The organism is Pseudomonas violetae (genome assembly GCF_023072615.1).
Lineage (GTDB): Bacteria > Pseudomonadota > Gammaproteobacteria > Pseudomonadales > Pseudomonadaceae > Aquipseudomonas > Aquipseudomonas violetae.
Genome location: NZ_JAKNRW010000004.1, coordinates 112,638 through 227,980, shown reverse-complemented (window position 1 = coordinate 227,980; position 115,343 = coordinate 112,638). Strand labels below are relative to the sequence as shown.

Here is a 115,343-nt window from a genome sequence, read left to right as displayed (position 1 = left end):
ATAGCCGGAAACACCCGCCTGGATCGCCTGGACGACGTTCTCTTTGTCGCCACGGCTGGTCACCATCACGAACGGCATGGTTTTGAGTCGGTCCTGCTCGCGGCACCAGGTCAGCAGCTCCAGGCCGGACATTTCCGGCATCTCCCAGTCACACAGGACCAGGTCGAACGTTTCCCTGGCCAGCAAGACCTGAGCCTTCTTGCCGTTGACTGCGTCCTCGATCCGGATACCCGGAAAGTAGTTGCGCAGGCATTTCTTCACCAGGTCACGAATGAATGACGCATCGTCCACGACCAATACACTGACCTTACTCATCCATCACCCCTTCCAAAAACCCGGCAAGCATAGCGCTCTGCTGATAGCACACTGCCATAAACCCTCAGTCACGCCGGGACTTTTCGTTCACGGGTGCTGCTTCGAATTCGTACACCACAAACAAAAACGCCCGACCAAAAGGCCGGGCGTTTCTCTTGGGCAAACTTACTTATCGTCAGTTACACCCGGAACATTAGCGGTTTCGCTACTTGTGCCTTCAACTTCTTCTTTCATGCGCTTCAAACCCATGTGACGCACGTCGGTGCCGCGCACCAGGTAGATCACCAGTTCGGAAATATTGCGCGCGTGATCGCCAATCCGCTCCAGGGACCGCAGCACCCAAATGATGCTCAAGACACGCGTGATAGAACGCGGGTCTTCCATCATGTAGGTCGCCAGTTCACGCAGGGCAGTCTTGTATTCACGGTCGATGATCTTGTCGTACTGGGCCACCGACAACGCCAGGTCGGCGTCGAAGCGAGCAAAGGCGTCCAGGGCGTCGCGAACCATGTTGCGCACTTGGTCGCCAATGTGACGCACTTCGACATAACCGCGCGGCGCTTCACCTTCCTCACACAATTGTATGGCCCGGCGGGCGATCTTGGTCGCTTCGTCACCGATCCGCTCCAGGTCGATCACCGACTTGGAGATGCTGATGATCAAACGCAGGTCGGACGCCGCAGGCTGACGACGAGCCAGAATGCGCAGGCACTCTTCGTCGATGTTGCGTTCCATCTGGTTGATCTGGTCATCGATCTCGCGAACCTGCTGGGCCAGGCCGGAATCCGCTTCGATCAGCGCGGTAACCGCGTCGTTTACCTGTTTCTCCACCAGTCCGCCCATGGCCAGGAGGTGGCTGCGCACTTCCTCGAGCTCGGCGTTGAACTGCGCGGAAATGTGGTGGGTAAGGCCTTCCTTAGAAATCATTGTGTCTGCTCCGCATAAGCTGTGAGCTGCAAGCTACAAGTTGCAAGCTGGATTGTGTCGTACTCGAACCGCTCTTACTTGCCGCTTGAAGCGTGCGGCTCGCAACTGCTACTAACCGTACCGCCCGGTAATGTAATCTTCGGTCTGTTTCTTCGCCGGATTGGTGAACAGGGTATCGGTGTCGCCGAATTCCACCAGTTTGCCCATGTACATGAACGCCGTGTAGTCGGACACCCGAGCGGCCTGTTGCATGTTGTGGGTCACGATGACAATCGTGAACTTCGATTTCAATTCGTAGATCAGCTCTTCGACCTTCAGCGTGGAGATTGGGTCTAGGGCCGAGCACGGCTCATCGAGCAGCAGCACTTCCGGTTCCACGGCGATGGTACGGGCGATCACCAGACGCTGCTGTTGACCGCCGGAAAGACCCAGTGCCGACTCGTGCAGACGGTCTTTTACCTCGTCCCACAAGGCCGCACCTTTGAGCGCCCACTCCACGGCTTCATCGAGTACGCGCTTCTTGTTGATGCCCTGGATGCGCAAGCCATAGACCACGTTTTCGTAGATGGTCTTCGGGAACGGGTTCGGCTTCTGGAACACCATGCCAACGCGCCGACGCAGCTCTGCAACGTCTTCGCCTTTTCGGTAGATGTTGTTGCCGTACAGGTTGATGGCGCCTTCCACACGACAACCGTCGACCAGGTCGTTCATGCGATTGAAGGTGCGCAGCAGCGTGGATTTGCCGCAGCCGGACGGGCCGATAAAGGCGGTAACACGCTGTTTCGGGATGTTCATGCTGACGTCGTACAGCGCCTGCTTGTCACCGTAGAACAGGCTCAGGCCGGGCACTTCGATGGCCACGGTTTCATGCTCGAGGGTCAGACTCTGTTTGTCGCGACCCAAGGCCGACATGTTGATGCCGTGGGTATGTGGTTCGTGCTGCATGGGAGGCTCCCTGTGCTAACAAATTCGGTTCGTTGAACCACTGGCCTTGCCAATGGGTTACTGAAGTTCTGTGGCTTGTGCCGATCCTTGTGGGAGCTGGCTTGCCAGCGATGCAGGCGATGCGGTGTATCAGTTACACATCGGTAATGCCATCGCTGGCAAGCCAGCTCCCACAGGGTTGGTCTTAACTGTCTAAAGCTTTGTATTTTTCGCGCAGGTGGTTACGGATATAGACGGCCGACAGGTTCAAGGTCGCGATCACCAGCACCAGCAGCAACGCCGTGGCGTAGACCAATGGGCGTGCGGCTTCGACGTTCGGGCTCTGGAAGCCGACGTCGTAGATATGGAAGCCCAAGTGCATGATTTTCTGATCAAGGTGAAGGTAGGGGTAGTTTCCGTCCAGCGGCAGCGAAGGTGCCAGTTTCACCACACCCACCAGCATCAGCGGCGCCACTTCACCAGCGGCACGGGCCACGGCGAGGATCATGCCGGTCATCATCGCCGGGCTGGCCATTGGCAGTACGATCTTCCACAGCGTTTCCGCCTTGGTCGCGCCGAGGGCCAACGATCCTTCGCGCACGGTGCGAGGAATCCGCGCCAGGCCTTCTTCAGTGGCCACAATCACCACCGGCACCGCCAACAGCGCCAGGGTCAGGGACGCCCAGAGCAACCCCGGAGTACCAAAGGTCGGCGCCGGCAGGGCCTCAGGGAAGAACAACCGGTCAACCGAGCCACCCAGTACATAAACAAAGAAGCCCAGGCCGAACACGCCGTAAACGATGGCCGGGACACCTGCCAGGTTATTCACGGCGATGCGGATCAGGCGAGTCATGGTGTTCTGCTTGGCATATTCACGCAGGTACACTGCGGCCAGTACGCCAAACGGAGTCACGATCATCGCCATGATCAACGTCATCATCACGGTGCCGAAAATCGCCGGGAAGATCCCGCCTTCGGTGTTCGCTTCACGCGGGTCGTCGCTCAGGAATTCCCAGACCTTGCTGAAGTAAAAGCCGATCTTGGTCATGGTGCCCATGGCGTTCGGCTGATAGGCACGAACCACTTTGCCAATACCGATTTCGATCTCTTTGCCGTTCGCATCGCGGGCCGTCAGGCTGTCGCGATTGAACTGGGCATGCAGTTCGGCCAGACGCGCCTCAATGCCCTGGTAGCGGGCGTTGAGTTCGGCGCGCTCAGACTCCATGTCCGCTTGCGCGGTAGCGTCCAGCTTGCCGTCCAGTTCCAGTTTACGGCTGTGCAGGCGGATGCGTTCCAGCCCGGCGTTGATCGCGCCGATGTCGGACTTCTCCAGAGTCTTGAGCTCGGCCGCCAGCTTGTTGACTCGGTCGACTCGTGCCTGCAACTCAGGCCATGCCGCCTCGCCTTCGGCGATGACTTTGCCATCCTGCTTGACGTTGACCAGGTAGCCGTAGAAGTTGCCCCACTCGCGGCGTTCGATCGCCATCAGCTCCGGCGGCGTCTTCTGGTTAGTCAGCCACTCGCCAACGATCCAGATGAAGTCATTGCCGTTCAAGTCTCGGTTGCCGACCTTGATCAGCTCCCGAGTCATGAACTCCGGACCCTGATCGGGCACTGGCAGGCCAGCGCTCTTCAGGCGCTCACGGGGCACTTCTTCTTTTTGCACCACTTCGCCGACGACCAGGTGATTGGCCTGGCCAGGCACGTCGTAGCTGGCGTGGATCAGGTCCGCCGGCCAGAAGTGGCCAAGACCGCGCACAGCAATCACAGCAAGCAAGCCGATCGTCATGATGACCGCGATGGACACCGCGCCACCGCTGATCCAGACGCCTGGGGCGCCGCTCTTGAACCATCCATTCAGGGAGTTCTGTTTCACAGACTTCTACCTTTCTTAAAGCGACGAGTATTTCTTGCGCAGACGCTGACGAATCAGTTCCGCGAGGGTGTTCATGACGAAGGTGAACAACAGCAGCACCAAGGCCGAGAGGAACAGCACGCGGTAGTGGCTGCCGCCAACTTCCGATTCGGGCATTTCCACCGCGACGTTGGCGGCCAGTGTGCGCAGGCCTTCGAACAGGTTCAATTCCATGACCGGGGTGTTACCGGTGGCCATCAGCACGATCATCGTTTCACCGACCGCACGCCCCATGCCGATCATCAGCGCCGAGAAAATTCCCGGGCTGGCGGTCAGGATCACCACGCGAGTCATGGTCTGCCAAGGCGTGGCGCCAAGAGCCAGGGACCCCAGGGTCAGACCACGAGGTACGCTGAATACGGCGTCTTCGGCGATGGAATAGATGTTCGGGATGACCGCAAACCCCATGGCCAAGCCAACCACCAGGGCGTTGCGCTGGTCGTAGGTAATACCCAAGTCGTGGGAGATCCACATGCGCATGTCGCCGCCGAAGAACCAGTTTTCCATGTACGGGCTCATGTACAACGACAGCCAGCCCACGAACAGGATCACCGGAATCAGAATCGCGCTCTCCCAGCCATCCGGCACTTTCAGGCGTACGGATTCAGGCAGGCGACTGAAGACGAAGCCTGCTACCAGAATGCCGATGGGCAGCAGCATCAACAGACTGAAAATGCCTGGCAAGTGTCCTTCCACGTAGGGAGCGAGGAACAGGCCGGCGAAGAAGCCGAGGATCACCGTCGGCATTGCTTCCATCAGCTCGATCACCGGCTTGACCTTGCGGCGCAGGGTCGGCGCCATGAAGTAGGCGGTGTAGATCGCGGCCGCAATAGCCAATGGCGCGGCCAGCAGCATGGCGTAGAACGCCGCTTTCAGGGTACCGAACGTCAGTGGGGACAGGCTCAGCTTGGGTTCGAAATCGGTGTTGGCGGCGGTCGATTGCCAGACGTATTTAGGCTCGTCGTAGTTTTCGTACCAGACCTTGCTCCACAGCGCGCTCCAGGAAACTTCCGGGTGCGGGTTATCGAGCAGCAGCGGTTGAATCTTGCCGTCCACCTCGACGATCACCCGGTTGGCCCGCGGTGACAGCCCAAAAATGCCCTGGCCATCGACAACCTGGTCCACCAGCAGGGTGCGGTGCGCGGTGCTGTGGAACACACCGAGTTTGCCAGACGCATCCAGGGCGATGAAGCCTTTGCGACGTTCTTCGGCAGTGATCTCAACGATTGGAGCGGTGCCCATCTGGAAGGTGCGAATCTGCTTCAGACGCTGCTCGCCATCCGGGTCGCGAGCCATGAACCACTGGGCCAGGCCGCCCTTGGAATCGCCAAGGATCAGCGAGATGCCGCCCACCAACTGAGTGCTGGCGGTAATCTGCGCTTCGCCATCTTCAAGTAGCTTGTAACGACCGTTGAGGCTCTTGTCGCGCAGGCTGAAAACGTCGGCCTGGGCACGCCCGTTGATCACGTACAGCCACTGCTGACGCGGGTCGACGAAGATGTTTTTCACCGACTCGGTCATCTGTGGCAGATCGATACGCTTCTGCTCTTTGGTAATTTCGCCGGTCATCATGTTTTCTTCGCTGGTCAGCGACAACACGTTGAGCTGCGAGCCGGTGGAGCCCACCAGCATGAGAGTCGAATCCGTTGCGTTGAGGCTGACATGCTCCAGAGCCCCGCCCGCTTCGTTCAGCGCGATCGGGGTCTCGCCATACGGGTATTCAATGGCCGGCGAGATAGTTTTCTTGCCGTCGGGATAGGTCACTTTGTAAGTGTGGCGGAATACCAGGGCCTGGCCATTGGAAAAGCCTACCGCGACCAATGGGGAACCCGGCTGGTCTTCGCCGATGGAAGTCACCTGGCTACCAGCCGGAACTGGCAGATCGACGCGCCGCAGCTCGGCGCCACTGTCAATGTCGAAAAACAGCGCCTGACCCTTGTCGGAAACCCGCATGGCCACCTGGTTCTGTTCTTCCAGGGAGATCATCAGCGGCTTGCCGGCGTCCTGTATCCAGGCGGGCGTGATCGAGTCCTTGGCCGTCAAGTCGGCACCTTGGAACAGCGGCGCGACAACGTAGCCCAGGAAGAAGAAAATCAGCGTGATCGCCCCGAGCACGGCAAGGCCGCCAATGAGGACGTACCAACGCGTCAGGCGGTCTTTGAGCGCGCGCATACGGCGCTTGCGTTGCAACTCAGGCGTATTGAAATCAATTCGCTTGGGGGGATTTGTAGTCATTGTGGAATTGGCCAGATCATTCATTCGCACACCCTAGCGATCCTGTATGACAGAAAGATGACAGTGCAGTGACGCAACAAATCCGCCGCCTATGGAGACTGGCAGCGGAGCGAGAATTTGGGGGGTGTAGGAGCCTCGCTTCACTCGACAGCTCCTACAGAGCCCGGGGTTACCCCGGGCTCAGGGTGTCACTTCTTTGCTACGTTGGCGCCTTCGGCCAGACCCAGGTCAGCCAGTGCTTTTGCGGCAACTTTGGCTGGCAGTGGGATGTAGCCGTCTTTCACTACAACTTCCTGGCCCTGTTTGGACAGAATCAGTTTCACGAACTCGGCTTCCAGTGGGGCCAGAGGCTTGTTCGGCGCTTTGTTGACGTAAACGTAGAGGAAGCGCGACAGCGGATACTTGCCGTTCAGGGCGTTTTCTTCGCTGTCTTCGATGAATTCGGCGCTGCCCTTCTTGGCCAGTGCCACGGTCTTCACGCTGGCAGTCTTGTAGCCGATGCCCGAATAACCAATGCCGTTCAGCGAGGAGCTGATCGACTGCACAACCGAAGCCGAGCCAGGCTGCTCGTTAACGTTCGGCTTGTAGTCGCCTTTGCACAGGGCTTCTTCTTTGAAGTAGCCGTAGGTGCCCGATACCGAGTTACGACCGAACAGTTGAACCGGCTTGTTCGCCAGGTCGCCAGTCACACCCAGGTCGCCCCAGGTTTTCACGTCGGCTTTGCCACCGCACAGACGAGTGGACGAGAAGACGGCGTCGACTTGCTCCATGGTCATGTGCTGAATCGGGTTGTCCTTGTGGACGAATACAGCCAGGGCGTCCACGGCAACCGGAATGGCGGTTGGCTTGTAGCCGTACTTGGTTTCGAAAGCTTGCAGCTCGTTGTCCTTCATCTTGCGGCTCATCGGGCCCAGGTTAGCGGTGCCTTCAGTCAACGCAGGTGGCGCGGTAGAGGAACCAGCGGCCTGAATCTGGATGTTTACGTTCGGGTATTCTTTTTTGTAGTTCTCAGCCCACAGAGTCATGAGGTTGGCCAGGGTATCGGAGCCGACGCTGGACAGGTTGCCCGACACACCAGTGGTCTTGGTGTAGCTCGGGATAGCAGGGTCAACAGCGGCAACCGCGTTGGCAGTCGCAACGCCAGCAGCGACAAAAGTCATTGCCGCCATCAAACGCTTCAGTTTCATGCCTTACTCCTAGCAGATTGGATGTGTTAAGTCGGGGCCAAGTATCAGCAGGCCGTGTGAACACTCTATGGCTGAAATATGACAATTGGATGAAAGGCCAGCATTCGATGCCAAAGGGGACAGTCGCGTTGCCCGCATCGCGAGCAGGCTCGCGCCCACGGGACTCTGAAGTGACGACAGAATCAATGTGGGAGCGAGCCTGCTCGCGATGGGGCCGGGAAGGCTGAAGAAGATTGCGGGCTAGCGCCCCTTCTTCCAGAGATACCCACCCACCACAATCCCGACAACACAAATAATCGCGACGTAGTAGGCCGGCCCCATCGGGCTTTCCTTGAGCAGCAGGGTCACTACCATCGGCGTCAGGCCGCCGAAAATGGCGTAGGCCAGGTTGTAGGAGAATGATAGCCCGCTGAAGCGCACCACCGCCGGGAAGGCTTTAACCATCACGTATGGCACCGCACCGATGGTGCCTACCAGCAAGCCGGTCAAGGCATACATCGGGAATAGCCAGTCCGGATGGTTGAATAGGCTGTGATAGAACGTCCACGAGCTGATCAGCAACGCGGCGCTGCCGAACACGAATACCCTACCCGCGCCGAAGCGGTCAGCCAATGCGCCGGAAGCGACACAGCCCATGCTCAGGAATACGATTGCCAGGCTATTGGCCTGTAAGGCGACAGTGGGTGCGAAATGGTAAACGGTTTGCAGCACGGTCGGGGTCATGAGAATGACCACGATGATGCCGGCGGACAACAACCAGGTCAGCAGCATGGAAATCAGGATTGCGCCGCGATGGTCACGCAACACGGCCTTCAGCGGCACCTCTTCGGCCAGCGCCTTGCGCAGTTGCAACTCGGCAAATACCGGCGTCTCGTGCAGCCAGCGACGCAGGTAGACCGAGAACAGGCCAAACACACCTCCTAGCAGGAACGGGATGCGCCAGGCGTAATCAGAGACTTCTGTCGGGGTGTAAATGCTGTTGATCGCGGTTGCGACCAATGAGCCTAGCAAGATGCCAGCCGTCAGGCCGCTGGTCAGGGTGCCGCACGCATAACCGATGTGACGTTGTGGCACGTGCTCGGAAACGAAGACCCAAGCACCGGGTACTTCCCCGCCGATGGCCGCGCCCTGGATGACTCGCATCAGCAGCAGCAAAATGGGCGCCCACATGCCGATCTGCGCGTAGGTCGGCAACAGCCCCATGATCAGGGTCGGCACCGCCATCATGAAAATGCTCAGGGTGAACATTTTCTTGCGACCCAGCAGGTCGCCGAAGTGCGCCATGACAATCCCGCCCAATGGGCGTGCCAGATAACCGGCAGCGAAGATGCCGAAGGTCTGCATCAACCGCAGCCACTCGGGCATGTCGGCCGGGAAGAACAGTTTGCCCACCACCGTGGCGAAGAATACGAAAATGATGAAGTCGTAGAATTCCAGCGCACCGCCGAGAGCCGACAGCGATAGAGTCTTGTAGTCATTACGGGTTAGCGGACGTGCGGGTTGGGCTGGCTGCGCGGTGCTCGAGGGCGCTGTGGTCATGGCAAGGGCTTCTCTTATAGTCGGATCTGCAACCTCAACAGCTCTGGCCGAGGCTTGGGCAGGTCCGGCACGATAGCAAATTGTTCGAAAAAGCACATGGATGTGCATTTTTGACGGTCGAAATGAGAACCGGACGGTCGTCTCGGAGTCTACCGACCGATATACTCGCAATCTTGCAAAGATTTGACTGGGTTGCTGTGCGAAAACGCCTGCCGGGGTACATAGGCGATTTCGCAGAGTTTCCCTTTAGGCGCCTTACGAAAAACGTGACGAACGTAGTATGTTCGAGGCTGAATCGTTTTTTCTTAGGACGGCTATTCACCTGAAGTACTAATAAAGAGTCACGGGTCAGAGGCACCCCCGGCATGATAGAGCTCGAACAAGAAGATCCAATCCCGCAAGGCGACCTTGCCCTGCAAATCACCGCACTGCCGCGTGAAACCAACGGTTTCGGCGATATTTTTGGCGGTTGGCTGGTTGCGCAAATGGATTTGGCTGGCACCGCGATGGCCAGCAAGGTCGCTGGCGGTCGCGTAGCGACCGTGGCGATCGATCGCATGGCGTTCCTGGTACCGGTAGCGGTAGGCGCCCAGCTCTCCTTCTATACCCAGGCCCTGGAAATCGGCCGTAGCTCGATCCAGATGATGGTCGAGGTGTGGAGCGACGATCCGCTGTCCAGCGAATGGCGCAAGGTCACCGAAGCGGTGTTCGTATTCGTTGCCATCGACGGCAGTGGGCGCACCCGCTCGGTGCCGTCCAGAGCTCGATAACCGAAAGCGTCAAAAGCAGGGCCACTGCAGCCCTGCTCCATATTGAGAGTCGCCCCATGAGCACGCCCAACGTTGAAGCCATGAAACTGGATGAACTGAACTGCTGGCGCATCCGCCACGGTCAGGCCGAATTGCTGGTGGCCCAGCAAGGCGCGCAAATCCTCAGCTATCAATTGGCCGGCCAACCGCCGCTGATCTGGCTTAACGATGAGGCCGTGTTCGAGGCCGGTAAGAGCATTCGTGCAGGCGTGCCGGTCTGCTGGCCATGGTTCGGCAATCTGTCGCGCAACCCGCAGAGTGTGCAGGCCATGCGAGTCAGCAAGGAGCAGCCGACGGCCCACGGGTTTGTCCGGGCGATGGACTGGGAGCTGGCCGGCATCCAGATCGAGGGTGAAAGCCTGAAGGTGGAGTTCGTCCTGCCCTACCCCGATGGCGGCTTTCCAGGCTGGCCCCATGAAGTGGACCTGAAGCTGAGCATTCTCCTGGATGAGCAACTGCATATCGGCCTGTGCAGTCATAATCGCGGCAGTTCAAGCGTCACGATCAGCCAGGCATTGCACAGCTATTTCGCGGTCAGCGATGTGCGTACAGTGCATGTCGAGGGCCTGAATGGCTTGGACTACATCGAGACGCTGGATGACTGGAAAACCGTGAAGCAGATCGGTGACCTGCAATTCACCGGCGAGACTGATCGCATTTATCTCGATGCTCCCCAAAAGCTGAGCATTGTTGACCCGGCGTGGAAACGACGGATTGAGCTTAGCAGCAGCGGCTCACGCTCGGCGGTGATCTGGAACCCATGGACTGAGCGCGCGGCAGCATTCAGCGACATGGCGGATGATGGCTGGCAACGCATGCTGTGCATCGAGACGGCGAATGTGATGAATGATGCGGTAGTGCTGGCGCCGGGGGCGAGTCACACGCTCGGTGTGAGCATCGCCAGCGTACCATCATAAGCCCCGCGGCCCCCTTCTCACAGTGTGATTATCTACAGATCAGACTCTTCCACCACTCTGACTTTCGCCGCATCCAGCGCGTACGCCGCATCGGCCAGGTCATTGTTGACCTTCTCAACTTTCAGCGTGCCCGTTACCCATAGCGGCGTGTAGATATCATCCAGTTTCAAGCCCTTTGGGTAACGCACCAGCACCAGTTGGTTGGGCGGCGGTGGTGGCACGTGGATGCAGGCGCCTGGATAGGGCACCAGGAAGAACAGCGTACTGCGGCCCCTGGCATCGCTTTCCAGCGGCACCGGATAACCACCGATACGGATGTTTTTGTCGTTCATCGACGCTACGGTCTTGGTCGAATACATCACCGCAGGCAAGCCTTTACTTTGCTTCATGCCACCCTTTTCGGTAAAGGTGCCATCGCCTTCGGGAGAGTTGTGATCGATTTCCGGCATGGCCTCAAGGGCCTTCTGGTCGGACTTGGGCATCAGTTCCAGCCAGTCGGTTTCCGGCAGCTCACTGCCATGGGCGATGCTGGCGCCCAGCAAAAGTACGGTCAACAAAATACGGCGCATGGAAGTGCTCGGGTTTGGAAAGACGTTAGAACGCCGAGCATTCTAGCCCTCTCTGCACGCCGCGCAGAGAGGGCTTTATCACTTGAATCAGTTCTTTTTGATCAAGCCGTAGATCACCAGCAAAATCACCGCACCGACCAGCGCGCCGAGGAAACCTGCGCCCTCGCCGGCCTGGTAGAAGCCCAACGCCTGGCCGCCATACGTGGCAGCCAGCGAACCGCCGATACCGAGCAGGATGGTCATGATCCAGCCCATGCTGTCATCGCCCGGTTTCAGGAAACGCGCCAGCAGGCCGACGATCAGGCCGATAAAGATGGTTCCAATAATTCCCATGACATTTCCCTCTGATTGAATGGCTATGCGCAAGACTAGTCAGACTTTCGCATACTGCCATCAGAGAACGGCGGGCCTTGAATGGTTCCGCCGCTGCCAGGTGAAACTATTCGGCGATGAGCGCTTCAACCTTGATGATCTGCTGCTCCAGCGTGGCCTTGTCGACACAGCGCAGGTTGGCATGACCGACCTTGCGACCGGCCTTGAATGCCTTGCCATAGTGATGCAGGTGGCAGTCGGCGATGGCGATCACTCTCTCAACCGGCGGCACGACGCCGATGAAGTTCAGCATTGCGCTCTCACCGACCTTGGCAGTCGAGCCCAGCGGCAGACCGGCAACAGCGCGCAGATGGTTTTCGAACTGGCTACACTCGGCGCCTTCAGTCGTCCAGTGTCCGGAGTTGTGAACGCGGGGGGCGATTTCGTTGGCCTTGAGACCACCATCAACCTCAAAGAACTCGAACGCCATCACGCCGACATAATCCAGCTGCTTGAGGACTCGGCTGGAGTAATCTTCGGCCAGGGCTTGCAGCGGGTGATCGGTACTGGCCACGGAAAGCTTGAGGATGCCGCTGTCATGGGTGTTGTGTACCAACGGGTAGAATCGGGTTTCGCCATCGCGAGCGCGCACGGCAATCAGTGAAACTTCACCGGTGAATGGCACAAAACCTTCCAGCAGACAGGCCACGCTGCCCAGTTCGGCAAACGTACCAACGACATCTTCGGGTTTGCGCAGGACTTTCTGGCCCTTGCCGTCATAGCCCAGAGTGCGGGTTTTCAGCACGGCAGGCAGGCCGATGGAAGCCACTGCGGCATCCAGGTCAGCTTGCGACTGGATGTCGGCGAACGCTGGCGTCGGGATTCCCAGGTCCTTGAACATGCTCTTCTCGAACCAGCGATCACGAGCAATGCGCAGCGCCTCGGCGCTTGGGTAGACCGGAACGAACTGCGAGAGAAACGCGACGGTTTCAGCCGGCACGCTTTCGAATTCGAAGGTCACCAGATCGACTTCATCCGCCAGCTGGCGCAGGTGATCCTGATCGCCATAATCGGCCCGCAGGTGTTCGCCCAATGCGGCTGCACAAGCATCCGGCGCAGGGTCCAGGAAAGCGAAGTTCATGCCCAGCGGGGTGCCCGCCAACGCCAACATGCGACCCAACTGGCCGCCACCGATTACACCGATCTTCATCGTCAACAACCTCAGGCGATGCGTGGGTCTGGATTTTCCAGGACGCTGTCTGTCTGCTCAGCACGGAATGTTTTCAGCACCGCGTGAAACTGCGGGTGCTTGGCGCCCAGGATGCTCGCCGAGAGCAGGGCTGCGTTGATCGCACCGGCTTTGCCGATGGCCAGGGTGGCAACCGGAATGCCTGCCGGCATCTGCACTATGGACAGCAGCGAGTCGACGCCCGAGAGCATGGACGACTGCACGGGCACGCCGAGTACCGGCAGGTGGGTTTTGGCCGCACACATGCCAGGCAAATGCGCCGCGCCGCCAGCACCGGCGATAATCACCTCAATGCCACGCGCCTCGGCCTCTTCGGCATACTGGAACAGCAGGTCCGGGGTGCGGTGGGCAGAGACCACTTTCACCTCGTAGGGAATGCCGAGCTTTTCCAGCATATCGGCGGTGTGGCTAAGGGTGGACCAATCGGACTTGGAGCCCATGATCACGCCAACCAGTGCACTCATCGTCGTGCCTCTTCTCTCTGGGCGCCCGCAGGCGCGTCAAAAAACAACAAGCCACGCAAAAATGCGTGGCTCGATTGTATGAATTATGGCCAGTCAAGCCGGCCGAAGGCCGCGCAGTATACCTCACTCAAGCAGATAAACAGCCCCTGTCGCGACCATCTGTCATGGAAGCGCGAAAAGCGCCATTTGTTGACTATGCAGTCAAAAAGCTATGGCCTGCCAACGGCTATTCCATGCAACTATTTAAGTTCAAGCAACAAGCAGTTTTATGGTTCTTTAGCTCAGTGATACTTCAACAACAATAATGCTGAAACAGTTTAAACCTCGATGACAAAAGCAACCCAAGGTAATTTAAAAGCACCCTAAATTTAACGAGGAATAAACCATGAAAAAACCCATCGCAATCATGGTGGTCATTCATAATGACCTGCAAGACTACCCCCGGGAAAAACTATACGAAGATTACTTCGGCTGGCTCAAGACTGAGTTGGAGGACATTTCTGGACGCCCTGTGTTTATTCATATGTCCGACAAGGAAGATGTGACTGAGCTCTCCGATTACAACTACAGGAATGACGACCCAGGCGCCGCGGTGATGGGCTGGAAACAAAAAACAGAAGAACTGTATCGCTCGATATATAAACAACAAAGCTTTCACAGCGGCTTAGTTAAAATTCTTTTACTGACCCGATATAACATTGATGAAACCTTATGGGGTTTGCTGGGGGGTGTGGCGGGCGTAACCTTTATGAGGAGCTACGCCGCTATCGCTGCAATCACTTCTCGCAATGCGCCTGCGCATGAAATAGGACATATGCTTGGTGCAACCCATGAAGATAGCGAAGTGCACTTTGCAGGCTGGTGGCAGGACTCCGTAATGTTAGCGGACCCCGCCTCTCCGTTCCGCGGGAACAGTTATAAATTCAGTGAGAAAAATCGGCAAAACATGCGCGAATACCTGGAAAATTTTCCGTAATGCTCGAGCACAGGGCTCATCAAGCTCCGGCCGCCGCACCGCCTTCCAGTTTGCGCCACAACAACCGTACGTTCGCCTTACGCACCAGCGCACAGCGATACAGACGAATTTCCAGCGGCACATGCCACTGCGGGCCGCCGCACACCACCAGTTCCCCGCGCGCCAACTCGGCGCGCACACTCAGTTGCGGCACCCACGCTATCCCCAGGCCTTCCAGTGCCATGCTCTTTAGGCTGTCGGCCATTGCCGTCTCATAGATGGTGGTAAATCGCAGTGCCCGCTGGCGCAGCAGCATATTCACCGAACGCCCGAGGAATGCCCCGGCGCTGTAGGCCAGCAGCGGCACACTGCCTTCGCCTTCGAGATCGAACAGTGGCTTTCCATTGGCATCGGCGGCGCACACCGGGAGCATTTCGGTCTGGCCCAAGTGCAAAGAGGGGAAAATCTCAGGATCCATCTGCAGCGCAGCGTCAGGGTCGTAGAACGCCAGCATTAGATCGCAACCTCCTTCGCGAAGCGCATGCACCGCGTCGCCGACGTTGGTGGCGACCAGTCGAGTGGCGATGTTCAGGCCTTCGTTGCGCAGTTGGGCGATCCAGCGCGGAAAGAAACCCAAGGCCAACGAGTGCGCCGCAGCGACTTGCATGACCTCGCCCTGCCCGCCTTCCAGGTGATGCAGGTGACGCAGTACTTCACCGAGTTGTTCGACCACGGTTCGCGCAGTGACCAGGAATAGTTGCCCTGCCGCCGTCAGTTCAATCGGCGTGCGCGAGCGGTTGACCAACTGCAGTCCCAGCGCTGTTTCCAGGCTGCGGATGCGCCGGCTGAAGGCCGGTTGCGTCACAAAACGGCGTTCGGCGGCCTGGGAGAAACTTCGGGTAGCGGCCAGGGCGCTGAAGTCCTCAAGCCATTTACTTTCCAGATTCATCAAGTCCTCCCGGACACGCACCAAATTAGGTCACACGCTCGTCGCGAATACGGCGTCACATTCGCATTATGCCGAATTTGCATAGGTTAGTGTTTAACAGCATTGGCCGAAAACACTCTAGAAGCCTAGCATTTGCAGTGTTCCGGCACAGCCCGGGTCCATATTGAGATGATTTCTATCATGTCCTCCGCTGCATCTTTCCGCACAGAAAAAGACCTGCTTGGCGTACTCGAAGTACCGGCTCAAGCGTATTACGGCATCCAGACCCTACGAGCGGTGAACAACTTCCGTCTCTCCGGCGTTCCGATTTCGCATTACCCGAAGCTGGTTGTCGGCTTGGCAATGGTCAAACAGGCCGCCGCTGACGCCAACCGCGAACTCGGTCACCTGAGCGAAGCAAAGCACGCTGCCATCAGCGAAGCCTGTGCACGATTGATCCGCGGTGATTTCCACGAAGAATTCGTAGTGGACATGATTCAAGGCGGCGCTGGTACTTCGACCAACATGAATGCCAACGAAGTCATCGCCAACATCGCCCTGGAGGCCATGGGTCACCAGAAAGGCGAATACCAATACCTGCACCCGAACAACGACGTGAACATGGCGCAGTCGACCAACGACGCCTACCCAACGGCAATTCGCCTGGGTCTGCTGCTGGGTCACGACGCGCTGCTGGCCAGCCTCGACAGCCTGATCCAGTCGTTCGCCGCCAAGGGTGAAGAATTCAGCCACGTATTGAAGATGGGTCGTACCCAACTGCAAGACGCCGTGCCTATGACTCTCGGCCAGGAATTCCGGGCTTTCGCCACCACCCTGAGTGAAGACCTGGCACGCCTGAAGACCCTGGCTCCCGAGCTGCTGACTGAAGTGAACCTGGGCGGCACTGCAATCGGTACCGGCATCAACGCCGACCCGCGCTACCAGCACCTGGCCGTTCAGCGCCTGGCCCTGATCAGCGGTCAACCGCTGGTGCCGGCTGCCGACCTGATCGAAGCCACTTCCGACATGGGCGCCTTCGTATTGTTCTCCGGCATGCTCAAGCGCACCGCCGTTAAGCTCTCCAAGATCTGCAACGATCTGCGCCTGCTGTCCAGTGGCCCACGCACCGGCATCAACGAAATCAACCTGCCGGCCCGTCAGCCAGGCAGCTCGATCATGCCCGGCAAGGTCAACCCGGTTATCCCGGAAGCAGTGAATCAGGTCGCATTTCAGATCATCGGCAATGACCTGGCCCTGACCATCGCGGCCGAAGGCGGCCAACTGCAGCTGAACGTGATGGAGCCGCTGATCGCGTTCAAGATCTTCGACTCGATCCGCTTGCTGCAACGCGCCATGGACATGCTGCGCGAGCACTGCATCGTCGGCATCACCGCCAACGAAGAACGCTGCCGCGAACTGGTCGAACACTCGATCGGCCTGGTCACCGCACTGAACCCGTACATCGGCTATGAAAACGCCACCCGTATCGCCCGTATCGCTCTTGAAAGCGGCCGTGGCGTGCTGGAACTGGTGCGCGAAGAAGGCTTGCTCGACGACGAAATGCTCGCTGACATCCTGCGCCCGGAAAACATGATCGCTCCGCGTCTGGTCCCGCTTAAAGCCTGACCCGACGCGCTATTGGCAGCACCGCTCACCAGGTCGAGGGACTAGACACCTCTCACCTTTTGAGGGCTTGGGGATGTACTCCCCAGGCCCTTTTTTTTACCGAAAAACCAGTGGCCGCGAGCCTGCTCGCGATGGCGGTGACAACCCGGAATAGATGTGACTGATAAACCGCTTTCGCGAGCAGGCTCGCTCCCACAGAAAAGCATGGGTATAGTGCCGCCCCTCTTCGCGTGAGCGGCCGTTGGTAACGAGGCCTAAACCCATGCGAAACCCGAACTAATAACAAACCCGCGATTTGGAACCGGGACGAAACCTTCGCCTCGCCCGTTTTGCTGCGCGCAAACTGGTGTAACGCGATGTTTCTGTCCCGCCCAGCATTTGCCTACACAAAAAACAGCGAGGAATAATCCATGCTCGAAGTCATTAACGACTTCCTCTCAGGAAAAGTACTGATCGTGCTCATTGTCGGGCTCGGTAGCTACTTCACGATCCGCTCGCGTTTCGTACAACTGCGCCACTTCTTCCACATGTTTGCGGTGTTCCGCGACAGCCTCAAAAGCAGCGCCGGGCAACTTAGCTCGTTCCAGGCCCTGATGCTCAGCCTCGCCGGCCGCGTCGGTGCAGGCAACATCGCCGGGGTCGGCATCGCCGTGACCCTGGGTGGCCCGGGCGCGGTGTTCTGGATGTGGGTGACCGCTCTGGTGGGCATGTCCAGCAGCTTCTTCGAATGCTCTCTCGGCCAGCTCTATAAGCGCTGCGATTCCGAAGGCCAGTACCGTGGCGGCCCGTCCTACTACATCCAACATGGCCTGCAGAAACGCTGGCTGGGCATGATCATGGCATTCCTGCTGCTGATCACCTTCGGCTTTGCTTTCAACGGTTTGCAGTCTCACGCTGTCACTCACTCGCTGAACAACGCCTTCGGGCTCGACACGACCTACACCGGTATCGGTCTGGCAGTGCTGCTGGGCCTGGTGTTCATCGGTGGCATCAATCGTATCGCCAAGGTCGCCGACCTGCTGGTGCCGGTGAAAACGCTGGTGTACATCGGCGTGACCATCTACGTGATCGCGCTGCAATTCGATCAGGTGCCAGGCATGTTGATGACCATCGTCAAGAGCGCTTTCGGCCTCGATCAGGCGTTTGGCGGCCTGATTGGCAGTGCGATTATCATGGGCGTGAAGCGCGGCGTGTTCGCCAACGAGGCAGGCCTGGGCAGTGCGCCTAACGTGGCCGCGGTGGCGTCGGTCGAGCATCCGGTGGCGCAAGGCGTGGTGCAGGCGTTCAGCGTGTTCCTCGATACATTCGTGATCTGCACCTGTACCGCACTGCTGATCCTGCTGTCGGGTTTCTATACCCCCGGCTTCGAAGGCGATGGCATTGCCTTGACCCAGAACGCGCTGGCAGCCGTAGTGGGTGACTGGGGCCGGATGTTCATTTCCGTGGCGCTGTCGCTGTTCGTGTTCACTTCGATCCTCTACAACTACTACCTGGGCGAGAGCAACCTGCGCTTCCTGATTGGTGAAAACCGCAAGGCGCTGATTGGTTACCGTGCGCTGGTGCTGGTGTTGATCTTCTGGGGTGCGATAGAAGACCTCGGTACGGTGTTCGCATTTGCCGACATCACCATGACCATGCTGGCCTTCGTCAACCTGATCGCGCTGTTCCTGCTGTTTAACATCGGCATGCGTATCCTGCGCGACTACGACGACCAACGCGCTGCCGGCATCAAGACCCCGGTATTCGACTCCAGCAAGTTCCTGGACCTGGACCTCGACCTGAAAGCCTGGCCAGCCAATCCGCCAGCCGCAGCCACCCAGGCTGAAGCTGAGTCGCAAGGCGTACCCGCAGCGCAACGCTGATCGGTTAAAGTGCGAAACCCCATGTAGGAGCGGCGGTTCGACTTGCTCGCGAACAGGGAGTGTCAGGCGGCATTGATGTCGACTGATACACCGCTTTCGCGAGCAAGCCCGCTCCCACAGGAAGTCATCGTTCTCCGGAGATCCTCCATGAATTCCTCGACCTACCCTGCCGCCCAGCTCGTCATGGTGCTCTACACCGGTGGCACCATCGGCATGCAGGCCAGCATCAACGGCCTGGCTCCGGCGTCGGGTTTCGAAGCGCGAATGCGCGAATACCTGCACAGCCAGCCTGAGTTGGTGGTCCCCCAGTGGCGTTTTCGCGAGATGTCGCCACTGATCGACAGCGCTAACATGAGCCCCGCGTACTGGCAGCAATTGCGTGAAGCAGTGGTTGACGCCGTCGATGTCCAGGGCTGCGACAGTGTGCTGATCCTTCATGGCACCGACACCCTCGCCTACAGCGCGGCGGCGATGAGCTTTCAGCTGCTCGGCTTGCAGGCCCGGGTATGCTTCACCGGTTCGATGCTGCCGGCCGGCGCAGCTGACAGCGATGCCTGGGAAAATCTCGGCGGTGCGCTGGTAGCGCTGGGTCATGGCTTGGCCCCCGGTGTGCATTTGTACTTCCACGGCGAACTGCTGGACCCGACTCGTTGCGCGAAAGTGCGCAGTTTCGGTCGGCATCCATTCAAGCGCCTGGAGCGGCAGGGTGGCGGTGCGAAAGCCGCTGTTTTGCCGATGCAGCTTGGCTACCAGCAACAAAGACACTTGGCGAAAGTTGCAGTGTTGCCACTGTTCCCTGGGATTGGTGCCGAGCAACTGGACGGCGTGCTCAACAGCGGCATTCAAGGCCTGGTGCTGGAGTGCTACGGCAGCGGCACCGGGCCGAGCGACAACCCCGAGTTTCTCGCCGCGCTGTCGCGGGCCCGGGATAACGACGTGGTCGTCGTCGCGGTGACGCAGTGCCATGAAGGTGGCGTTGAGCTGGATGTGTATGAGGCCGGTAGCCGTTTGCGCGGCGCTGGCGTGCTTTCGGGTGGCGGTATGACCCGTGAAGCGGCGTTCGGCAAGCTGCATGCGCTGCTGGGTGGGGGGCTGGACACCGCTGAAGTGCGGCGGCTGGTCGAGCTGGACCTGTGTGGCGAGCTCAGCTGATACACCACACGACCTGTGGGAGCGAGCTTGCTCGCGAAAGCGGAGTATCAGCCAACGCCAGTGTTGAATGATCAACCGCCATCACGAGCAAGCTCGCTCCTACAGTTTTAATCGCGGCATATAAATTGCTGTCTTCCAGTCAATCCCAAGGCTGGAAGCCAACATGCTCCACTCCCACCTCACCACCCTCAACGCTGTCTCTCTGGTGCTCGACGCCTTCAAGGCCAAAGGCTTGTCCAGCGACGCCTTGCTCGCCGGCAGCGGTATCAGTGCGGCGGATCTGAACCGGGCGGATACGCGCATCACGACCAATCAAGAGATGCAGGTCTGCGCCAACGCGGTCGCGCTCAAGCGTGATATCGGCCTGGAACTGGGCCGGCGAATGCACGTTTCATCCTACGGCATGCTCGGTTATGCCCTCCTCACCAGTGCCACCTTCGGTGACGCTTTGCGCCTGGCGATGCGCTATCCGGCGCTGCTGGGAACACTTTTCGAGTTGAGCCTGGAAGACGACGGTGAGCGAATCTGGTTCGTCGCCGCCGATTACCGGGAAAACCCGGCACTGGCAGTATTCAACGCAGAGTTCTGCCTGGTGTCGCTCAAAGTCATTTGCGATGACCTGCTCGGACACCCTCTGCCTTTACTGGCGGCGCGCCTGGAGCATGCGGGACCGGACTATCAAGCGACCTACGCCGAACACTTCGACTGCCCAGTGCAATTCAACGCGCGGGACAACGCTTTCGCCTTCGGCAAGCGCTGGCTGGATCACCCCCTGCCACTGGCCGACACCATCACCCATCAGGCAATGGCCGAGCGTTGCCGCAAGCAGAACCTCGAGTTCACTGGACGGCAGGCGTGGCTGGGGCGCATCCGGCAGTTGCTTCGTGCGCAACTCAATGCCGCGCCGGGCCTCGAAGGCCTGGCGCAGCAGATGAATTGTTCTGCGCGAACGTTGCGTCGCCACCTCAGGGAATTGGGATGCAGCTATCAGGAACTGCTCGACGAGTTACGCTTCGAGCAAGCCAAACACCTGCTGTGCGAAGACCAGATGCCGATCTACAGGATCGCTGAAGCACTGGGCTTCAGCGAGACCGCCAGTTTCCGCCATGCGTTTGTGCGCTGGAGCGGCGTAGCGCCAAGTCAGTTCAGACCATGAGTCCTCCCCCTGTGGCGAGGGAGCTTGCTCCCGCTCGGCTGCGCAGCAGTCGTAAAACTGCACCCACTGTCTGAATGGAGGAACGCGATACTCGGTTTGGGTCTGCTGCGCAGACCAGCGGGAGCAAGCTACCTCGCCACAGAGGGGCGAATTTCGGTCAATTATTTTGGCCACATCGATCCCCTTTTGGCCTTTCCTGCCGTTCTCCGACTCGCCCTGCGCGAGCAAGACTGTGTTCAACCGAATCAGCCTGCGGAGAACAAGAAATGCTGACCATCTACTCTGACGACCATCATCTGCACCACGGTCGCTGCGAATTGATCGACGGGCAACTCAAGCCCTGCTTTGAAATGCCCTCGCGTGCCGACCACGTGCTGCAACGAGTGCAGCACCAGGACCTCGGTCCCGTGCAAGCGCCGAAAGATTTCGGCCTCGACCCGATCGCACGCATCCACAGCCGCGACTACCTGGACTTCTTCAAAGGCGCCTGGGCACGCTGGACTGAATTCAATACTGACGGCGACTTGCTCCCCTACACCTGGCCGGCGCGGACATTGCGTGCGATCAGACCCACCAGCCTGCACGGTCAACTCGGCTACTACAGCTTCGACGGCGGAGCCCCGATTACCGCCGGCACCTGGCAAGCGGCTTACAGTGCTGCGCAAGTAGCCCTGACCGCACAGGCACAGATTCAGGGCGGTGCTCACAGTGCCTTTGCCCTATGCCGACCACCGGGGCACCACGCGGCCAGCGACTTGATGGGTGGATATTGCTACCTCAATAACGCCGCCATCGCCGCCCAAGCTTTCCTCGACCAAGGCCACAGCAAAGTCGCCATCCTCGACGTCGACTACCATCACGGCAACGGCACTCAGTCGATTTTCTACGAGCGCAGCGACGTACTGTTCACCTCGATTCACGGCCATCCGGAAGCCGAGTTTCCGTTCTTCCTCGGCTACGACGATGAACTGGGTGAAGGCGCAGGCGAAGGCTTCAACTTCAATTACCCGCTACCCGCCGGCAGCGGCTGGGATGCCTGGAGCGCTGCACTGGAACAAGCCTGCAAAGAGATCGAAACATACGGTGCCGGCATCGTCGTGGTGTCCCTGGGCGTCGATACGTTCAAGGACGATCCGATCTCGCAATTCAAGCTCGATAGCCCGGACTACCTGGCGATGGGCGAGCGCATCGCCAGGCTGGGGCTGCCGACCCTGTTCGTGATGGAAGGCGGGTATGCAGTGGAGGAAATCGGCATCAATGCGGTGAACGTTCTTGAAGGCTTCGAACGCGCTCAATGAGGAAACAATAACAATGAACAGACTCAAGCGTCTTATCGCGCCAGCGTTGTGCGCCACGGTGCTCGGTGGGGCCGCTCACGCCCAAGAGCGAACGTTGCGCGTCTACAACTGGTTCGACTACATCACCCCCAAGGCCCTGGAAGACTTCAAGGCGCAGAACACCCAGACCAAACTGGTCTACGACATCTTCGACACTAATGAAGCACTCGAAGCCAAGTTGCTGACCGGTAACTCCGGCTACGACGTGGTGGTGCCGTCCAACGTGTTCCTCGCCAAGCAAATCGAAGCGGGCGTATTCCAGCCACTGGACCGCAGCAAGCTGCCGAATTGGAACCACCTCGATCCCAAGTTGATGAAGCTGATCGAAGCCAACGACCCGGGCAACAAGTTCGCGGTGCCCTACATGTACGGCACCATCCTGATCGGTTTCAACCCGGACAAGGTCAAGGCCGCCCTGGGCGACAAGGCACCGGTGGACAGCTGGGACCTGATCTTCAAGGAAGAAAACATCAGCAAGCTCAAGCAGTGCGGAGTCGCCCTGCTGGACTCGCCATCGGAGATCCTGCCTCTGGCCCTGCAACACCTCGGCCTGGACCCCAACAGCAAGCAGCCGGCGGACTACGCCAAGGCAGAGGCACTGCTGATGAAAATCCGGCCCTATGTCACCTACTTTCACTCCTCCAAGTACATGGCTGACATCGCCAATGGTGACATCTGCGTTGCCGTCGGTTACTCGGGCAGCTTCTCCCAGGCCGCCAACCGCGCCAAGGAAGCCAAAAACGGTGTGACCGTCGACATGCACCTGCCCAAGGAAGGTGCACCGATCTGGTTCGACATGCTCGCCATTCCAAAGGGCGCGAAGAACACCGAAGACGCTTACACCTTCATCAATTACCTGCTGCAACCGCAGGTGATTGCGCCGGTGAGCGACTTCGTCGGTTACCCCAACCCGAACAAGGACGCGACGGAACTGGTTGACCCGGCGATCCGCAATAACCCCAACCTGTACCCGACCGATTCGGCGATGAGTACGCTGTACACCCTGCAGCCCCTGCCGCGCGATGCGGAACGGGCGCGGACCCGGGCCTGGACCAAAATCAAGTCAGGTACCTGAGTCACCATTGAGACCAAGACCCGCCAGGCAGCGGGTCTTTTTTTGCCTGCCGTAAACATCTACCACCCAGCGGGTTCGCCCCCCCATTACCGTCGGCGCATCAAGAGGCTTTCCATGCCTCCCCCCTGCCCCGAGGTCTTCGTCATGAGCAATAACCCCGTACCACCCGCAAATAATTCGACACCCTTGGTGCACACCAATGAGCTGGTGAACCAGATCGGCCACGGTCCAGTACTGCACGAAGTCGCTTCGCAACTGCTACGTCAGGCGTTGGACGAGGCGTACCCACAACTGCACATCGACCCGGAAATAACCACGCTGGCCACACCTCAATGGCTGATTGTGGAAGACCGGGTCGAGGTAGGCCCTATCACTTTCGAATTGTTAACCACTGTGCTCGTACGCCAGGGCCTATATGGAACAAAGGCAAATTTTCTCGAAGGGGAGCATTTTTTGACCTCTGAACCTGACGCCCTTAATCCAGTGCACCTCAACGTCAGCATCGAGCAAATTGCCAGGATCCTGAACGCGCTGGCAGCGCAACTGTTCATCGAGATGCAGGCTCGACAACTGAATTTCTGGAATACCAAGGGGCACAAGATTGCCCGCTGGCAGGAGTTCTCGGACACGTTGCGCAAAATGTTGAATGTGCAGAGAGTCAAGGGCTGGGACGCGGTTGAATGCGAGATGGCCCGGGAGGTGTTTCGCGACCCGGACCGCAGCACCCGTAGAAATCTGAACAGCGATTTTTCCGCCATCCAGGCCTGCCTCATTGATATCGATATCGAGGGGGCCAGCGCCAATGATCATCTGCTGATCGGCTGTGGCGTTGTCCTCAAGGCCACCCATCGCGGCCGTCAGTTACTGGTGATGTACACCATCGAGCGGGCGTACGAGTCGTTCCGCTCGATGGAAGCATTAGGTAACTCGCTCCCCGGTCGCCTGGATGACCTCGCCGACGAGCGCACTTTGAAATGGCGGCTCTACGAACCCGAGGGCAACATCTTTGACCATATGGCGTGGGCCTTGGTGTCGTCACAACTGGACGCCATTGGTGCCTTGCGATTTCAAGAGACGCCGGCAGAGGAAGAATTAGCACCCGACGCCGGACCCGATCTCAAGGCAACCGCGCGATTCCTGCAATTGAACGCAGCTATTCCCCCGTGGCTGCGCAACGCCTCGGTCAGAGATATTGAGGACTACGGTCATTACGTCAGCTCGCTGGGCCTGTTGTATCGTCAACCTGCCAGCCAACTGGCCCGGGCCGAGATACCGTCCATCACTGACTATGCGCAACGGCAGATGAGTGAAGCGATCCAGGCTGATCCGCGGGCGCTCGACGCGGCGAATCTTCCCCTGGACGACCTGCGAATCAAAATCACCAACAGCATGACCACCGGCAATTTGACCCTGCCCAACCCGCTCGACCAGCATGTCGTCACACTGGCCGACTTCGCCCTGGAGAATGTGGCGCCCTATCAGGCCACGGTGTTTTTCAAGGGCGGCGAGACAGTCCCGTCGTGGCTCACCGCAGAATTTCTCACGACCCTTTCAGCGCAAGTGGACATCGGTAAAAACTACCCCGACTTGATTAAGCCCAAACTAATGGGCGACCCGGTAACCTCGCGGCGCCAGGAAGATTTCTATTGCAGCCAGCTACGCTGGTTGCTGCCGCTCCAGGCCCTGGAAGCAAGGCTGCGCCCCGACACCGGTGTCGATGAACGCGGCTATCAATTTATCTGCGACCTGATCAAACCGGCCCCTGGCACCAGCCCCATCGCCCTGTATCCACTGACATTGACCCCGCAACATCGACTCTTCAAAACCAGCGATACCGTGGACAACATGTTCATCATCAGCCCTCGAAACACCCACAACGCACCTTGTCTGCTGTATCGGCCCATGTTCGATGAACCCCTTCTGCAATATCCCTCGAGACAAAATCTCCTGTACGCCTTGCACCAGCCCGGTGATCTCCGGGATTCGGTACTGGCGTGGCTACCTGACAAAGCGCTGAGCTTCGAATACGCCCAGTACGTTTTCCCCACCGGGCTGCCATCTCCGTGGCTGATTGCGCAACAACTGGTCAACCCGTTCCAGCGTGCAGCCACGTTCGGCCGCGTTGCGATTCAAAGCGTCGAGACCACTGGCAACCTGCTGTCAGCACTGTTCAAAAGTAACGCGCGGGCTTTGGTCGACCTTGCGGACCGGCAATCGCAATCGAATGCCGAACAGCGCTGGAGTGTCTTGAAAGACAGTGGCTGGGCACTGTTCGACGTGGCCTCCAATTTCCTCAGCGGTGCAGTGGGTACCGCCGTCTGGGTCTGGCAGACCATCAACCAGATTCAACAGGCGCTGGACGCCCATGAGCAGGGTGACAGCTTCATCGAGTGGACTTCCGTGTCGGATATTCTGCTGGCGCTCGGCATCATTCTCAGTCATCACGCGGTGCTGCGGCGTCAGAAAGTCTCCAGCAAACCGCCCATCGAACGACTCCCAAGGGAGCATGCGCCCGGGCCGAGCATCGGTCCTGTGGTCACCAAGCTCAACTCGCAAGTACTGGCACCGGACTTGCCATCCAGCCACCTGAATGCTCTGGACCTGGACGGCTCGATTGTGCGTCGTACACCGACGGCGCTGGGCGCTTATCTGGACACGCTAAAGGTTGCAGCGCCGGACATTTCCAATACCAGTGTGACAAAGCTGAAGGCCGTGCCGCCGTCGATCTATCAACACGCCGATCGAAACTACGCCCAGGTCGGCGATCGTTGGTTTCAAGTCGAGTTACGAGGCGATGACGAGGTTTACATCCTGTACCCGAACGAACCTGGGCACACGGGGCCGCGACTCATGGACAGTGGCAAGGGCCAATGGGTGCTCGACCTGCGCCTGCGCCTGCGCGGGGGTTCGGGTAATGCAATGAGTCGGCATCAGGAAGCCGCTGACGAGCAGCGCAGAAACCATTTGGATGACCTCCTGCAATCGTTCAGGATTTTGGAAAGCACCAAAGAAGCTCAACTGCGCGAATTGCATGACGATCTCCAGCAGGCCGGTACCGGAGAGTACGATGAAAAAGCGGCGGCCTATGTCGAAAAGCTCGACTCGACGATCGACGAGTACCGCCAGGCACTGCAACAACTGAGCGAATGGCGCACCCTCGGTGGAACTGAAAACTACCAGCAAGATCTGCTGCGCCTGAGCATTACGCTGCACAGGCACCTGTCTTTGTGGTTTGTCATCAAGGGCACCGAGTACGGCCAGGCCATCAGTGTCATGACCAAAGCGGGGAAGACAGAAGCGATTCCCAGACAAACCTACATCGACAATGTGCAAAAAGCGACCACACTCGGCCAAGAGATGATGGACAGGCTCGGCTTGGCGCAATCGACACTTGAGGGCATGCGCGCCGCCGGAAAGTTCGGCATCGAAAGCGCGATCAAGATCCGCAAACTGACCCCCTCGTTCACCGAACTGGATCTCAAGGCCAATGAGATCGGCATGGCCCAGGAGTTATGCATCAATGAGCAGGCCAGCCCCCTGATGCAGGAGGCTCGCGTTGCGGTAGGCAAAATTGTGGTCAGCGCGGCGAAGGCGGCCATTGTGATGGCTGAGCTGGTGAAAATCCGAGGCGTGCCAGCCGACCTGCACTCGCACATTGAGAATCTGAGCGCCCTGGCAGAGACCTTTGCCGATGCCGATCAGCGCATCAACGAACTTGCGCAAACGTACCCCGACCTCGTCAAGCTGCCCAAGCTCATTGAGTTGCGAAATCTGATCCACGAATTCGCGCAGTTGGCGCAAAGCCGCTTGGAAGCCCTGCTGCCGGAGCCGGAGCCCGTGGCGCCGCAAACATCTGTCGACCGGGGGCAGCCCGCGCCGTCACGTCAACCGATCAAAGTGCGCAAGACGCGGCCACGGGATCCGATAAACAATGAACCGGAAAGAACCCCGGAGGAACCGCTCAAATCCTTTGAGCCCGCCATCTACCAGCATCCGATATCGAGCCTGAATGATCAGGAGACGATAGAAGCCGGAATCGAGCTGAACCTGGACACCGGCAAGTTCATCGAACGTACCCGCAAGGATGCATTGCTGCCAAGGCGCATCCCCGCCGATATTCAGGATGTATTCGATCAACAGGCACTGAAGTTGGAGCAAGCCGCCGATAACGTGGACCAAGCCGTGATCAACATTAAAAGGAACGAGGGCACCGACCTCCCGGTAGGCAGTCTGAGTGCCGAACTACGCGCTGGCGCCACGCGCTTGCGCAAGGAAGGTGTCGGTGTTCGCGCTGATTTGTACATAAGGCGCAAACCAACACAGAGCATTTTCAAATGGATGCATGACCACGGTCAGATCGAGATCAGCCGCGATCAACGAGGGCGAATCCAGACCAAAGGGCTCGGCGACTATTTTCAGGAGTACCTGATTATGAACAAGGCTCGTAATGAACCCTTATGGGTGGCTCATTTCCATTACGAAACCCTGACGAGTCCGGCAACCACGCCCACAGCGGCCCATTTGAAGGTGTCGGAGACGTACCTGAAAACCCTCTCGCAAGACCTGCAGAAGGTTCTTGGCACCTTCGAGCCTATCGATGGCGTGTTCCGCAAAATCAACGAGCCGGCACTGCGCAAGCTCTTTCTGGACCTGGAAACCACGGTACAAGCCGCCTCTTAGAGGCTACGGGCGCCAAACCTTTTCAAGGCGGCCCAGTGCAGCGTGGATAGCTTCCTCTGGAACCGCCGCGAAGCCCAGGACCAGCCCGGCACGCTGGTCCAGAGGCGTTGACGAATCCGGCAACCAATAGCTGCTCAGCGGATTGATCTCCACATCGACGCTGGCGGCCTGCTCTATGAGCTCTTCCTCGCGATGCTGGGAGTCGACCGCCACCGTCAGGTGCAACCCGGCCGCCACGCTGGGCAGACTGCCGATGCCGGCAATCGCCTGCGGCCAACCAGCCAGCACTGCATTACGTCGGTTTAGCGCGGCGCGGCGCATGCGGCGGATGTGCCGCTGGAAATGCCCGGCGGCCATGAACTCGGCCATGACCGCCTGAGTGCTGACCTCGGAATGTCGCACGTCCACCGCCCGACGCCGGGAAAATGCCTGCACCAGCCCCGGTGGTAACACCAGGTATCCCAGGCGCAGCGCCGGAAAGGCAACTTTGCCAAAAGTCCCGACATACAAGACTCGCCCCTGTCGATCGAGCGCGGCCAGCGGCGCGAGTGGCGCGCCGCTGTAACGGTATTCGCCGTCATAGTCGTCCTCGACGATCCAGCCTTGGTTGCGCTCAGCCCAAGCCAGCAACTCGAGGCGGCGCGCCAGGCTCATCACCACCCCGGTGGGGTATTGATGCGAAGGCGTCACGTAAGCGAGGCGGCAATCGTCAAGGCTGGCCAGCTGGTTGCAGTCGATACCCTCACTGTCCACCGCCACCCCATGCAATCGGGCACCGGCAACAGCGAACGCATGCCCCGCCGCCCGATACCCCGGATTTTCCAGGGCCACTCCGTCCCCGGGCTCCACCAGCAGCTGTGCACAAAGGCTAATTCCCTGCTGCGCGCCACTGGTGATCACTATTTGCTCAGCGGTGCACTGCATTCCCCGAGAACTACGCAGATACGCGGCAATCATCCCGCGCAACCGCGCATCGCCCGCCGGATCGCCGTAGCACAGCTGCTGTAAATCCGGTTTACGCCAGAAAGCCGCGTTTAGCTTGGCCCATACCTCAAAAGGAAACAGATCGAACGCCGGCACCCCCACCCTGAATGCGCGAGGTGGGCCGCTCGGTGGAGTCACTAAGTGGTTCTTTTCGACCCGGCCCAGAGCCCCATTGTGGATAACTTCACTGGATGAAATCACAGGTAAATCCAGCCAATTTGTGGATAAGGCTGTGGGTAAGCCTGTTGAAAACCCTGTGGATACTTTTGTGGATAGTTTTTTGCCGGGGGAGTCCGCATGGGGCAATTGCGCGACATAAGTTCCGTCTCCCACTCGCCCCTCGATAAATCCCTCGGCGTACAGTTGATCGTATGCCTGCACCACGCTATTACGGGAAATCCCCAGCGCCGCCGCCAGATCACGAGTGGCTGGCAATCGCGTACCACTGGCCAGCCGCCCATCCAGCACCCGCAGTCGTAACGCCTGATAGAGCTGTCGACTCAGCCCCTGACGCCGATCAAGCTCGATGCCAGCTGGATTGAATGACAGGGAAAGCGGTGCTTGGCTCATGATAATGGACCTATGAAATTGGTCGTTAATGGCTCTTACAACAGACCAATAGCCTGCCTAGGATGCAGGCATTCGCCAAGGAATTTTTCCATGTACAACCCCAGCAGCTTTGCCATCCACGATTTGGACGAACTGCAGCAGCAGATACTCGCCACCCGCCTGGCCTTGGTCGTGACCCACGGCGAGCAAGGCTTGCAAGCCAGTCATCTGCCGCTGTTGCTGCGCGGCGACGAAGGCCCCAATGGCACCCTCTACGGTCATTTCGCCAGGGCCAATCCGCAGTGGAAGGAACTGCAGAACGGCGCGCAAGCCCTGGTGATATTTGCCGGTGCCGATGGCTATATCAGCCCCGGGTTTTACCCCAGCAAAGCCGAGCACGGCAAAGTCGTGCCCACCTGGAACTACATCGCCGTGCACGCGTACGGCACCGCCCAGGTGTTCAGCGATGCCGATCGCCTGCTTGAGCTGGTCAGTGGCTTGACCGATCGTCATGAAGGCGCCCGCGCACAGCCGTGGAAAGTCAGCGACGCTCCGGCCGACTACATTGACGGGATGCTCAAGGCCATCGTCGGCTTTGCCCTGCCCATCCAACGCCTGGAAGGTACACGCAAACTCGGCCAGCACCGCAGCCCCGCAGATTATGCCGGCGTGCGCGAGGGGCTCGGCGCCAGCCCCAATGCGCAAGACCAGGCCCTCGCTCACTTGATGCGTTAAGGAACCCACATGAGTCAGCTCGACATCCGCCAGGTCACTGCCGACGATCACGCCGCCTGGTTACCCTTGTGGCAAGCCTATCTCGGCTTTTACAACACCCAGCTGCCTGAAGCGGTCACTCGAAGCACCTGGGAGCGCATGCTTGATCCAGGCGAGCCGACCCACGCCGCGCTGGCCTGGGCAGATGGTCGAGCGGTGGGCATGGTGCATTTCATCTACCATCGATCAAACTGGAGCATCGAGAACTCCTGTTACTTGCAAGACTTGCTGGTGGCGCCGCAAACCCGCGGCACCGGCGTGGGTCGCCAGTTGATCGAATTCGTCTACGCCACCGCCAAAAACGATGGTTGCTGCAAGGTCCATTGGTTGACCCACGAAAGCAACACCACCGCGATCCAGCTCTACGAGCGTATCGCCGAGCGGCCGGGTTTCATCCAGTTTCGTAAAGCCCTTTAAGGTTCAAGGAGAACAACATGTCGACTTCACTCGCGGACTGGAAAGGCGTCCCGGCCCCCTCGGTTCAAACCATCGAAGGTCGGTTTATCCGCCTTGAGAAACTTGATCCGGCCCGTCACGCCGATGGCTTGTTCAAAGCCCTGCAAGGCCCCGGCGCCGATCCCAAGCTGTGGGATTACCTGCCTTATGGTCCCTTTGAGCAGCGCAACGTGTTCGACGATTGGTTGAACAATCATGCGGCCCACAGCGAACCCTATTTTTTCAGCGTGATCGACCGCGCCAGCGGTGAGGTGCAGGGCATCCTCAGCCTGATGTCGATCGTTCCGGCCCAAGGCCGCATCGAGATCGGCCACGTGACCTTCGGCGCACCAATGCAACGCTCACCGAAAAGTACTGAGGCGGTGTATCTGCTGGCCAGGGAATCCTTTGCACTGGGTTACCGCCGCCTGGAGTGGAAGTGCAACAACGGCAACGCGCGCTCCAAGTATGCGGCCGAGCGTCTGGGGTTCAGCTTTGAAGGCGTGTTCCGCCAGCACATGGTGGTCAAGGGCCAGAACCGCGATACCGCCTGGTATTCGATCCTGGACTCGGAGTGGCCGGCCATAGGCGCCGGCTTCGAGCGGTGGCTGTCGGCTGAAAACCAGACGACTTCAGGTCAGTTGAAGACGCTGGCGGAGTGCCGGGGTTAGGGGGCTGATCAGCTTGCCGGCGGTGGCGCGTGTACCCTCGCAATCGCCGGCAAGCCGGCTCCTACGGATTGGCGACGCGGGGTAGTTCAACATTCACCATCGCGCCGAAGCCGCACTACTCCCATTTTCATTCCAAAAGGTCTGAACACTGCATTCAGGGATTTCAACGTCTGATTCCCCTCCCCATGCTCGATATGTACCAGCGTGCGCACCGAAATCTTGCACATCTTCGCAAACTGCGTCTGGTGCAGGCCTGTGACCTCCACACGTAAACGGCGAACAGCCTCGCCGATTTCAAGAGTGCCTTGGGCAAGTGCCTCCCGGATGCTCTCAATGAGTATTGTGCGCTCTGCAACCGTCATGCTCATTTCAAGTCCCACTCTATCAAACGGTGCTCCAGGCTTTTCAGGGCAATTCGCGGATGATTCATCGTCGCATCAGGCAAACCACTGGCACTCAGAATGTCGGGAAGTGCAGCCAGGCGTCGGGCATCCGAACGCAGGCGCTCGTAGATTTGCGATGCATCGCTGAGTGCGGCCAATGGGTCATTCGGATCGGCCAGGCCAGCCAGAGCGCTACACACGCCACGCCAATCAACATCCCCTGCCCGTTCCAGTTCTTTTGGCCACTTGGTGGTGCGTGTCACTCCTTCGTCGTCCATCACCATCGGTGCCAGGTCGTAAATCGGCGCCAGTCGAAACGAATCAGTGCCACGGATGATTGCGGTGTTGCGACCATGATTATCTGAGTTACCGAGAATCTTATTGATCAAGTCGCGTCTCAGATAATCAGCGACCAAATCAGGGATTTCATCAACTTGTCCCGCATCACGCCAAAGCTTCGCGAGCAGTCGGATCACTTCGATGTGATCCATGGCACTACCGGGTGTAGTGATATTTGCCAACGAATAGACCGATTCGACGGCAAGGCGCTCGACTCCCTGACCGGTGACTCGGCGATCAAAACGCTTCATCCATAAACTCGGCTTGGTGGCCTCTGCCAAAGCCAGGCCCTGCGCTTCAAGAGTTTCTATCCCCAGTTCCTGCAGCGCCTTGTAGTAGTGATACTCACTCCTGAGGATGTCCTGATCTGTTTTCGAGCCCTTATTGCGGGCGAACTTCACAAACCAGTGTTCAGTAACCTCGGCATCGTCAAGCACAGCATCGGGGTATAGAAGACCACTTTTATTTTGAGCCAGCAAAAGCTTTGGGGCCTCGCCTCCGGCACCCGTCGCTCCACCAATCGCAGCACCTTGCTCATAGGCATATTCAAGAAACCGGTTATCACGTGCGATAACGTCCTGACGCTCGAAACCCATTGCCTCGCGCTGGTCTACTGCTTCAGCAGATTCTTTTATCCGCATATTGCCGATCGGTGCCGGCGTGCTTCGAGCCAATAGATAAAGTTCAGCGTCGATATCTGCAGGCTTGTCTCGGCCGATGCGAGCCATGAGAAATCTTTTCGCCGCCCCAGCAGGCGCAATGTCATGCACGAACGCCGGGGCATTGGACCGCCATCCATCCCAATCCAGTGGAAGCCTGGCACTCACGGCTTTCGCGAAAGGTGTTCCGATGGATTCATAGTTGTCGGCCAGGTAACTCTGTTCGTAACCGAAACTGCAGCGGCTCTCGAAGCCTTTTTCAGGGCTGTCAAAGCTCAAGACCATAGCGTCGCGCCAGGTAGCTGCGATGTAGACCTGTAAGGTAAGGTTATACATGTCATCTTCACCTGCATTTAAATGCATATCTTGACTTAAATTGCGACGCCAACACGCAATATAGTGCATTCAGCTCTTGGAAACAGCCTTATTATCTGCATTAAAATGCAGTTAAAGGCAAAACTTGCGATAAAAAACGCAAAATAATGCAGATCCTCAGGATGGTTGTCAGTAATCGCTCTAAACGACAGACAAAAAAAGGGGAGCACATGCCCCCCCGAGGTTTAAAGCGGTGTATCGAGGCTGTTAATCAGCCTTCGATCTCGATCAGGATTTCGCCCGGGTTCACCCGGTCGCCCTTGGCCACGTGAATGGCGGTGACTTTGCCGGCGATGGCGGCCTGGACTTCGGTTTCCATCTTCATCGCCTCAGTGATCAGCACGGCCTGGCCGGCTTTCACCATGTCGCCTTCCTTGACCAGCACGTCGACAATGTTGCCCGGCATGGTGGTGCTGACATGGCCTGGCGCCGAGGCTTGCTTGCGCTTGCTGCTGCCGCCGCTGACGAATTCGTTGAGCGGTTCGAACACCACTTCTTCCGGCATGCCGTCGATGGACAGGTAGAAGTGACGCTTGCCTTCAGCCTTGACGCCGACACCGGTGATATCGACTCGGTAGGTTTCACCGTGAACGTCGATCACGAACTCGGTGGGCACGCCTTCGCCACCTGCGGAGGTGACGCCGCCGGCTTCTGGAATTGGCAGCAGCACTTCAGGTGTCAGGGTGCCGGCGGCACGTTCTTCAAGGAACTTGCGCCCGATGTCCGGGAACATGGCGTAGGTCAGCACGTCTTCCTCGGACTTGGCCACCGAGCCGATTTCCGCGCGCAGCTTGGCCATTTCCGGCTTGAGCAGATCAGCCGGGCGCACGTCGATCACTTCCTCGCTACCGATCGCCTGGCGACGCAGTTTTTCATTCACGGTGCCCGGCGCCTTGCCGTAGCCGCCTTGCAGGTAGAGTTTCACTTCATTGGTGATGGTCTTGTAGCGCTCGCCGGCCAGCACGTTGAAGAACGCCTGGGTGCCGACGATTTGCGAAGTCGGGGTCACCAGCGGTGGGAAACCGAGGTCCTCGCGAACGCGCGGGATTTCGGCCAACACTTCGCTCATGCGGTTCAGGGCGCCCTGCTCTTTCAACTGGTTAGCCAGGTTGGAGATCATCCCGCCCGGTACCTGGTTGACTTGCACACGGGTGTCGACCGCGGTGAACTCGCTTTCGAACTGGTGGTACTTCTTGCGCACGGCGTAGAAGTACAGGCCGATCTCCTGCAGCAGTTCCAGATTCAGGCCGGTGTCGTACTCACTGCCTTTAAGGGCGGCGACCATCGATTCGGTGCCCGGGTGGCTGGTGCCCGAAGCGAAGCTGGAGATCGCGGTGTCGATGTGGTCGGCGCCGTTTTCGATGGCTTTGAGTTGGCACATGGTGGCCATGCCAGCGGTGTCGTGGGAATGGATAAACACCGGCAGCGACTGCTCGGATTTCAACGCCCTGACCAGTTCGCCAGTGGCGTACGGGGTCAGCAGGCCGGCCATGTCCTTGATCGCCACCGAGTCGCAACCCATGGCTTCCATCTGCTTGGCCTGGGCCACGAACGCATCGATGGTGTGCACCGGACTGGTGGTATAGGCGATGGTGCCCTGGGCATGTTTGCCGGCGGCTTTCACCGCTTCGATGGCCACGCGCAGGTTACGCACGTCGTTCATCGCGTCGAAGATACGGAACACGTCGATGCCATTGACCGCTGCTTTAGCGACGAAGGCTTTGACTACGTCGTCGCTGTAGTGGCGGTAGCCCAGCAGGTTCTGGCCCCGCAGGAGCATTTGCAGGCGAGTGTTAGGCAGCGCCGCGCGCAATTGGCGCAGGCGCTCCCACGGGTCTTCTTTGAGGAAACGTACGCAGGCGTCGAAGGTCGCGCCGCCCCAGCATTCCAGCGACCAGTAGCCGACTTTGTCGAGCTTGTCGCAGATCGGCAGCATGTCTTCGGTGCGCATGCGGGTGGCGAGCAGCGATTGGTGGGCGTCGCGCAGGATCGTGTCAGTAACGTGGATTTGCTTGCTCATTGTTCTATTCCTCACAGGCCTGCGTGGGCGGCGATGGCGGCGGCGATGGCCAGGGCCAGCTCTTCGGGTTTGCGCTTGATCGAGTAGTTGGTCAGTTCAGGGTGGGCTTCAACGAAACTGGTGTTGAACTGGCCGCTACGGAATTCAGGGTTACGCAGGATTTCCTGATAGTACGCGGCGGTGGTCTTGACCCCTTGCAGACGCATATCGTCGAGGGCGCGCAAGCCACGGTCCATCGCTTCTTCCCAGGTCAACGCCCAGACCACCAGCTTCAGGCACATGGAGTCGTAGAACGGCGGAATGGTGTAGCCGGTGTAGATCGCTGTGTCGGTCCGTACGCCGGGGCCGCCGGGTGCGTAGTAACGGGTGATCTTGCCGAAGCTCGGCAGGAAGTTGTTCTTCGGGTCTTCGGCGTTGATCCGGAACTGCAGGGCAAAACCGCGGTGCTGGATGTCTTCCTGTTTCACCGAAAGCGGCAGGCCGGACGCGATCCGGATCTGCTCACGCACGATGTCGATGCCGGTGATTTCTTCGGTGATGGTATGTTCCACCTGCACCCGAGTGTTCATCTCCATGAAGTACACCTCGCCTTCGGCGAGCAGGAACTCCACGGTGCCGGCGTTCTCGTAACCCACGGCCTTGGCTGCGCGCACCGACAGATCACCGATGTAGGCGCGCTGTTCCGGGGTCAGTTGCGGGCTCGGGGCGATCTCGATCAGCTTCTGGTTACGGCGTTGAATAGAGCAGTCGCGCTCGAACAGGTGCACTACATTGCCAAAGCTGTCGCCGAGGATCTGCGCTTCAATGTGTTTGGGATTGACGATGCATTTTTCCAGGAACACTTCTGCCGAACCAAAGGCCTTGGTCGCCTCGGAAATGACTCGCGGGAATGCTTGTTCAAGTTCTTCCCGGCTGTCGCAGCGACGGATACCACGACCACCGCCACCGGAAGTGGCCTTGAGCATCACGGGATAACCGATGCGGTCGCCTTCGATCAGCGCTTCCGCGATATCCGCGACGTTGCCTTCAGTGCCGGGTGTGACCGGCACTCCGGCCTTGATCATGCTGCGACGCGCTTCAGTCTTGTCGCCCATGCGCCGAATCACTTCAGCCGATGGACCGATAAACTTGATCCCACGCTCGGCGCAGATATCTGCCAGTTCAGCGTTTTCCGAGAGGAAGCCGTAGCCGGGGTGAAGTGCATCGCATCCGGTTTCTACCGCCAGGTTCACCAGCTTGCGCGCATTCAGATAACCGGCCAATGGCTCGGCACCAATGCTGTGGGCCTCATCCGCACGCTTCACATGCAAGGCATGCCGATCGGCGTCGGAATAGATCGCGACCGAGCGAATGCCCATCTCGGCGCAGGCACGTACGATTCGTACGGCAATCTCACCACGGTTGGCGATCAGGATCTTTTTTATCACTTGGAATTTCCCTTGAGCCGGTGCTGCCCACAACCTGCTAGACCAGGTCGACGAGTGACCAAATGTTTCAATCTGGTCGCAAGCCCACACTAGCGCTCACAAGGGATTAACAAAAATGAATAATAATTGGGTCAGGCATAAGTAAAGACTTATAGTTGTTCTACCGGCCATGATTCAGAGCGAAAAAAAATGCGTAAGTCTTTGATGCGTATGACATTGCGTCAATTACAGATCTTCAATGAGGTGTGTGATCTCAGGTCCTACAGCCGCGCGGCCGAGGAAATGTCGCTCACCCAGCCAGCCGTCAGCCTGCAGATTCGACAGATTGAAGAGCTGATCGGGCAGCCCTTGTTCGATTATGTCGGTAAAAAACTCTACATGACCGAAGCCGCCGAAGCACTTCAGCGCGCCAGCCGGGACATTTTCGGCCGCCTGGAAAACCTCGACATGCAGCTGTCGGACATGCAGGGCTCGCTGCAGGGGCAGCTCAAGCTGGCGGTGGAATCCAGCGCCAAGTATTTCGTGCCCCATTTGTTTGCTGCGTTCAAACGCCAGCACCCGGAGGTCAATCTGCAGCTGACGGTGGTCAATCGCGGGCAGGTCATTCGGCGCCTGTCGGATAACCGCGATGACCTGGTGATCATGTCCATGGTGCCACAGGACATGGGGCTCGAATTCCTGCCTTTTCTGAACAATCCGATTGTCGCGGTGGCGCCACCGGATCATCCGCTGTGCCATATGGGCCCGCTGCGCTTGCAGGATCTGGAGCCTTATACCCTGCTCCTTCGCGAATCCGGCTCCGGCACTCGATTGGCATGCGAGGAATACTTCAAGGAAAAACGCGTGCACTTCACCCAGTCTCAGGAAGTCTCGTCCGCCGAAGCCCAGCGCGAATGTGTACTGGCAGGTTTGGGCGTGGCGCTGTTGACGCGTCACGCCCTGAACCTGGAGCTGGCGACCGGCGGCTTGATCGAGCTACCAGTGGAGGAACTGCCGCTGTACCGCAGTTGGTGCCTGGTGCAGGCCAAGGCGAAGCGCCTGTCACCGGTGGCTCACGCGTTCCTTGCGTTTATCCGCAGTGAGCGGGTGCAGATCAGCGCCCTGGTTGAGCGTTTCGACGGGAAGCTGCGGGCGCTGCCTGCCAGTAATTGAGTTCCAGCTCGTCAGCAAAGCTGCCGATTTCTGCCAGCAACTGTCGGCGCTCGCAGCGGTCTTCGATGGCGCGGCGAAACTCCATGCGGCGCTGGTCTTCCTGCTGACGACGAGTTTTGACGGCGCTGTTGCGTTCTTCGTAGGGCTGGGCCATTTCGAGTCTCCCAAGGCGATTACGGGAGTTTCAAGATAGGCGCGAGGGATGACGGTTTTGCGGCTTGCGCGTTACAGAGGTGTGAATATTGGCGCCTTTAAGACGCCTTCGCGAGCAAGCCCGCGCCCACAAGGATCAGCTGCGCTGTACATAAATGATTGAACTGCCCACAACCCTGTGGAAGCGGGCTTGCTCGCGAATGAAGGTCGGAACGACCTTCCCTCCCTCTTAAATCAAAATCAATCGTCCAGCGCTTTCACCGACTTGGGTGACAACCGCAAGCTGCGCAAGCTGCGCTTCACGCTCTTGAGGTGGTTCACCAGGCTCGGGCCGCGCGCCATGGCTACGCCCATCGCCAATACATCGATCACCACCAGGTGGGCAATACGTGAGGTCAGTGGCGTGTAGATTTCGGTGTCTTCATGCACATCAATCGCCAGGTTGACGGTCGACAACTCGGCCAATGGAGTCTGGCTCGGGCAGAGGGTGATCAGCGAAGCACCGCTTTCACGCACCAGGTTCGCCGTAATCAGCAAATCCTTCGAGCGCCCTGATTGGGAAATGCAGATCGCTACATCGGTCGGCTTCAGGGTCACCGCCGACATGGCCTGCATGTGCGGGTCGGAATACGCCGCCGCCGTCAGCAGCAAACGAAAGAATTTGTGCTGGGCGTCCGCCGCCACTGCACCCGAGGCACCAAAACCGTAGAACTCTACCCGCTGGGCCTGGGACATGAGCGTCACGGCGCGCTGCAACTCGATTGGGTCCAGCCGCTCGCGGACCTCCATCAGGGTATGCAGGGTGGTGTCGAAAATTTTCAGGCTGTAGTCGGCGACTGAATCGTCTTCGTGAATCGCAAACTGTCCAAAACTCGCGCCCGCCGCAAGGCTCTGCGCGAGCTTGAGTTTCAGGTCCTGGAAACCGGAACAGCCGATGGCCCGACAAAACCGCACGATGGTCGGTTCGCTGATGCCCACGCTGTGGGCCAGGTCGGCCATGGAACTGTGCATCACCGCCGCCGGGTCAAGCAGCACGTGGTCGGCGACCTTGAGCTCCGACTTGCGTAAGAGGTGGCGTGACTGGGCGATGTGTTGCAACAGATTCAAGGTTCTGGACTCTTTGTTATTGGCTGGCGCCGGGATGTAGCGAGCTTGTAGTTATACTACATGAATCGGCTTTTTGCCTGCTCAATCCGTAACCGAATCCCTCGTTTTCAGCCGAGCATGGCTCCATGTAGCGGCAATTACGCCTTCGCCGATTTACTTCACGCCTTGCAATCGCAGAAGGTCCGCCAGCCGTTGCGCCTCAACTGGCTTGCTGATCAGGTAGCCCTGGACCTCGTCACACTGTTCGCCCCGAAGAAACTCGAGTTGCTCTGGTCGTTCGACGCCCTCAGCCACCACCTTCAGCGACAAGCCATGCGCCATGGCGATGATCGCCCGGGTGATCGCCGCATCCATCTGCCCCTCCCCCAGGCCGCGAATAAACGTCTGGTCGATTTTCACGTAGTCCACCGGTATGCGCTTGAGGTAACTGAGGGAAGAATAGCCGGTGCCGAAGTCGTCGATCGCCAGCTTCACGCCCAGATCACGGAGCTGCTGGAATGTCGAAATAATGTGCTCGACGCTGTCCAGCAACTGACTTTCGGTCAGTTCGAGTTCTAGGTATTGCGGTGCCAGCCCGGTTTCTTCCAGCACCTGCCGCACCAGGCCGACCAACTTGCCCTGACGCAACTGGTGCACCGAGAGATTCACCGAAACACGGATCGGCTCGAGCCCCTGACGCTGCCACTCACACGCTTGCCAGCAGGCCTGGCGCAAGACGAACTCGCCTATAGGACCGATCAATCCGGTTTCCTCGGCCAGACCGATGAACTCCGCAGGCGACACACACCCCCTGTCGGGATGATCCCAGCGCACCAATGCTTCGGCGGCATTCAGGCGTCCCGTGGCGAGGCAGAGCTTGGGTTGGTAGAAAACTTTCAGCTGCTTCTCATCGATCGCTTTGCGTAGCTGGTTTTCCAGCTGCAACCGCTCCAGGGTGCTGGCCTGGAGGCTCTCGGTGTAAAACTGGAAATTGTTGCCGCCCAGGTGTTTGGCATGCTGCATGGCCATGTTCGACTGGCTGACCAGCGCGGAGATTTCCCGGGCGTTGTCCGGCAGCATGCTGATGCCCATGGACGCACTGACTACCAGCTCATGTCCGTCGATGGTCAACGGCAGACGCAATTTGGCCGACAACCGGGTCGCCACGCGCGCCAGGCTGGAGAGGTTGGCGTAGTTGTCGAACAGCACGGCAAATTCGTCGCCGGACAAGCGTGCAATGGTGTCGGCCTCGGGCAGTGCACTCACCAGTCTGCGGGCCGTTTTCTGTAATAGTTCATCGGCAATATCATGGCCCAGGCTTTCGTTCAGCAACTTGAACCTGTCCAGATTGATGTGCAGCAACGCCAGGCTGCGCCCGCCTTGACGCATGCGATGATGAGCCTCGCGCAGGCGCTCGCGGAACAGTGACCGGTTGGCCAGGCCCGTCAGCTCGTCGTAATGGGTGAGAAAACGCATGCGCTCCTCGGATTCGCGCCGGGCCGAAAGATCAGCGAAGAAGCCCACGAGGTGACTTACATTTCCCCGATTATCCCGCACCGCGCTTAGTTGCAACCACTGCGGATAGAGCTCGCCGTTTTTACGGGTCTCCACCAGTTCGCCCTGCCAGCTGCCATGCTGTTCCAGTGCCTGGCGGATGGCGCTGTAGTGCCGACGGGCATCTCGGCTGCACGGCAGATCGACAACGCTAAGCCCGAGAATGTCGTCGATCTCATAGCCGGTCACCCGGCAGAAGGCCTGATTGGCCGCAATCAAGGCGTAATTTGGATCGAAAATCACAATGCCTTCGCTGGCCGCCTCGAAAACCGTTGCGGCCAGTTGCTGTTGCGCTTCCAGGTTCTTGCTGACGCTGATGTTGCGGCGAGTCCCGACCATGCGTACCACCCGGCCATTCTCGCCGCGCTCCACCGCCCGCCCGCGATCTTCAATCCACACCCAGTGACCGTCGCCGTGGCGTACGCGATATTCGATCTGATAGTCCTCACTGCGACCCTTCAGGTGTTCCACCAACGCGCGCTTGAGCGCTGGCAGGTCTTCGGGATGCAGGCGTGGCTTGAGATGGCGAAGCATGGCGGTCACCAACTCTGGCTCCAGGCCGAATAATTCCTGAAGCTGTGTGTGATGGACTTCGTCCGTCTGCAGGTTCCAGTCCCACAACCCCAGCTCGCTGGCTTTCAACGCCAACGCCAGGCGCGCCTCGCTTTTACTGAGGGCCTGGTTGGCCAAGTCCAGTTCGAGGCTGCGCTGGGCAACACGGCCTTCCAGGCCGGCCTGAATGGCCCTTAGTTCAGCTTCAGCGCAACTACGCTGCTCAACCTCCCTGGCCAACTTCTGATTAAGTTGATCGCTGCTGCTTTGAGCCTGCTGCAGGTGCTCGATCAGCGCCTGATTCTGGAAGCGACGCAGCAAGCCCCGATCGATCAGCCGGTTGACCTGCCAGGCGACCACACTCAACGCCCCCAACAAAATCAGGCCGAACCATCCCCAGCCTTGGGCTTGCTCATCACCGCCCCAGAACAGATAGGCGATCGCCGGCAACAGACAGGGCAAAGTAAAGGAGAGAAACGCCGGCAGGCTTACGGCATATGCAACGCTAGCCGACAACGCTGCCGCACCGATCAGGCCAAATACCCAGGCTTGTTGGATAAAGGTGTCCGCCGGGACCAGCGCAATACCGGCACCTGCCAGGGTCAAGCCGGTCAGGCCCGAGCCGAGCATAAACATGCGGCGCCAGACCGGATGCGCCTGACGGTTGGGCATCGCCGAATCGAAAGCCGCGACCTGGATCACCCGCAGCGCCACCAGTGAAAGCAACCATACCAGCCAGAAGCTGACCAGGAAGTAGCGCTGCGGGCTCCAGAGCAGGCCGGCGCAGACCAGGCCATTGATCAGCATGAACAAGGTAGGCAGCAGCGATCCCTGGTAAAGCAGACGGGTGCGTTCCACCGCCATTTCCATGGCGTATTGTCTGCGGATAACCCGGGGCTCCACGGAGGGGCCCGACACGTCGATGCTGAGGGTCATAGGCAATATTCTTGTTCTTATAATGATGAGCTTGAGCCCGAATCGTCGAAGGAGCATACACAAGCAAGTGGCTGGACCAAACCGCCGCCCACGATAAAAAAGATGAAATCTGCGGTTGCAGTTACCCCCTGAAAAGCCGCAGAGCAAGGCCCGCCAGCGCTTGCAGCCGGTGACTGACCGGTCGTCATCCGTGCGTCTTTCATCGGCTAATGCAAAGCTCGGTTTGCCCGGTGTGACGGCGCACCCTAGAATGCCCCGATGCGCGATGATCTCTCCCTTCTGCTGAACTCCCTCAACGATGCCCAACGCCAGGCCGTAGCTGCCTCCGTGGGTCGTCAGTTGGTCCTGGCCGGTGCTGGTTCCGGTAAAACCCGAGTGCTGGTGCACCGTATCGCCTGGTTGATCCAGGTCGAGAACGCCTCACCCCACTCGATCCTGTCGGTGACCTTTACCAACAAGGCCGCTGCCGAGATGCGTCATCGCATCGAGCAGCTGATGGGTATCAACCCGGCCGGCATGTGGGTAGGCACCTTCCACGGCCTGGCGCACCGCTTGTTGCGGGCGCATTGGCAGGAAGCAGGCCTGAGCCAAACCTTCCAGATTCTTGACAGCGATGACCAGCAGCGACTGGTCAAGCGGGTGATCCGCGAGCTGGGGCTGGACGAACAACGCTGGCCAGCGCGCCAGGCGCAATGGTTCATCAACGGGCAGAAAGACGAAGGCCTTCGACCACAACACATCCAGGCCAGTGGCGACCTGTTCCTGGCGACCATGCGCAGCATTTACGAAGCCTATGAGGCCGCATGCCTGCGGGCAGGTGTCATCGACTTCTCCGAACTGCTGCTGCGTGCCCTCGATCTGTGGCGTGATCACCCGGGCCTGCTGGCGCATTATCAAAAACGCTTCCGGCACATTCTGGTGGACGAGTTCCAGGACACCAACGCTGTGCAGTACGCCTGGTTGCGCCTGCTGGGCAAGGGCGGGGACAGCCTTATGGTAGTGGGCGACGACGACCAGTCGATTTACGGCTGGCGCGGCGCTAAGATCGAAAACATTCATCAATATTCTTCCGACTTCCCGGATTCACAAACCATCCGCCTGGAGCAGAACTACCGCTCCACCGCCGGCATCCTCAAAGCGGCTAACGCCCTGATCGCCAACAACACCGGGCGTCTCGGCAAGGAACTGTGGACGGATGGCGTCGATGGCGAGGCGATCAACCTGTACGCGGCGTTCAACGAGCACGATGAAGCGCGTTATGTTGTCGAAACCATCGAAAGCGCGCTAAAGACCGGCTTGGCACGTAGTGATATTGCAATTCTGTATCGCTCCAACGCCCAGTCCCGCGTTTTGGAAGAAGCCTTGCTGCGCGAGCGCATCCCGTATCGTATCTACGGCGGCCAGCGTTTCTTCGAGCGTGCGGAAATCAAGAACGCCATGGCCTACCTGCGGTTACTGGAAGGCCGTGGCAACGACGCGGCTCTGGAACGGATAATCAACGTGCCAGCCCGTGGCATCGGCGAGAAAACCGTTGAAGCGATCCGCGAGCATGCGCGCCATAGCGACGTGTCGATGTGGGAAGCCATGCGCCTGCTGGTGGCCAACAAAGGCCTTACCGGCCGGGCTGCTGGCGCCCTGGGCGGCTTTATCGAGCTGATCGAGAACCTCGCCGCCAAGTGCATGGAAATGCCGCTGCACCTGATGACCCAGACCGTTATCGAGCAGTCCGGGCTGATTGCCTACCACGAAGCGGAAAAAGGCGAAAAAGGCCAGGCTCGGGTGGAAAACCTTGAGGAACTGGTCAGCGCTGCTCGTAACTTCGAAAACACCGAGGAAGACGAGGACCTGACGCCGCTGGCTGCATTCCTCGGCCACGCCTCGCTGGAGGCCGGGGACACCCAGGCCGACGAGCACGAAGACAGCATTCAACTGATGACGCTGCACAGCGCCAAAGGCCTGGAATTTCCTTATGTATTCCTGGTGGGCATGGAAGAAGGCCTGTTCCCGCACAAGATGAGCCTGGAAGAACCTGGTCGCCTTGAAGAGGAGCGGCGTCTGGCCTACGTCGGCATCACCCGTGCCATGCAGAATCTGGTGATGACCTACGCCGAAACCCGCCGCCTGTATGGCAGCGAAACGTACAACAAGGTTTCGCGCTTCGTACGGGAGATTCCCAAAGGCCTTATTCAGGAAGTGCGCTTGTCGAACAGCGTCAGCCGGCCCTTCGGCGGCAACCAGTCGATGAGTGGCAGCAACCTGTTCAGTGGCAGTGAGATTCCGGAAACCGGGTTCAGCCTTGGGCAGACGGTGCGTCACTCAATCTTTGGCGACGGCGTGATCCTCAACTTCGAAGGCGCCGGCGCCCAGGCCAGGGTTCAGGTGAATTTTGGCGAAGGCAGTAAGTGGCTGATGCTGGGTTACGCCAAGCTGGAAGCCATCTAGGGAACTGCAGGGGTGCCCTTTATGTGGAGCGGGCTTGCTCGCGAATACGGTGTGTCAGCTTGCATCAATGCTGAATGGCTTTCGCGAGCAAGCCGAATCGTCGCACCGCCGCTCCCACACGGTCCCATTTCCCTGCGAACCCATCCCTTTTTCCTACAGAAGAAAGTACATACCCTTATTGCCGCGACGAAGCTGAACGAAACCTGTCAGGCAAAAGCCCGAAACACTCTGCCGCTAGCCAGTAACACTTCAGCTGTGCAACATGGCGCGCGTGCCTTCCACAAATGGGAATTCCCTTTATGAAACGTTTTCTTAGCATCGCCATGGCGTTGTGCATCGGCTTGACGATGAGCCTCGACGCCAACGCCAAGCGCTTTGGTGGCGGCAAGAGCTCCGGCGCTGCGCCGACTCACCAGACCAGCCAAATGGCTCCTTCTTCTGCTGCCGGTGGCGCTGCTGCCACTGCTGGCGCGGCCGGTGCCGCTGGCGCCGCTGCCAAGGCCGGCGGTGCGTCGCGCTGGCTCGGCCCTCTTGCCGGCATCGCTGCCGGTGGCCTGCTGGCCTCCATGTTCATGGGCGGCGGCTTCCAGGGCATGCAGATCTTCGACATCCTGATCATGGCGGTCATCGCCTTCCTGGTGTTCCGTTTCATCGCCGCTCGTCGTCGCAAGCAGCAGGAGCACCTGGCTCCGGCTGGTCACGCGCCGATGCAACGTGAAGCGTTCGAACAAAAGCCTGCCGGCGGTTCGATATTCGGTGGTGCAGCAGCACCCGTTGCCGCGCGTCCGGTGATCAATGCGCCAGCCTGGTTCAATGAACAAAACTTCATTGAAGCAGCTCGCAACCACTTCCAGTCCCTGCAGCAGCACTGGGACGCTAACGAAATGGACAAGATCGCCGAATTCGTGACCCCGCAACTGCTGGAGTTCCTGAAGCGCGAACGCGCCGATCTGGGCGACGCTTTCCAGTCCACCTACATTGATAACCTCAGTGTTCAACTGGACGGCGTGGATGATCGTGCAGACAAAACCATCGCCACCCTGACCTTCAGCGGTGTGTCGAAGACTTCGCGCTTCGACCAGGGCGAAGTGTTCAGCGAAAGCTGGAACATGGAACGTCCACAGGGCGAGAACCAGCCTTGGCTGGTAGCCGGTATCCGCCAGAACGGCTGATCACCCCTGCGTTAAAAATGCTGTAATAAAAACCCCAGCCTCGGCTGGGGTTTTCTATTTCGCGGTTGCATCTATAGCAAGCTACTGTATAAACCGCCCCAACCAAACCGCGCCAACAGCAAGAGGATCCCGGACGTGGAAGAAATCATCGAACAACTGCGTGAAGCCAACGAGCCGGTACCAGTCCCCTTGGAGCTGCCTGACGAAGACATACTGGTGGAGATCGAAGAGCAACTGTTCATCGATATTCCATTCGTCTTCAGAGAATTTTTGCTGACCGTCAGCGACGTGGTCTACGGTAGCCTTGAACCGGTAACGGTGACCGACCCGCAGTCCCACACCTACCTACCGGACGTGGCAGCCAACGCCTGGGACGCCGGCGTCGACCGCAGCCTGATCCCCATTTGCCAGGATGGCGACGACTACTACTGCGTCGAAGAAGACGGCACCGTGGTGCTTTGGCAGGCAGAAGAAGAGCTGATTGCCGAAGAGACCTGGGAGTCGGTTTGGCACTGGGCACGGGACGTCTGGCTGGAAAGCTGATATCCCTGACTTACACCCTGTAGCCGCTGCCGAAGACTGCGCAGTCGGACGCTGGCTGCTACAGGACATCAGTGGCCAGTTGAATCATTGTGGTTGTCCAGCGTGTCGAGCAGCGCCACCTGCATGCGCGTATGCACACGGATGAACCAGCGCCAGAGCAGCGCCGCCACAGTGGCCGTGACCACGGCGATCAGCACCAGTAACTTATTGGTCGGCAGAATGCTGGCCGACAAGGCTGCCAGTAGCAGGAAGATCACCAGCAGCGAGAGAATCGGGATCACTTCAGCGATCACCCGTCGCACTCGCTGCGTGTGGCGGCCGGCCATCTCCGGCTTCACGCCCATCTCTGCGAGCAGCATCGATAGCGCCTTGAGCTTGCGATAGGCGGCGATCAGAAACGGCAGCGACAAGAGCAACGCCCCGCCCCAAATCAACGCCTTCTGCCAGCTCGGGTCGCCGATCCAGACTTGCAGGTGAGCCGACATGCGCTCGGCAAAGAACGCACCCGAGAAGAAGATCGCGATCACCAGCGCCAGGTTGACGCCCACCTGCAACAGAATCCGCCGAATCATCGACGCCAGCAGCGCGCCCTCGCCCTGAGGTTGAATGCTGCGCAGCCATTCGCCATACATCCCCAGGACACGGCTCAGGCGCCGCGGCATGACCGCCGCCAACTTGATCGACAGTGGGTCAGCCGCGCGGATCAGATACGGCGTCAGCAACGTGGTGAGGACCGAGACGGCCACCGCCACCGGATAGAGAAAGTGGCTGGTGACCTGCAAGGTCATGCCCAGCGCCGCGATGATGAAAGAGAACTCACCAATCTGCGAAAGCCCCATCCCGACCCGAAGTGAGGTGCGTCCGTCATTGCCGGCAATAAACGCGCCCAGGCCGCAGGACAACACCTTGCCCAGCACCACCGCCACGGTGATCACCGCGATGGGCCAGGCGTATTGCAGCAGAATCATCGGGTCTAGCATCAGCCCGATGGCCACGAAGAAAATTGCGCTGAACAGGTCGCGAACCGGTTCGATCAAGCGCTCAATCTTCAGCAATTGCCGGGATTCAGCCATGATCGCGCCAATCAGAAATGCACCGAGCACCATGCTGTATTCGAGTTTGACCACCAGCAGACAGAAGCCGAAACACAGGCCCAGCACGGTGATGAGCAGCATCTCGTTACTTTCGAATTTGGCCACGTAGGCCAATAGCCGTGGCACCAGCAGAATGCCGATGACCAGTGCGACGATCATGAACAGTGAGAGTTTGCCGACCGTGGAGAACACTTCGCCGGAGCTGACCGTGCCGCTGACCGCGATACTCGACAGCAAGGCGATAATGCCGATGCCGAGGATGTCTTCGACGATCAGCACACCGAAGATCAACTGTGCGAAGCGCTCGTTCTTCATCTTCAGGTCGTTGAGAGCCTTGACGATGATGGTGGTCGAAGAAATCGCCAGGATTGCCCCGAGGAACAACGAGTCCATGGTGTTCCAGTCGAACCAGCGGCCGATTTCGTAGCCGATCCAGATCATCAGTACGATTTCCAGGAACGCCGCGATAAACGCCGTGGCTCCGACTTTGAACAGCTTGCGCAGGCTAAACTCCAGGCCCAGGCAGAACATCAGGAAAATAACCCCCAGCTCCGCAAGGGTCTTGATGGTTTGTTCATCGTGGATCAAGCCGAACGGCGGCGTGTGCGGGCCTATGATGAAGCCGGCGACGATGTAGCCGAGGACGACCGGTTGTTTGAAGCGGTGGAAGAGCACCGTCACCACACCTGCGACCAACATGATCACTGCCAGGTCCTGTATGAAACTGATGGCATGCATGGTGTGGGGCTCCTGAGTTCGACTTTCCGGAGCGTAACACCGCGACTTCGGGCAGAAAGGCAGTGCAATATATGGAAACAGATCGATCCAGGCGTGACGGCACCCCCTTACCCGGCGTCCCGATAACTGTTGGTTATGAAAAGCCGACCACGCGCCCGCAGAGGTGCGCTCCCGAAATCCTGCCTTGACCCGTGAGAACGTTATGGAACCCGGAAACGCCCAACTGTCGATGACGGTATTGATGACTCCCGACATGGCCAACTTCTCTGGCAATGTCCACGGTGGCACCCTGCTCAAATACCTCGACGAAGTGGCCTACGCCTGCGCCAGCCGTTATGCCGGCCGCTACGTGGTGACCCTGTCGGTGGACCAGGTGATTTTTCGCGAGCCGATTCATGTCGGCGAACTGGTGACGTTCCTGGCGTCGGTAAACTACACCGGCAACACCTCGATGGAGGTGGGCATTAAAGTGGTGACCGAAAACATTCGCGAACGCTCGGTACGCCACACCAATAGCTGCTTCTTCACCATGGTCGCGGTGGATGACCAGCGCAAACCGGCCGTGGTCCCGCCACTGCAACCGCAGAACAGTGAAGACAAGCGTCGTTTCATGCAGGCACAGCAGCGTCGGCAGATTCGCCAGGAGCTGGAAAAGCGTTATCAGGAAATCAAAGGCGACGCTTAATCGAAGATCGCCGCCGGCGGTAGCCCCTAAGGGGTATGCCGCAGGCGGAAATCTTTTGCGCTGCGCTGCGTTACAAGCTGATCGGCATCGCCTCAAACCGCACCCGCGGATGGGCGATCCGGTCCTGCGACCGCACCAGTTCCAGCTCATAGCTGGCGCAAGCCTGGGTTTCCAGCAGCACTTCATGCACCGCCGCCGCAGTGAACTCGAACGCCGCCACCAGAGTGTCACCCAGCAGCACGCGGGCCAGAAATAGTCCGGACGTCAAGTCACCCACGCCCACCGGCTGACGCGGAAATGCCAACAGAGGCCGGCGCAGGTGCCAGCTCTCGGTCGCAGTCACCAAAAGCATCTCGAAAACGTCGTCCGGTTTGCCCGGATAGTCCAGATGCTTGACCAGCACAGCCTTCGGCCCCCGCGCCAACAGAGCTCGCGCCATGGCCAGGCAATCGCACAGCGACTGCGGTTTGCGCCCCGAGAAGCTGTCGAGCTCCAGCTGATTCGGGCACATGAAGTCGGCGACAGCTGCCGCTTCTTCCAACAGGAAATCGCTGACTTCGGCCGGCACGCTGCAACCCTTCTCAGGATGGCCCATCACCGGGTCACACAAGTACAACGCTTTGGGATTGATCGACTTAATCCGCGCCACGCCTGTGAGGATCGCTCGCCCTTGGGCCGCGCTGCCGAGGTAGCCGGACAGCACGGCATCGCAATTACCCAGCTCACCAATCGCAGCGATGCCTTCCACCAGCTCGGGAATCTGATGCGGCGGCAGGATTTCACCGGCCCATTGCCCGTATTGCGTGTGGTTAGAGAACTGCACGGTGTTAAGCGGCCAGACATTCACCCCGACCCGCTGCATCGGGAAAACCGCGGCGCTGTTGCCGGCGTGGCCGAACACAACGTGAGACTGGATGGCGAGCAGATGGGGGGTACGTTTCATGCGGTGAGTTTTCCGTAAAACGATTGAAATTCGAGCCGCGCAGTATGCGACTAAACGCAGCCTGTACGACAGACCGGCGACGCAGTTAAGCTGGCACTATCTTGTTGGAGCACCCTGTTGATGCTGACCCTCGGAAATATCTTCGTGCTGATGCTGCTGGCCACCGGCGCCGCGTGGCTGTGGCACAACCACGGCTTGCGCGAGCGGGCGCTGGAGCGGGTCAAGCAGCATTGCGCCAAGCTCCAGATCGAGCTGCTGGACGGCAATGTTGCGTTGAAAAAAATCGGTTTTATCAAAGATGCGAACGGCCGTCGACGCCTGGCGCGGGTGTACAACTTCGAATTCACAGTGACTGGCGAGACTCGACATAACGGGACCATCACCCAGTTTGGTGTGCACAGCGCGCAGATTGAGCTGGCGCCCTACCCGATGCCGTCAGATGACGTCGCACCGGTGGTCGATGTGGTGAAACCTCGTGGGGAAGTGATTGAAATGAGTCAGTGGCGCCAGGAACACACGAAGTGGCGCCCATAGATCAAAAAGTCGTAGCCTTCGGCAGCTCATACGCGCATGTGGGCGCCGCCGAAGGCTGTGATCTTTTGATCTTCAACCCAACCGACAGTCGGCCAAACCTCTTTGCAACACCGACACATCCTGCGGCTCACTGAAAATCAGCTCCAACCGCGAATCCTGCCGCCACTCACTCGGCTGCCAATCCAGCGCCGAGCTATCCAGCGCATTCGCTGAAACCCAACCATCGATGCTGTGGATAACCCCCTTCACCCGCCGCCAGCTATGGCTTTCCAGCCACCGACCAATGAGCGCGACATCAAATGTCTGGCTTGGATGCCAGCGCCAGCCGATGCTCCACCCGCCTTCCTGCGCCTGGCTCAAGCAAATCGGCAACACAGGATCAGTCCAGATCGCCGGCATCTGCCCCAACCCCTTGGGCACGACAAAGTTATGCACACCCGCAACTGCCTGACTTTCCAGCCCCGGCAACGCGCTCAATGGCATGACCGCTTGCTGTGTCCAATACAGCGGACGCACCGGCAATAACGCAGCGATTTGCTGACGATCGCTCGCCTCAAGTCCTTCTGACTTGTTCAGCAGCAACAGACCGGCACTGCTCAGCGCTTCCTGCTGCGCCGCTGGCAACGGCTTCCCGGCCGCCAGCGCCTGGGCATCCAGAACCAGGACACATGGCTGAACCGCCAACACACCTTGCCACGGCGCCTCACTCAATTGCCGCAGCAACTGCGCCGGATGCCCCAGCCCGGAGGGTTCGATAAACAACCGATCCGGCTTCGCCTTGCGCAGCAATCGACCGAGGCCAATCTGGAACGGCGCACCATTGACGCAACACAAACAGCCCCCGGCCACTTCACCCAGTGCGATACCATCGGCGTCCTGGCTCAGCAGTGCGGCGTCGAGGCCGATCTGGCCAAACTCGTTGATCAACACCGCCCAGCGCTCGGCCGCTGGTCGCTGGGCCAACAAGTGCTTGATCAGGCTGGTCTTGCCAGCGCCCAAGGGCCCGGCAATGACGTGCGTGGGAATGTTCTGCAACATGGTCGAAGTTTTCTGAGGAGGTAAGGGATGCGGTTGACGGGATTGTCGTTGCTGCTGGCATTGGTGTCGGGCGAGACCCTGGCCCAGGCGTGCGTGGTACATAGCACGGCGGAACGGCTCGACGTGAAAGTCTGCCAACAGAACCGCAACATCCCGGAAAAACTCTTCGCCGATGGTTTCTGCCAGCCGAACCTTCCCGGACAAAAAGTCGATGTGCACTACATCGACCAATGCCCCACAGGTGCCTTCGGCGTGTGCAGCAACGCCCAAGTCGCCAATATGCCTTACCGCCAGGATATTCACTATTACGGCGTGGCCACCGACGCGGCGTATTTGCAGCCGTTTTGCGAGGCGCAGAGCCAGGGCAACTGGCTCAAACCCTGAAACGTCAGCTCAACCAGTCAAGTGTCAGGATCAGCCGGCGCTCCCCCGGCGCTGGTTGCGGTGAACGGTGGATCAGGCCGAAGCCTTCGTTGCCGTGCCACTTCTCGCCTTTGAGCAGCGCCACGTCACCGCTGTTGATTTGCTGGACCGGCGACTGCGGTTCGGCCTCGGGTTTGCCCAGTTGCCGGCGATCCATCGCCCCCTCTTTCAGCCACTGGCTACCGATACCGGCGTAGGTGGTGATCAGCCGGACCGGCACATGATCGACGTGGAAACGCGGGCACATGGCCGAGTCCAGCACCCGCAGGCGCAGGCCGATACGCTTGGCACCGAGCAAACAGGCGAAAGCGCTGACCAGCCAGGTCACGTCGGTGATGAAGCCTTCGTAGCCTTCCAGGTCACTGAAGCCTGAGGCCAGTCCACGCAGGTTGGGTTCGGCGTCCTCGTTGGCCATTTCCAGAGAGAGCGACTCGGCCAGCGGTTCGTTCAACGACAGCAGCAAAGTGGCGAAGTCGGCGATGTGCACTGGGAGTTGGCGCTGCCAGACCGCTAGATTGGCGTCGTCGTGGAGAATTTTCGTCAGGATTTTAGGCATTGCTCCGTGGTGCTGACGTTTTTCCCGGACAGGCGCCTTCGCTGGGATGAACGTGAACATCAGGCAGCCTCTTCGTGCCAAGGGCCGAACGGGTCCGGCAACAGATGCCAGCCCTCGATGCCTTGGGCCATTTCATCGTCGGTGAGCAGGCAACTATCGAGCTCGGCGGTGAGTTGTGCGAAGTCGATGTTCTGGCCGATGAACACCAGCTCCTGGCGGCAATCGCCCGTCATCGCGGTCCAGTTCTCCATGATTCCGGCGGTGCTTTCTTCGTCCTGCGGCCACTCGGTTTTCGGCACGAAACGCCACCATCGACCAGCAAAACCGTGGCGCATCAAACCGCCTGCCTGGGACCAGCTCCCGGCGTCCATGTGCTTGCTGGCCAGCCAGAAGAAACCCTTGGAGCGCAGCAATTTGCCGTTCACCCACGGGCGGTCGATAAAGCTGAAAAAACGTTGCGGATTGAACGGCCGGCGCGCGCGATAAGCCGTGGAAGCGATGCCATATTCTTCGGTTTCCGGCGCATGCTCTCCGCGCAATTCCTGCAGCCAGCCTGGGGCTTGGGCAGCTTTTTCGAAGTCAAAGCGGCCGGTGTTCAGGATTTTGTTCAACGGGACTTCTCCCATGACCATTGGGATGATTTCCGCTTGGGAGTTCAGTCGCTCAAGAATCGCAATCAACTCTTGGCGCTCGCTGCTGCTGATCAAGTCGATCTTGCTGATCAGGATCACGTCAGCGAATTCGATCTGCTCGATCAGCAAGTCAGTGATCGAGCGCTCATCCTCCTCGCCCAAGGTTTCGCCACGGGATGCGAGGCTTTCGGCGGCCTGGTAATCGAGCAGAAAGTTCATGCCATCGACCACGGTGACCATGGTGTCGAGCCGGGCGATGTCGGCCAGGCTCTGGTCTTCTTCGTCGCGGAAGGTGAAGGTTTCCGCTACGGGGAGCGGCTCGGAAATGCCGGTGGACTCGATCAGCAGGTAATCGAAGCGACCGTCCTTGGCAAGTTTGCCCACCTCTTCCAGCAAATCTTCGCGCAACGTACAGCAAATGCAGCCATTGCTCATTTCCACGAGTTTCTCTTCGGCGCGGTTCAGGCTGACATCACGCTGGACTTCGCTGCCATCGATGTTGATCTCGCTCATATCGTTCACGATCACAGCGACGCGTAGGTTGTCCCGATTACGTAGTATGTAATTTAGCAACGTACTCTTGCCGGCGCCTAGAAAGCCCGACAGGACGGTCACAGGAAGACGATGGGGCATCAGGTATTCCTCACAGGATGTAGCCGGCCAAATCGCCCGATGATGGCGTTGCGCAGCTCTTCACGTTCTTGGGGCATAAAGGCGAACACGTTTAATGTTATATTATAACAACACAAAAAAACCAGCCCCTGCTGTTCCCCACTACGAAGGGCACGATGCTTGAAAAGCTTTTCCAACTCCGGCAGCAGCGGCAAGTCCATCTGTAGCCACGTTGCTGGCTGCTAAACCTGCGCTTTTTTCTGCCCCGCTGCCGCCATGAAGCGTGCAGTGGCCGATATCGCGCCGCCCTCGGACACGCAACACCGATGCGCCGGACGCCGCGAACCAAGTGCCGTCTGCGCACGCTGAATGCCCTCTCGTGAAAAAGGCATCGCCGCTTTCTATGTTATAATATAACATTGTAGATCAACTCCCACGATGGACCTGCTCATGAATGCGCTGACTCTGCCGGATATCGCCGCGCAGGCCTCACGCCAAGCCCTGCCACTGGAGTGGGTGGGCATGTGCGGCATTGCTCTTCCTGTTTTATTCGATGGCCAACGGCTGAGCGCCACGGCGGATGCCGGCGTGAGTCTGGACGATGGTGAGGCGCGTGGCATCCATATGTCGCGGCTGTATCTAGCGCTGGGAATACTTGACCGGGAAAACCTCACCCCCCGGTTACTGCGCAACGTTTTGCAGGGTTTTCTTGAGACTCATGAAGGCTTATCCGACAACGCCTATTTGAAAATTCACACCCATTTGCTGCTCAAAAGACCTGCGCTTATCAGCCCGTTGGCCGGTTGGAAGACCTATCCGGTCAGCATCGAAGCCAGTTTGAAAAACACGATGTTCCACGTGGAACTAAAAATCGCCGTGCCTTATTCCTCCACCTGCCCGTGTTCAGCAGCGCTTTCGCGCCAACTGATACAACAACAATTCGTCAATGATTTCACCAATACGCCGTTGCAGCACGCCGATGTGTTGGCCTGGCTCGGTTCTACAAAAGGCATCGTCGCCACACCGCACAGTCAACGCAGCACCGCTCAACTGCAGCTGTGCCTGGACGACTATCTCGATGAGTTGCCATTGATCGCGCTCATCAACGACGCCGAAGCCGCCCTCGGCACAGCCGTGCAAACCGCCGTAAAACGCGCCGACGAACAAGCGTTCGCCTTGGCCAATGGGCAGAACCTGATGTTCTGTGAAGACGCCGCGCGACGCTTGAACCTGGCGCTGAAGCGCTCCCCAGGCATCCACGGATTCCACGTGCGAGTGGTGCACGCCGAAAGCCTCCACGCCCATGACGCTGTCGCCGAAAGTCGCTTTAACTGGGAGGCCGCATGATCCGCTGCCAATCCCTGCGCTGGGGCGCACCCGGTCAACCACTCACGCCCGCTGTGAATTTCGAGTTAGCCAAAGGAAGCCTCACCGGCGTCATCGGTGCCAACGGCTCGGGCAAAAGCAGCTTGCTGAAAGTCATCGCTGGACTGCAAAAACCACTGGCGGGCAAAATAGTTCTGGATGTTCCACGCAAGGGCGGCCTCTCGTTCCTCCCTCAGCAACAACACCTGGACCGCCAGTTCCCGATCAGTCTGCAAGCGTTGGTGGCCGCCGGATTCTGGGGCAGCAAACAATCGCCTGAGCTCCGTAATCAGCGACTCAAAAAAACGCTGGAAAACTGGTACCTCACAGGCCTGGAGAATCGCCCGTTGATGGCGCTCTCAGGCGGCGAATTACAACGTGCGCTGCTCGCCCGGCTAAGTCTCGCCGAAGCACCATTACTGCTACTCGACGAACCCGACGCCGCACTCGATGAACTCGGCCAGGAACTGCTCTGGAGACACATCCACGCCTGGCACGCCGACGGTCGAACACTCGTCGTCGTGTGCCATGACTTGGCCGCCGTTCGCCAACACATTCCCCAAACGCTGCTGATCAAAAGCACCGGCTGCACGCTCGGACCAAGCACCGAACTGATTCGCCCACAACCGCAAACACAGGTGGCTCGATGATTGCCGCCGCCCACCTCTGGCAGCCGTTCCAAGAGTTCGTATTCATGCGTCGGGCACTGCTCGGAGGTCTGGTACTGGCCTGCAGTACTGCGCCGCTGGGGGTGTTTCTGATTCTGCGACGCATGAGTCTTATCGGCGATGCCGTCGCTCACGGCATCTTGCCCGGTGCCGCGCTGGGTTTTTGGTTCGCCGGTCTGAGTCTTCCCGCATTGACGATTGGCGGCCTCGGTGCCGGCCTAAGCATGGCGGGTCTCGCCGCATGGATCACCCGCCGCACCGGCCTGCGAGAAGACGCCAGCCTCGCCGCGATCTACCCGATCTCCTTGGCAAGCGGCGTGCTCATCCTCGGCTTTGCCGGCAAGCGCCTGGACCTTTTGCATCTGTTGTTCGGCTCGGCGCTGGCCGTCGATGGCCCGACATTGAACGGCATGTTGTGGGTCTCCGGCTTCAGCCTGATCGCCATGGCGCTGATCTACAAACCGCTGCTGCTCGACACCCTCGACCCGCTCTTCCTGCAAACCGTCAGCCGTCTTGGGCCACTCGCCCATGGCGTATTCCTGACCCTGGTGGTGTTAAACCTGGTAATCGGTTTCCAGGCGATAGGCGCGCTGATGGTGGTCGGTTTGATGATGTTGCCCGCGGCCGCTTCGCGCTTCTGGAGCCGCCGATTGCCAGTGCTCATAGCCATTTCCGCCGTGCTCGGTTGCCTCTCGGTGTGGTTCGGGTTGTTGCTGTCGTTCTATAACTCGCTGCCCAGCGGCCCGGCGATTGTGCTGGTGGCTGGCGGTTTGTATCTGCTGTCCGTGGTTTTCGGTCCGGTGCACGGCTTGCTGCGCCGCCCGCCTTTGCTCACATCCCAATGAGGTGTTTACCGATGCGCGCTTTACTCGTGCTATTGAGTTTGATGCTGTCGATGCCCGTGTCTGCCGCTGAGAAACTGCAGGTGGTCACCAGCTTCAGCATCCTTGCCGACATGACCCATCAGGTCGGCGGCGATCATATCCAGATCACCAACATGGTCAGCCCGGACGCCGACGCCCACACCTATGAGCCGACCCCGGACGATGCCAAAGCCTTGCTCAAGGCCAAGCTCATCATCAAGAACGGCCTCGGCTTCGAACCATGGCTGGATCGCCTGGTGACCAGTACCGAAACCAATGCCCCGGTGATCAGCGCCAGCCACGGCGTCATCCCGCGCTCACTGGATGAGGACGGCGAAACCATCCCCGATCCGCACGCCTGGCACAACCTGGCGAACGCGGAGCTATACATCGCCAACATCACCAAAGCACTGATCGCTGCCGACCCGGCGAACAAAACCGACTACCAGCGCAACAGCCAGGTGTACCTAAAACGGATCTACGCCCTGCTCGCCGAAGCCAAGGCCAAACTCGGTTCGCTGCCAACAGGCAATCGCAAGATCGTCACCTCCCATGACGCCTTCGGTTATCTGGGTCAGGCCTACAACATCAACTTCATGGCGCCTCAGGGTTTGTCCACCGAGCGTGAACCGTCGGCCGCCGAAGTGGCTGCGTTGATCACCCAGATTCGCCAGGCCAAGGTCAAAGCGGTGTTCATGGAAAACATCAAGGACGCGCGCCTGCTCAAGCAGATTGCCCATGAAAGCGGCGCGCACATCGGTGGCACCTTGTACTCCGATGCACTCGCGGCAACCGGTCAGGCCAGTACCTTTACCGGTCTGTTCGAATACAACCTAAACACCCTTTACAACGCGTTGAGCAAGCCATGATCCGCAAGAATCCCTCAGGTGATTTGCCGGTAATTGCGGAATCGGCCTACGTGGATAAAACCGCAATCATCTGCGGTAAAGTGCTGATCGGCGACAACGTATTCGTCGGCCCCTATGCAGTGATTCGTGCCGACGAAGTCGACGCCTCGGGCGAGATGGAGCCGATCACCATCGGCGCCAACTCGAATATTCAGGACGGCGTGGTGATCCATTCCAAGTCCGGCGCAGCGGTGACCATCGGCGAGTTCACCTCTATCGCCCACCGCTCCATCGTCCATGGCCCCTGCACTGTCGGCAACCGAGTGTTCATCGGTTTCAACAGCGTATTGTTCAACTGCATGGTCGGTCACGGCTGCGTGGTTCGACACAATTCGGTAGTGGACGGCCGGGACTTACCCGACGCCTTCTATGTGCCGTCCACTACGCGCATCGGCACCGGCACCGATCTGTCGCAGTTCCCGCCGGTGAGCGTCAATGCCTCGGAGTTTTCCGAGGACGTGGCGCGTACCAACATCGACCTGGTGCGCGGCTACAAGGCACTGCAGAACGAGTTTTGAGCATGAGCAGCGTGCTGATTCGCAATGCTCGGCTGGTGAATGAAGGACGCGAGTTTGACGCCGATCTGCTGGTGATGGTGAGCAATGGCCGTATCGTCAAGATCGCCGGCAGCATCGAAGGTGAAACGGCGAACGTGGAAATCGATGCCTGGGGTCAATGGCTGATCCCCGGCATGATCGATGACCAGGTGCATTTCCGCGAACCCGGGGCGCCGCAAAAGGGCAACTAGTACACCGAATCCCGAGCAGCGGGAGGGATTTTTGGGAGGATGCTGATTGATAGGCTTTTACAGCCGAAGGAGTGTGAGGTTTTAAACGGTGCCTTCGCAGACAAGCCTCGCGCCTACGGACTACTAATCGCTCGTAGGCACGAGCCTTGCGCGCGACGCTTTTAAGCCCTTGGCTTGACCGTTCCGCAATCCTTCCCCAACCAGACGGCGCGAGTATCAAGGCTGCCCTTCTGCTGAATGCCGGTCGCGTTGAACGTACCGTTGACCTTGGTGGTGAACTCACGATCACTGAGGAACGTCGCCACACCGGCACCTTGCGCTTTCGGGCAACTGAAACGGAATTTCCACTGGTTGCCGTTACGTTCGGTGATTTCCTGCTTGCAGCCCGATTGCGGGTCCGTCAGGGGAATGTTGTCGGAGGCCACTTGGGCCTGCGTCAGGCATGCCCGAATCCCTTTACCGCCCATAGTGATGCCCTGCTTTTCCAACTGCGCCCGTTGCTCCGGGGTCATCTGGCTTTGCAACTGCCCGAGGATCAATTGCAGATCCGGCAGGTCCTGGTTATCGACCTTCATGTTGCTCGAAGTCAATTCCCACAAACCTGGCTGCAGCATCTGCGCCTGAGCGGCCACAGGAAGGGACAAACCAAGGGCGATGGCCAAACCCAGCAGACGAACGTTCATCGAGTAACTCCTGATCAATAGTGGCCGTTAGACGTCAGCCACGGGCTTCGGTTCATGGACCAATTAAATAGCGACATTCTGCACGGAACATGATCTGTTATGCATTGAATCTTGAGGAGCAAGGTTGCCCCATGGATTATTTTGGACCGCATGTTTTCGGTTATCTGATCGCGCTATTGCACTCGTTGGGCCTGATCGCTGCCATCCACGCCGTGTTGACCGTTCGAACCGCCCAAGGCTCGATAGCCTGGGCCCTGTCACTGTTGTTCATTCCCTACCTGACGCTTATCCCGTACCTGGTCTTCGGCCGCAGCACCTTCGATGGTTATATCAAGGCCCGGCGCCAGGCGAACGAGGAAATGCGCAAAGCCATCTCCGAACTGAATTGGCGCCCCTGGGTAGAAGAAGCCCTGACCGCCCGCGCATCAAATGCCTACGCCTCGTTGAGAGCGATGCCGAAACTGGGACGCATGCCGTGCCTGGCGAACAACGAAGTACGATTGCTGATCAACGGCACCGCCACTTTCGAAGCGATTTTCGAGGCTATCAGCCACGCCAAGGAAGCCGTGCTGATCCAGTTCTTCATTATCCACGACGACCGTCTCGGCCAACGCCTGCAAACCCTGCTGCTGAAAAAGGCCGCCGAAGGCGTGGCGGTTTACCTGTTGTACGACCGCATTGGCAGCCACTCGTTGCCCCATAGCTATGTGCAGACGCTGCGCGACGCTGGCGTCGAGGTCAAAGCCTTCGCCACCCGCAGCGGCTGGCTCAACCGCTTCCAGGTCAACTTCCGCAACCACCGCAAGATTGTGGTGGTGGACGGCGTACTGGGCTTCGTCGGCGGGCACAACGTTGGCGACGAATACATGGGCGAGAAGCCGCCCCTCGCCCCCTGGCGCGATACCCACGTGCAAGTGCGCGGGCCAGTGGTGGCCAGCATGCAGGAATCGTTTGCAGAAGACTGGTTCTGGGCCGCGCGCTCGCTACCGCCGCTGATCCTGCCGGATGAGTACCCGGACGACGGCGTGCTCTGCCAATTACTCGCCAGCGGTCCGGCGGACCCTTACGAAACCTGTTCGCTGTTCTTCGTCGAAGCCATCCATGCGGCAACTGAGCGCGTGTGGATCGCCAGCCCCTACTTCATCCCGGACGAAGCCGTGTTCGCCGCATTACGCCTGGCCGTCCTGCGAGGGGTGGATGTGCGCTTGCTGCTGCCCTCGCGCCCGGATCACCGGATCGTCTACGCCGCGTCCAGCCTGTATGCCTTTGAAGCGGTGCGCGCAGGCGTGCGGGTATTTCGTTACCAGCCCGGATTCCTGCATCAGAAAGTGGTGTTGATAGACAGCGAAATCAGCGCCATCGGCAGCGCCAACCTGGACAACCGTTCATTCCGGCTGAATTTCGAAGTGATGTTGCTGACCGTCGACAGCGTGTTCGCCGCCGAGGTGGAGCAGATGCTCAACGATGATTTAGCCCAGGCCCACGAGATCGCAAAAGAAGAAAGCCGGGAGACCCACCGTCTGCAACAAGTCGGCATGCGGGTCGCCCGGCTGATATCACCGATACTTTAAGGCGTGTAGATGTCGTCGCGGGTCCAGGGCAGTTCATGGCTCCCATCCGGGTGGGCTTTCACTGCGAGGATCTGGTGCAGGTTGATCCAGCCTTTGGCGAACGCGTAAGCGCAGCCGGCCAGATACAACCGCCAGATCCGCAACGCTTGTTGCGGCACTTCTTTGGAAGCGGCTTCCAGGTTGTCTTCCAGGCGCTCGCTCCAATGGTCGAGGGTGCGCGCGTAATGCAGGCGCAGGCTCTCGACATCGACGATCTCAAGCCCTGCTTCGCTGATCTCGGCCGAGATCATTGAAAGGTGCGGCAACTCGCCGTTGGGGAACACATACTTCTCGATGAAGTCACCGGCACCGCGTCCCACCGGACGGCCGTCAATGTGCTTGGCGGTGATCCCGTGGTTCATCACCAAGCCACCCTCCTTCACCGCGCCAAACAGAATTTTGCAGTATTCGGTGAGGTTCGCATGGCCAACGTGTTCAAACATACCGACGCTGACCACCTTGTCGAAACGCCCGTCCTGGGGCAGATCACGGTAGTCGAGCAGTTGCAGCTCAACCAGATCCTCCAGCCCTTCTTCTTTAACCCGTTCACGGGCCAGGGCCAATTGCTCTTTGCTGAGGGTAATGCCGAACACCTTCGCGCCAAACTCCCGGGCCGCGTAGCGCGCCAAACCGCCCCAACCACAACCGATATCCAGCAAGTAATCACCCGGTTGCAGGCGCAATTTACGGCACAAGTGGCGAAATTTAGCTTGCTGGGCTTGCTCAAGGGATTCGCTGCCCGTCTCGAAATACGCACAGGAATACGCCATGTCGCTGTCGAGCCACAGCTGATAGAACGCGTTGGAGAGGTCGTAATGGTAGGAAATCGCTTTGGCGTCTGTTTCCTTATCATGGACAAGGCGCGCTGGCTGACTGTCGGCGTTACCCAGTAACGCTTGGCTCCATTCATCGCAGACGCGGATCACCTCACTGATCGAGCCTTCGAGTTCAAGTTTGCCTTCGACAAACGCCGCTCCGAGTGCATCGAGGCTTGGATGGGTCAACTGGGTAACCATTTGCGGGTCCTTGACCACAATGGTGACGCTGGGCGTCGGGCCCAGATTGAATTCATGGCCATCCCAGAGTCGCAAGCGAAGCGGTAACTGCAGATTCTGTAAGGCCGGTGGAAGTTGCGCGAGCATGGATAATCCCCTTGTTTCAGACGTCTGATCTGAGGGTAGACCATCATAGAAAAATAGCTGGCTATCGAATTAACAGCCTTTTTCTATAACTCGCGGCGCTCGCAACAGCCGTCGTGAGTCCAAATAACGATGGCCCACACCCTAGATGACTACGAAGTGGGCGCACAGTTCTGAAAAGTTTGAATCGAGCCCGCTCCTGGGGTTTAGAGCGTTTCGTCCTTGAGCTTGAGCAAAGGTTCCTGAAACCGCAGCAAACGGCCGGCGTTGCCCAACACCAGCAAGGTACTCAGGTTATGCAGCAGCGCGGCAATCATCGCCCCGGCCGCGCCGAGCCAGCCGAACGCCGCGAACGCGACAATCGCCAAGGTCCAGCCCAGACCGATGATCACGTTCACTTGCAGGGTTTGCCGGCACTGGCGACTCAAACGCACACACGTCCCGAGCCGCCGCAGGTCGCTGCCGATTAGCACAATGTCTGCCGACGCCAAGGCAATGTCCGCCCCGCCAGCGCCCATGGCCACGCCGACCACGCCGGCCTTCAGCGCCAGGGAATCGTTGATGCCGTCGCCCACCACCATCGGCCGGAAGCCTTTGCCGATTTCGGTCATCACACGATTGAGTTTGTCTTCCGGCAACGCCTGGGCCTCGACGTCGCTGATACCAACATCCCGCGCCAACGTACGGGCGACACTTTGCCGATCGCCCGTGAGCAGCAACTGCCTACCCAAACCCAGCTCGCGCAACTCGTTCAGGGCAAAGCGCGCTTCCGGCTTGATGGTGTCCGCCAGCAGCAGCCAGGCGAGAAATTCACCGTTCAGCGCCAGACCGGCAATTGGCCCGTCATGATCGGGAACGGCGGAAGTGGCAATGCCCAACTGCGCGAACAGCTCCGGACGACCCAGCGCTGCTTCGCCCTGCTCAGTCATCGCCACCACGCCCAAACCTTGGCGTTCGTGAATGTCTGAGAGCAACAGGAAATGCTCTTGCGCAACCAGGCTGGCCAACGCACAGCTAACCGGGTGACTGCTCGCCGAGCCGAGGCTGGCGGCAAGTTTCAAGACCTGGCTGCGATCTTCCACCGGACTGTCGATGGATTGCAGGCGTAACGTGCCAAACGTCAGCGTCCCGGTTTTGTCGACGACCAGAGATGTCAGGTCCGCCAGCTCTTCGAGAAATGCCGAGCTGCGAATCAGAATCCCGTGACGCGCCGCCACCGCGACCCCGGCAATCGCCGTGGCCGGCGCTGACAACACCAGTGCACACGGACACGCCGCGACCAACACCGCGAGCATCGCCTGGGCGTCATTGGTCACGAACCAGGTGACTGCGGCCAGCAACAACACCAGTGCCATGTAGCTGCCGGCGTAACGCTCCAGCAAACGGGTGATCGGTGGCTTGGAACGTTCAGCGCTTTGCATCAGCGCGATGACTTTGCCGAGAGTCGACTCATTGCCGGTGCGTGTCACTTCAATGCGCAGCAGGCCATCGAGGTTAATCGCGCCACCGAACACGGCCATGCCGACGTTCGCCTCCAACGGCACCGACTCGCCGGTAATAGAAGCGGTATCCAGGCTCGCCTGACCGGACAACACCCGACCATCTGCCGGCACTCGATCCCCGGCGCGCACCTCGACAATGTCACCCGCCTTGAGCGTGCCGTTGTCGACTTCGACAATGGCGCCGTCTGCCTGAACCTTTCGCGCGTGGCTGCGGGTCAGTTTGCCGAGGGCGTGAATGGCCTCCTGGGAACCGATCACACTGCGCTCTTCCAGCACGTGGCCGAAGATCATGATGATCGGCAGCAATGCAGCCGTGAGCAAATCACCGGTAGCCCAGGCGCCGAGCATCGCCAGTGCAATCAACTGATCGGTGATCCCGTGCAGGCTCGGATAACGCAAGCTGTACCAAGCCGAACGCATCACCGGCACAGCGACCAGTACCGAAGCGAAGCCGAGCAGCAATTGACTGACGCCGATTTGTTCCGGGGAGAGCCAGCGCCAGATCAGACCCAACCCGAGCAAGCCGAGGGCGAGCATCGCCAAGGTCAATTGGCGCGCAGCGCTGCGTTTCTCGGCCGAGGACAACATGCTCGGTGCGGCGGCGGTGTGGGCAGTCATTGTGCAGCTCCCTGAATGATCAGGCGGGAATCGTCTTTCGGATCGACCGTGGTCACCGAGCCGGCCTGACCAAGAATCTTCGGCAGCCGCTCCCGGTAAATACGCAGCAGCATCTGTGGGTCGGTACCCTGCTGTTGCGCTTTGGCCAAGCTCAATACTGTGGCGGTATCGGCCGAGGCTTTAGCCAGTCGTTCACTGGCTTGGGCGTGAACGACTTGCAAGGTCCGGTCGGCTTGTTCGTTAGCGGTCTGGGTGAGCTTCTCGGCTTCGGTGCGCGCGTTGGCCACGGCTTTGTCAGCTTGCTGGCTGGCGGTCAGCACGGCATTAAAAGCATTTACCGCAGGGCCGGGCAGACTGGATTGCACATCGACGCGAGCGACTTCAATGCCGATCCCCTGCCCGGTCGCGCTAAGTTCGGCCAAGCGTTGATTGATGCCTTGCACCAGATCACCGCGCAAGCGTTCGCGGCGTTCGGCGGCTTTGTTATCGGCGCCGATCAGTTCAGGGCGCGCAACCAGAATGGTGTCCAGATCGCGGGCGGCGGTGAGTGCCACGGCGCTGCGGGTAACAATTCGATCCAGCGCGGGCAGCACATGTTCACCTTGAAGGACGAAGTCATACGGTTTGGCGACTTTGTAAAACACCCGCACATCCAGTTGCACCACGCCGGCGTCGCCCGTCAGCAAATAGCCGGAACCTGCCAGTGCATCACTGAGCGGCGTGGCAAACGTCGCCACGCGATCAGCCTGCAGCGCCGCCTCACTGCGCAGCAAATTTTCCACTCGCCGTTCAATCACTCGATCCGCCGCAGGCAACAAAATCACCTGCTCAAACGGACGCGGCCACGCCAACAACAGGCCGGCATTCTGGATGCGATCCAGCGCGCCAAAGTGCAACACCACGGCGCGATTTTGCGGATCAATCTGCCGCACATTGGAGATCGCCCAGGCCAAAGCGGCGAGTACCGTCACCGCGTACAACGTCTGAAAAGCCAAACGCCCGGCCTGAATCCAAGGACTGCTTAACTCATTTGTTCCACGTGGAACTAAATTCATGGCTGCGACCCGGACGTATTGTCGAGGCTTGGCGGACCGTCAACCAACACCCGGAATGGCGCGGCGTCGGTGCGCAAAATCAGCTTGGTGCCCGGTGAAACAATCGTGCCCAAGGTGTCGAGCGAGCGCAGCAAGTTGTAGAGCTGCGGCGATCCAGCATAAGCGCGCCCGTAAATCTGTGCAGCTTCGACGCGGGATTGTGCTTCTATGTCGGCGGCTTTTACAGTCGCGTCGGCTTGCACAATACGGGCATCACGCTCGGCGGCGGAACGGATTTGCGCGGCTTCGCGCTTACCAATAGCTGTGCGTTCAGTGGCGATTGTTTCACGCTCGGCACGCATGCGATCCACAGTGGCCGTGAGGGTTACCGACGGCAGGGTCAATCGTTCGATGCCGACTTGCAGCACGCGCACGCCATAGGTGGTGAGCAACTGCTGATCAATCTGCTGACGCAATTGCGCTTCGAAATCGGCGATGTGAACCTGACTGGCGTCGGTATTCACCAGGTTGGCCAGATCAAAACTGCTGGCAGTGGTTTCCAGTGCCGAGCCAACAAAGGTGCGAATCTGCCGCGCGGCTTCATCCGGTTGGTTCTGCACGGCGCGCATAAAGCGCTGCACATTATCCGGGTCACCCTGCACCTGCCACACCACGTAAGCCTGCACGATGATGCGCAAACCATCCCGCGTGCCAACATCCTGCAAACCGCTGGAAGTTGTGCGTAAACGCAGGTCTACCGGAATCGCCGCTTCGAACGGTGCCGGCCAACGCCAGCCCAGGCCTGGCTCCAGCAACACGCGCGAAGGATTGCCGAAACGGGTGATCACCGTGGCTTCTCCGGAACGCACTTGCACCAGGCTCGCCGCAACGATGGCGAACGCCACCAGCAACGCAGCCCAACCCATGCGCCGCCATGGGAAGGGGCCAGCTTCCTGTGTGTCAGCGTGGTGGTGATGGTGATGCCCGTGATGATGCCCGCCATGGCCGTGATCGTGGCCAGTGTGGTCATCGTGATCGTGAGTATGCGACTGGCTCAAGGGGTGGCTCCTGGCTGAGCGGTATTACGCACCGGCGCTGGGTCTGCCGGCAGCGTGAAGGTACGTAGGTCAATAGTCGGCGCGTTACTGCTGCCGCCCAGACGGTGGTCGAGCACCAGCAACTTGGCATTGGCCAGGCCCTGGGTCAGTTGAGTGAAATATTGCTCCAGCACAAAGGCCTGGCCGGCGCTGGCGTAGGCTTTGCGTTCAGCGCTGAATCGCAGGCCGGACGCCTGCGCGGTGGCGTTGATTTCACGGGCGCTGGCGGTGGCGTGAGCGCGAGCAATACTGGCCTGCAACTGCGCCTGATTGGTCGCCTCGGCTGCCGCGCCGCGCTCCCGGGAGATCAATGCCTGGGCACCAATCTGCGCCGCCTGCACGCCGTGATAAGCGTTGGCAGCACCGGCCGGCGGGTGAATCGCCTCGACCACCGTGGCGAGAATTTCCACCCCGCTGTCGAGCTTTTGCAGATCGGCCTGCACGGCACGACCGATCTCTTCGCCTAGCCCTACCCTGTCTTCACCAAGCAAACCGTCGAGGGTGCGCGAGGCGAAGTCGTGCACCAGAATCCGGCTGGCGGTGCTGCGAATCAGCGTCGGTACATCGGCACTGTTATAGGTCGCGGCCAACGCGTCTTTGTCGTTCAGGCCGATGCGATAGACGAAGCGCACGTCCATGTTGACGATCTGAAAGCTCTGCTTGTCGGCACGGCTGCTGGCAATAACTTGGGATTTGTCATTCACATGACTGGCATCCCACAAGCGGTTGGCGATTGCCGGGGCCGGGCCTTCGGCCGGTTCAACCGCCGCCGGGGTCGATGTTTCACCGACATTGGAGGCCAGCTCATGGACCACTCCGTTCTCGACGCTGAGCACCCGACCCCACGGCCAAGGCAAACCGGCGTGCAAACCCGGCCCGAACACCTCCAACGGTTTGCCGAAACGTTCGTAGATGCCGCGCCCCTGCAATGGAATTTCGTGTATGCCGGTGAGCGCCCAACCGACGATTGCCACCACCGCCAGCACCGGTAAAAACGCCAGACGCATATAAGTGAACGCCCAGATTTGCCGCAAGTCGATGCCGAAGCGGTTGTGTAATTCATGCTGCAACGCCAGCAATGGTTGCGGCGGCCAACGCAGCAGGTCAGCGACAAAGCTGCGCGCCATTAACGACGGTTCCAGTTGTTCACGTTGCGGGCTGAACAGCGATAGCACCGCGCGCAGCAGTAACTCAACGGCCACCAGCCCTGGCAGCAAACCGATCAACACCGCCAGACGCACCGGCCACACCGACGTGTCGTTGCCGAACAACAGGCACAATGCGCTCAACACCAGGCAAATGATCGCCACCCGCGTCAGCTGTGCCAACGACCCTGCTTCGGGCCATTCGGCGGGGTTTTCCTGGGCCAGTTGCCGCTCCAACACCAACAGACCGAAGGCCAGCAGCAGCGACAGAACCGCGCCGACACTGGCTGGCAAACCCAGCGCAGCGGGGGTGAGCGCCAGGCTCCAAAACTGTTCAAGGCTGAACAACACCAGCAATGCCCACGCGCCGAGCCACAATGTCGGAGCGCCGATCTGCACCAGCAGGTTTTGCCAGCGCTGTCCGAGCCGGTCCAACAAGCGCTCGTACCCACTCTGTGGCTCAGGCGCTTCATCAACCTCGATCACCACCGGCACCAACACAGTCGGATTCATCGCCTGCGCCCGCCATTGGGTCACCCACCACGCCGATTGCAGGCCCGCGACGAGCACCAGCAAACCGGCGCTCTGACTGACCAACAGCGCCGCCCATAGCGCCTTCGGCGCAAACAGCCCGGTGAAAAACGCCAGCAACAGCCCCATCGCCGCCACGGCACTCAGCCCGATAGCGTAATGACGCAATCGCCGCCCTTGAAACAACGCCTGCTGAAAGCGCGGCAATCCGGCTACTTGCGTTTCATCGACATCTAGATCGACTTGCATACCACCCCAGTGTGTTTCGTTGTTGACGTCGAAGCTCGTTACATTTTGTTACGATATAACGAACACGGTGAAATTTCTGTTCTAAATCGTTCTATTCCAAAGTGCACAAGCTGTCGCCTAGCTGAAGGCCTTGACCGAAATGCTTTGAAATGCACATATTACGCTCGTAATTTTTACCTGCGACTACGTTTACCCATCCGGTCCCTTTTACTCCAGGAGTACAAGCATGAGCACCTATGACGTCGTGATTCTGGGCGGTGGCCCCGGCGGCTACAACGCGGCGATTCGCGCCGGCCAGCTCGGCCTCAAAGCTGCGTGCGTCGAAGGCCGCGCCACCCTCGGCGGCACCTGCCTGAATGTTGGCTGCATGCCATCAAAAGCGCTGCTGCACGCCTCCGAGCTCTACGATGCGGCCATGGGTGCGGAATTCGCCAACTTGGGGATAGAGGTCAAACCGACGCTCAACCTCGCTCAGATGATGAAGCAGAAGGACGAAAGCGTTGCCGGGCTGACCAAAGGCATCGAGTTTCTGTTTCGCAAAAACAAAGTCGACTGGATCAAGGGCTGGGGCCATATCGACGGGCCGGGAAAGGTCACCGTGACCGACAGCCAAGGCGCAAAAACCGAGCTGAACGCCAAAGACATCATCATCGCCACCGGCTCCGAGCCCACTCCCCTACCCGGCGTGACCATCGATAACCACCGCATTCTCGATTCCACCGGCGCGCTGTCCCTGACCGAAGTGCCGCAGCATCTGGTGGTGATTGGTGCCGGGGTCATCGGCCTGGAACTGGGCTCGGTCTGGCGCCGTTTAGGCGCGCAGGTGACGGTGGTCGAATTCCTCGACCGGATCTGCCCCGGTGTCGATGGGGAGGCCGCTAAAACCCTGCAACGCTCCCTGACCAAGCAAGGCATCAGCTTCAAGTTGAGTTCAAAAGTCAGCAGCGCTACCTCCTCGACCAACGGCGTGCAGCTTAGCGTACAGCCTGCCTCCGGAGGCACCGCTGAATTGCTGGAGGCCGATTACGTTCTTGTGGCCATCGGGCGTCGGCCTTACACCCAAGGCCTGGGCCTGGAAAATGTTGAACTCGCCACCGACAAACGGGGCATGCTCGCCAACAAGGGCCATCGCACCGAAGCGGCGGGTGTCTGGGTGATAGGCGACGTCACGTCCGGACCGATGCTCGCGCACAAGGCCGAAGACGAAGCCATGGCCTGCATCGAGCAAATCGTCGGCAAGGCCGGCGAGGTCAATTACGACCTGATTCCCAACGTGATCTACACCAAACCGGAACTGGCCAGCGTCGGCAAGACCGAGGAACAGCTCAAGGCTGAGGGTCGTGCCTATAAGGTCGGCAAGTTTCCGTTCACTGCCAACAGCCGGGCGAAGATCAATCACGAGACCGAAGGTTTCGCCAAAGTGCTGGCCGATGAGCGCACCGATGAAATTCTCGGCGTGCATCTGGTCGGTCCGAGCGTCAGTGAAATGATCGGCGAGTATTGCGTGGCGATGGAATTCAGTGCCTCTGCCGAGGACATTGCCCTGACCTGCCACCCGCACCCGACCCGGTCGGAGGCATTGCGCCAGGCGGCGATGAATGTGGAAGGGATGGCGACGCAGATGTAAATCAAAAGATCGCACCTGCAGGAGCTGCCAAAGTCTGCGATCTTTTGCTTTTTTAATCGGGCAAATGCCCCAACGGCAAGGCCCCCGGCGTTTTTACCGTGTGAATCGCAAAGTTGCTGCGGATGTCACTCACCCCCGGCAACTTCAGCAATCGCCCGGTGAGAAACCGGTCGTAGGCACGCAGGTCCGGCACTACCACTTGCAGCAGAAAATCCGATTCTCCGGACACCAGAAACGCCGAAATCACCTCGGGCAATGCCGTCACCGCATCGCGAAAGGCGTCAGCCTGTTCGTCGTTGTGACGCTCGACCTTGACCCCGACAAACACCGTCAGCCCCAGTCCGACTTCGTCCCGATCGAGGGTGGCCTGATAACCGCGAATCACCCCTGCCTCTTCAAGCATCCGCACCCGGCGCAAACACGGTGACGCCGACAATCCGATCTCATCGGCCAATTGCACATTGCTCAGGCGTCCATCCCGTTGCAGGGCGGCTAAAATTTTGCGGTCATAGGCATCCAGCTTCATGGTTTGGCAGATCCTGATGGTCAGTTCGTAAAGTGGCGGCAGATTATGCCAATATCGATCTCTTTAGAAGCTAATTACGCAAGCACCTGCCCTGCCATCCGGCCCTAGACTGCCTCTACCAAATCGACAACGAATGGAGTGCAACATGGCGGGATTATGGATGTTTTTCATGGCGCTGGCGGTGGTGTACCTGTTGCCCGGACCCGACATGATTCTGCTGCTGCAAACCGGCGCCCGTCAGGGTAAAGGCGCGGCACTGGCCACGGCGATAGGCCTGGGCATTGCCCGGGCTTGCCATGTGGCATTGGCGGCGCTGGGGCTGGCGGCGCTGTTCAAAGCGGCGCCCTGGACCTTCGATGTGGTGCGCCTGGCCGGGGCTGCTTATTTGTTATGGATCGGTATCCAGTGCCTGCGCACCACGATGCTGCCGAGCCTCAAGGGCGAAGGCGCAACCACTGAAAAACCGCGCTGGCGCGAGTCGATCCAACGCGGCTTGTTGACCAACCTGCTCAACCCCAAAGCCCTATTGTTCTGCTCGGTATTACTGCCGCAGTTCATCGATCCGCATGCCGGCCCCGTTCTCGCACAGTTCGCCATCCTTGGCGTGCTGCTGGTGGGCGCCGGTTTACTCTTCGACAGCACTTACGCCCTGCTCGGCTCGGCGATGGGCCGTTGGCTACAACGCAGTCCCTCGGCCCAACGGGTGCAGCAATGGCTGTTCGGTAGCCTGTTGATCGGTTTCGCCGTGCGGCTGACCTTTGTGCAACAGGCCTGAGCCTTACTGCGCTTTGCGGCGACGGCGATTGATGAAGAACAACGCTGCCGCCACCACCACCGCCACACCGCCATACTCCAGTGCTTTCTTGTAAGGCCGTAACGTTGAACGCAAGGGTGCGACCAGCTCGGTCACATAGCGTTTATTGGCAGCCTGGAAATCCGGGTATGGGCATTGATTACCGAAGTACCCGGCCCAACCAACATAAGGGCCTTCATTGATGTAGCGGCGATAAAAAACCTGTTTCTGCTCCTGATCTGCGTTCCAGCCGGTTGCCGCGCATAAAACCGCTGCGAATGCCTGGCTGGTATGCGGCAAGTTATCGGCAGCCCGACTGGCCAGCTCGTTGGCGACATAGCGGTAGTGATAACGCAGATCGGGCTGTGCGGCGCTGGCCTGCTGGCGGTTGAATTCTTCCTGGGCTACCAGCGGCCCCACTTTCAATTCGGCGCTTTGCAGGCTGTAGTTACCATCGAACGTGGCGAAGTCAGGGGACATCTCAAAGCCGAGTAACTCCATGCCGTAGTGACGGCTCAAGTCGGCGGCATGGAAGTAAGCGAATGCCCTTTTGGTCGGCCACCATTTTGATTCTGCGTCGCGGCGCAGCTCGCCGTACCACTTCGCCAGGCTGTACAGCTGAGGGTTATCGAAGTACGCCGGTGCTTCGTCGTAACGCCCCTCGCGCAGCAGCCGCCGCCCTAGCAGATTGCGCAACTTGGCCGCAACCGTTAACGCGGGTGCGTTGAAGTTCTCCCCACCCTCTGCGTCCATTTTGGCGATGTAGGACTTGAGATCCTGCTCACTGAAGGGCAGCGGTACCGGGAGCGTTGTATCGACGTAATGCTTGAGTTCATCGACGGTCAGTACGCGCTCGGCAACCGTCGCCGCGTCAAACCAGTAAATGTCCTGACTGCGGTACAGCTGATCAAACGCTTGCAGGTATTCCCCACGTTGCAACGCCAGAATCGCACTCTCGCCCTCGACCCGACACTTGGGCTGCAGCGCCTCATAATCGAAATCCGGGGTCCTGCGCTCACCCCACGATTCGTCCTGCGGGAAGGCCTGCGCCGCCTTGGCATACGCCGCAGCAGCAGCGACCTTATCGCCATCGCGCAGCGCCAGCTTCGCCCGTAGCCACCAAGCCAGACCGCCGTCGCCGGCGTGCTCAAGGAACGCGTTCGCGCTGGCGTAATCACCTTGTTGATAATTGACCGCCGCCAGCCGATCAGCGTTTTCCAGGGTCCCGCGCGTGCTGCTTTGCAGCAGCTTGATCAGCTTCAGCTCGTTCTGCGGTTGTTCGCCAAAAGACCAGCCCAGTCGGCTGATCAAGGAAGCTGTCACCAGTTGCTGCACTGGCTTGCCCTGGAGCAGCTGTGCCAACGATACTTCAGGCATTGCGGCCAGTTCAGCCATCAGTTGCTTCAAAGAGCTGTAGCCCACGGGCGAACCCTGCAGGTTCTGCGTGGCATACAGCTCAATGGCGCGGTTCCAGTCACCGGCGGTACGGACTACACGGGCCTCTTCGCCGAGGCTGGAAACCCCCAGCTCCAAGGGGTCACTGAAGCTGTCGATGCTCAGTTGACGGGTCTGCTCGAAGGCGAGTCGAGACTGGGCCAACAGGCCTGGCGCTGCATCCACTTGTGAGCTCATGGCGAACAACGCCCGCCCCAGGGAATAGGCCGCCCAGGTACTGCGTAACGGGCGCTGATCCGCTGGCAACGCCAGTACTTTGTGAAAGTACTCGGCAGCCAGCGCATAGTCAGCTGCATTGAAAGCCGCTGCCCCTGCCAGATAGAGCACGAGCTCGGGCGGGAGTGCTTTGCCATCGATTTCAACTTGATGTGCATCGGCCACGCTGCGCAGCTGTTTGACTAGCGCCTGTTGTTCCACAGACAAACCGACCTGCTCTGCCAGATCCCGCGGGCTGGGTTGGTCAGTTTCTTCGCTGTAGCTGTAATCCTGATTGCCCGTCACGGGTGCAATGTTCTTCAGCCCGGCGATCGAGCGTCCGAGGCGGCTGATCTCGAAGTTGAAATTGCCTTCCGGAAGTTCCGACAGCGTCTGCCCCCGGTTGTCCAACAGCCGCATCGGGAAGTCCGGGCCGCAGGCCAGTGCTGAACCCAGTGGCAGGCTGAGGGTCAGGCATAGCAGACGACGCGGCCAGTTACGGGTCAACATGTAACGCTCCTTGATCAATTTTTGAGCAGCGCGCCCAACCAATGGCGCGCTGTCCATCTGCCGCTATGCGGCCGTTTCGTAGACGGCTGAAGGTCAGCAGATCCTGAGTTTGTTGTAGCGCATAACCGGCCAGCGCATCGGCACCATCACAAGCGCTGGCCCCCAGCGTCAAACGTGCGGGCCATGGGCTGTCCAGATTGCCGCGGTTGACGAGGCTGATATCGAACAAGCCTTCATGCTCTGTGACCTGCAACCCCAATTGGCTTTCGAGCACTTCACCGCGCGCTACGGCGCGCAGTGTGGTCAGGCTCCAGGCCCGGCGATCGTTCGCCAGCGGCAGTCTGAACCAGATTAAACCCGCGAGGTGCGCAGGAGGATTGTCCCGCAGTGCCAAGGCGAGGTCGCGAAGTTGCTGGGGGTCGGCCAACAGCTCCCGGCGCTCGCCATCGCGCTCAATGGGCACTTCACTTTCTACGACTGGCCGGCCGTTGCTGGCCGGCAACAATGCCACGCCATACGCCGGCAGTGCCAAATAGAACGGTTTCAAGGTTATACGCGACCAGGCCTGGGTCCATTTTTTCGCTTGTTCCACGTGGAACAAACCTTTTTGCGGATCGCTGACCGCATGCACCTGCAACACGCTGCTATCGACAGCGGATAACAATGCCGGCAACTCCGAACTGTTTAGCCAGGCGGGTAACGCAGTGATGCTCAGCGGCATTGATGCCGGTAAAACCTCGCGCAATTCAGTCAGTAGACGTCGATAGTCCGGCAGTCTAGCGATACCGGCATCGTGGTCAATTTCCACCCCGGCCAATGTTAACCCCTGCCTTTGCCAGTCGTTGATCAGCTGTTGGACTTGCGCGGTAACGTCATGCGGATCCAGAGACTTCAACTGACCATCCAGGCGGATCACGGCAATGAGTGGACGGCCGTCTTGCCGTAGGAGATCGGGGTCGATCCGCGCACGGCTCCAGCCTGCCTGGGGAAAACTTTGTAGAGCGAGGACGCGCAGAGTGGAGAAATCAGCCCGGCTGTCGCGCAGGGCGTGTTTATGATCAGGCGTCCACTGGCGTTGCCAGATGTAGAGCTGCTGATCGAGCGGAGGTGACTCGGATTGCCCGCAGCCGCTAAGCATCAGCATGGGGAAAAGCAGTGCCCACCATCGGATTGAAAACAGCATGAAAATCTATCCCTTCCAACACAGGGTTGCAGGGTACACAGAATTCCGTAGGGGCAGTGCCAGCCACCAGCTACAAGGTGTCAGATGCCAGCTCGTAGTCATAGGTCGCAGGTAGTGTTCGGCGATCAGGGTTTACGCGCGATAATCACCTGACTCTTGGCCACAACCGCATCCAGCGCCTGTTTGATCTGCGCTCCCCTGGGCGAAGCGAGGATCGCCTGCCAGGTATCCGCCCAGTGATTAAGCAACGGATGATCGGCGTTGCTGAAGTCCACTTTGGCTTCCCAGAACAGCAGCATCCACATCGACCAGTAAAAACCGTATTGGCTATGGCTGATCACTTCCAGCCCTGCATCGCTGACCATCGCCTTGAACTGATCTTCGCTGATGATGCGAATGTGATTGGGCTTCTGGAAGTACTCCGGGGCGGCAATGTCTTTTTGCAGGTCTTCAGAACTTGGATGCGGCACGCTCAGCAAATACAGCGCTCCCGGTTTGCCGACTCGTACCAGTTCGGCAAGAAACTGCGCAGGGTCATCGACGTGCTCGATCACTTCAGTGGAGACCACCCGGGTCGCGGTTGCGTCAGCAATGGGCAATGGGTTGCAATCGGTGACGTGGCACTCAATGCCCCGAGCCGGTGTATCTGCCAGGCGTTGCCGGGTCGCTTCGACCTTGGCCGCGTCGATATCGGCGATGATGATTTTCGCCCCGCGCATTGCGCAGAAATGCACGTTGCCACCGTCGCCGCAGCCAACGTCCAGCAAGGTGTCTTCGGGGCTGACCGGAAAGCCAGTGAATAGCTCGCCGGTTTGCTGATTGAACCAGCCGCTGAGCATCGCGTCGTGCAAACCAAGCATGTACGGATCGACCTTGTCGGGCACTGCAGCCACTGGCGTCGGCTCCGGTTGCGGGGGGGGCGTGCCCGCCGCGAGTTTCTTCAACAGTCTCAGCATGAGGTTGCTCCAGAGGATGGGACGGCGTTTCGGGACAAGCTCAGGCGCTGCACCATCGATACACCACGACGGCGCATGGGCATTTCGACAAAGCGATAGTTGAGTTCACTTAAAAGCGCGATCAACCCGAAGGCGATCAACAGCATCAGGACCGGGTGCCCCGCAGGGTTCGGCAAGTTGGCTGCCTGCAAACGAAAAATACCTTCACGTACCAGCAGATAGGCCGGTATGTGGATCAGATAAATCCCGTAGGAGCGGCTGCCCACCCAGATCATCAGGCTTTTGAACGGACTGCTCGGCAACAGGTAATCGCGGTTGTAGGAAGCGATCCACACCAGCAATGCGCACAGCAGCGCAATCACGCCGATGCGGTAATGGGTGAAGGTGAAGCGATCGGTGGCGATAAAACCGAGCAGCAACGACACCCCGACCAGAGCAGCCACACCGGCCAAGGGACGGCGCAGGAAAGTCGGCTCCCAGCGCCGGTAGGAAGGCTGCGCGCTCCAGATGGCAAGCAGTACGCCGAGGGCCAGCGCATCGGTTCTTATCACCATCAATATCGGCGTGCGCAAAGTGAACAGTTGCACCGCCACCAATAGGAGCAAGGCCCAGACCAGATACTTGCGACAGAGCAAAATCAACAAGGGGAATAGCAGGTAGAACTGCTCCTCCAGCGACAAACTCCAGTACACAAAACTGGTGCCATATTCGTAATTGTAAAAGCTGTCGGCGAAGCGAAAATTGGCGTACTGCGCAATGCCGGCCAGGGTCGCCTGCAGATTCGCCTGCAGGGTACCGAACGCGCCGGAGCGATTGAGGAACAGGCACGCCAGCAACATCAGCGCCAGCCACAACCAGGCTGACGGCAGCAAACGAAACGCCCGTCGCAGCCAGAAGTTGCGAGTCTCCTGCCAGTACTCCTGCCGCGTGCTGCAACCTTGTAACGCCGGGATAAGGCTGCGCGCGATCACGAAGCCGGATATGGCGAAGAACAGATCAACGCCCCACCACGGCTGGGTGTACAGGGTGATGCTTTGCAACAATGGAACACTCGCCGCGAACAAGCTGTCCTGCAGGTGGTGAAACAATACGCCCAGCACCGCAATGCCGCGCAATAACTCGATGTCCATGATGCGCTTGCCGCTACTCATGGTGTCCTCCTGGAACTGCGCCGGTTTCCATCGGTTTGCGGGCAATAATGACTTGGCTCTTGGGCATGAACTGGTCGAGCATCTGCTTGATCGCCGGGCCATTGGGTTGCGCCAGCAGGTCCTGCCAGGTTTTCGCCCAGCTCTCCATCAATGGTGGATACGGTGCCTGAATACGGTCGCGAACCGCTCCGCCCAAATCACGCCCTGCAGCCCGCTCGCTGGCCCAGAAAAAGATCATGCCCATCACCCAAAAAAAGCCGCTGGCCTGGCGATGCTCGATCACCAGGCCGGCGTCTTCCACCATTGCGGCAAAGCGTTCGGGGGTAAAAATCTGCACGTGATTGGGCGATTGGTAATAGCTGGCCGGCGCGATACCTTTCTGCAAATGCTCGCCCACCGGCGCCGGTACACTCAGCAGGTACAGCGCGCCGGGGCGGCCCATGCGCACCAGTTCCGCCATGAAGGGTTCAGGCTGGTCGATGTGTTCGAGCACCTCCATGCACACGACTTTGCTCGCGCAGCCATCAGCCAACGGCAGCGGCAAGCTGTTGCTCACCAGTCCCAGGTTGGCCTGGCTCGACTGCGCTGCCACTTGCCGGGCCAGGTCACGCACCTTGTCGTGCTCACTGTCGGTGAAGATCACCGAGGCGCCCTGACGAACGGCAAACAAGGTCGCCACGCCTTCGCCGCATCCGACATCCAGCAGGATGTCATCGGAGTTGATGGCAAAACCCTTGAGTAATTCGCCGGTGTCGCCGAGGAACCAGCCATCGAGTACCGCATCGTGCAAGCCGACATCCCTGGGTGAAACCAGGCTTTGAGCGACTGCCAATGGCGCCGGCGGTGCCGGCCAGAGCTTTGCCAAGAGACGTCGGATCATGCGCCCGACGCTTGCAAGGTCAGTGATTCACGCCGTTCCATCAGCCGTTCGAAAAACGCCTGCAGGCGCTGCTCGGTGCTGGCCTGGCTACAGAAACCCTGAAGCCGGTGAACCGCATGGGCCGACATCCTTTCGTAACGCCGGACATCAGTTTTGGCTACTTCGTAGCTGGCCCGGTAGGCAGAGCACAGGGAGTCCCAATCGGTCGTGTAACGCAGGGTACGAAATGCCGCCCGGGGATCGTGCGGCCAGGCAGTCAGCTCCTCTGTCGAGTCAACGATGAACGCATTGTCGCTGTCCACGTAGTCAGCCATCGCGGTGTTCAGCGGCGCGATCGCCGGCTTGCCACACGACATGAACTCCATCAGCGGCAGGCACTGCCCTTCGCCATAGGAGCAGTTGACGACGTAACTGGTGGCTTCCACCAGGCGCTCGTAGTCCACGTCTGCAAGGTAGCCATGGATCAACACGATGCGGCACTGATAGGTCTGGTTCTTGTACACGTGGTGCAGCATATCGTTGAGTGCATCGGCGATGTCATGGTGAGTGAGCTTGAGCACCAGGATCGCATCCACCGAGTCGCGGAACGTACTGCAAAACGCGCTGATCATGTCCTTCCAGTTCTTACGCCCGTCGTAGGGGTTGAACACCGAGGTATAGACCACGCCGTCGAGCAGCAACTCGCAATCGCGCACCGGGCCGTCGAACACAATCGGTGTGCCTTCGCGCAATCGCTCCGGCCCATAAGGGCGCAGATCTGCGGTGCGACTGTCGATCAACAGCCCACGCAAATTCAGGAGAATTCCTTCAGCGACCGGGCGCTTGAGCAACTGATCGCCGCGCGCGGCAAAGCGATCCCAGACCGGTGCCGGAATGGCGCTGATCGGATACTCAGGCCCCATCACATCGCGGACAGCGTTCACGGTGAAAGTGGAATGCGTGATCGCCATGCCACTGGCCGCCAACACCACGCGCCAGTCGTGCCGCGGTTCACCCTGCCAGCTTTCGGTGGGGATGGTGCTGAACTCCCAGGCAAAGACCGGAATGGTCGGGCACGCATAGTGGACCGGTGTACGGTGCGGCGGTGAGAAGGACAGGAACACACAGTCCTCTCCCCTGCTCTGGCAATCGAAATACAGCCGGTCGACCAACTCGTCAGGGTCGCTGACCTCAATCACCTGCCCCAGACGTTCGAGCACCGGGCGAAACTCCTTGAGCACGAAGTAGTAGCTGTATTCCGGACGGCCAAGGTTCTGCTGGATGTTGCTCTTGTTGGTTTCCGAGTGAATGATGATCAGCATGCTGCAGTCCCTGTTTCAGCTGCCACTGGCGCAACAGCGATGACCGGCGCCTGCCCGAAGAACTGCGCCAGGCGCTGCTGTACTGGCGTAAAGCTGCAGTAGTCGCGCATCCGCTCGCTGGCGGCCTCGGCCATGGCATGCCAGGCCTGCGGCTGGTTTTTGGCCATGGCGTAACTCTGTGCATAGGCGGCTTTCAACGAGCCCCAATCCGGACGATGCCGCAGGGTCCGGTAGAGGATGCGCGCGTCTTCCGGCCATATCGTCGGCTCGTGACTGGACTTCACAACAAAGGCCACGCGCTCGTCGATGTAGTCGCGCATTGCCGTGTGGTCCGGTGCGATGACGGGCCGGGCGCACGACATGAACTCCATCAGCGGCAGGCACAGGCCTTCGCAGCGCGACGCGTTGACGTAGAAACTCGCCGCGCCGTACAACCGCGCAAACTCTTCATCCTGCAGGTAACCGTGCATCACCACCACCCGACAGGCGAACGGTGACAGCTGCGAGAGCAAGGTCATGAGCTCCACGTAATAGGTGCAGAGATCGTTCTGGGTCATCTTCAGCACGAGCGTAGCGTCGGGGGCATCGCGCAAGGCCCAGCAGAATGCGGTGATCAGATGGTGCCAGTTCTTGCGCCCGTCATCGGGATTGAACACGCTGACATAAACCACACCACTGACATCGATGGATACCGTCGTGGTGGTATCGGGCAAGCCGGAGGGCGCCGGCTCGACCAGCTCGACAGACTCCGCGACCGGGGGTGCTGTTGGCAATGGTTGCACTGGCAGTGCCGGCCTGCGAAGCCTCGCCAATAAAGGGCGAACGGCATCCGGCACCAGATCGCGCGCGGCTTCGCGATACCACAGCAACAGGTTGTGCTTGAGTGCCCGATAGACTTCGCGCACGTAATGCCGGGTGATGAACGCGCGGCGGCGCAGGGACAACGGTGGCGGTGACGGCGGTGGCGGCGCTACTTCCGGCTCGGGCTCGACCTGTGCCACAGGCACCGCGATTTGCGGGCCAAGCAGGCCATCGGCGGACAAGCCCATCACATGACTGTCGAGGATGCAGCCCCTGATCTGCAGCGTGGTGCCCGGATTTACCGGAGTGCCCGGATACTGCTGGCGTACCTCTGCAAAGCGTTCCCACAACGGCGTCGGCAATACGAGTACCGGGAAATCAGCACCCAGGGTTCGGCGGATGGCTTCGGCTGTGTGGGTGGACAAGGTGATCACCCGCCCCAGGCGCGCCAGAGTCTGGCTCCAGTCCTGGCGTGGATCGTTGTCCCAATATTCGGCGGGGATGGTGTCGAATTCCCAGGCGACCACGCACACCATCGGGCATTGCACATCGGTGGGGGTCTTGTGCGGCGGCGCAAACGAAATGAACAGGCTGTCCTGCCCTGCTTGCTGTAACTGCCGATACAGCGGGTCCACCTCGGCGGTCGAGGCCACCACGTGAACTTGCCCAAGGCTTTCGAACAAAGGTCGATAGGCCTTGAGCACAAAATAGTAACTGTACTCGGGACGGCCGAGACTCTGGCTGATGGAGCTGTCGTTGACGTCGGAGTAGAGAATGAAATTCATGGCATCCCATGGTGAAATCGCCATCCCGGCAATCTCACTCTATGACGGAGAAGCCACGGATCAAGGCAGCATTTGCTGGCTCTCGTCCATCGTCTTCGTGCCCGTCTTCGTTCTTGTTTTAATGGTCAGTTTTTCGCAGTTTTACAGCGACGCTGCCGAACCTTGGATAATCGTGACGAGGGGCATTCTAAACACATCCGTCGCGGATTCGTGAACCGCCCGACGAGAATAAATCGGGCTACGCTGACCAGAACTGATCAGTCACGGTTGGACCTGTTGAAATTGCCGCGCAATTGGCCCAGATTGGCAGCCAAACAACTACAACAAAATCTTTTCGCCAGTCTCTCGACCAAGGAATCTACCCGGTCCGTCAGACGTCTCCGACAAGCCTGTGGGGAATGGACGAAAATGTATGACCAAGGGGCTGCTGTTTGAAAAAGCGTCTGTTCGTTACGGGTCTCAGCGGGTTCGTAGGACAACACATACAATCCCGCCTGCAGGCTGATGTCGCGAAGTGGGAGTTACTGACCGTCCCTGCCCGTTACGATCTCGGCAATCCGCAGAGCCTTGAAGGCCTGTGGCCGCAACTGCCGGATGCGGTCATTCACCTGGCCGGCCAGACCTTCGTTCCCGATGCCTTCCGGGATCCGGCGCGCACACTGAACATCAATCTGTTGGGTACGTTGAACCTGCTGCAAGCCCTCAAGGCTCGCGGATTCACCGGCACGTTCCTGTACGTCAGTTCCGGCGATGTCTACGGCCAGGTCAGCGAAGACCATTTGCCCATCACCGAACTGCAACCGCCCTGCCCGCGCAATCCGTATGCAGTGAGCAAACTCGCGGCAGAATTCCTGAGCCTGCAATGGGGCTTGAGCGAAGGCTGGCCGGTACTGGTCGCCCGCCCGTTCAACCACATTGGCAGCGGCCAGAAAGACAATTTTGTGATCGCCAGCGCGGCCCGCCAGATCAATCGGATCAAACAAGGCCTGCAAGCGCCGCAACTGGAAGTCGGTGACATCGACGTCACACGAGACTTCCTCGACGTGGGCGACGTGATCTCGGCCTACCTGGCCTTGCTGGAAAAAGGCACGCCCGGCCAGGTCTACAACGTCTGCTCGGGGCGCGAGCAAAGCATCCGCAGCCTGATCAAACAGTTGGGTGACCTCGCGCAGATAGACCTTCAATTGGTTCAAGACCCTGCCCGACTGCGCCGCGCGGATCAACGCCGGGTATGCGGCAGTCATGCCATGCTGGCCCAGACCACGGGTTGGGCACCGCAAATCACTACACAACAAACCCTGCGGGCGATCCTGTCCGACTGGGAGATACGGGTAAGACAAGAATGACAAAAAGTGCATTGATCACAGGGATCACCGGACAGGACGGCGCTTATCTGGCCAAACTGTTGCTCGACAAGGGCTATACAGTCCACGGCCTGGTAGCGCGGCGCAGCAGCGACGCACGCTGGCGTTTGCGCGAGATGGGGGTCGAGGCGGACATCATTTATCTGGACGGCGATATGGCCGATGCCTGTTCGATCCAGCGTGCAGTGATTAAGTCGGCGCCGGACGAGGTCTACAACCTGGCGGCACAGAGCTTTGTCGCGGCGTCGTGGTCGCAACCCGTAACCACCGGCATCGTTGACGGTTTGGGCGTCACGCACCTGCTCGAAGCGATCCATCAGTTCAGCCCGCACACACGGTTCTATCAAGCGTCCACCAGCGAAATGTTCGGCCTGATCCAGGCCGAGCAACAGGACGAGAACACGCCCTTTTACCCGCGCAGTCCGTATGGCGTGGCCAAGCTCTATGGCCACTGGATCACCGTGAACTATCGCGAAAGCTATAACCTGCACACCAGCAGCGGCATCCTGTTCAACCACGAATCACCGCTGCGGGGCATCGAGTTTGTGACGCGCAAGGTCACCGACGCAGCCGCTCGCATCAAGCAGGGCAAACAGCAGGAACTGCGCCTGGGCAACATCGACGCCAAGCGCGACTGGGGTTTTGCCGGCGACTATGTCGAAGCCATGTGGCTGATGTTGCAACAGGACAAGCCCGATGACTTCGTGGTCGCCACGGGTGTGACCACCACGGTGCGCGAGATGTGCAGGATCGCCTTCGAACACGTCGACCTGAACTACCGTGACTTCGTGAAGATCGACCCGGCGTTCTTCCGCCCGGCCGAAGTTGAAGTGCTGCTCGGCAACCCGGCCAAGGCTCAGCGAGTACTGGGCTGGAAACCAAAAACCGACCTGGATACCTTGATCCGCATGATGATGGATGCGGACATGAAACGCGTCGCCAAGGAGTAGGCCCATGCTGATTCCAGTGATTCTTTCCGGTGGTGCCGGTACCCGGTTGTGGCCGGTTTCTCGAGAAGGCCAGCCAAAACCATTCATGACGTTGCCGGACGGCCAGTCGTTACTGGGCAAGACCTATCGGCGTGCTGCCGCTTTGCTGGAAGGCTGGGGCGACATCGTTACGGTGACCAATCGCGACTACTACTTCCAGAGCAAGGATCACTATCAGGACGCACAACTGGGCCGGCATCGCGGGCATTTTCTGCTGGAGCCGACGGGGCGCAATACCGCTCCGGCGATCGCGGCCGCCGCCCTGTCGCTGCAGGCACTGCATGGTGATGAGGCGATCATGCTGGTCATGCCGGCCGATCACCTGATCGTCAACGAAGAGGCCCTGAAACAGGCCGTCGAACATGCCGTGGACCTGGCCAGGGCTGGTCAGCTGGTGACCTTCGGAGTGGTCCCGACCGCACCGGAAACCGGGTTCGGCTACATCGAGACCGGCGCGTCGCTGGACGACAAAGGCGCCGCCCGCGTGCAGCGTTTCGTCGAAAAACCCGACCTGCAGACCGCGACTCACTACCTTGAAAGTGGCAACTTCCTGTGGAATTCCGGAATGTTCTGCTTCTCGGTAGCCACCCTGCTAGCCGAACTGGAGACCCACGCCCCGACGCTGCTGGAGCAGACCAGAGCCTGCATGGCGGCCAGTGCTGCGGTGCAAACCGCCGGGAACCTGCAGCAGGAGCTATCGCCTGCGTTGTTCGGCGAGATCATGGACATTTCCATCGACTACGCGTTGATGGAACGCTCCGACAAGGTGGTGGTGGTGCCCGCCCGTTTCGACTGGAGCGACATCGGCTCCTGGGGCGCGGTCGCGGCCCTGGTACCTGCGGATGAGCAGAACAATCGTGCTTCAGGCGAAGCCATCTTCATCGACAGTCACCACAACTTCGTGCAGAGCGAAGATCGCCTGGTGGCCACCGTTGGCGTGGAAAACCTGATCATCATCGACACCGCCGACGCGGTGCTGGTGGCTCACGCCGATCGTGCCCAGGATGTGCGCCAAGTGGCCAAGCAGCTCAAGGACAAGAAGCACGAAGCCTATCGCCTGCACCGTACGGTCAGCCGGCCATGGGGGACGTACACGGTGCTGGAGGAAGGCCCTCGCTTCAAGATCAAGCGCATCGTGGTCAAGCCGGGCGCCAAGTTGTCGCTGCAGATGCACCACCACCGCAACGAACATTGGGTGGTGGTCGAAGGCATGGCCAAGGTCACCAACAATGGCACCGGTACTCACCTGGTGGCCAAGAACGAATCGACTTTCATTGCCGCCGGCCATAAGCATCGCCTGGAAAATCCCGGGGTGATCGACCTGGTGATCATCGAAGTGCAGAGCGGCGAATACCTGGGAGAGGACGATATCGTCCGCTTCGAAGATCAATACGGCCGGACGGTTTGAATGCTGCGTAATCTTTACCAATCGATGTGGAGTTACCGGGGTTTCATCCTCGGCAGCGTCAAAAGAGAGTTTCAGGCGCGTTACCGCAACTCGCTATTCGGTGCCTTGTGGACCGTCCTAAACCCGCTGTCGATGATCGTGGTCTACACGGTGATCTTCTCCACCATCATGCGCGCCCGCCTGCCGGGTGTGGATGATGGCCTGGCCTACAGCGTCTATTTGTGCGCCGGCCTGCTGACTTGGGGCCTGTTTGCCGAGATCACCACGCGCAGCCAGAGCATGTTTCTGGAGAACGCCAACCTGCTGAAGAAAATCAGCTTCCCACGTATCTGCCTGCCGGTGATCGTGCTGCTCAATGCCGGGATCAATTTCGCGATCATCCTGGGATTGTTCCTTGGCTTCCTGCTGATCAGCGGGCGGCTTCCGGGCCTGGCATTGCTGGCTCTGGTGCCGCTGCTGATGCTGCAGGTGATGTTCGCCGCCGGACTGGGGATGATCCTAGGCGTGCTCAATGTGTTCTTCCGCGACGTCGGGCAATTTTTCGGGATCTGCCTGCAGTTCTGGTTTTGGCTGACGCCAATCGTTTACCCACTGTCGATCCTGCCGCCAGGCATCCAGCGTCTGATTGAACTGAACCCGATGACTGCGCTGATGAGCAGTTACCAGAATCTGTTTCTCTACAACCAATGGCCGAACTGGAATTCGTTGATCCCGCTGCTGGTCATCGGGCTGTTGTTCTGCGTGATGGGGCTGCGGCTTTTCCGCCAGCGTGTTGGTGAAATGGTGGATGAGCTCTGATGGGACATATACGCGTCAGTGGCCTGGGCAAGGCCTACAAGCAATACCCGAATCGTTGGAGCCGGCTATTTGAATGGCTGGTGCCGTTCTCACCCACCCGCCATCACTTGCACTGGGTGCTGCAGGGTGTCGACTTCGAGATCCAGCCCGGCGAAGCCGTGGGTATTGTCGGGGTCAACGGAGCCGGCAAAAGCACCTTGTTGAAGATGATCACCGGCACCACCCAGGCCACCTGCGGCGAAATTCAGCTGCAAGGTCGAGTCGCCGCGCTGCTGGAATTGGGCATGGGTTTCCACCCGGATTTCACCGGTCGCCAGAACACCTTCATGGCGGGCCAACTGCTCGGCATGCAGGTCGAGGAAATCGAAGCACTGATGCCGGAAATCGAAAGCTTTGCCGAAATTGGCGAGGCCATCGACCAGCCTGTCCGCACCTACTCCAGCGGCATGCAGATGCGCCTGGCGTTCAGCGTGGCTACAGCGCGCCGACCCGATATCTTGATCGTCGATGAAGCGTTGTCCGTGGGTGACGCCTACTTCCAGCACAAAAGCTTCGACCGCATCCGCAACTTTCGCAAGGCCGGCACCACGCTGCTGATCGTGTCCCACGATCGCTCGGCGATCCAGTCGATTTGCGATACCGCCATCCTCCTGGAAAACGGGCGCATGGCCATGCGCGGCAAGCCCGAAGAGGTGATGGACTACTACAACGCCATGCTCGCCCAGCGCGAGGGCCAGACGGTCCGCCAGGAGATGCTCGCCAACGGGCAGGTGCAAACTATTTCCGGCACAGGCGAAGCCGGCATTCTCAGCGTGCGCCTGCTTGATCCCAAGGGTCGCTCGGTAGAAGTGGCCGAGGTCGGGCAGGCAATGGTGTTGGAGGTGCAAGTCGAAGTTCGCCAGGACATCGAGCGACTGATCCTCGGCTTCATGATCAAGGATCGCCTCGGCCAACCCATGTACGGCATCAATACCCACCGCATCGACAAGGCCCTCACCGACCTGAGCGCCGGCGAGCGTGTGACTTACCGATTCGCCTTCGACATGCGCCTGGGCAAGGGCAACTACTCGGTGGCCCTGAGCCTGTCGCGACTGGACTCTCACCTGGACCGCAATTTCGAGTGGCGCGACTACGGGCTGGTCTTTCACGTGATCAACAACCGTCGCGAAGACTTTGTCGGCTGCTCGTGGCTTGAGGCCAAAACCAGTATCAGTCGCTCCAGTGAAAGCGCGATCGAAGCCACCGATTCAGAGGTATCGCGATGACCCGACTGCTGGTGGAATGCACCTACGTATTTGAACATCCTCACGCCAACTCAGGTATTCAACGGGTGGTGCGCAACGTCATCCAGCAACTGCCGGCTACGGATTCGACTCGTGAATGCATTCCCGTGGTGATGATCAACGGCGCGTTGTTCGAGGTGAAGAGCCTGGCGCCGCTGGAGACGCCGAAACTCGACCTTATGAGCCTGCGGGTGAAGCTCGAACAGATGGCCAACCTGTTCTGGTTGCGCCACCGCACACTGGAACGACGCCGCCCTTTCAGCGAATCGAAGTTTGCCCGCCGCGTACTCTACGTGGGGTGCCGCCTCGCCGCTTTCGCCTGCCTGAGCCTGCCAATGCGCGGGCTCGACCGGGTGCTGAAAGGTCAGAAGGTGCCCGAGCGTTGTGTACCATTGCAGCATCGGGCCGCAGACCAGTTGGTGCTGCTGGACTCGTCCTGGCACGCCAACTTTTTTCCCCTGGCAGAGCAGCTCAAGCGTGACGGCGTCGGGATTGTCTCGGTGATTTACGACCTGATTCCCCTGACTCATCCGCAGTTCTGCGATGCCGGTCTGGTGAAGGTATTCAATGAATGGTTCGACTGGATCGCCCGCACCGCCGATGGTTATGTAGCGATTTCCACCACCATTCGCGATCAGGTCCACGAGGAGATGGTGCGGCGGGTTGGCAATGAACAAGTTGCGCAGCGCTGGTTCGACTATTTCCACCTGGGCTCGGAACTTGATTTGAGCGACGCGCGTTCGTCCGTCGACCAAGGCCTGCTGGACATGTTCAAAAAGCCGCAGCCGGTGTTCCTGATGGTCAGCACCATCGAGCCGCGGAAAAACCACGCCTACCTGCTGGATGCCTTCGAGCGCGCCTGGGCGGCCGGGTCGCAGGCGCGGTTGTGCATCGTCGGCAAGATCGGCTGGAAATGCGAGGCCCTGGTCGAGCGTATCCGCCGTCATCCTGAATTGAACAAGCGCCTGTTCATGTTCAACGACCTGTCGGACCGGAGCCTGGAACACGCTTACTCCCACGCCACGTCGCTGGTGTTCCCGTCCTACGTCGAAGGGTTTGGCTTGCCGCTGGTGGAAGCCATGCAGCGCGGGCTGCCAGCGATGGCCAGCGACATACCGGTGTTTCGCGAAATCGGCGGCGATTACATGGCGTATTTCGACCTTGCCGAGCCGCAGAGCCTGGCCGACCTGGTGATTGGCATTGAAAGCAATGGCGTGTTTCCGGCAGCGCTGAACCTTGATGACTGGCGCTGGCTGTCCTGGCGCGAAGCGAGTGCGCAACTGGTGGAGCGCATTGAGCGTAACCTGCACAAAGAGGCCCAAGTGCCTGAGAGCCAGCATGCGAATTGCCCTTAACGCACGCATCCTCCAGGCGCCGAGAACCGGTATCGGGCATTACGTCGCCGAACTGGTGAACGCTCTCGCCCAGGAGCCGGACGTTGATTTGGCACTGTTCCATGGCTGGGGCTGGAGTTCAGCACTGCCCGAGGCCGCGATGCCGGGATACTCACGGCTGACGCCATTGCTGCGCCAAATCCCCGGGGCCTATCAGGCACGGCGCTGGCTGGAGCAGAAACGTTTCGACCAGAGCTGTTCCAAGGGCATCGATCTGTATCACGAGCCGAGCCTGTGGCCGTTGTCGTTCGATGGCCCGACGGTCATCACTGTGCACGACCTGACGCATCTGCACTTTCCCGAAACCCAGCCGCCGGCACGTCTGCGTGAGATTGAACGGCGCCTGGAAGATGGCGTGCAGCAGGCGCGTCTGATTCTGACGGACTCACAATGTATTGCCGACGAGGCACAGGACTATTTCGCACTGCCAGCCGAGCGTTTTGTCGTCGCGCCCCTCGGCGTAGCAGCACGATTCCACCCCAGATCGGACGAGTCCATTGATCAGGTGCTCAAAGCTCACGGCGTCGAGGCCCGGGAGTATTTTCTGTGCGTCGGCACCCTGGAACCGCGCAAGAACCTGACCCTCGCCCTGCGTGCCCATGCCCGACTGTCCGAAGCCGTGCGCCAGCGTTTTCCATTGCTAATCGCCGGGATGGCCGGCTGGCAGCGCGAGCAGTTCAACGACGAATTGCGTGCAGCCCTCGCAGCTGGCCATGTGTGCCTGCTTGGGTATCTGCCGGATGAAGACCTGGCGCAACTGTTGGCTGGTGCCAAGGCATTGGTTTTCCCTTCCCTGTACGAAGGTTTCGGCCTGCCGGTGCTGGAAGCGATGGCCAGTGGCACCCCTGTGATACTCACCGGTGCATCGGCGATGCCCGAAGTTGCCGCCGACGCCGGCAATTACATACAACCGGACGATCCGGACTCCTTGCGTGATGCGATGACCCGGCTGATCGAAGACCCTACGCATTGGCAGGCCTGCCGTGCGGCAGGCCTGCATCGAGCCAAGCTTTTTTCCTGGGAGCGTTGCGCGAAGGTCACCGCCCGCGCCTACCGCCAGGCCATGGGAGACTAATATGCGAGTTCTGCACTTTTATAAAACCTATTTGCCTGACTCCATGGGCGGCATTGAACAAGTCATCTTCCAGATGAGCGAAAGCGGCGCCCGCCATGGTATCGACAGCACCGTGCTGACATTGAGCAACAACCCCGCGCCGGGCGTGTTGCAGATCCGCGAGCACCAGGTTCATCAGGCCAGGATGGATTTTCAGCTGGCCTCTACGGGATTTTCCTACAGCGTCTTCAAGCAATTCCGCGAGCTGGCAGCCGAAGCGGACGTGGTCAATTATCACTTCCCCTGGCCGTTCATGGACCTGGTGCATTTCTGCACCGCCACCAAGAAACCCTGCGTGGTCAGCTATCACTCGGACATCATTCGCCAGCGCCATCTGCTCACGCTGTATCGGCCCTTGATGCGTCGATTCCTCGACAGCGCCGACCGCATCGTCGCGGCTTCGCCCAACTATTTTCACACAAGCGATGTGCTGAAGGACTACCGCGAGAAGACCAGGGTCATTACCTATGGGCTCGAAAAGTCTGGTTATCCACCGCCTGATGCGGCGCGCACGGAGCGCTGGCGCCAGCAGCTGGGCGCCAAGTTTTTCCTGTTTGTCGGGGTGATGCGTTATTACAAGGGTCTGCATATTCTGCTCGACGCCATGCAGGGGCTGAATTATCCGGTGGTGATTGTGGGCGCAGGTCCCCTGGAAAAAGAGCTGCATGCCCAGGCCAAGACTCTTGGGCTGCGCAATCTGCACTTCCTCGGGTTCCTCGGTGACGAGGACAAGGTGGCCCTGCTGGAGCTGAGTTACGCGGTGGTGTTCCCGTCGCACCTGCGTTCTGAAGCATTCGGCATTTCGCTGCTCGAAGGCGCGATGTATGGCAAGCCGATGATCTCCAGCGAGATCGGCACAGGCACCAGCTACATCAATATCCACAACGAGACCGGGCTGGTAGTGCCGCCAAGTAATCCACAGGCGTTTCGTGAGGCGATGCGCACCTTGTGGGAAAATCCGGCGCTGGCGGCGCAGATGGGGGTGAAAGCGCAGGCGCGTTATCGGCAGTTGTTCACCGCTGACGAGATGGGGCGCAAGTGGGCGGCTCTATATGAAGAGCTGTTGGCCGAGAAATCGTTGGCTTACGCGTGACCTGGCTGGTTGTCGTGTTGTTCATGGCGCTATGGCCCCTGTAGGAGCTGTGTCGTGGAACGAGACAGCTCCTACAGATCAAGAACCAACGGCTGTGATCCCTGCGCCGGCACCGCACAACAGATCAACACTTGCCCCTCATCGGGAACCTCCGCTGGAGGCTGTGGATAATTCACCTGGCCGCTGACCAGACGCGTCTTGCAGGTGCCGCATGAACCGCCTCGGCAACTGAATTCCGGACGTAAGCCACGGCTCTCCGCCAACTCCAGCAAACTACCACCGTCTGGCTGCCAGCGGGCCTCCTTGGCTGATCGCTGAAACACCACCGGCACCGAGGTAGTCGCCGCCGGTGGTTGTTCGATCACCACGGCATCAGGGTCGGGCTGGCGTTGCAGAGTCGATGGGCCAAAGGTTTCAGCGTGAACCCTTGAGTCGCGAATATCCAGTTCCCGCAGACTGTCGTACAGGCCTTGGGTGAAGCTGCCAGGACCGCAGAGGACAAAATCCAGCTGATCGTAGTCATCCACCTCAAGGACGGTATTGAGCAGCGCGGTATCGATCCGTCCGCTCAGATCAAAGTCCTCGCCCTCCAGTAACCCCTCTTCGGGTTGGCTAAGCAGGCGCAGCACCCGCACCGCGTCTCCCGCAGCCTCGATAAGTTGATCCAGCTCTGCGCGAAATGGCTGATCGTCGAGGGTGCGTGAACTCTGGAACAACCACGTAGGACGAATGCGTCGGGTGCGCAGCCCTTGATACACCACCTCGCGCAACATCGAGAGCAATGGGGTGATGCCAACGCCTGCCGCCAGCAACACCAAAGGCCGCCGTTCGTGGGGCGCCACGGTGAAATGCCCCTGGGGTGCACGAGCTTCCAGCACATCACCGACCTTGAGCTGATCGTGCAGGAACGAAGACACCAGACCCTCGCGCTTCACGCTGATGCGGAAAAAGTCGTCGGAGGGTGCGCTCGACAGACTGTAGGTGCGAATGTGGTTTTCACCACCGAAATTAAATCGCAGCGGCAGATGCTGACCGGCCAGGAACACCGGCAATCCCGCATCATCTGCGGGCTCGAAATAAATCGAGCGGATGTTACGGCTTTGCGCTTCGATGCGTACCACCCGCAACAGTCGCCAGCGATCGCCGAACGCCTGGGCCTGCAACCGCGCAGCCGCCTGCTCCCAGGTACCTGTCATCAGGCTGTTGGGCGAAACGCCGTCGAAGCGCCAGCGCAGAGCCAGGGCTGCGGGCCGCCGCACCACGCGCTCTACCTCGAAGGTCCACAGTCGTTCAGCCCCTTGAAAAGCCTCGACCTGGGGGCCTCCGAAGATAATTTCAGTGCGCCCAGTAAGATGCAGCAGATCGCCGGAACTGAAATCGATGAACAACAGGCCTGCCCGGGGATTAACCAGCAGATTGCCCAAGGTGTTGAAGTGCAAATTCCCGGCGAAGTCCGGAATCGTCAGGCGATTGCCCTGGATCTGTACAAACCCGGCTTGGCCGCCACGATGCGAGACGTCCACCGCGCGCTCGCCGTCGATGTCTACATAACTGGCCACGAAGAAGGTGTCGGCGACGGCAATCATCGCCTGGGCCGCGTCATCCAACGCGTCGAGGTGCTCAGCGATGCGCAGCGAAGGGTCGGCCAGCGGCACTGAGTGGAACTGACGCAACTGAATGTATTGCGGGCAGTTGCCGAAGGACTGGTCCACCGTGACGTCAAAGCCCTTGGCCGTCAGGTTGCCGACATGGCCATTAAGGCGATTCCGGCGCCGGGTGTGCAGCTCGATGCCCAGGAGGCCGAGCGCTGCGCTTTCGGTCAATTGAGCAGGGTCGTCGGCACTTGGCAGGCTGTCGAAATGCAATACGCCGGGTTGCGCAGACTGGGCGAATCCAGGCGGTCCTTCAAGCACGCTGGCCCACGGGTCGCCGTTGGCATCCACCGCGCCGTACAGCATGAACGGCAGTTGCTGATAGAACTGGCGATGCTGGTCCGGCATCTCGCGGCGAATCACCCTACGCCCGAATGCCTCCATGCGCTCGGCTACTCCGACCTGCTCTTGCAACTGTCTTTCGCCGACGTGCCACGGTGAACGGTCCATAACGGCGTCTCCCCTGCATCAGGCAGTGGTTTGCAGGCCGGCGACGGTGCGCGGCATCGGCACAAACCCTGGCAAGGCTTCAACACGGGCGAGCCAAGCGCGCACGTTGGCGTAATCCTCGAGTGACACATTGCCTTCAGGCGCATGGGCAATGTAGCTGTAGGCAGAGACGTCGGCAATCGTCGGCTCGTTGCCCGCCAGCCAAGTCGTATCAGCCAGTTCGTGATCCATTATTTTGAGCAGATCGTGGGCGCGAGTGATGGCTTCTTCCGCGTTGTAGGGCGCACCGAACACAGTGATCAATCGGGCACGAGCCGGACCGAAAGCAATCTGCCCTGCAGCAACCGAGAGCCAGCGCTGAACCTTGGCGGCTCCTGCAGGATCCGTGGGCAACCAGCGCCCGTTACCGTATTTCTGCGCCAGATAAACCAGGATCGCATTGGAGTCGGTGAGAATCACCCCCTGATCATCCAGTGCCGGTACTTGCCCGAACGCGTTGATCGCCAGGTATTCAGGCTGCTTGTGGGCACCTTTGGCCAAGTCGACGAATATCAGCTCGGCGGGCAATTGCAGCAGGGACAGCATCAGCTCAACGCGGTGCGCATGGCCGGACCGCGGGAAGTTGTAGAGTTTGATCGGTTGCATGGTGAACTCCGCTGTTGGGGCGCGGATCAGGAGCTCAGCGCCGAGGAAAGCCATCCTCCGCCAATCAGCAGACCAATAGAATCACCAGTATTTGCAATCAAATATTTCACCCAGTGGAATAATTCAGCGGCGCAGGGACGGATGTTCTCGCAGTTCATTGACCGCAAAATCCACGAAACCGCGAATTCTCGCGGGTGCTTTACGACCGCCTTGATAGACCACATGGATGGGTAACGGTGGCAGTTCAAACTCAGCGAGGACAATTTCCAGCTCGCCGGCCTCCACCTGATTGGCCACTTGGTAGGAAAGCACTCGGGTGAGGCCCAGCCCCAGGCAAGCCGCGCTGATTGTCGCCTGATTAGCCGTCACCATCAGCCGTGGTTCCAGGCGCACACTCAACGGAATCCCGGCGTCGAGAAACGGCCAGTTGCGCTGCTGCCCCGTCGCTGAGGTCGCAATGACCGGCACTTGCGCAAGATCCTGCGGGTGCACCGGCCGGCCGTGAGCCTGGAGAAAAGACGGCGACGCGCAAATGACCCGGCGAACCTCGCCGACTCGAATCGCATGCTGATTACTGTCAGCCAACTCGCCGATGCGCACCGCCACATCGACCCCCTCCTCGACCATGCTGACGATTCGATCCACCAGCAACGCATTGATGCTCACGTCAGGAAACCGCGTCAGGTAACTCACCATGATCGGAGTGACAAAAAGATCGCCAAACAGAACAGGAGCCGTAACCGTCAATTGCCCACGGGGCTGGGCATGACTGCCGGCTGCCGAATCCTCGGCTTCCTGCACCTCGCCAAGAATTCTCCGACAGTCCTCCAGATAACGCTGGCCCGCTTCACTGAGGTGAACACTGCGGGTAGTGCGCGTGAGCAGCTGCGCGCCGATGCGTTTTTCCAACGCGGCGACTGCGCGAGTGACGCTGGCTGCGGACATGCCCAAATGCCGTGCCGCCGCCGAGAAGCCCTGGGCTTGGGCGACGGCGGCGAATACCTGCATTTCCTGGAAACGGTCCATGGACGGTTTGCTCTTATCAAAAGCAAAAGATCGCAGCCTTCGGCAGCTCCCACAAGAGCTCGATGGATGCGATCTTAGGTACTAACCGGGCTGTGGATAACTTATTCCACAGTTACCGACTTCGCGAGGTTGCGCGGCTGGTCGACGTCGGTGCCCTTGAGCACGGCGACGTAGTACGACAATAGCTGCAGCGGGATGGTGTAGAGAATCGGCGACAGGATGTCGTGGATGTGCGGCATGTGCACGACGTGGGTGCCTTCACCGTTGGTCATGCCTGCTTTTTCGTCAGCGAAGACGATCAGCTCGCCACCGCGGGCGCGCACTTCCTGGAGATTGGATTTGAGCTTTTCCAACAGTTCGTTGTTCGGCGCCACGGTAACCACCGGCATATCGTTATCCACAAGCGCCAGCGGACCGTGCTTGAGCTCGCCCGCCGGGTAGGCTTCGGCGTGGATGTAGGAAATTTCCTTGAGCTTGAGCGCACCTTCCATGGCTACCGGGAACTGCGCACCGCGGCCCAGGAACAAGGTGTGATTCTTCTCGGCGAACAGCTCGGCGATTTTCTCGACGGTGCTGTCCATGGCCAGCGCTTCACCCAGGCGGGCAGGCAGACGACGCAACTCTTCGACCAGGGTGGCTTCGACGCCTTCGGCCAACGTGCCGCGAACCTGGCCGAGGGACAGGGTCAGCAACAGCAGGCCGACCAGTTGAGTGGTGAACGCCTTGGTGGAAGCCACGCCGATTTCACGACCGGCCTGGGTCAGCAGGGTCAGGTCGGACTCACGCACCAGCGAGCTGATGCCAACGTTGCAGATCGCCAGGCTGGCCAGGAAGCCCAGCTCCTTGGCATTACGCAGCGCCGCCAAGGTGTCGGCGGTTTCGCCGGACTGGGAGATGGTCACGAACAGGGTGTCGGGCTGGACCACCACTTTGCGATAGCGGAACTCACTGGCGACTTCGACCTGGCACGGGATGCCAGCCAGTTCTTCCAACCAGTAACGGGCAACCATCCCCGCGTGGTAGCTGGTGCCGCAGGCGACGATCTGAACGTTGCGCACCTTGGCGAACAACTCGGCAGCCTGTGGACCGAACGCCTGCACCAGCACCTGGTTCTGGCTCAGGCGACCTTCGAGGGTGCGTTGCACGACCGCTGGCTGCTCATGGATTTCCTTGAGCATGAAGTGGCGGAACTCGCCTTTGTCGGCGGCTTCGGCACCATCGCGGTACTGCACCGATTCACGCTCGACGCTCTGGCCGTTAACGTCCCAGATCTGCACGCTTTCGCGGCGAATCTCGGCGATATCGCCCTCTTCCAGGTACATGAAGCGGTCAGTGACCTGACGCAAGGCCAATTGGTCCGAAGCCAGGAAGTTTTCACCCATGCCGAGGCCAATCACCAGCGGGCTGCCACTCCGCGCGGCAACCAGGCGATCCGGTTGATCAGCGCTGATGACGGCCAGGCCATAGGCACCGTGCAACTCTTTGACGGTAGCCTTGAGTGCCACGGTCAAATCAGCCAAGTCCTTGAGCTTGTGGTTCAGCAAGTGGGCGATGACTTCGGTGTCAGTGTCCGAAGTGAACACGTAACCCAAGGCTTTTAGTTGGTCGCGCAGGGCTTCGTGGTTTTCGATGATGCCGTTGTGCACCACCGCCAGGTCGCCGGAGAAATGCGGGTGAGCATTGCGTTCGCACGGCGCGCCATGGGTGGCCCAGCGGGTGTGGGCAATGCCCAGACGCCCCAACAGTGGCTCTTCGGTCAGGGCCAGCTCCAGCTCGCTGACTTTGCCCGGGCGGCGCATGCGCTCCAGCTTATCGTCGTTGGTATAGAGCGCCACACCGGCGCTGTCATACCCGCGGTATTCAAGACGCTTGAGGCCTTCTAGCAGGATTGGGGTGATGTTACGTTCTGCGACTGCGCCGACAATTCCACACATGCTATTTCTCCTGACTGACAGCTGCGCAGATCAGGGTGATCCCGCGCGCCTGAATCTGATCCCGTGCCTCGAGCGACAGGCGATCATCGGTAATAAGGGTATGGACGCTGCTCCAGGGCAGCTCCAGGTTGGGAATCTTGCGACCTATCTTGTCGGCCTCGACCATCACCACCACTTCCCGGGCGACTTCAGCCATGACGCGGCTCAGCCCCAGCAGTTCGTTGAAGGTGGTGGTACCGCGAACCAAATCGATGCCATCGGCACCGATGAACAGCTGGTCGAAATCGTAAGAGCGTAGTACCTGCTCCGCGACTTGGCCCTGGAAGGATTCGGAATGCGGGTCCCAGGTACCACCGGTCATCAGCAGCACCGGCTCATGCTCCAGTTCGCTCAACGCGTTGGCGACATTCAAGGAATTGGTCATGACCACCAGACCCGGTTGTTGCCCGAGTTCAGGAATCATCGACGCCGTGGTGCTGCCACTGTCGATGATGATGCGCGCGTGCTCGCGGATGCGTAACACGGCAGCCCGGGCAATCGCCTGCTTGTATTTGGAGACCGGCTGACCGATATCGGCCACCAGCTCCTGGGGCATGGTGATTGCGCCACCGTAACGGCGTAGCAGCAGGCCATGACTTTCAAGGGCGGCAAGATCCTTGCGGATCGTAACTTCCGAGGTTTCGAAGCGCTTGGCCAACTCGTCCACACTGACTTCGCCCTGCTCATTGAGCAAGGCGAGGATATTGTGGCGACGCTGAGGTGTATTGCGTTTCGACATGAGCTGGTAAGTTTCGATTCGAAAGATAACGGAAGCAATCAAAACCTATCAGCGAAACTTCGTCAAGCGGGAGGCGATAAAAAGATGAAGACCTTGTAGGAGCGAGCTCGCGATGGACTTGAGAGCGCCGTTAGCTGTCTGGCTTCCCGCGTTATCGTTATCGTGCATCGCGAGCTCGCTCCTACAGCAGTCGGGCTGTGGATAACTTACGGCTTTTTGATTTTCTCCGGGCGCTTCCAACCGTCGATGTTCTTCTGGCGTGCACGACCCACAGCCAACTGTGCTTTATCCACATTCTGTGTGATGGTCGAACCCGCTGCGGTGGTTGCACCGCTGGAGATATCCACAGGCGCAACCAACGAATTGTTGGAACCGATGAACACGTCCTCGCCCAACACGGTTTTCCACTTGTTGGCGCCATCGTAGTTGCAGGTGATGGTGCCGGCACCGATGTTGGTGCGCGCGCCAATTTCGGCATCTCCCAGATAACTCAAATGACCTGCCTTGGCACCTTCGCCCAAGTGAGCGTTTTTTAGCTCGACGAAGTTACCCACATGCGCACGCGCCTCAAGCACGCTGCCTGGACGCAAACGAGCGAATGGGCCGGCGTCGCTGCCCTCGCCCATGATCGCACCATCGATATGGCTATTGGCTTTGATCACCACACCCTTGCGCAGGGTACTGTCCTTGATCACACAGTTTGGACCGATCACCACGTCGTCTTCGATAACAACTTTGCCTTCAAGAATCACGTTGATGTCGATCAGCACGTCGCGGCCAACCGTGACTTCGCCACGAACATCAAACCGCGCGGGGTCGCGCAGTGTTACGCCCTGGGCCATCAGGCGCAGGCCCGCACGCAACTGATAGTGACGCTCCAGCTCGGAGAGCTGCTTGCGATCGTTGGCGCCCTGCACTTCCATGGCGTCATGCGCTTGCTCGGTAGCTACCACTAGTCCATCGCTCACCGCCATGGCAATCACGTCGGTCAGGTAATACTCGCCTTGGGCATTGTTGTTGGAGAGCCGGCTCATCCAACTGCTCAGCTGTGCAAAAGGCATGGCCAAAATGCCGGTATTGCCTTCGGTGATGGCGCGCTGAGTTTCGTTGGCGTCCTTCTGCTCGACGATGGCGGTGACCTTCCCCTCGGCATCACGCACGATGCGGCCATAACCGGTCGGGTCGTCCAGCTCAACGGTCAGCAAGCCCAACTGCTGTGGGGCTACTTTCTTCAGCAGGCGCTGCAGGGTTTCAACTTCGATCAAGGGCACGTCGCCGTAGAGGATCAGCACGGTGGCGGACTCGATGAACGGCACCGCTTGGGCAACGGCGTGGCCGGTACCGAGCTGTTTGTCCTGCAGGACAAAATTCAGGTCATCCGCCGCCAGCCGCTCACGTACGGCATCGGCGCCGTGGCCAATAACCACGTGAATGCGGTGTGGATCAAGTTGGCGCGCCGTGTGGATAACATGCCCGAGCATGGAATTGCCGGCGATCGGGTGCAGCACTTTCGGCAATGCCGAGCGCATGCGTGTGCCTTGGCCTGCAGCGAGGATAACAATTTCTAGAGACATGACTGGCTACCAATCCTGGGTGGTCAGCGGCTGCGACCAGGTGATGAATATCGGAAAAGAAAAAAGGGTAGCCGAGGCTACCCTTTTTAATCAATCGCACAAAAAGTTGCAGGCCTGTTAGTGGCCAAACTTTTTGCGGATCTGCTGGACGGTGCGCAGCTGAGCTGCAGCCTCGGCCAGACGTGCAGCGGCAGAACCGTAATCGAATTCAGCGCCACGTTCATGCAGGGCCTTCTCGGCAGCCTTGACGGCTTCCTGAGCGGAGGCTTCATCCAGGTCGGCAGCACGTTGCACAGTGTCGGCAAGAACCTTGACCATGTTCGGCTGAACCTCGAGGAAACCACCGGAGATGTAAAACACCTCGGCTTCCCCGCCTTGCTTGATCAGGCGGATTGGACCCGGCTTGAGATTAGTGATCAGCGGCGCGTGACCCAGGGCGATACCAAGATCACCCAGTGCACCGTGCGCAATCACCATCTCGACCAGGCCGGAAAAGATTTCCCCTTCCGCGCTGACGATATCGCAATGGACTGTCATAGCCATCTGATTGCCTCAACCTAAATTAGCGCCCGTTACCGGGCGCCGGGATTACAGTTTCTTGGCTTTCTCGATCGCTTCTTCGATGCCGCCGACCATGTAGAACGCTTGTTCTGGCAGGTGGTCGTAGTCACCGTTGAGGATGCCTTTGAAGCCAGCAATGGTGTCTTTCAGGGAAACGTATTTACCCGAGGCACCGGTGAAGACTTCAGCCACGAAGAACGGCTGCGACAAGAAACGCTGGATCTTACGAGCACGGTTTACCAACTGCTTGTCGGTTTCCGACAGCTCGTCCATACCCAGGATCGCAATGATGTCCTTCAGTTCTTTGTAACGCTGCAGAACATACTGAACGCCGCGAGCGGTGTCGTAGTGGTCCTGGCCGATCACGTTCGGATCCAGCTGGCGCGAAGTCGAGTCGAGTGGATCGACCGCTGGGTAGATACCCAGGGAAGCGATGTCACGGGACAGAACGACGGTTGCGTCCAAGTGGGCGAAGGTGGTCGCTGGCGACGGGTCAGTCAAGTCATCCGCAGGTACGTATACCGCTTGGATCGAGGTGATCGAACCGTTTTTGGTCGAAGTGATACGCTCTTGCAGAGTACCCATCTCTTCGGCCAGGGTCGGCTGGTAACCTACTGCGGAAGGCATACGGCCCAGCAGTGCGGATACTTCAGTACCGGCCAGGGTGTAACGATAGATGTTGTCGACGAACAGCAGAACGTCGTTACCTTCGTCACGGAACTTCTCGGCCATGGTCAGGCCGGTCAGTGCTACGCGCAGACGGTTACCCGGCGGCTCGTTCATCTGACCGTAAACCAGTGCCACTTTGTCCAGAACGTTGGAATCCTTCATCTCGTGGTAGAAGTCGTTACCCTCACGAGTACGCTCACCCACACCGGCGAACACGGAATAACCGCTGTGCTCGATGGCGATGTTACGGATCAGTTCCATCATGTTTACGGTTTTGCCTACACCGGCACCACCGAACAGACCAACTTTACCACCCTTGGCGAACGGGCAAACCAGGTCGATAACCTTGATGCCGGTTTCCAGCAGGTCGTTGCCGCCAGCTTGTTCAGCGAAGGTTGGCGCAGGACGGTGAATGCCCCAGCGCTCTTCGGTGTCAATCGGGCCAGCTTCGTCGATCGGGTTGCCCAGAACGTCCATGATCCGGCCCAGGGTCGCTTTACCGACTGGTACGGAGATGGCTGCACCGGAGTCAGTGACTTCCAGACCGCGCTTCAAGCCCTCGGTGGAACCCATCGCAATGGTACGTACCACGCCGTCGCCCAGCTGCTGCTGAACTTCCAGGGTGGTGCCTGCATCGCTTTGTACTTTCAAAGCGTTGTAGATGCTCGGTACGCTGTCGCGTGGAAATTCCACGTCGATAACGGCGCCGATGATTTGAACGATACGTCCGCTACTCATAGCTGGATCCTCTGAATATTTGAACCGTTAAACCGCGGCAGCGCCGCCGACGATTTCCGAGATCTCTTGGGTGATCGCAGCCTGACGCGCCTTGTTGTAGACCAGCTGCAAATCGCTGATCAAATCACCGGCGTTGTCGGTAGCGTTCTTCATCGCGATCATCCGCGCAGCTTGTTCAGCCGCGTTGTTCTCGACCACCGCCTGGTAGACCTGCGACTCCACGTAACGGACCATCAAGCCGTCAAGCAGCTCTTTGGCGTCCGGTTCGTACAGATAATCCCAGTGGTGCTTGAGCTCCTGTTCCGGCGTTGCCACCAGTGGAATCAACTGCTCCACGGTAGGCTGTTGCGTCATGGTGTTGATGAACTTGTTGGACACCACGGACAGGCGGTCAATACGGCCGTCCAGGTAGGCATCCAGCATCACCTTGACGCTGCCGATCAGGTCATTGATCGACGGCTCTTCACCCAGGTGGCTGATAGCTGCTACGACGTTACCGCCGAAGTTGCGGAAGAAAGCCGCACCCTTGCTACCAACTACACACAGATCGATCTCGACGCCGTTTTCGCGGTTTACCGCCATGTCCTTGACCAGAGCCTTGAACAGGTTGGTGTTCAAGCCACCACACAGACCACGGTCACTGCTCACCACAACATAACCAACACGCTTTATTTCACGGTCGATCATGAATGGGTGGCGATATTCCGGGTTGGCGTTGGCCAGATGGCCAATAACCTGGCGGATGCGCTCCGCGTAAGGACGGCTAGCAGCCATGCGCATTTGTGCCTTGCGCATTTTACTGACCGCCACTTTTTCCATGGCGCTGGTAATCTTTTGCGTGCTTTTGATGCTCGCAATCTTACTGCGAATCTCTTTTGCGCCTGCCATGTAACACCTATCAGGTTAGCAAGCGGGAGCCTCGCGGCTCCCGCTGCGGCTTACCAGGTTTGGGTGGCCTTGAACTTCTCGATACCGGCTTTCATGCCAGCGTCGATTTCGTCATTGAAGTCACCCTTCACGTTGATCTTCGCCATCAAATCGGCGTGATCGCGGTTGAAGAAAGCAATCAGCGCTTGTTCGAAGCTGCCGACCTTGGTGATTTCAACGTCAGTCAGGAACCCACGCTCAGCGGCATACAGCGACAGCGCCATGTCAGCGATCGACATTGGTGCGTATTGCTTCTGCTTCATCAGCTCGGTAACGCGCTGACCATGCTCAAGTTGCTTACGGGTCGCTTCGTCCAGGTCAGAAGCGAACTGAGCGAATGCCGCCAGTTCACGGTACTGAGCCAGAGCGGTACGGATACCACCGGAGAGCTTCTTGATGATCTTGGTCTGAGCGGCACCACCCACACGGGATACCGAAACACCGGCGTTCACAGCAGGACGGATCCCGGAGTTGAACATGGCCGATTCCAGGAAGATCTGACCGTCAGTGATGGAAATCACGTTGGTCGGAACGAACGCGGAAACGTCGCCAGCCTGGGTTTCGATGATCGGCAGTGCGGTCAGGGAACCGGTTTTGCCGGTCACTGCGCCGTTGGTGAACTTCTCTACGTATTCTTCCGAAACGCGGGATGCGCGCTCCAGCAGACGGGAGTGGAGATAGAACACGTCGCCTGGGTAAGCTTCACGGCCTGGTGGACGGCGCAGCAGCAGGGAAATCTGGCGATAAGCAACTGCTTGCTTGGACAGATCGTCATAAACGATCAGCGCGTCTTCACCGCGGTCGCGGAAGAATTCACCCATGGTGCAACCGGAGTACGGAGCCAGGAACTGCAGTGCTGCAGATTCCGAAGCGCTCGCGGCGACGACGATGGTGTTAGCCAGCGCGCCGTTTTCTTCCAGCTTGCGAACCACGTTGGCGATGGTCGATTGCTTCTGACCAATCGCTACGTAGACGCAGAAAATACCGCTGTTTTTCTGGTTGATGATCGCGTCGATCGCCAGAGCGGTTTTACCGATCTGACGGTCACCGATGATCAGCTCACGCTGGCCACGGCCGACAGGGATCATGGCATCGACAGCCTTGTAGCCAGTCTGTACAGGCTGGTCTACCGACTTACGCCAGATCACGCCTGGAGCAACTTTCTCGACCGCATCGGTCTCGGTGTTGTTCAGCGGACCTTTGCCGTCAACTGGGTTACCCAGTGCGTCGACTACGCGACCCAGCAGTTCCTTACCAACCGGAACTTCGAGGATGCGGCCGGTGCACTTGGCGCTCATGCCTTCAGCCAGAGACTGGTAGGAGCCCAAAACTACGGCACCTACGGAGTCTTGCTCCAGGTTGAGAGCCATACCGAAGACGCCGCCCGGAAACTCGATCATCTCGCCGTACATGACGTCGGCCAGACCGTGAATCCGCACGATACCGTCAGATACGCTGACGACAGTGCCTTCGTTACGGGCTTGGGAGGTCACATCGAGTTTGTCGATGCGGCCCTTGATAATTTCACTTATTTCGGAAGGATTGAGTTGCTGCATTGCTCTGCTGCCCCTTCAAACTCAAGATTTCAATGCTTCGGCAAGATTCGCGAGTTTGCCGCGAATCGAGCCATCGATTACCAGGTCGCCGGCGCGAATGATGACACCACCAATAAGGGCGGCATCCTCCGCAACTTGCAGGCGCACTTCCCGGTTGAGTCGTGCACTGAGAACCTTGGCGAGTTTGTCTTGCTGTTCTTGGTTCAATGCGAAGGCACTGGTGACTTCAACGTCTACCGATTTCTCTTGTTCGGCCTTGTACAGGTCGAACAGAGCGGCGATCTCCGGCAACAGCGGGAGACGGTCGTTTTCGGCAACGACGTGAATGAAGTTCTGCACCTTCACATCAAACTTGTCGCCGCACACGTCAATAAACGTGGCGGCCTTGTCTGCGCTCGTCAGTCGCGGGGCCTTGAGCACGCGCTGCATAGTGTCGTCTTGCGACACTGCTGCAGCCAGGCCGAGCATGGCTGACCAAGAGGCCAGTTGCTGGTGGGCCTGGGCGTGCTCGAAGGCTGCCTTAGCGTAAGGTCGGGCCAACGTGGTCAATTCTGCCATGATCGCCCTCGCTTAAATTTCAGCAGCCAGTTTGTTTACCAGCTCCGCGTGCGCGTTTTGATCGATTGTGGCACCCAGGATCTTCTCGGCGCCGCCGACAGCCAGAGCACCCAGTTGGGCACGCAGCGCGTCTTTGACACTGTTCAGTTCCTGCTCGATCTCGGCCTGAGCCTGAACCTTCACACGGTCAGCGTCGATACGGGCTTTTTCAACAGCCTCTTCAACAATCTGGTTACCGCGTTTCTTGGCTTGCTCAATGATTTCGGCTGCCTGAGCTTTCGCTTCGCGCAGTTGCTGACCCGCTTTATCTTGGGCCAGCTCCAGGTCGCGAGCTGCTCGGGCGGCAGCGTCCAGTCCATCCGCGATCTTCTTCTGACGTTCGTGCAAAGCCGCGATGACCGGAGGCCACACGAACTTCATGCAAAACAGTACAAAAATGAAGAACGCAACGGACTGGCCAATCAGGGTTGCATTAATGTTCACGCCAACACCTCGCTCGTTCGTTGCACATCACACCAATTACTCGAAGGCGAGTAATTAGCCAGCGAGTTGACCAACGAATGGGTTCGCGAAAGTGAAGAACAGAGCGATACCAACACCGATCATGGTTACGGCGTCGAGCAGACCGGCAACGATGAACATTTTAACTTGCAGCATTGGAACCATCTCTGGCTGACGCGCTGCGCCTTCCAGGAATTTGCCACCCAACAGGCCGAAACCAATTGCGGTGCCCAGTGCGCCCAGGCCGATCAACAGTGCAACAGCGATAGCGGTTAGACCAACTACAGTTTCCATCTTTCCTCCCGACTTTTACGTCGTATGGTTTAGGTTTTTTAGATTTTAAAGCGGTAAAACAAATCGTTTCATAGCCCTGTTAGGGCACCCACCCGTTTGACCGGGTGGGACATCAGACCAGTCGAGACTGATCTTAATGGTTCTCTTCGTGCGCCATCGACAGGTAGACGATGGTCAGCATCATGAAGATAAACGCCTGCAGGGTGATGATCAGGATGTGGAACACTGCCCACGCCCACTGCAGAACTACGCCCAGGCCGCTAAGCCAGAGCAGACCGCTGCCGAACATCACAGCAATCAGAATGAAGACCAGCTCGCCGGCGTACATGTTGCCGAACAGACGCAGTGCCAGGGAGATAGGCTTGGCAATCAGCGTCACGAACTCCAGCAGGAAGTTCACCGGAATCAGCAGGGCTTGAACAAAGATGTTCTTGCTGCCGAAAGGGTGCAGGGTCAGTTCGCCGATGAAGCCGCCGATACCCTTGACCTTGATGCTGTAGAAAATGATCAACGCGAACACCGACAGGGCCATGCCCAGGGTAGCGTTCGGGTCAGTGGTGGATACGGCACGGAACGGAATGTGCGCATCGCCAGTGATCAGGATGGCCAGCTGAGGAATCCAGTCGACCGGGATCAGGTCGATGGCGTTCATCAGGAAGACCCAGACGAATATGGTCAGTGCCAGCGGTGCAATCACCGGGCTACGACCATGGAAGCTGTCTTTCACGCTCCCATCGACGAATTCGACCAATACTTCAACGAAGTTCTGCAAAGCACCTGGTTGTCCGGACGTCGCTTTCTTCGCCGCCATGCGAAAAAGAAGAACGAAGATCAGACCCAACGCGACCGACCAGCCGAGAGTATCGACGTGGAAAGCCCAGAAGCCCATTTCCTTGGCTTCTGCTGCGGTGTGGGCAAAACCCCAGCCGCCGTTAGGTAGCTGCCCGAAGGTCAGGTTCTGCAAGTGGTGCTGGATATAGCCCGAAGCGGTTGTTTCTGCCATGGTTGCCTCAAACGCCCTAAGGTCTCGAAAGTCTTGTTCTCATCAGCAGGGGCGCGAACCAGCTGACCAGTTGGGTCAACACGAAGACGCCGAATACAGCTAGCGGCGCCAATGGCTTCACACCTGCAAACGTCAATGCAAAGAGCACTGCCGTCAAAATCAGTTTGCCCGCCTCGCCGGCATAAAATGACCGGACGATGGCTTGAGCTGCTCGGGCGCCGGAAAACCGAAATGCCCTGTGAGCGAAATACACATTGGGCAGCAAGGCTATCAGGCCTCCGCAGAGTCCCGAGTACCCGGCAACGACTCCGTGCCATTGCCAAAGCGCCAAAGCGGCGATCAGCAAAACGACAAACTGAGCCATCAACACCGGAAAAACTGCCAGGCGATGGAACGGCAAGCGGTTTGGCGTGCGGCTCTCCATCGTTTTTGCTCCCCAATGATCGGCTGCCAGAATTCAATAACTTGGCATAATTTGTGCCGACAAAATGCGCGCAGAGTATAGGGGCGGTTCTGCCCCTATTCAACTGTCAGGTAGTGATTTCCGACTGCACGCTACATAAGGAATTGTTTCAGCGAATGTGTGCGAGCACACCCTGGAGCTCATCGAGGGAGTTGTAGCCAATCACCAATTGGCCCTTCCCCTTCTTTCCGTGCCTAATCTGCACCGCAGAGCCCAGGCGCTCGGCCAGGCGCTGCTCGAGCCGGGCGATATCCGGGTCTGGTTTAGCCGGTTCAACAGGCTCCGGTTTGCCATTCAACCACTGGCGAACCAGTGCCTCGGTTTGGCGCACGGTCAGCCCCCGTGCGACAACATGTCGCGCCCCTTCAACCTGCTGATTCTCCGGTAAACCGAGCAACGCACGAGCGTGGCCCATTTCCAGATCCCCATGGGACAGCATGGTCTTGATTACTTCGGGCAACGCGATCAAGCGTAGCAGGTTGGCTACGGTCACGCGGGATTTACCCACCGCCTCTGCTACCTGCTGCTGGGTGAGCTGGAATTCCTGCTGCAAACGCTGCAGGGCCACCGCCTCCTCGACCGGATTCAAGTCTTCGCGCTGAATGTTCTCGATCAACGCCATGGCGATCGCAGTCTCATCCGGAACGTCGCGCACCATTGCCGGGATGGTTTCCTGGCCAGCCTGCTGGCTCGCACGCCAGCGGCGCTCGCCAGCAATGATTTCAAAACGTCCGCCACCGATGGGGCGCACCACGATCGGTTGCATCACGCCCTGGGCCTTGATCGACTGCGCCAGCTCTTCCAGCGCCTGCGGATCCATGTCCCGTCTAGGCTGATACTTACCCCGCTGGATCAGATCCAGCGGCAGGTGCTGCAGCTCGCGCTGATCAGCCTGAACCGCCTGCTCTTCCAGCGAACTGACGGTAGGACCGCTCAGCAGTGCATCCAGTCCACGTCCGAGACCTCGTTTCTTGACGGCCATGGGGATTCCTTAAGTTGCCTGAGCAGCGGCTATACGTGAATTTTTACGTTGGCGGCGAACCATTTCGCCAGCCAAAGCCAGGTAGGCAATGGCGCCCCGCGATGATTTGTCGTACGCCAGCGCTGGCATGCCGTAGCTCGGCGCTTCAGCCAAGCGGATGTTGCGCGGAATGACCGTGTCGTAAAGCTGATCGCCAAAATGTTCCTTGAGCTGTGCCGACACGTCGTTCATCAGGCTCAGTCGCGGGTCATACATGGTCCGCAGCAGGCCTTCGACTTTGAGGTTAGGATTGAGCAGCTCGGCGATGCGCTTGATGTTATCCACAAGGTCGCTCAGGCCTTCGAGTGCGAAGTACTCACACTGCATGGGGATAATTACCCCATCGGCGGCAACCAGTGCATTGAGCGTAAGCATCGACAGCGAAGGAGGGCAGTCGATCAAAATGTAGTCGTAGTTCTCGCGGATCGGCGCCAGCGCGCTGCGCAGACGACTCTCCTTCATCTGCATTTCCAACAACACCACTTCGGCCGCAGTCAGGTCGCGGTTAGCCGGCAGTAGCTGATAACCACCGTGCTCGGAGTAGTGCATGGCCTGGGCCAAGTCACATTCACCGATCAGCAGGTCGTAGACCGAATTTTCCAGGCCGTGCTTATCCACACCGCTACCCATGGTGGCGTTGCCCTGTGGATCAAGGTCGATCAACAGCACCCGACGCTTGGTAGCGACCAGGGATGCTGCGAGGTTGATGCAGGTGGTGGTTTTACCCACACCACCTTTCTGGTTCGCAATCGCGAATACCTTAGCCATTCTTGCTTTTGTTCCCAATCATGCCGTGCGGCGCAGTATCAGCAGATGGCGTTGGCCTTGGCAACCAGGTACGGCCAGGGCGTGTTCGCTATCGAGGTGGAAGTCTGCCGGCAATGCTACCAGCTCATCGGCCGGATGAACGCCCTTCATTGCCAGCCAACGCGTGTCGCTATCGCCAAGGTGGCGAGTCCAGTTGCTGAAATTTTCCATGCTGCTAAACGCCCGGGAGATGATCCCGTTGAATGGCTCGGCAGGCTGGAAAGCTTCGACGCGACTGTGGATAACTTGCAGGTTGTCCAGTTTCAGCTCGAGTTTGACCTGAGTCAGAAACCGGGTTTTCTTGCCATTGCTGTCCAGGCAGGTCACTTGTGACTGTGGATACAGGATGGCCAAAGGTATACCGGGCATGCCACCGCCGCTGCCTACATCGAGCCAGCGACCGTCCTCCACGAAAGACATCACGCTCAAACTGTCGAGCAGGTGACGGGAAACCATTTCATCCGGATCACGGACTGCGGTCAGGTTGTAGGCCTTGTTCCATTTTATCAACAGGGCCAGATAACCCAGCAGCTGTGCGTGCTGGGTGTCGGTCAGTGTGACACCGAGCTGGCGAGCACCTGTGGATAACTCTTCGGCGTGTTGCGAGGTGACCAACGAACTCAAGCGCTTTGCTCCAACTGACGGCCCGCGCCGCGTTTTTTCAAATGAATCATTAGCAGCGAAATGGCTGCCGGAGTAACGCCCGGGATACGCGACGCCTGGCCTAGTGTTTCGGGACGGGTCGCGCCGAGCTTGCTCTGGATCTCCTTGGAGAGACCGGAAATATTCGTGTAATCGATATCCACAGGCAATTTGGTGTCTTCGCTGGCCCGCAAACGAGCGATTTCGTCCTGCTGGCGATCAATGTATCCGGCGTACTTGGTCTTGATTTCGACCTGCTCGGCAACCTGTGGATCTTCTGCGCCCCCACCGGTCACGGCGATCAGACCAGCGTAGTCGATTTCCGGACGGCTCAGCAGGTTGAGCAAATTGTATTCGTGAGTCAGCGGGGTACCGAATTTTTCAGAAATGGCATCGCCCTGCTGAGTGCCCGGGCGCACCCAGGTGCTTTTCAACCGTTGTTCTTCCAGTGCAATGCTGTCGCGCTTGGTGCAGAACGCCGCCCAACGGGCGTCATCGACTAGGCCCAGCTCGCGACCTTTTTCGGTCAGACGCAGGTCCGCATTGTCTTCCCGCAGGATCAGGCGGTACTCCGCACGGGAGGTAAACATCCGGTACGGCTCCTGGGTACCCAGGGTAATCAGGTCGTCGACCAGTACTCCGATGTACGCCTCGTCGCGGCGTGGGCACCAGGCATCTTTGCCCTGCGCACGCAGAGCGGCGTTCGCGCCAGCCAGCAAACCCTGAGCGCCGGCTTCTTCGTAACCGGTGGTGCCGTTGATTTGGCCGGCAAAAAACAGACCGGCGATCACTTTGGTTTCCAGGCTGTACTTCAGGTCGCGGGGATCGAAGTAGTCGTATTCGATCGCATAGCCTGGGCGAACAATGTGCGCATTCTCCATGCCGCGGATCGATTGCACGATCTGCAACTGCACGTCGAACGGCAACGAAGTGGAAATCCCGTTGGGATACAGCTCATTGGTGGTCAAGCCTTCGGGCTCGATGAAGACCTGATGGCTTTCCTTGTCGGCAAAGCGATGGATCTTGTCTTCGATCGACGGGCAATAACGCGGACCAATGCCCTCGATCATCCCTGCATCCGAATACATCGGCGAACGATCAAGGTTGGCGGCAATGATTTCGTGGGTGCGGGCGTTGGTATGGGTAATCCAGCAGCTCACCTGCCGCGGGTGCTGCTCCTTGGAGCCCATGAACGACATGACCGGAATCGGCGTATCGCCGGCTTGCTCGGTCATCAGCGAAAAATCCACCGAACGGCTGTCGATGCGCGGCGGCGTTCCGGTTTTGAGGCGCCCCACCCGCAGCGGCAGCTCGCGTAGACGTTGAGCCAGGGCGATTGAGGGCGGATCACCGGCACGACCGCCGGAAAAATTCTGCATCCCGATGTGGATAAGTCCACCCAGGAAAGTGCCGGTGGTCAACACCACCGAGTCTGCCAGAAAGCGCAGACCCATTTGAGTGATAACACCACGCACCTGATCCTGCTCGACGATCACGTCATCGGCCGCTTGTTGAAATATCCACAGGTTCGGCTGGTTTTCCAGGATTTCGCGGACAGCTGCCTTGTACAGAACCCGGTCTGCTTGAGCGCGAGTTGCACGCACGGCCGGGCCTTTGCGGCTGTTCAACACGCGAAACTGGATTCCGCCTTTGTCGGTAGCCATGGCCATCGCACCGCCGAGGGCGTCGATTTCCTTGACCAGGTGACTTTTGCCAATGCCGCCAATAGCAGGGTTGCAACTCATGGCACCAAGGGTTTCCACGTTATGCGTCAGCAACAGGGTTTTTGCCCCCATACGTGCTGAGGCCAGTGCTGCCTCGGTACCGGCATGACCGCCGCCGATGACGATCACTTCAAAACGGGAAGGGAAATCCACCACGCACCTCGTGCCTGCTTTCAGTTGGGTAATCAGGAATGGTTTGAGCTCAGGTTTCTGGACCTGGTCGACAAGTATAGGGACTTCGCCCTTCCTAAAGAACCCTTTGCACAAAATTTAACCAGCTGTGGAGAAGTCGGGGTTATAGAAATTAAAAAGAGAGAAATTTATTAAATCTTTGTTTTTATGTTTATTTCTACTGAGGCACTTTTCTGTGGATAGATCTCTACAGGCCTTATTCTACAATGTGTACAGCGTTTAAAAACCCTGTGTTCATGTGCCAATAAGGCCCTTGGATAACCGGTTTAAGCCTGTGGATGAAAGGGGTTGTTATCCACAGGGGCGGTTATGTTCATTTTTTGCGCCCTGTTATCAACTGCCCTTAGTGGCAGTTATTCACAGGGCTTAATCCAGAGTTTTTGCGGATTTCCTGGAAATGCAGGCGCAGAAATTTCTCCCGCGAACCTTTTGGTCAGGCTCAGAAATGGAGATCCGCAAATCCTAGGGGAAGAATTTAGCTTCGCAGGCTTCAAGGATCTGGCTGGACGCTCTGACTCCTGGCCCAAGTCGTCGGCAGATGCTCAAGCTCTTGCTGTGAGTCGCCAGAATTGTCGCTTCGGCTTCAGTCCGGCTGGCAAGGGAGTAGCGGCTAGTCTGGACTGGTTGCAACTGAACCTGCCTCGTAGGAAGCTGGAGGATGATGCGCCGCAGGAGATCGTGGCCAAGGCTTGGCAGAGGCACATCACCCGCGAAGATGGCTCCCTCGACATGGGCGCCTATGTATTCTGCACGCTCGATGCACTGCGCACAGCCCTAAGCCGCCGCGATGTCTTTGTTTCACCCAGTTGGCGCTATGCCGACCCGCGTATAGGTCTGCTCGATGGTGCAAAATGGCTGTCGGCACGACCGATCATCTGTCGCTCACAGGGCTTGACCATCGACGCAAAAACGACCTTGGATGCCTTGTCTGCCGAGCTGGATGCGACTTGGCAGGCAGTCGCCACCCGCCTGCCCGACAATCCTGCGATCCAGTTAAGCGAAAACGCGGAGGGAAAAACCGAGCTGTCCCTCGGGGCACTGGACAAGCTGGAGGAACCGAACTCGCTGCTGCAACTGCGTGCTGCCGTGGCCGACCTGATGCCGCGTGTCGATCTGCCGGAAATTTTATTGGAAATCGCTGCCCGTACAGGATTCTCCGAAGCCTTCATTCATGTGTCCGAACGCAATGCACGAGGTGATAACCTGGTGACAAGCCTGTGTGCGGTGCTTTTTTGGGGGGGGCCTGCAACATCGGCCTGGAGCCATTGATCCGCAACGACAACCAAGCGCTGCGCCGTGACCGGCTGTCCTGGGTGAGCCAGAACTATCTCCGTGACGAGACCCTGTCAGCAGCCAATGCCATTTTGGTGGCTGCGCAGAGCCAACTGGAACTGGTTTACTTTCGTGAAAACCAGCGTCTTGGATTGTCTTTAGTCGGGAGACAAAACGTTTGAAGCAGGGCACTTATGAAAGCGATCCATCGAATTATATAATCACTTCCAAAAACATCTTTGGATGGTAGATATAAAAAAATATAACCATAGCGAGCTACGCTGAGTTGATTTGCCCCCCAAAGTATAAGCAATGTAAAAAAAAACCAAAACCTCCCATGCGTAAGGCTGTCCCCTGAAATTCTTCTTGAGATCGAGTAGAAAGCCAAGAAGGCTGCCAGAGATATAAGTGAATATAATGCGGCTATAAGTAATGGGTTACTTGTCACGGCTTTTGGCCTCCAGATACATGGAGCTTACTGTTGCAGTATCGGAAACAACTTCAAATGTTAATGCAGCCTTGGTTGAATTTTCATATCCGCGAACATAATCAGTGCGCACATATCTAAATAAACGCCACGCATCTGGTTTTAATATCAGTCTGCCAACACCGTATGCGGAAAGCCCCAAGTCAACGGATCCATAAGCCATATCCCCTTCAAAGGCTCCTCCGCCCATCATTTTTGCAGCCTCTTGGTAACCCTTCCTAACAGGCCCCTGTATATCTGAGCGACCTTCCCACAAGTTTCGCCCGTTTTCATACGCATTGTTGGCCCCATGAGCCATCAGAGGGGCCCTAGCGAAAAGGCACAGCGTACCGGCTGATCCGTAGCATATCCCAGCACCTGCTGCGAATTGAAGGGCTCCGGCGATTGCTCCCACGCCTTTTTGAGCCACCTCTAGTGACTGGCTCAGCAGGCTGTTCTGTTCGTTCCTGAGGTCATTTAGACCCTGCTCAGGGCTTTTTTTACCCTGCTCGACATCATTAACAATGCTTCTCGCGTAATAAGCAACTTCGCGGTTGAATTGCAAGCGCAGCGTGCCGTCTCTGATGTGTCTAGCCCCTAATGTGCTGGCTTGACTTCCAAGTTTTCTAGCGGCGTCACTGACCATCCATTAGTCACAGCTACCAGGCATGCAACTTTCGCTTGTTGGTTTCATTCGTTATTTCCCCACGTACTATATCCGCTGGTGCCAGCAGAGTGGTGGGTCCAAGTGATATCTCGGTAACGGATGGCGACATGTTCTTGCGGTTCGGCGTCGTGCTGCAAAATAGCGTGAGGCATTTCGAGTGCCAGGTCAGCAATAATTCCACCATTGATCGAGATAGAATAGAATTTCTCCTGCATGCCAAAGGAAGACACGCGGAAAAAACTGATGGTGCAGTTTATTTCTTCTCTACTTGAGAGCGCTTGAGCCAGGAGCGGCGAGGATTTATCAACGTTTTTGGTTATGATAACTGGATGATGTGTTGGTTTATTAATATTTCCGACATTGGCCATATTGTGGCTGTAAGACAGCACCATGATTTCGTCGGTACGCGCTGTCTGACACTTGTTTCCAATAGAGTCTTGGGTTGAACAACCCGCTGAAATCAGTCCTTGAGCCTTGCCGGTGATCGTCATGTAACCGTGGTTAGCCATACGTGACACTCCTTTTAGTCAGCCGGACATCGTATTACAAGGGTTTCAGGCAGGATGTAGGGCATTTCTGAAAAGACATACGAAATATGTCGCGATTAGGTCCGGCGACTCGGTAAAAGACCTGGACAGGTAAGTCTGCGGGCAGGTAGCGAAACCAGAATATCCGAGCTTAAGTGCACTTTCTGTTCCGCTGCTCCCCCGTTGACCGAAGCCGAGATGTGCAATTGTTCTATTGAGCCGGTTGCCTGGTAAGGGGGCACTGAGCGGCGGTGGCAGGCTTACGTTGGTTTTTGGTTCCATTGCTCCCCAATCCCCTAATAGGATGTCGGCTGACTAAAAGGAGTTTAAGTATGGCTTTTGAGGCATGATTATAAAGGAGATATGGCGTATGGAGTCATTGACCTGATTTTGTCTGCTGGTGGTATGATGCGGCCAATACGCAAGACTGATTCGGTACAACTTTTCAGGCGAGATCCTATAAATTACGAGTCGGCATATCAACAAACCGGTAAGTTGGCTTTTTTTTTCGAAGCCTTAGTCGATTCAATTACAATTAATTCTATGATGTCCGAAAATAGACCTAACATAGAAAACAAATGACACCATGAATGGCGGCTTTGACTACCACGTATTACGTAATCTTGGAACATAAAAACGCAATCCAAGGATGACGAGAATAAGAAGCACAACCCCGCTTACGATCCAGTAAGGCACCCCTTCCAGCGGGATTATTTCTGTTATGGCCCACATAACAAACAGTGTGCAGCCCATAGAGCAGCCGATCACAATCAACCCCAAGCTTACTAGATATCTGATCGTATACATGTTTTACAAAATTTCTTGTCTCTAGGTGTATAAACCAAATATACCCTAATTTCATGGAGTAAATGCAACGTTCGGGTAAGAGTCCTAGAGCGCTCTATCGTTAAAATCTAAGCTCTTACGCCAATAAACCCAAGCGGACAGAAAATCGATGCGTCGGTTCTCAAGAACATACACTCACATCTAATCGATCCCGCCCCACTTGGCCCCAACGCGATCGATATGGGGCAGGACAGTTACTTTTTCAAGCGAAGGTACTTTAGCCTCTAAATATCGTCTGGATTTCGCAGTGGTGGCCCAAACTTCGGGATGCGAAAGAGTACCGCCCCAGCATATTGTAGCGCACGAATCAGCGGCAATATCCGAGCCAGATCTTAGTCCAGCACCGGGTAGCCGTGCTGTTTTAACCGTTCCACGGCTGCCGCCATGTAGAGAGTGTTCCACAGCATAAAGTTGTTCGCCATCAAACATATGGCATCGGCTTGATACTCCTGGCGTTCGCAGTACGTTTGCGAAGCTCACCGCGTAGTGGGAGGAACGCTTTAACGAAATCTTATGGAACTGTACCCGTAACGTTCCTTCCACGAAGCGAGCCGAATTCAAACCGGTAAATAATTTTTCAAAAAAGAGGCTGTGGATAAGTTATCCACAACTTTTTTTATTTGCCGATACAGAAGCTGGAAAAGATGCGCCCCAAAAGGTCATCAGAGCTGAACGCACCGGTAATTTCACCCAAGGAATGCTGCGCCTGGCGCAAATCCTCGGCCAGCAACTCCCCAGCGCCTGCCAGGGTCAGTTGCGCCCGGCCGTGCTCGAGGGATGCGCTGGCATGGCGCAATGCCTCAAGGTGGCGACGACGGGCACTGAAGCTGCTTTCCGACGTTTGCTCGTAGCCCATGCAAGCTTTCAGGTGATCGCGCAACAGTTCCAGGCCATCGCCGGCCGATTTGGCACTCAAGCTGATGGTGACGTGGCCATCCTCGCTGACTTCCAGCGCAATGGCTTCGCCCGTCAGGTCGGCCTTGTTGCGGATCAACGTGACTTTCGCCGGGTCCGGACGCACTTCGAGAAATTCCGGCCACAATGCAAACGGGTCCAGGGCTTCCGGTGCGGTGGCATCGACTACCAGCAACACCCGATCCGCCTCGCCGATCGCCTTCAAGGCCCTTTCCACGCCGATTTTTTCCACATGGTCATCGGTATCCCGCAGACCGGCGGTATCGACCACGTGCAGCGGCATCCCATCGATGTGGATATGTTCGCGAAGAATGTCCCGGGTCGTGCCGGCTATTTCGGTAACGATCGCAGCTTCGCGACCGGCCAGGGCATTGAGCAGGCTGGATTTGCCGGCATTGGGTCGACCGGCAATCACCACTGTCATGCCATCGCGTAGCAGGGCACCCTGCCCGGCTTCACGCATGACGGTGGATAATTGCTCTCGCACTTTGTCGAGCATGCTCAGGACATGGCCATCGGCGAGGAAGTCGATTTCCTCCTCCGGGAAGTCGATGGCGGCCTCCACGTAGATCCGCAGGCCAATCAACTGCTCGGTCAGGTTATGCACACGCTGGGAAAATGCTCCCTGCAGGGAACGCAGGGCATTTCTCGCAGCCTGTGCAGAACTCGCCTCGATCAGGTCGGCGATGGCTTCGGCCTGGGCCAGGTCGAGTTTGTCATTGAGAAATGCCCGCTCGCTGAATTCACCCGGGCGCGCCAGACGGCAGCCCAATTCCAGGCAGCGCTTGAGCAACATGTCGAGGACCACCGGGCCGCCGTGGCCCTGAAGTTCCAGCACATCTTCGCCTGTGAATGAATTAGGACCTGGGAAATAAAGGGCGAGCCCCTGGTCCAACACTTCCTCGTTGCCGTCTAGGAAAGGCCCGTAATGGGCATATCGAGGTTTCAGTTCGCGGCCGCTGAAGGCCTTGGCTGCAACACTCGCAAGCGGCCCTGAAATGCGCACGATGCCCACGCCACCGCGACCTTGGGCAGTTGCGACGGCGGCGATGGTTTCACGAGGAACGCTCATAAACCGATATCCAGACAAAAATGACAGATAGCAAAACGCCCCACTAGGGGGCGTTCTGAGTGATTATCCACAGTGTAAATCAGGCAGCTGCTTTAGTAGCCGCTTCGACTTTACGCGTGATGTACCACTGTTGGGCGATGGACAGGCAGTTGTTGACTACCCAGTACAGCACCAGGCCAGCCGGGAACCACAGGAAGAAGAAGGTGAAGATGATTGGCATCAGCTTCATCACCTTCGCCTGCATCGGATCCGGTGGCGTCGGGTTCAACTGCTGCTGGACGAACATGGTTACGCCCATGACGATCGGCAGAATGAAGAACGGGTCCTTGATCGACAGGTCAGTAATCCACAGCATGAAAGGCGCTTGGCGCATTTCCACGCTTTCCAGCAGAACCCAGTACAGGGAAAGGAAAACCGGCATCTGCACGAGGATTGGCAAGCAACCACCCAGCGGATTGATCTTCTCTTTCTTGTACAGCTCCATCATGGCTTGCGACATTTTC

General features: G+C 58.7%; 100 protein-coding genes and 3 pseudogenes (2 of these 103 cut by a window edge). 39 read left to right on the top strand and 64 right to left on the bottom strand.

The window, feature by feature from the left end:
• The 7 genes from L9059_RS07670 to L9059_RS07640 form a co-directional block, all read right to left on the bottom strand.
• On the bottom strand, positions 1–315 hold the 5' portion of the coding sequence (locus L9059_RS07670) for a response regulator (RefSeq protein WP_247289760.1). 591 nt of this gene lie to the left of the window's left edge; only the first 315 of its 906 coding nucleotides appear in the window; its start codon is at positions 313–315; its stop codon lies off the left edge, out of view.
• Positions 316–480: 165 nt separating this feature from the next.
• On the bottom strand, positions 481–1,242 hold the full coding sequence (phoU, locus tag L9059_RS07665; protein ID WP_247289758.1) for a phosphate signaling complex protein PhoU: 762 nt from the start codon (positions 1,240–1,242) through the stop codon (positions 481–483).
• Positions 1,243–1,353: 111 nt separating this feature from the next.
• Entirely contained in the window at positions 1,354–2,187 is an 834-nt protein-coding gene (gene pstB, locus L9059_RS07660; protein ID WP_247289756.1) for a phosphate ABC transporter ATP-binding protein PstB, read from the bottom strand.
• Between the two features lie 184 nt (positions 2,188–2,371).
• Positions 2,372–4,042: a phosphate ABC transporter permease PstA gene (gene pstA / locus L9059_RS07655; protein WP_247289755.1), complete on the bottom strand. Its 1,671-nt coding sequence runs from the start codon at positions 4,040–4,042 to the stop codon at positions 2,372–2,374.
• Between the two features lie 15 nt (positions 4,043–4,057).
• Positions 4,058–6,091 carry an ABC transporter permease subunit gene (locus tag L9059_RS07650; RefSeq protein WP_247290027.1) on the bottom strand — a complete coding sequence of 678 codons (2,034 nt, stop codon included), beginning with the start codon at positions 6,089–6,091 and terminating at the stop codon, positions 4,058–4,060.
• A gap of 413 nt (positions 6,092–6,504) precedes the next feature.
• Complete coding sequence (locus L9059_RS07645) at positions 6,505–7,503, bottom strand: phosphate ABC transporter substrate-binding protein PstS family protein (protein WP_247289754.1); 999 nt, start codon at positions 7,501–7,503, stop codon at positions 6,505–6,507.
• A gap of 240 nt (positions 7,504–7,743) precedes the next feature.
• Complete coding sequence (locus tag L9059_RS07640) at positions 7,744–9,042, bottom strand: MFS transporter (RefSeq protein ID WP_247289753.1); 1,299 nt, start codon at positions 9,040–9,042, stop codon at positions 7,744–7,746.
• A 365-nt stretch (positions 9,043–9,407) separates the two neighbouring features.
• Between L9059_RS07640 and L9059_RS07635 the strand changes: the two genes are divergently transcribed.
• Positions 9,408–9,812 carry an acyl-CoA thioesterase gene (locus tag L9059_RS07635; protein ID WP_003176975.1) on the top strand — a complete coding sequence of 135 codons (405 nt, stop codon included), beginning with the start codon at positions 9,408–9,410 and terminating at the stop codon, positions 9,810–9,812.
• Positions 9,813–9,868: 56 nt separating this feature from the next.
• Complete coding sequence (locus L9059_RS07630) at positions 9,869–10,768, top strand: D-hexose-6-phosphate mutarotase (RefSeq protein ID WP_247289752.1); 900 nt, start codon at positions 9,869–9,871, stop codon at positions 10,766–10,768.
• Positions 10,769–10,800: 32 nt separating this feature from the next.
• Here L9059_RS07630 and L9059_RS07625 read toward each other — a convergent pair whose 3' ends face one another.
• From L9059_RS07625 to purE, 4 genes are all read right to left on the bottom strand, one after another.
• Entirely contained in the window at positions 10,801–11,337 is a 537-nt protein-coding gene (locus tag L9059_RS07625) for a DUF3299 domain-containing protein (protein ID WP_247289751.1), read from the bottom strand.
• Between the two features lie 87 nt (positions 11,338–11,424).
• Positions 11,425–11,670 (bottom strand): GlsB/YeaQ/YmgE family stress response membrane protein, encoded by a 246-nt coding sequence (locus L9059_RS07620; RefSeq protein ID WP_045057799.1) that lies wholly within the window; start codon positions 11,668–11,670, stop codon positions 11,425–11,427.
• Between the two features lie 106 nt (positions 11,671–11,776).
• Entirely contained in the window at positions 11,777–12,859 is a 1,083-nt protein-coding gene (locus tag L9059_RS07615) for a 5-(carboxyamino)imidazole ribonucleotide synthase (protein ID WP_247289750.1), read from the bottom strand.
• 11 nt (positions 12,860–12,870) lie between these two features.
• A complete protein-coding gene (gene purE / locus L9059_RS07610) occupies positions 12,871–13,362 on the bottom strand; it encodes a 5-(carboxyamino)imidazole ribonucleotide mutase (RefSeq protein WP_017341565.1) in 492 nt (163 codons plus the stop codon).
• A 385-nt stretch (positions 13,363–13,747) separates the two neighbouring features.
• Between purE and L9059_RS07605 the strand changes: the two genes are divergently transcribed.
• The gene (locus tag L9059_RS07605; protein WP_247289749.1) at positions 13,748–14,338 is read left to right on the top strand and encodes a zinc metalloprotease; all 591 of its coding nucleotides are present in this window, start codon (positions 13,748–13,750) and stop codon (positions 14,336–14,338) included.
• Positions 14,339–14,357: 19 nt separating this feature from the next.
• Here the strand turns inward: L9059_RS07605 and L9059_RS07600 are convergent, their stop codons facing one another.
• On the bottom strand, positions 14,358–15,266 hold the full coding sequence (locus L9059_RS07600; RefSeq protein WP_247289748.1) for a LysR substrate-binding domain-containing protein: 909 nt from the start codon (positions 15,264–15,266) through the stop codon (positions 14,358–14,360).
• Between the two features lie 180 nt (positions 15,267–15,446).
• Here L9059_RS07600 and aspA point away from each other — a divergent pair, with 180 nt between their 5' ends.
• The 7 genes from aspA to L9059_RS07565 all read left to right on the top strand — a co-directional run bounded on the left by aspA (position 15,447) and on the right by L9059_RS07565 (position 28,133).
• Positions 15,447–16,871: an aspartate ammonia-lyase gene (gene aspA, locus L9059_RS07595; protein WP_247289747.1), complete on the top strand. Its 1,425-nt coding sequence runs from the start codon at positions 15,447–15,449 to the stop codon at positions 16,869–16,871.
• 410 nt (positions 16,872–17,281) lie between these two features.
• Entirely contained in the window at positions 17,282–18,733 is a 1,452-nt protein-coding gene (locus tag L9059_RS07590) for an alanine/glycine:cation symporter family protein (protein ID WP_247289745.1), read from the top strand.
• Positions 18,734–18,880: 147 nt separating this feature from the next.
• A complete protein-coding gene (locus tag L9059_RS07585) occupies positions 18,881–19,885 on the top strand; it encodes an asparaginase (protein WP_247289743.1) in 1,005 nt (334 codons plus the stop codon).
• Positions 19,886–20,048: 163 nt separating this feature from the next.
• Entirely contained in the window at positions 20,049–21,041 is a 993-nt protein-coding gene (locus tag L9059_RS07580; protein ID WP_247289741.1) for an AraC family transcriptional regulator, read from the top strand.
• 266 nt (positions 21,042–21,307) lie between these two features.
• The gene (locus L9059_RS07575) at positions 21,308–22,339 is read left to right on the top strand and encodes a histone deacetylase family protein (RefSeq protein ID WP_247289739.1); all 1,032 of its coding nucleotides are present in this window, start codon (positions 21,308–21,310) and stop codon (positions 22,337–22,339) included.
• Between the two features lie 13 nt (positions 22,340–22,352).
• Complete coding sequence (locus L9059_RS07570; RefSeq protein WP_247289737.1) at positions 22,353–23,453, top strand: polyamine ABC transporter substrate-binding protein; 1,101 nt, start codon at positions 22,353–22,355, stop codon at positions 23,451–23,453.
• A 114-nt stretch (positions 23,454–23,567) separates the two neighbouring features.
• On the top strand, positions 23,568–28,133 hold the full coding sequence (locus L9059_RS07565) for a dermonecrotic toxin domain-containing protein (protein WP_247289735.1): 4,566 nt from the start codon (positions 23,568–23,570) through the stop codon (positions 28,131–28,133).
• 3 nt (positions 28,134–28,136) lie between these two features.
• On the opposite strand, the gene pdxR is transcribed toward L9059_RS07565, so the two are convergent.
• Positions 28,137–29,687, bottom strand: coding sequence for a MocR-like pyridoxine biosynthesis transcription factor PdxR (gene pdxR, locus L9059_RS07560; RefSeq protein WP_247289734.1), 1,551 nt, complete (start codon positions 29,685–29,687; stop codon positions 28,137–28,139).
• Positions 29,688–29,777: 90 nt separating this feature from the next.
• On the opposite strand from pdxR, the gene L9059_RS07555 reads away from it, so the two are divergent.
• From L9059_RS07555 to L9059_RS07545, 3 genes are read left to right on the top strand one after another with little or no spacing between them, the layout of a single operon-like run.
• Complete coding sequence (locus L9059_RS07555; protein WP_247289732.1) at positions 29,778–30,401, top strand: FMN-binding negative transcriptional regulator; 624 nt, start codon at positions 29,778–29,780, stop codon at positions 30,399–30,401.
• Positions 30,402–30,410: 9 nt separating this feature from the next.
• Entirely contained in the window at positions 30,411–30,857 is a 447-nt protein-coding gene (locus tag L9059_RS07550) for a GNAT family N-acetyltransferase (RefSeq protein ID WP_247289731.1), read from the top strand.
• A gap of 17 nt (positions 30,858–30,874) precedes the next feature.
• Positions 30,875–31,546 carry a GNAT family N-acetyltransferase gene (locus tag L9059_RS07545; protein ID WP_247289730.1) on the top strand — a complete coding sequence of 224 codons (672 nt, stop codon included), beginning with the start codon at positions 30,875–30,877 and terminating at the stop codon, positions 31,544–31,546.
• Positions 31,547–31,632: 86 nt separating this feature from the next.
• On the opposite strand, the gene L9059_RS07540 is transcribed toward L9059_RS07545, so the two are convergent.
• The 4 genes from L9059_RS07540 to L9059_RS07525 all read right to left on the bottom strand — a co-directional run bounded on the left by L9059_RS07540 (position 31,633) and on the right by L9059_RS07525 (position 36,749).
• Positions 31,633–31,914: a helix-turn-helix domain-containing protein gene (locus L9059_RS07540; protein WP_247289729.1), complete on the bottom strand. Its 282-nt coding sequence runs from the start codon at positions 31,912–31,914 to the stop codon at positions 31,633–31,635.
• Positions 31,911–33,263: a type II toxin-antitoxin system HipA family toxin gene (locus L9059_RS07535; RefSeq protein ID WP_247289728.1), complete on the bottom strand. Its 1,353-nt coding sequence runs from the start codon at positions 33,261–33,263 to the stop codon at positions 31,911–31,913. The genes L9059_RS07540 and L9059_RS07535 overlap by 4 nt, the downstream gene beginning before the upstream one ends.
• A 250-nt stretch (positions 33,264–33,513) precedes the next feature.
• On the bottom strand, positions 33,514–35,322 hold the full coding sequence (oadA, locus tag L9059_RS07530) for a sodium-extruding oxaloacetate decarboxylase subunit alpha (protein WP_247289727.1): 1,809 nt from the start codon (positions 35,320–35,322) through the stop codon (positions 33,514–33,516).
• Between the two features lie 11 nt (positions 35,323–35,333).
• Positions 35,334–36,749 carry an acetyl-CoA carboxylase biotin carboxylase subunit gene (locus L9059_RS07525; protein WP_247289726.1) on the bottom strand — a complete coding sequence of 472 codons (1,416 nt, stop codon included), beginning with the start codon at positions 36,747–36,749 and terminating at the stop codon, positions 35,334–35,336.
• 189 nt (positions 36,750–36,938) lie between these two features.
• Here L9059_RS07525 and L9059_RS07520 point away from each other — a divergent pair, with 189 nt between their 5' ends.
• A complete protein-coding gene (locus tag L9059_RS07520; RefSeq protein ID WP_247289725.1) occupies positions 36,939–37,901 on the top strand; it encodes a LysR family transcriptional regulator in 963 nt (320 codons plus the stop codon).
• On the opposite strand, the gene L9059_RS07515 is transcribed toward L9059_RS07520, so the two are convergent.
• The 3 genes from L9059_RS07515 to L9059_RS07505 form a co-directional block, all read right to left on the bottom strand.
• Positions 37,843–38,055: a PA3496 family putative envelope integrity protein gene (locus L9059_RS07515; protein WP_247289724.1), complete on the bottom strand. Its 213-nt coding sequence runs from the start codon at positions 38,053–38,055 to the stop codon at positions 37,843–37,845. The two genes, L9059_RS07520 and L9059_RS07515, sit on opposite strands and share 59 nt — an antisense overlap.
• Positions 38,056–38,294: 239 nt before the next feature.
• The gene (gene hexR / locus L9059_RS07510) at positions 38,295–39,161 is read right to left on the bottom strand and encodes a transcriptional regulator HexR (RefSeq protein WP_045060837.1); all 867 of its coding nucleotides are present in this window, start codon (positions 39,159–39,161) and stop codon (positions 38,295–38,297) included.
• 153 nt (positions 39,162–39,314) lie between these two features.
• On the bottom strand, positions 39,315–42,182 hold the full coding sequence (locus L9059_RS07505) for an EAL domain-containing protein (RefSeq protein ID WP_247289722.1): 2,868 nt from the start codon (positions 42,180–42,182) through the stop codon (positions 39,315–39,317).
• A 258-nt stretch (positions 42,183–42,440) separates the two neighbouring features.
• On the opposite strand from L9059_RS07505, the gene uvrD reads away from it, so the two are divergent.
• The 3 genes from uvrD (at position 42,441) to L9059_RS07490 (ending at position 46,339) form a co-directional block, all read left to right on the top strand.
• Entirely contained in the window at positions 42,441–44,624 is a 2,184-nt protein-coding gene (gene uvrD / locus L9059_RS07500) for a DNA helicase II (RefSeq protein ID WP_247289720.1), read from the top strand.
• Between the two features lie 299 nt (positions 44,625–44,923).
• On the top strand, positions 44,924–45,796 hold the full coding sequence (locus L9059_RS07495) for a Tim44 domain-containing protein (RefSeq protein ID WP_247289718.1): 873 nt from the start codon (positions 44,924–44,926) through the stop codon (positions 45,794–45,796).
• A 135-nt stretch (positions 45,797–45,931) separates the two neighbouring features.
• Positions 45,932–46,339, top strand: a complete 408-nt coding sequence (locus L9059_RS07490; protein WP_247289716.1) for an SMI1/KNR4 family protein — start codon at positions 45,932–45,934, stop codon at positions 46,337–46,339.
• Positions 46,340–46,407: 68 nt separating this feature from the next.
• On the opposite strand, the gene L9059_RS07485 is transcribed toward L9059_RS07490, so the two are convergent.
• On the bottom strand, positions 46,408–48,171 hold the full coding sequence (locus tag L9059_RS07485; RefSeq protein WP_247289714.1) for a cation:proton antiporter: 1,764 nt from the start codon (positions 48,169–48,171) through the stop codon (positions 46,408–46,410).
• A gap of 202 nt (positions 48,172–48,373) precedes the next feature.
• Here L9059_RS07485 and L9059_RS07480 point away from each other — a divergent pair, with 202 nt between their 5' ends.
• Positions 48,374–48,856 carry an acyl-CoA thioesterase gene (locus tag L9059_RS07480; RefSeq protein WP_034149366.1) on the top strand — a complete coding sequence of 161 codons (483 nt, stop codon included), beginning with the start codon at positions 48,374–48,376 and terminating at the stop codon, positions 48,854–48,856.
• A 70-nt stretch (positions 48,857–48,926) separates the two neighbouring features.
• Here the strand turns inward: L9059_RS07480 and pdxY are convergent, their stop codons facing one another.
• On the bottom strand, positions 48,927–49,799 hold the full coding sequence (gene pdxY, locus L9059_RS07475; RefSeq protein ID WP_247289712.1) for a pyridoxal kinase PdxY: 873 nt from the start codon (positions 49,797–49,799) through the stop codon (positions 48,927–48,929).
• A 120-nt stretch (positions 49,800–49,919) separates the two neighbouring features.
• Here pdxY and L9059_RS07470 point away from each other — a divergent pair, with 120 nt between their 5' ends.
• Complete coding sequence (locus tag L9059_RS07470; protein WP_247289710.1) at positions 49,920–50,333, top strand: DUF3301 domain-containing protein; 414 nt, start codon at positions 49,920–49,922, stop codon at positions 50,331–50,333.
• Between the two features lie 72 nt (positions 50,334–50,405).
• On the opposite strand, the gene L9059_RS07465 is transcribed toward L9059_RS07470, so the two are convergent.
• Positions 50,406–51,371 carry a CobW family GTP-binding protein gene (locus tag L9059_RS07465; RefSeq protein ID WP_247289708.1) on the bottom strand — a complete coding sequence of 322 codons (966 nt, stop codon included), beginning with the start codon at positions 51,369–51,371 and terminating at the stop codon, positions 50,406–50,408.
• Between the two features lie 27 nt (positions 51,372–51,398).
• Here L9059_RS07465 and L9059_RS07460 point away from each other — a divergent pair, with 27 nt between their 5' ends.
• Entirely contained in the window at positions 51,399–51,755 is a 357-nt protein-coding gene (locus L9059_RS07460) for an NADH:ubiquinone oxidoreductase (RefSeq protein WP_247289706.1), read from the top strand.
• Positions 51,756–51,759: 4 nt separating this feature from the next.
• Here the strand turns inward: L9059_RS07460 and L9059_RS07455 are convergent, their stop codons facing one another.
• The 3 genes from L9059_RS07455 to L9059_RS07445 are packed head-to-tail and all read right to left on the bottom strand — an operon-like array spanning position 51,760 to position 53,815.
• A complete protein-coding gene (locus L9059_RS07455; RefSeq protein ID WP_247290025.1) occupies positions 51,760–52,350 on the bottom strand; it encodes a DUF1826 domain-containing protein in 591 nt (196 codons plus the stop codon).
• Positions 52,351–52,409: 59 nt separating this feature from the next.
• Complete coding sequence (gene zigA / locus L9059_RS07450) at positions 52,410–53,615, bottom strand: zinc metallochaperone GTPase ZigA (RefSeq protein ID WP_247289704.1); 1,206 nt, start codon at positions 53,613–53,615, stop codon at positions 52,410–52,412.
• On the bottom strand, positions 53,615–53,815 hold the full coding sequence (locus L9059_RS07445) for a hypothetical protein (RefSeq protein ID WP_247289702.1): 201 nt from the start codon (positions 53,813–53,815) through the stop codon (positions 53,615–53,617). Before L9059_RS07445 ends, zigA begins: the two co-directional genes overlap by 1 nt.
• A 229-nt stretch (positions 53,816–54,044) precedes the next feature.
• On the opposite strand from L9059_RS07445, the gene folE2 reads away from it, so the two are divergent.
• The 6 genes and pseudogenes from folE2 to L9059_RS07415 form a co-directional block, all read left to right on the top strand.
• Complete coding sequence (gene folE2 / locus L9059_RS07440; protein WP_247289701.1) at positions 54,045–54,941, top strand: GTP cyclohydrolase FolE2; 897 nt, start codon at positions 54,045–54,047, stop codon at positions 54,939–54,941.
• Positions 54,938–55,609 (top strand): metal ABC transporter ATP-binding protein, encoded by a 672-nt coding sequence (locus L9059_RS07435; RefSeq protein ID WP_247289700.1) that lies wholly within the window; start codon positions 54,938–54,940, stop codon positions 55,607–55,609. The genes folE2 and L9059_RS07435 overlap by 4 nt, the downstream gene beginning before the upstream one ends.
• Positions 55,606–56,472 (top strand): metal ABC transporter permease, encoded by an 867-nt coding sequence (locus L9059_RS07430; protein ID WP_247289699.1) that lies wholly within the window; start codon positions 55,606–55,608, stop codon positions 56,470–56,472. The genes L9059_RS07435 and L9059_RS07430 overlap by 4 nt, the downstream gene beginning before the upstream one ends.
• Before the next feature lie 11 nt (positions 56,473–56,483).
• A complete protein-coding gene (locus tag L9059_RS07425; protein WP_247289698.1) occupies positions 56,484–57,359 on the top strand; it encodes a metal ABC transporter substrate-binding protein in 876 nt (291 codons plus the stop codon).
• A complete protein-coding gene (locus tag L9059_RS07420) occupies positions 57,356–57,916 on the top strand; it encodes a gamma carbonic anhydrase family protein (RefSeq protein ID WP_247289697.1) in 561 nt (186 codons plus the stop codon). Before L9059_RS07425 ends, L9059_RS07420 begins: the two co-directional genes overlap by 4 nt.
• A 2-nt stretch (positions 57,917–57,918) precedes the next feature.
• Positions 57,919–58,143 (top strand): annotated as a pseudogene (locus L9059_RS07415) (dihydroorotase); the annotation flags it as partial.
• Positions 58,144–58,307: 164 nt separating this feature from the next.
• Here the strand turns inward: L9059_RS07415 and L9059_RS07410 are convergent.
• Positions 58,308–58,829 (bottom strand): DUF3617 domain-containing protein, encoded by a 522-nt coding sequence (locus tag L9059_RS07410; protein ID WP_247289696.1) that lies wholly within the window; start codon positions 58,827–58,829, stop codon positions 58,308–58,310.
• 131 nt (positions 58,830–58,960) lie between these two features.
• Here L9059_RS07410 and cls point away from each other — a divergent pair, with 131 nt between their 5' ends.
• Positions 58,961–60,400: a cardiolipin synthase gene (gene cls, locus L9059_RS07405; RefSeq protein WP_247289695.1), complete on the top strand. Its 1,440-nt coding sequence runs from the start codon at positions 58,961–58,963 to the stop codon at positions 60,398–60,400.
• Here the strand turns inward: cls and cfaB are convergent.
• The 5 genes from cfaB to hflK (L9059_RS07380) all read right to left on the bottom strand — a co-directional run bounded on the left by cfaB (position 60,397) and on the right by hflK (L9059_RS07380) (position 67,754).
• Positions 60,397–61,581 (bottom strand): C17 cyclopropane fatty acid synthase CfaB, encoded by a 1,185-nt coding sequence (gene cfaB / locus L9059_RS07400; protein WP_247289694.1) that lies wholly within the window; start codon positions 61,579–61,581, stop codon positions 60,397–60,399. The two genes, cls and cfaB, sit on opposite strands and share 4 nt — an antisense overlap.
• 203 nt (positions 61,582–61,784) lie before the next feature.
• Positions 61,785–63,698 (bottom strand): heavy metal translocating P-type ATPase, encoded by a 1,914-nt coding sequence (locus tag L9059_RS07395; protein ID WP_247289693.1) that lies wholly within the window; start codon positions 63,696–63,698, stop codon positions 61,785–61,787.
• On the bottom strand, positions 63,695–64,753 hold the full coding sequence (hflK, locus tag L9059_RS07390; protein ID WP_247289691.1) for a protease modulator HflK: 1,059 nt from the start codon (positions 64,751–64,753) through the stop codon (positions 63,695–63,697). The genes L9059_RS07395 and hflK (L9059_RS07390) overlap by 4 nt, the downstream gene beginning before the upstream one ends.
• Positions 64,750–65,790: a protease modulator HflC gene (hflC, locus tag L9059_RS07385; RefSeq protein WP_247289689.1), complete on the bottom strand. Its 1,041-nt coding sequence runs from the start codon at positions 65,788–65,790 to the stop codon at positions 64,750–64,752. The genes hflK (L9059_RS07390) and hflC overlap by 4 nt, the downstream gene beginning before the upstream one ends.
• On the bottom strand, positions 65,787–67,754 hold the full coding sequence (gene hflK, locus L9059_RS07380; RefSeq protein WP_247289686.1) for a protease modulator HflK: 1,968 nt from the start codon (positions 67,752–67,754) through the stop codon (positions 65,787–65,789). The genes hflC and hflK (L9059_RS07380) overlap by 4 nt, the downstream gene beginning before the upstream one ends.
• A 226-nt stretch (positions 67,755–67,980) precedes the next feature.
• Between hflK (L9059_RS07380) and lpdA the strand changes: the two genes are divergently transcribed.
• On the top strand, positions 67,981–69,381 hold the full coding sequence (gene lpdA / locus L9059_RS07375; RefSeq protein ID WP_247289684.1) for a dihydrolipoyl dehydrogenase: 1,401 nt from the start codon (positions 67,981–67,983) through the stop codon (positions 69,379–69,381).
• Positions 69,382–69,433: 52 nt separating this feature from the next.
• Here lpdA and L9059_RS07370 read toward each other — a convergent pair whose 3' ends face one another.
• Positions 69,434–69,907: an Lrp/AsnC family transcriptional regulator gene (locus L9059_RS07370; protein ID WP_247289682.1), complete on the bottom strand. Its 474-nt coding sequence runs from the start codon at positions 69,905–69,907 to the stop codon at positions 69,434–69,436.
• 145 nt (positions 69,908–70,052) lie between these two features.
• Between L9059_RS07370 and L9059_RS07365 the strand changes: the two genes are divergently transcribed.
• Positions 70,053–70,682, top strand: coding sequence for a LysE family translocator (locus L9059_RS07365; RefSeq protein WP_247289681.1), 630 nt, complete (start codon positions 70,053–70,055; stop codon positions 70,680–70,682).
• A 3-nt stretch (positions 70,683–70,685) separates the two neighbouring features.
• On the opposite strand, the gene L9059_RS07360 is transcribed toward L9059_RS07365, so the two are convergent.
• From L9059_RS07360 to L9059_RS07330, 7 genes are all read right to left on the bottom strand, one after another.
• Complete coding sequence (locus tag L9059_RS07360) at positions 70,686–72,860, bottom strand: hypothetical protein (RefSeq protein ID WP_247289679.1); 2,175 nt, start codon at positions 72,858–72,860, stop codon at positions 70,686–70,688.
• On the bottom strand, positions 72,847–74,043 hold the full coding sequence (locus tag L9059_RS07355) for a DUF3142 domain-containing protein (RefSeq protein WP_247289677.1): 1,197 nt from the start codon (positions 74,041–74,043) through the stop codon (positions 72,847–72,849). The genes L9059_RS07360 and L9059_RS07355 overlap by 14 nt, the downstream gene beginning before the upstream one ends.
• 125 nt (positions 74,044–74,168) lie before the next feature.
• Positions 74,169–74,999, bottom strand: a complete 831-nt coding sequence (locus tag L9059_RS07350; protein ID WP_247289675.1) for a class I SAM-dependent methyltransferase — start codon at positions 74,997–74,999, stop codon at positions 74,169–74,171.
• Positions 74,993–76,150, bottom strand: coding sequence for an acyltransferase family protein (locus tag L9059_RS07345; RefSeq protein ID WP_247289673.1), 1,158 nt, complete (start codon positions 76,148–76,150; stop codon positions 74,993–74,995). The genes L9059_RS07350 and L9059_RS07345 overlap by 7 nt, the downstream gene beginning before the upstream one ends.
• Entirely contained in the window at positions 76,143–77,030 is an 888-nt protein-coding gene (locus L9059_RS07340; RefSeq protein WP_247289671.1) for a class I SAM-dependent methyltransferase, read from the bottom strand. Before L9059_RS07340 ends, L9059_RS07345 begins: the two co-directional genes overlap by 8 nt.
• A complete protein-coding gene (locus L9059_RS07335; RefSeq protein WP_247289669.1) occupies positions 77,027–78,331 on the bottom strand; it encodes a glycosyltransferase in 1,305 nt (434 codons plus the stop codon). Before L9059_RS07335 ends, L9059_RS07340 begins: the two co-directional genes overlap by 4 nt.
• On the bottom strand, positions 78,325–79,917 hold the full coding sequence (locus L9059_RS07330) for a glycosyltransferase (RefSeq protein WP_247289667.1): 1,593 nt from the start codon (positions 79,915–79,917) through the stop codon (positions 78,325–78,327). Before L9059_RS07330 ends, L9059_RS07335 begins: the two co-directional genes overlap by 7 nt.
• Here L9059_RS07330 and L9059_RS07325 point away from each other — a divergent pair.
• From L9059_RS07325 to L9059_RS07285, 9 genes are all read left to right on the top strand, one after another.
• Positions 79,907–80,131, top strand: a complete 225-nt coding sequence (locus tag L9059_RS07325) for a hypothetical protein (RefSeq protein WP_247289665.1) — start codon at positions 79,907–79,909, stop codon at positions 80,129–80,131. The two genes, L9059_RS07330 and L9059_RS07325, sit on opposite strands and share 11 nt — an antisense overlap.
• A gap of 217 nt (positions 80,132–80,348) precedes the next feature.
• Positions 80,349–81,263 (top strand): GDP-mannose 4,6-dehydratase, encoded by a 915-nt coding sequence (locus L9059_RS07320; protein WP_247289662.1) that lies wholly within the window; start codon positions 80,349–80,351, stop codon positions 81,261–81,263.
• Positions 81,260–82,231, top strand: a complete 972-nt coding sequence (gmd, locus tag L9059_RS07315; RefSeq protein ID WP_247289660.1) for a GDP-mannose 4,6-dehydratase — start codon at positions 81,260–81,262, stop codon at positions 82,229–82,231. The genes L9059_RS07320 and gmd overlap by 4 nt, the downstream gene beginning before the upstream one ends.
• Positions 82,232–82,235: 4 nt before the next feature.
• Positions 82,236–83,678, top strand: a complete 1,443-nt coding sequence (locus tag L9059_RS07310; RefSeq protein WP_247289658.1) for a mannose-1-phosphate guanylyltransferase/mannose-6-phosphate isomerase — start codon at positions 82,236–82,238, stop codon at positions 83,676–83,678.
• Entirely contained in the window at positions 83,679–84,476 is a 798-nt protein-coding gene (locus tag L9059_RS07305) for an ABC transporter permease (RefSeq protein WP_247289656.1), read from the top strand.
• Complete coding sequence (locus L9059_RS07300) at positions 84,476–85,741, top strand: ABC transporter ATP-binding protein (RefSeq protein WP_247289654.1); 1,266 nt, start codon at positions 84,476–84,478, stop codon at positions 85,739–85,741. Before L9059_RS07305 ends, L9059_RS07300 begins: the two co-directional genes overlap by 1 nt.
• Positions 85,738–87,114 (top strand): glycosyltransferase family 4 protein, encoded by a 1,377-nt coding sequence (locus tag L9059_RS07295; protein ID WP_247289652.1) that lies wholly within the window; start codon positions 85,738–85,740, stop codon positions 87,112–87,114. Before L9059_RS07300 ends, L9059_RS07295 begins: the two co-directional genes overlap by 4 nt.
• Positions 87,098–88,228, top strand: coding sequence for a glycosyltransferase family 4 protein (locus L9059_RS07290; protein ID WP_247289650.1), 1,131 nt, complete (start codon positions 87,098–87,100; stop codon positions 88,226–88,228). Before L9059_RS07295 ends, L9059_RS07290 begins: the two co-directional genes overlap by 17 nt.
• Position 88,229: 1 nt before the next feature.
• Positions 88,230–89,360 (top strand): glycosyltransferase family 4 protein, encoded by a 1,131-nt coding sequence (locus L9059_RS07285; protein ID WP_247289648.1) that lies wholly within the window; start codon positions 88,230–88,232, stop codon positions 89,358–89,360.
• A 71-nt stretch (positions 89,361–89,431) separates the two neighbouring features.
• Here L9059_RS07285 and L9059_RS07280 read toward each other — a convergent pair whose 3' ends face one another.
• The 19 genes from L9059_RS07280 to mnmG all read right to left on the bottom strand — a co-directional run bounded on the left by L9059_RS07280 (position 89,432) and on the right by mnmG (position 109,036).
• Entirely contained in the window at positions 89,432–91,462 is a 2,031-nt protein-coding gene (locus L9059_RS07280; protein ID WP_247289646.1) for a 2Fe-2S iron-sulfur cluster-binding protein, read from the bottom strand.
• 18 nt (positions 91,463–91,480) lie between these two features.
• Positions 91,481–92,107: a glutathione S-transferase family protein gene (locus tag L9059_RS07275; RefSeq protein ID WP_247289644.1), complete on the bottom strand. Its 627-nt coding sequence runs from the start codon at positions 92,105–92,107 to the stop codon at positions 91,481–91,483.
• A gap of 123 nt (positions 92,108–92,230) precedes the next feature.
• Positions 92,231–93,133 (bottom strand): LysR family transcriptional regulator, encoded by a 903-nt coding sequence (locus L9059_RS07270; protein WP_247289642.1) that lies wholly within the window; start codon positions 93,131–93,133, stop codon positions 92,231–92,233.
• Positions 93,134–93,234: 101 nt separating this feature from the next.
• Positions 93,235–95,067, bottom strand: a complete 1,833-nt coding sequence (glmS, locus tag L9059_RS07265; protein ID WP_247289641.1) for a glutamine--fructose-6-phosphate transaminase (isomerizing) — start codon at positions 95,065–95,067, stop codon at positions 93,235–93,237.
• Position 95,068: 1 nt separating this feature from the next.
• Positions 95,069–95,845, bottom strand: a complete 777-nt coding sequence (locus L9059_RS07260) for a DeoR/GlpR family DNA-binding transcription regulator (RefSeq protein WP_247289639.1) — start codon at positions 95,843–95,845, stop codon at positions 95,069–95,071.
• Between the two features lie 206 nt (positions 95,846–96,051).
• Positions 96,052–97,419, bottom strand: coding sequence for a bifunctional UDP-N-acetylglucosamine diphosphorylase/glucosamine-1-phosphate N-acetyltransferase GlmU (gene glmU, locus L9059_RS07255; protein WP_247289637.1), 1,368 nt, complete (start codon positions 97,417–97,419; stop codon positions 96,052–96,054).
• A 117-nt stretch (positions 97,420–97,536) separates the two neighbouring features.
• Complete coding sequence (locus tag L9059_RS07250; protein WP_247289635.1) at positions 97,537–97,962, bottom strand: F0F1 ATP synthase subunit epsilon; 426 nt, start codon at positions 97,960–97,962, stop codon at positions 97,537–97,539.
• Positions 97,963–98,007: 45 nt separating this feature from the next.
• A complete protein-coding gene (gene atpD / locus L9059_RS07245; RefSeq protein ID WP_201196056.1) occupies positions 98,008–99,387 on the bottom strand; it encodes a F0F1 ATP synthase subunit beta in 1,380 nt (459 codons plus the stop codon).
• Between the two features lie 27 nt (positions 99,388–99,414).
• Positions 99,415–100,275: a F0F1 ATP synthase subunit gamma gene (gene atpG, locus L9059_RS07240; RefSeq protein WP_247289633.1), complete on the bottom strand. Its 861-nt coding sequence runs from the start codon at positions 100,273–100,275 to the stop codon at positions 99,415–99,417.
• A 50-nt stretch (positions 100,276–100,325) separates the two neighbouring features.
• Entirely contained in the window at positions 100,326–101,870 is a 1,545-nt protein-coding gene (atpA, locus tag L9059_RS07235; RefSeq protein ID WP_247289631.1) for a F0F1 ATP synthase subunit alpha, read from the bottom strand.
• Positions 101,871–101,891: 21 nt separating this feature from the next.
• The gene (locus L9059_RS07230) at positions 101,892–102,428 is read right to left on the bottom strand and encodes a F0F1 ATP synthase subunit delta (RefSeq protein WP_201199223.1); all 537 of its coding nucleotides are present in this window, start codon (positions 102,426–102,428) and stop codon (positions 101,892–101,894) included.
• A 12-nt stretch (positions 102,429–102,440) separates the two neighbouring features.
• Positions 102,441–102,911 carry a F0F1 ATP synthase subunit B gene (locus tag L9059_RS07225; protein WP_008027535.1) on the bottom strand — a complete coding sequence of 157 codons (471 nt, stop codon included), beginning with the start codon at positions 102,909–102,911 and terminating at the stop codon, positions 102,441–102,443.
• 54 nt (positions 102,912–102,965) lie between these two features.
• Complete coding sequence (gene atpE / locus L9059_RS07220; protein WP_002555987.1) at positions 102,966–103,223, bottom strand: F0F1 ATP synthase subunit C; 258 nt, start codon at positions 103,221–103,223, stop codon at positions 102,966–102,968.
• A gap of 133 nt (positions 103,224–103,356) precedes the next feature.
• Positions 103,357–104,226, bottom strand: coding sequence for a F0F1 ATP synthase subunit A (atpB, locus tag L9059_RS07215; RefSeq protein ID WP_247289629.1), 870 nt, complete (start codon positions 104,224–104,226; stop codon positions 103,357–103,359).
• Between the two features lie 16 nt (positions 104,227–104,242).
• The gene (locus tag L9059_RS07210) at positions 104,243–104,650 is read right to left on the bottom strand and encodes a F0F1 ATP synthase subunit I (protein ID WP_010465473.1); all 408 of its coding nucleotides are present in this window, start codon (positions 104,648–104,650) and stop codon (positions 104,243–104,245) included.
• 148 nt (positions 104,651–104,798) lie between these two features.
• On the bottom strand, positions 104,799–105,671 hold the full coding sequence (locus L9059_RS07205) for a ParB/RepB/Spo0J family partition protein (protein WP_045061243.1): 873 nt from the start codon (positions 105,669–105,671) through the stop codon (positions 104,799–104,801).
• 9 nt (positions 105,672–105,680) lie between these two features.
• A complete protein-coding gene (locus L9059_RS07200) occupies positions 105,681–106,478 on the bottom strand; it encodes a ParA family protein (protein ID WP_008007890.1) in 798 nt (265 codons plus the stop codon).
• Between the two features lie 18 nt (positions 106,479–106,496).
• Positions 106,497–107,141, bottom strand: coding sequence for a 16S rRNA (guanine(527)-N(7))-methyltransferase RsmG (rsmG, locus tag L9059_RS07195; RefSeq protein ID WP_247289628.1), 645 nt, complete (start codon positions 107,139–107,141; stop codon positions 106,497–106,499).
• Positions 107,138–109,036, bottom strand: coding sequence for a tRNA uridine-5-carboxymethylaminomethyl(34) synthesis enzyme MnmG (mnmG, locus tag L9059_RS07190; protein WP_247289627.1), 1,899 nt, complete (start codon positions 109,034–109,036; stop codon positions 107,138–107,140). The genes rsmG and mnmG overlap by 4 nt, the downstream gene beginning before the upstream one ends.
• A gap of 603 nt (positions 109,037–109,639) precedes the next feature.
• Between mnmG and L9059_RS07185 the strand changes: the two are divergent.
• Positions 109,640–110,469: pseudogene (locus L9059_RS07185) on the top strand (Tn3 family transposase); the annotation flags it as partial.
• A gap of 315 nt (positions 110,470–110,784) precedes the next feature.
• On the opposite strand, the gene L9059_RS07180 reads toward L9059_RS07185, so the two are convergent.
• The 5 genes and pseudogenes from L9059_RS07180 to yidC form a co-directional block, all read right to left on the bottom strand.
• A complete protein-coding gene (locus L9059_RS07180; protein ID WP_247289626.1) occupies positions 110,785–111,459 on the bottom strand; it encodes a DUF4225 domain-containing protein in 675 nt (224 codons plus the stop codon).
• Positions 111,460–111,503: 44 nt separating this feature from the next.
• Positions 111,504–111,989, bottom strand: coding sequence for an Hcp family type VI secretion system effector (locus L9059_RS07175; RefSeq protein WP_247289625.1), 486 nt, complete (start codon positions 111,987–111,989; stop codon positions 111,504–111,506).
• A 1,196-nt stretch (positions 111,990–113,185) separates the two neighbouring features.
• A pseudogene (locus L9059_RS07170) lies at positions 113,186–113,311 on the bottom strand (Tn3 family transposase); the annotation flags it as partial.
• A 158-nt stretch (positions 113,312–113,469) separates the two neighbouring features.
• Entirely contained in the window at positions 113,470–114,840 is a 1,371-nt protein-coding gene (gene mnmE, locus L9059_RS07165; RefSeq protein WP_247289623.1) for a tRNA uridine-5-carboxymethylaminomethyl(34) synthesis GTPase MnmE, read from the bottom strand.
• A gap of 79 nt (positions 114,841–114,919) precedes the next feature.
• Positions 114,920–115,343, bottom strand: the end of a protein-coding gene (gene yidC / locus L9059_RS07160; RefSeq protein WP_247289622.1) for a membrane protein insertase YidC. It continues 1,262 nt past the right edge of the window; the window shows 424 of its 1,686 coding nt (coding positions 1,263–1,686); its start codon lies beyond the right edge, outside the window — the gene reads right to left on this strand; it ends in the stop codon at positions 114,920–114,922.

Excerpts from the sequence above, each read along its gene's own strand:
- glmU (WP_247289637.1), bottom strand. The coding sequence starts at position 97,419 with ATGTCTCTAGAAATTGTTATCCTCGCTGCAGGCCAAGGCACACGCATG.
- L9059_RS07310 (WP_247289658.1), top strand. The coding sequence starts at position 82,236 with ATGCTGATTCCAGTGATTCTTTCCGGTGGTGCCGGTACCCGGTTGTGG.
- L9059_RS07555 (WP_247289732.1), top strand. The coding sequence starts at position 29,778 with ATGTACAACCCCAGCAGCTTTGCCATCCACGATTTGGACGAACTGCAG.
- L9059_RS07250 (WP_247289635.1), bottom strand. The coding sequence starts at position 97,962 with ATGGCTATGACAGTCCATTGCGATATCGTCAGCGCGGAAGGGGAAATC.
- L9059_RS07330 (WP_247289667.1), bottom strand. The coding sequence starts at position 79,917 with ATGAATTTCATTCTCTACTCCGACGTCAACGACAGCTCCATCAGCCAG.
- L9059_RS07205 (WP_045061243.1), bottom strand. The coding sequence starts at position 105,671 with ATGGCCGTCAAGAAACGAGGTCTCGGACGTGGACTGGATGCACTGCTG.
- L9059_RS07425 (WP_247289698.1), top strand. The coding sequence starts at position 56,484 with ATGCGCGCTTTACTCGTGCTATTGAGTTTGATGCTGTCGATGCCCGTG.
- L9059_RS07340 (WP_247289671.1), bottom strand. The coding sequence starts at position 77,030 with ATGATCCGACGTCTCTTGGCAAAGCTCTGGCCGGCACCGCCGGCGCCA.
- L9059_RS07200 (WP_008007890.1), bottom strand. The coding sequence starts at position 106,478 with ATGGCTAAGGTATTCGCGATTGCGAACCAGAAAGGTGGTGTGGGTAAA.
- zigA (WP_247289704.1), bottom strand. The coding sequence starts at position 53,615 with ATGCCCCATCGTCTTCCTGTGACCGTCCTGTCGGGCTTTCTAGGCGCC.
- L9059_RS07485 (WP_247289714.1), bottom strand. The coding sequence starts at position 48,171 with ATGCATGCCATCAGTTTCATACAGGACCTGGCAGTGATCATGTTGGTC.
- L9059_RS07520 (WP_247289725.1), top strand. The coding sequence starts at position 36,939 with ATGCGTAAGTCTTTGATGCGTATGACATTGCGTCAATTACAGATCTTC.
- atpG (WP_247289633.1), bottom strand. The coding sequence starts at position 100,275 with ATGGCAGGCGCAAAAGAGATTCGCAGTAAGATTGCGAGCATCAAAAGC.
- oadA (WP_247289727.1), bottom strand. The coding sequence starts at position 35,322 with ATGAGCAAGCAAATCCACGTTACTGACACGATCCTGCGCGACGCCCAC.
- L9059_RS07605 (WP_247289749.1), top strand. The coding sequence starts at position 13,748 with ATGAAAAAACCCATCGCAATCATGGTGGTCATTCATAATGACCTGCAA.
- L9059_RS07290 (WP_247289650.1), top strand. The coding sequence starts at position 87,098 with ATGCGAATTGCCCTTAACGCACGCATCCTCCAGGCGCCGAGAACCGGT.
- uvrD (WP_247289720.1), top strand. The coding sequence starts at position 42,441 with ATGCGCGATGATCTCTCCCTTCTGCTGAACTCCCTCAACGATGCCCAA.
- L9059_RS07370 (WP_247289682.1), bottom strand. The coding sequence starts at position 69,907 with ATGAAGCTGGATGCCTATGACCGCAAAATTTTAGCCGCCCTGCAACGG.
- L9059_RS07360 (WP_247289679.1), bottom strand. The coding sequence starts at position 72,860 with ATGTTGACCCGTAACTGGCCGCGTCGTCTGCTATGCCTGACCCTCAGC.
- L9059_RS07580 (WP_247289741.1), top strand. The coding sequence starts at position 20,049 with ATGCTCCACTCCCACCTCACCACCCTCAACGCTGTCTCTCTGGTGCTC.
- hflK (WP_247289686.1), bottom strand. The coding sequence starts at position 67,754 with ATGCAAGTCGATCTAGATGTCGATGAAACGCAAGTAGCCGGATTGCCG.
- L9059_RS07230 (WP_201199223.1), bottom strand. The coding sequence starts at position 102,428 with ATGGCAGAATTGACCACGTTGGCCCGACCTTACGCTAAGGCAGCCTTC.
- L9059_RS07570 (WP_247289737.1), top strand. The coding sequence starts at position 22,353 with ATGAACAGACTCAAGCGTCTTATCGCGCCAGCGTTGTGCGCCACGGTG.
- L9059_RS07345 (WP_247289673.1), bottom strand. The coding sequence starts at position 76,150 with ATGAGTAGCGGCAAGCGCATCATGGACATCGAGTTATTGCGCGGCATT.
- L9059_RS07365 (WP_247289681.1), top strand. The coding sequence starts at position 70,053 with ATGGCGGGATTATGGATGTTTTTCATGGCGCTGGCGGTGGTGTACCTG.
- L9059_RS07270 (WP_247289642.1), bottom strand. The coding sequence starts at position 93,133 with ATGGACCGTTTCCAGGAAATGCAGGTATTCGCCGCCGTCGCCCAAGCC.
- cfaB (WP_247289694.1), bottom strand. The coding sequence starts at position 61,581 with ATGCTCGCGCAACTTCCACCGGCCTTACAGAATCTGCAGTTACCGCTT.
- L9059_RS07535 (WP_247289728.1), bottom strand. The coding sequence starts at position 33,263 with ATGTATAACCTTACCTTACAGGTCTACATCGCAGCTACCTGGCGCGAC.
- gmd (WP_247289660.1), top strand. The coding sequence starts at position 81,260 with ATGACAAAAAGTGCATTGATCACAGGGATCACCGGACAGGACGGCGCT.
- cls (WP_247289695.1), top strand. The coding sequence starts at position 58,961 with ATGGATTATTTTGGACCGCATGTTTTCGGTTATCTGATCGCGCTATTG.
- L9059_RS07435 (WP_247289700.1), top strand. The coding sequence starts at position 54,938 with ATGATCCGCTGCCAATCCCTGCGCTGGGGCGCACCCGGTCAACCACTC.
- L9059_RS07620 (WP_045057799.1), bottom strand. The coding sequence starts at position 11,670 with ATGGGAATTATTGGAACCATCTTTATCGGCCTGATCGTCGGCCTGCTG.
- lpdA (WP_247289684.1), top strand. The coding sequence starts at position 67,981 with ATGAGCACCTATGACGTCGTGATTCTGGGCGGTGGCCCCGGCGGCTAC.
- L9059_RS07600 (WP_247289748.1), bottom strand. The coding sequence starts at position 15,266 with ATGAATCTGGAAAGTAAATGGCTTGAGGACTTCAGCGCCCTGGCCGCT.
- L9059_RS07585 (WP_247289743.1), top strand. The coding sequence starts at position 18,881 with ATGAATTCCTCGACCTACCCTGCCGCCCAGCTCGTCATGGTGCTCTAC.
- L9059_RS07460 (WP_247289706.1), top strand. The coding sequence starts at position 51,399 with ATGCGGTTGACGGGATTGTCGTTGCTGCTGGCATTGGTGTCGGGCGAG.
- L9059_RS07495 (WP_247289718.1), top strand. The coding sequence starts at position 44,924 with ATGAAACGTTTTCTTAGCATCGCCATGGCGTTGTGCATCGGCTTGACG.
- L9059_RS07645 (WP_247289754.1), bottom strand. The coding sequence starts at position 7,503 with ATGAAACTGAAGCGTTTGATGGCGGCAATGACTTTTGTCGCTGCTGGC.
- L9059_RS07455 (WP_247290025.1), bottom strand. The coding sequence starts at position 52,350 with ATGCCTAAAATCCTGACGAAAATTCTCCACGACGACGCCAATCTAGCG.
- L9059_RS07465 (WP_247289708.1), bottom strand. The coding sequence starts at position 51,371 with ATGTTGCAGAACATTCCCACGCACGTCATTGCCGGGCCCTTGGGCGCT.
- L9059_RS07325 (WP_247289665.1), top strand. The coding sequence starts at position 79,907 with ATGAAATTCATGGCATCCCATGGTGAAATCGCCATCCCGGCAATCTCA.
- pdxY (WP_247289712.1), bottom strand. The coding sequence starts at position 49,799 with ATGAAACGTACCCCCCATCTGCTCGCCATCCAGTCTCACGTTGTGTTC.
- L9059_RS07350 (WP_247289675.1), bottom strand. The coding sequence starts at position 74,999 with ATGCTGAGACTGTTGAAGAAACTCGCGGCGGGCACGCCCCCCCCGCAA.
- pdxR (WP_247289734.1), bottom strand. The coding sequence starts at position 29,687 with ATGAGCCAAGCACCGCTTTCCCTGTCATTCAATCCAGCTGGCATCGAG.
- L9059_RS07285 (WP_247289648.1), top strand. The coding sequence starts at position 88,230 with ATGCGAGTTCTGCACTTTTATAAAACCTATTTGCCTGACTCCATGGGC.
- L9059_RS07335 (WP_247289669.1), bottom strand. The coding sequence starts at position 78,331 with ATGCTGATCATCATTCACTCGGAAACCAACAAGAGCAACATCCAGCAG.
- L9059_RS07480 (WP_034149366.1), top strand. The coding sequence starts at position 48,374 with ATGGAACCCGGAAACGCCCAACTGTCGATGACGGTATTGATGACTCCC.
- mnmE (WP_247289623.1), bottom strand. The coding sequence starts at position 114,840 with ATGAGCGTTCCTCGTGAAACCATCGCCGCCGTCGCAACTGCCCAAGGT.
- L9059_RS07280 (WP_247289646.1), bottom strand. The coding sequence starts at position 91,462 with ATGGACCGTTCACCGTGGCACGTCGGCGAAAGACAGTTGCAAGAGCAG.
- glmS (WP_247289641.1), bottom strand. The coding sequence starts at position 95,067 with ATGTGTGGAATTGTCGGCGCAGTCGCAGAACGTAACATCACCCCAATC.
- L9059_RS07630 (WP_247289752.1), top strand. The coding sequence starts at position 9,869 with ATGAGCACGCCCAACGTTGAAGCCATGAAACTGGATGAACTGAACTGC.
- atpB (WP_247289629.1), bottom strand. The coding sequence starts at position 104,226 with ATGGCAGAAACAACCGCTTCGGGCTATATCCAGCACCACTTGCAGAAC.
- aspA (WP_247289747.1), top strand. The coding sequence starts at position 15,447 with ATGTCCTCCGCTGCATCTTTCCGCACAGAAAAAGACCTGCTTGGCGTA.
- atpD (WP_201196056.1), bottom strand. The coding sequence starts at position 99,387 with ATGAGTAGCGGACGTATCGTTCAAATCATCGGCGCCGTTATCGACGTG.
- L9059_RS07410 (WP_247289696.1), bottom strand. The coding sequence starts at position 58,829 with ATGAACGTTCGTCTGCTGGGTTTGGCCATCGCCCTTGGTTTGTCCCTT.
- atpA (WP_247289631.1), bottom strand. The coding sequence starts at position 101,870 with ATGCAGCAACTCAATCCTTCCGAAATAAGTGAAATTATCAAGGGCCGC.
- folE2 (WP_247289701.1), top strand. The coding sequence starts at position 54,045 with ATGAATGCGCTGACTCTGCCGGATATCGCCGCGCAGGCCTCACGCCAA.
- L9059_RS07180 (WP_247289626.1), bottom strand. The coding sequence starts at position 111,459 with ATGGTCAGTGACGCCGCTAGAAAACTTGGAAGTCAAGCCAGCACATTA.
- L9059_RS07635 (WP_003176975.1), top strand. The coding sequence starts at position 9,408 with ATGATAGAGCTCGAACAAGAAGATCCAATCCCGCAAGGCGACCTTGCC.
- pstB (WP_247289756.1), bottom strand. The coding sequence starts at position 2,187 with ATGCAGCACGAACCACATACCCACGGCATCAACATGTCGGCCTTGGGT.
- L9059_RS07175 (WP_247289625.1), bottom strand. The coding sequence starts at position 111,989 with ATGGCTAACCACGGTTACATGACGATCACCGGCAAGGCTCAAGGACTG.
- L9059_RS07275 (WP_247289644.1), bottom strand. The coding sequence starts at position 92,107 with ATGCAACCGATCAAACTCTACAACTTCCCGCGGTCCGGCCATGCGCAC.
- L9059_RS07470 (WP_247289710.1), top strand. The coding sequence starts at position 49,920 with ATGCTGACCCTCGGAAATATCTTCGTGCTGATGCTGCTGGCCACCGGC.
- L9059_RS07300 (WP_247289654.1), top strand. The coding sequence starts at position 84,476 with ATGGGACATATACGCGTCAGTGGCCTGGGCAAGGCCTACAAGCAATAC.
- L9059_RS07545 (WP_247289730.1), top strand. The coding sequence starts at position 30,875 with ATGTCGACTTCACTCGCGGACTGGAAAGGCGTCCCGGCCCCCTCGGTT.
- L9059_RS07640 (WP_247289753.1), bottom strand. The coding sequence starts at position 9,042 with ATGACCACAGCGCCCTCGAGCACCGCGCAGCCAGCCCAACCCGCACGT.
- phoU (WP_247289758.1), bottom strand. The coding sequence starts at position 1,242 with ATGATTTCTAAGGAAGGCCTTACCCACCACATTTCCGCGCAGTTCAAC.
- L9059_RS07430 (WP_247289699.1), top strand. The coding sequence starts at position 55,606 with ATGATTGCCGCCGCCCACCTCTGGCAGCCGTTCCAAGAGTTCGTATTC.
- L9059_RS07550 (WP_247289731.1), top strand. The coding sequence starts at position 30,411 with ATGAGTCAGCTCGACATCCGCCAGGTCACTGCCGACGATCACGCCGCC.
- L9059_RS07540 (WP_247289729.1), bottom strand. The coding sequence starts at position 31,914 with ATGAGCATGACGGTTGCAGAGCGCACAATACTCATTGAGAGCATCCGG.
- L9059_RS07515 (WP_247289724.1), bottom strand. The coding sequence starts at position 38,055 with ATGGCCCAGCCCTACGAAGAACGCAACAGCGCCGTCAAAACTCGTCGT.
- L9059_RS07295 (WP_247289652.1), top strand. The coding sequence starts at position 85,738 with ATGACCCGACTGCTGGTGGAATGCACCTACGTATTTGAACATCCTCAC.
- L9059_RS07565 (WP_247289735.1), top strand. The coding sequence starts at position 23,568 with ATGCCTCCCCCCTGCCCCGAGGTCTTCGTCATGAGCAATAACCCCGTA.
- hflK (WP_247289691.1), bottom strand. The coding sequence starts at position 64,753 with ATGAATTTAGTTCCACGTGGAACAAATGAGTTAAGCAGTCCTTGGATT.
- atpE (WP_002555987.1), bottom strand. The coding sequence starts at position 103,223 with ATGGAAACTGTAGTTGGTCTAACCGCTATCGCTGTTGCACTGTTGATC.
- purE (WP_017341565.1), bottom strand. The coding sequence starts at position 13,362 with ATGAGTGCACTGGTTGGCGTGATCATGGGCTCCAAGTCCGATTGGTCC.
- L9059_RS07590 (WP_247289745.1), top strand. The coding sequence starts at position 17,282 with ATGCTCGAAGTCATTAACGACTTCCTCTCAGGAAAAGTACTGATCGTG.
- L9059_RS07575 (WP_247289739.1), top strand. The coding sequence starts at position 21,308 with ATGCTGACCATCTACTCTGACGACCATCATCTGCACCACGGTCGCTGC.
- L9059_RS07445 (WP_247289702.1), bottom strand. The coding sequence starts at position 53,815 with ATGGACTTGCCGCTGCTGCCGGAGTTGGAAAAGCTTTTCAAGCATCGT.
- L9059_RS07395 (WP_247289693.1), bottom strand. The coding sequence starts at position 63,698 with ATGACTGCCCACACCGCCGCCGCACCGAGCATGTTGTCCTCGGCCGAG.
- L9059_RS07505 (WP_247289722.1), bottom strand. The coding sequence starts at position 42,182 with ATGACCCTCAGCATCGACGTGTCGGGCCCCTCCGTGGAGCCCCGGGTT.
- L9059_RS07210 (WP_010465473.1), bottom strand. The coding sequence starts at position 104,650 with ATGGAGAGCCGCACGCCAAACCGCTTGCCGTTCCATCGCCTGGCAGTT.
- L9059_RS07615 (WP_247289750.1), bottom strand. The coding sequence starts at position 12,859 with ATGAAGATCGGTGTAATCGGTGGCGGCCAGTTGGGTCGCATGTTGGCG.
- L9059_RS07260 (WP_247289639.1), bottom strand. The coding sequence starts at position 95,845 with ATGTCGAAACGCAATACACCTCAGCGTCGCCACAATATCCTCGCCTTG.
- L9059_RS07420 (WP_247289697.1), top strand. The coding sequence starts at position 57,356 with ATGATCCGCAAGAATCCCTCAGGTGATTTGCCGGTAATTGCGGAATCG.
- L9059_RS07625 (WP_247289751.1), bottom strand. The coding sequence starts at position 11,337 with ATGCGCCGTATTTTGTTGACCGTACTTTTGCTGGGCGCCAGCATCGCC.
- L9059_RS07355 (WP_247289677.1), bottom strand. The coding sequence starts at position 74,043 with ATGCTGTTTTCAATCCGATGGTGGGCACTGCTTTTCCCCATGCTGATG.
- L9059_RS07305 (WP_247289656.1), top strand. The coding sequence starts at position 83,679 with ATGCTGCGTAATCTTTACCAATCGATGTGGAGTTACCGGGGTTTCATC.